This is a genomic window from Mycobacterium sp. ITM-2016-00317 (assembly GCF_002968295.1).
In the GTDB taxonomy this organism is placed as follows: domain Bacteria; phylum Actinomycetota; class Actinomycetes; order Mycobacteriales; family Mycobacteriaceae; genus Mycobacterium.
Window position 1 is genome coordinate 5082764 of the sequence record NZ_CP134399.1, and the last position, 115343, is coordinate 5198106.

The 115343-nt window shown below is 67.4% G+C and carries 101 protein-coding genes and 4 pseudogenes (1 of these 105 cut by a window edge); 35 read left to right on the forward strand and 70 right to left on the reverse strand.

Annotated features, from left to right (window positions below; translation table 11 throughout):
• The first annotated feature begins 18 nt into the window (after positions 1-18).
• Positions 19-375: a hypothetical protein gene (locus tag C6A87_RS24355; protein WP_311114588.1), complete on the forward strand. Its 357-nt coding sequence runs from the start codon at positions 19-21 to the stop codon at positions 373-375.
• A gap of 174 nt (positions 376-549) precedes the next feature.
• Positions 550-2715, forward strand: coding sequence for a DUF4185 domain-containing protein (locus C6A87_RS24360; protein WP_311114589.1), 2166 nt, complete (start codon positions 550-552; stop codon positions 2713-2715).
• Between the two features lie 3 nt (positions 2716-2718).
• Here C6A87_RS24360 and C6A87_RS24365 read toward each other — a convergent pair whose 3' ends face one another.
• Together C6A87_RS24365 and C6A87_RS24370 are read right to left on the reverse strand one after the other, a co-directional pair.
• The gene (locus C6A87_RS24365) at positions 2719-3585 is read right to left on the reverse strand and encodes a DKNYY domain-containing protein (RefSeq protein ID WP_311114590.1); all 867 of its coding nucleotides are present in this window, start codon (positions 3583-3585) and stop codon (positions 2719-2721) included.
• Positions 3586-3631: 46 nt separating this feature from the next.
• Entirely contained in the window at positions 3632-4297 is a 666-nt protein-coding gene (locus tag C6A87_RS24370) for a M15 family metallopeptidase (RefSeq protein ID WP_311114591.1), read from the reverse strand.
• A gap of 28 nt (positions 4298-4325) precedes the next feature.
• On the opposite strand from C6A87_RS24370, the gene C6A87_RS24375 reads away from it, so the two are divergent.
• The 6 genes from C6A87_RS24375 to C6A87_RS24400 all read left to right on the forward strand — a co-directional run bounded on the left by C6A87_RS24375 (position 4326) and on the right by C6A87_RS24400 (position 10929).
• Positions 4326-5447, forward strand: a complete 1122-nt coding sequence (locus C6A87_RS24375; protein ID WP_311114592.1) for an XdhC/CoxI family protein — start codon at positions 4326-4328, stop codon at positions 5445-5447.
• Between the two features lie 87 nt (positions 5448-5534).
• Positions 5535-7889 (forward strand): xanthine dehydrogenase family protein molybdopterin-binding subunit, encoded by a 2355-nt coding sequence (locus tag C6A87_RS24380; RefSeq protein WP_311114593.1) that lies wholly within the window; start codon positions 5535-5537, stop codon positions 7887-7889.
• 2 nt (positions 7890-7891) lie between these two features.
• Positions 7892-8584: an SRPBCC family protein gene (locus C6A87_RS24385; protein ID WP_311114594.1), complete on the forward strand. Its 693-nt coding sequence runs from the start codon at positions 7892-7894 to the stop codon at positions 8582-8584.
• Between the two features lie 10 nt (positions 8585-8594).
• Positions 8595-9497, forward strand: coding sequence for an FAD binding domain-containing protein (locus C6A87_RS24390; protein ID WP_311114595.1), 903 nt, complete (start codon positions 8595-8597; stop codon positions 9495-9497).
• Complete coding sequence (locus tag C6A87_RS24395) at positions 9490-9963, forward strand: 2Fe-2S iron-sulfur cluster-binding protein (protein ID WP_311114596.1); 474 nt, start codon at positions 9490-9492, stop codon at positions 9961-9963. Before C6A87_RS24390 ends, C6A87_RS24395 begins: the two co-directional genes overlap by 8 nt.
• A 75-nt stretch (positions 9964-10038) precedes the next feature.
• Positions 10039-10929, forward strand: a complete 891-nt coding sequence (locus tag C6A87_RS24400) for an NAD(P)-dependent oxidoreductase (RefSeq protein ID WP_311114597.1) — start codon at positions 10039-10041, stop codon at positions 10927-10929.
• A 66-nt stretch (positions 10930-10995) separates the two neighbouring features.
• Here C6A87_RS24400 and C6A87_RS24405 read toward each other — a convergent pair whose 3' ends face one another.
• Together C6A87_RS24405 and C6A87_RS24410 are read right to left on the reverse strand one after the other, a co-directional pair.
• Positions 10996-11847: an SDR family oxidoreductase gene (locus C6A87_RS24405; RefSeq protein ID WP_311114598.1), complete on the reverse strand. Its 852-nt coding sequence runs from the start codon at positions 11845-11847 to the stop codon at positions 10996-10998.
• 54 nt (positions 11848-11901) lie between these two features.
• Complete coding sequence (locus C6A87_RS24410; protein ID WP_311114599.1) at positions 11902-12798, reverse strand: enoyl-CoA hydratase; 897 nt, start codon at positions 12796-12798, stop codon at positions 11902-11904.
• A gap of 79 nt (positions 12799-12877) precedes the next feature.
• Here C6A87_RS24410 and C6A87_RS24415 point away from each other — a divergent pair, with 79 nt between their 5' ends.
• From C6A87_RS24415 to C6A87_RS24425, 3 genes are all read left to right on the forward strand, one after another.
• Complete coding sequence (locus tag C6A87_RS24415; RefSeq protein WP_003930502.1) at positions 12878-13045, forward strand: hypothetical protein; 168 nt, start codon at positions 12878-12880, stop codon at positions 13043-13045.
• On the forward strand, positions 13045-14550 hold the full coding sequence (locus tag C6A87_RS24420) for a trehalose-6-phosphate synthase (protein WP_311114600.1): 1506 nt from the start codon (positions 13045-13047) through the stop codon (positions 14548-14550). The genes C6A87_RS24415 and C6A87_RS24420 overlap by 1 nt, the downstream gene beginning before the upstream one ends.
• 64 nt (positions 14551-14614) lie before the next feature.
• Positions 14615-15454: an SDR family oxidoreductase gene (locus C6A87_RS24425; RefSeq protein WP_311114601.1), complete on the forward strand. Its 840-nt coding sequence runs from the start codon at positions 14615-14617 to the stop codon at positions 15452-15454.
• A gap of 32 nt (positions 15455-15486) precedes the next feature.
• On the opposite strand, the pseudogene C6A87_RS24430 reads toward C6A87_RS24425, so the two are convergent.
• The 11 genes and pseudogenes from C6A87_RS24430 to C6A87_RS24480 all read right to left on the reverse strand — a co-directional run bounded on the left by C6A87_RS24430 (position 15487) and on the right by C6A87_RS24480 (position 26861).
• Positions 15487-16498: pseudogene (locus C6A87_RS24430) on the reverse strand (NAD-dependent epimerase/dehydratase family protein).
• Positions 16499-16569: 71 nt separating this feature from the next.
• On the reverse strand, positions 16570-17064 hold the full coding sequence (locus C6A87_RS24435) for a mammalian cell entry protein (RefSeq protein WP_311114602.1): 495 nt from the start codon (positions 17062-17064) through the stop codon (positions 16570-16572).
• Positions 17064-17747 (reverse strand): mammalian cell entry protein, encoded by a 684-nt coding sequence (locus C6A87_RS24440; protein WP_311114603.1) that lies wholly within the window; start codon positions 17745-17747, stop codon positions 17064-17066. Before C6A87_RS24440 ends, C6A87_RS24435 begins: the two co-directional genes overlap by 1 nt.
• Positions 17747-19441, reverse strand: coding sequence for an MCE family protein (locus C6A87_RS24445; protein WP_311114604.1), 1695 nt, complete (start codon positions 19439-19441; stop codon positions 17747-17749). Before C6A87_RS24445 ends, C6A87_RS24440 begins: the two co-directional genes overlap by 1 nt.
• The gene (locus tag C6A87_RS24450; RefSeq protein WP_311114605.1) at positions 19441-20595 is read right to left on the reverse strand and encodes an MCE family protein; all 1155 of its coding nucleotides are present in this window, start codon (positions 20593-20595) and stop codon (positions 19441-19443) included. Before C6A87_RS24450 ends, C6A87_RS24445 begins: the two co-directional genes overlap by 1 nt.
• Entirely contained in the window at positions 20592-21971 is a 1380-nt protein-coding gene (locus C6A87_RS24455) for an MCE family protein (protein ID WP_311114606.1), read from the reverse strand. The genes C6A87_RS24450 and C6A87_RS24455 overlap by 4 nt, the downstream gene beginning before the upstream one ends.
• Positions 21968-23026, reverse strand: coding sequence for a virulence factor Mce family protein (locus C6A87_RS24460; RefSeq protein WP_311114607.1), 1059 nt, complete (start codon positions 23024-23026; stop codon positions 21968-21970). Before C6A87_RS24460 ends, C6A87_RS24455 begins: the two co-directional genes overlap by 4 nt.
• Positions 23019-23999 carry an MCE family protein gene (locus C6A87_RS24465; protein WP_396837117.1) on the reverse strand — a complete coding sequence of 327 codons (981 nt, stop codon included), beginning with the start codon at positions 23997-23999 and terminating at the stop codon, positions 23019-23021. The genes C6A87_RS24460 and C6A87_RS24465 overlap by 8 nt, the downstream gene beginning before the upstream one ends.
• A 50-nt stretch (positions 24000-24049) precedes the next feature.
• The gene (locus tag C6A87_RS24470) at positions 24050-25252 is read right to left on the reverse strand and encodes an MCE family protein (RefSeq protein WP_311114609.1); all 1203 of its coding nucleotides are present in this window, start codon (positions 25250-25252) and stop codon (positions 24050-24052) included.
• Positions 25253-25264: 12 nt separating this feature from the next.
• A complete protein-coding gene (locus tag C6A87_RS24475; protein ID WP_311114610.1) occupies positions 25265-26107 on the reverse strand; it encodes an ABC transporter permease in 843 nt (280 codons plus the stop codon).
• Positions 26104-26861, reverse strand: a pseudogene (locus C6A87_RS24480) (MlaE family ABC transporter permease). The gene C6A87_RS24475 and the pseudogene C6A87_RS24480 overlap by 4 nt, the downstream one beginning before the upstream one ends.
• On the opposite strand from C6A87_RS24480, the gene C6A87_RS24485 reads away from it, so the two are divergent.
• Positions 26788-26982 (forward strand): hypothetical protein, encoded by a 195-nt coding sequence (locus C6A87_RS24485; protein ID WP_311118169.1) that lies wholly within the window; start codon positions 26788-26790, stop codon positions 26980-26982. The pseudogene C6A87_RS24480 and the gene C6A87_RS24485 sit on opposite strands and share 74 nt — an antisense overlap.
• A 162-nt stretch (positions 26983-27144) precedes the next feature.
• Here C6A87_RS24485 and C6A87_RS24490 read toward each other — a convergent pair whose 3' ends face one another.
• Positions 27145-28098, reverse strand: a complete 954-nt coding sequence (locus C6A87_RS24490) for a 3-oxoacyl-ACP reductase (RefSeq protein ID WP_396837118.1) — start codon at positions 28096-28098, stop codon at positions 27145-27147.
• A 4-nt stretch (positions 28099-28102) separates the two neighbouring features.
• The gene (locus C6A87_RS24495) at positions 28103-28294 is read right to left on the reverse strand and encodes a ferredoxin (protein ID WP_311114612.1); all 192 of its coding nucleotides are present in this window, start codon (positions 28292-28294) and stop codon (positions 28103-28105) included.
• A gap of 191 nt (positions 28295-28485) precedes the next feature.
• Here C6A87_RS24495 and C6A87_RS24500 point away from each other — a divergent pair, with 191 nt between their 5' ends.
• From C6A87_RS24500 to C6A87_RS24530, 7 genes are all read left to right on the forward strand, one after another.
• Positions 28486-29667, forward strand: coding sequence for an acyl-CoA dehydrogenase family protein (locus C6A87_RS24500; protein ID WP_311114613.1), 1182 nt, complete (start codon positions 28486-28488; stop codon positions 29665-29667).
• A gap of 13 nt (positions 29668-29680) precedes the next feature.
• Positions 29681-30790 (forward strand): acyl-CoA dehydrogenase family protein, encoded by a 1110-nt coding sequence (locus C6A87_RS24505; protein WP_311114614.1) that lies wholly within the window; start codon positions 29681-29683, stop codon positions 30788-30790.
• An 11-nt stretch (positions 30791-30801) separates the two neighbouring features.
• The gene (fadD17, locus tag C6A87_RS24510; RefSeq protein ID WP_311114615.1) at positions 30802-32310 is read left to right on the forward strand and encodes a long-chain-fatty-acid--CoA ligase FadD17; all 1509 of its coding nucleotides are present in this window, start codon (positions 30802-30804) and stop codon (positions 32308-32310) included.
• Positions 32307-33965: an AMP-binding protein gene (locus C6A87_RS24515; protein WP_311114616.1), complete on the forward strand. Its 1659-nt coding sequence runs from the start codon at positions 32307-32309 to the stop codon at positions 33963-33965. Before fadD17 ends, C6A87_RS24515 begins: the two co-directional genes overlap by 4 nt.
• A complete protein-coding gene (locus tag C6A87_RS24520; protein ID WP_311114617.1) occupies positions 33958-35508 on the forward strand; it encodes an FAD-binding protein in 1551 nt (516 codons plus the stop codon). The genes C6A87_RS24515 and C6A87_RS24520 overlap by 8 nt, the downstream gene beginning before the upstream one ends.
• Positions 35505-36653 carry a Rieske 2Fe-2S domain-containing protein gene (locus C6A87_RS24525; protein WP_311114618.1) on the forward strand — a complete coding sequence of 383 codons (1149 nt, stop codon included), beginning with the start codon at positions 35505-35507 and terminating at the stop codon, positions 36651-36653. The genes C6A87_RS24520 and C6A87_RS24525 overlap by 4 nt, the downstream gene beginning before the upstream one ends.
• A 162-nt stretch (positions 36654-36815) precedes the next feature.
• Complete coding sequence (locus C6A87_RS24530; RefSeq protein WP_311114619.1) at positions 36816-36962, forward strand: hypothetical protein; 147 nt, start codon at positions 36816-36818, stop codon at positions 36960-36962.
• Positions 36963-37002: 40 nt separating this feature from the next.
• Here C6A87_RS24530 and C6A87_RS24535 read toward each other — a convergent pair whose 3' ends face one another.
• Entirely contained in the window at positions 37003-38124 is a 1122-nt protein-coding gene (locus tag C6A87_RS24535; protein WP_311114620.1) for a nitronate monooxygenase family protein, read from the reverse strand.
• On the reverse strand, positions 38124-39776 hold the full coding sequence (locus C6A87_RS24540) for an acyl-CoA synthetase (protein WP_311114621.1): 1653 nt from the start codon (positions 39774-39776) through the stop codon (positions 38124-38126). The genes C6A87_RS24535 and C6A87_RS24540 overlap by 1 nt, the downstream gene beginning before the upstream one ends.
• A gap of 68 nt (positions 39777-39844) precedes the next feature.
• Here C6A87_RS24540 and C6A87_RS24545 point away from each other — a divergent pair, with 68 nt between their 5' ends.
• A complete protein-coding gene (locus C6A87_RS24545) occupies positions 39845-40645 on the forward strand; it encodes a crotonase/enoyl-CoA hydratase family protein (protein WP_311114622.1) in 801 nt (266 codons plus the stop codon).
• An 80-nt stretch (positions 40646-40725) separates the two neighbouring features.
• Here C6A87_RS24545 and C6A87_RS24550 read toward each other — a convergent pair whose 3' ends face one another.
• A complete protein-coding gene (locus tag C6A87_RS24550) occupies positions 40726-41322 on the reverse strand; it encodes an NAD(P)H-dependent oxidoreductase (RefSeq protein WP_311114623.1) in 597 nt (198 codons plus the stop codon).
• An 83-nt stretch (positions 41323-41405) separates the two neighbouring features.
• Between C6A87_RS24550 and C6A87_RS24555 the strand changes: the two genes are divergently transcribed.
• Positions 41406-41882, forward strand: a complete 477-nt coding sequence (locus C6A87_RS24555) for a MarR family winged helix-turn-helix transcriptional regulator (RefSeq protein WP_311114624.1) — start codon at positions 41406-41408, stop codon at positions 41880-41882.
• Positions 41883-41964: 82 nt separating this feature from the next.
• Here C6A87_RS24555 and C6A87_RS24560 read toward each other — a convergent pair whose 3' ends face one another.
• From C6A87_RS24560 to C6A87_RS24570, 3 genes are read right to left on the reverse strand one after another with little or no spacing between them, the layout of a single operon-like run.
• Positions 41965-43173 (reverse strand): cytochrome P450, encoded by a 1209-nt coding sequence (locus C6A87_RS24560; RefSeq protein ID WP_311114625.1) that lies wholly within the window; start codon positions 43171-43173, stop codon positions 41965-41967.
• Positions 43170-43898, reverse strand: coding sequence for an acetoacetate decarboxylase family protein (locus C6A87_RS24565; protein WP_311114626.1), 729 nt, complete (start codon positions 43896-43898; stop codon positions 43170-43172). The genes C6A87_RS24560 and C6A87_RS24565 overlap by 4 nt, the downstream gene beginning before the upstream one ends.
• A gap of 58 nt (positions 43899-43956) precedes the next feature.
• Positions 43957-44988, reverse strand: a complete 1032-nt coding sequence (locus tag C6A87_RS24570) for an LLM class F420-dependent oxidoreductase (RefSeq protein WP_311114627.1) — start codon at positions 44986-44988, stop codon at positions 43957-43959.
• A 70-nt stretch (positions 44989-45058) separates the two neighbouring features.
• Between C6A87_RS24570 and C6A87_RS24575 the strand changes: the two genes are divergently transcribed.
• Genes C6A87_RS24575 through C6A87_RS24590 form a run of 4 tightly spaced genes read left to right on the forward strand, consistent with a single transcriptional unit; the run spans position 45059 to position 49168 of the window.
• The gene (locus tag C6A87_RS24575) at positions 45059-46051 is read left to right on the forward strand and encodes an OB-fold domain-containing protein (protein WP_311114628.1); all 993 of its coding nucleotides are present in this window, start codon (positions 45059-45061) and stop codon (positions 46049-46051) included.
• An 8-nt stretch (positions 46052-46059) separates the two neighbouring features.
• The gene (locus C6A87_RS24580; RefSeq protein ID WP_311114629.1) at positions 46060-47115 is read left to right on the forward strand and encodes a thiolase domain-containing protein; all 1056 of its coding nucleotides are present in this window, start codon (positions 46060-46062) and stop codon (positions 47113-47115) included.
• A gap of 2 nt (positions 47116-47117) precedes the next feature.
• Positions 47118-48290, forward strand: a complete 1173-nt coding sequence (locus C6A87_RS24585) for a thiolase domain-containing protein (RefSeq protein WP_311114630.1) — start codon at positions 47118-47120, stop codon at positions 48288-48290.
• Positions 48290-49168 (forward strand): TIGR03619 family F420-dependent LLM class oxidoreductase, encoded by an 879-nt coding sequence (locus C6A87_RS24590; RefSeq protein ID WP_311114631.1) that lies wholly within the window; start codon positions 48290-48292, stop codon positions 49166-49168. The genes C6A87_RS24585 and C6A87_RS24590 overlap by 1 nt, the downstream gene beginning before the upstream one ends.
• A 20-nt stretch (positions 49169-49188) precedes the next feature.
• Here C6A87_RS24590 and C6A87_RS24595 read toward each other — a convergent pair whose 3' ends face one another.
• The 3 genes from C6A87_RS24595 to C6A87_RS24605 form a co-directional block, all read right to left on the reverse strand.
• Positions 49189-50652 carry a hypothetical protein gene (locus tag C6A87_RS24595; RefSeq protein WP_311114632.1) on the reverse strand — a complete coding sequence of 488 codons (1464 nt, stop codon included), beginning with the start codon at positions 50650-50652 and terminating at the stop codon, positions 49189-49191.
• A 279-nt stretch (positions 50653-50931) separates the two neighbouring features.
• Positions 50932-51525 carry a TetR/AcrR family transcriptional regulator C-terminal ligand-binding domain-containing protein gene (locus C6A87_RS24600; RefSeq protein WP_311114633.1) on the reverse strand — a complete coding sequence of 198 codons (594 nt, stop codon included), beginning with the start codon at positions 51523-51525 and terminating at the stop codon, positions 50932-50934.
• A 10-nt stretch (positions 51526-51535) separates the two neighbouring features.
• On the reverse strand, positions 51536-52756 hold the full coding sequence (locus C6A87_RS24605; protein ID WP_311114634.1) for an MFS transporter: 1221 nt from the start codon (positions 52754-52756) through the stop codon (positions 51536-51538).
• Between the two features lie 153 nt (positions 52757-52909).
• Between C6A87_RS24605 and C6A87_RS24610 the strand changes: the two genes are divergently transcribed.
• The gene (locus tag C6A87_RS24610) at positions 52910-54073 is read left to right on the forward strand and encodes a Rieske 2Fe-2S domain-containing protein (RefSeq protein ID WP_311114635.1); all 1164 of its coding nucleotides are present in this window, start codon (positions 52910-52912) and stop codon (positions 54071-54073) included.
• On the forward strand, positions 54070-54534 hold the full coding sequence (locus tag C6A87_RS24615; RefSeq protein WP_311114636.1) for a hypothetical protein: 465 nt from the start codon (positions 54070-54072) through the stop codon (positions 54532-54534). Before C6A87_RS24610 ends, C6A87_RS24615 begins: the two co-directional genes overlap by 4 nt.
• Before the next feature lie 23 nt (positions 54535-54557).
• Here the strand turns inward: C6A87_RS24615 and C6A87_RS24620 are convergent, their stop codons facing one another.
• The 6 genes from C6A87_RS24620 to C6A87_RS24645 all read right to left on the reverse strand — a co-directional run bounded on the left by C6A87_RS24620 (position 54558) and on the right by C6A87_RS24645 (position 60859).
• Positions 54558-56018 carry a CotH kinase family protein gene (locus C6A87_RS24620; protein WP_311114637.1) on the reverse strand — a complete coding sequence of 487 codons (1461 nt, stop codon included), beginning with the start codon at positions 56016-56018 and terminating at the stop codon, positions 54558-54560.
• Positions 55999-56676 (reverse strand): DUF4956 domain-containing protein, encoded by a 678-nt coding sequence (locus C6A87_RS24625; protein WP_311114638.1) that lies wholly within the window; start codon positions 56674-56676, stop codon positions 55999-56001. Before C6A87_RS24625 ends, C6A87_RS24620 begins: the two co-directional genes overlap by 20 nt.
• 19 nt (positions 56677-56695) lie before the next feature.
• Positions 56696-57625: a polyphosphate polymerase domain-containing protein gene (locus C6A87_RS24630; RefSeq protein WP_311114639.1), complete on the reverse strand. Its 930-nt coding sequence runs from the start codon at positions 57623-57625 to the stop codon at positions 56696-56698.
• 180 nt (positions 57626-57805) lie between these two features.
• Positions 57806-58948, reverse strand: a complete 1143-nt coding sequence (locus C6A87_RS24635) for a sulfotransferase (protein ID WP_311114640.1) — start codon at positions 58946-58948, stop codon at positions 57806-57808.
• Positions 58945-59730: an SDR family oxidoreductase gene (locus C6A87_RS24640; protein WP_311114641.1), complete on the reverse strand. Its 786-nt coding sequence runs from the start codon at positions 59728-59730 to the stop codon at positions 58945-58947. Before C6A87_RS24640 ends, C6A87_RS24635 begins: the two co-directional genes overlap by 4 nt.
• A 1-nt stretch (position 59731) precedes the next feature.
• Positions 59732-60859: a hypothetical protein gene (locus C6A87_RS24645; RefSeq protein WP_311114642.1), complete on the reverse strand. Its 1128-nt coding sequence runs from the start codon at positions 60857-60859 to the stop codon at positions 59732-59734.
• 86 nt (positions 60860-60945) lie between these two features.
• On the opposite strand from C6A87_RS24645, the pseudogene C6A87_RS24650 reads away from it, so the two are divergent.
• Positions 60946-61865: pseudogene (locus C6A87_RS24650) on the forward strand (helix-turn-helix domain-containing protein).
• A 26-nt stretch (positions 61866-61891) separates the two neighbouring features.
• On the opposite strand, the gene C6A87_RS24655 reads toward C6A87_RS24650, so the two are convergent.
• From C6A87_RS24655 to C6A87_RS24675, 5 genes are all read right to left on the reverse strand, one after another.
• Positions 61892-63964, reverse strand: coding sequence for a RecQ family ATP-dependent DNA helicase (locus tag C6A87_RS24655; RefSeq protein ID WP_311114643.1), 2073 nt, complete (start codon positions 63962-63964; stop codon positions 61892-61894).
• Between the two features lie 102 nt (positions 63965-64066).
• Positions 64067-64597 carry a heme-binding protein gene (locus C6A87_RS24660; RefSeq protein ID WP_311114644.1) on the reverse strand — a complete coding sequence of 177 codons (531 nt, stop codon included), beginning with the start codon at positions 64595-64597 and terminating at the stop codon, positions 64067-64069.
• A gap of 177 nt (positions 64598-64774) precedes the next feature.
• The gene (dmpG, locus tag C6A87_RS24665) at positions 64775-65833 is read right to left on the reverse strand and encodes a 4-hydroxy-2-oxovalerate aldolase (protein WP_311114645.1); all 1059 of its coding nucleotides are present in this window, start codon (positions 65831-65833) and stop codon (positions 64775-64777) included.
• On the reverse strand, positions 65830-66747 hold the full coding sequence (locus C6A87_RS24670; protein ID WP_311114646.1) for an acetaldehyde dehydrogenase (acetylating): 918 nt from the start codon (positions 66745-66747) through the stop codon (positions 65830-65832). Before C6A87_RS24670 ends, dmpG begins: the two co-directional genes overlap by 4 nt.
• 10 nt (positions 66748-66757) lie before the next feature.
• Positions 66758-67543, reverse strand: coding sequence for a 2-keto-4-pentenoate hydratase (locus tag C6A87_RS24675; RefSeq protein ID WP_311114647.1), 786 nt, complete (start codon positions 67541-67543; stop codon positions 66758-66760).
• A gap of 71 nt (positions 67544-67614) precedes the next feature.
• Between C6A87_RS24675 and kstD the strand changes: the two genes are divergently transcribed.
• Both kstD and C6A87_RS24685 read left to right on the forward strand, forming a co-directional pair.
• On the forward strand, positions 67615-69300 hold the full coding sequence (gene kstD / locus C6A87_RS24680) for a 3-oxosteroid 1-dehydrogenase (protein ID WP_311114648.1): 1686 nt from the start codon (positions 67615-67617) through the stop codon (positions 69298-69300).
• A 2-nt stretch (positions 69301-69302) separates the two neighbouring features.
• On the forward strand, positions 69303-70163 hold the full coding sequence (locus C6A87_RS24685) for a MaoC family dehydratase (protein ID WP_311114649.1): 861 nt from the start codon (positions 69303-69305) through the stop codon (positions 70161-70163).
• Between the two features lie 35 nt (positions 70164-70198).
• Here C6A87_RS24685 and C6A87_RS24690 read toward each other — a convergent pair whose 3' ends face one another.
• From C6A87_RS24690 to C6A87_RS24700, 3 genes are all read right to left on the reverse strand, one after another.
• Complete coding sequence (locus C6A87_RS24690; protein ID WP_311114650.1) at positions 70199-70681, reverse strand: hypothetical protein; 483 nt, start codon at positions 70679-70681, stop codon at positions 70199-70201.
• 128 nt (positions 70682-70809) lie between these two features.
• Complete coding sequence (locus C6A87_RS24695) at positions 70810-72222, reverse strand: hypothetical protein (protein ID WP_311114651.1); 1413 nt, start codon at positions 72220-72222, stop codon at positions 70810-70812.
• A 552-nt stretch (positions 72223-72774) separates the two neighbouring features.
• Positions 72775-74208, reverse strand: a complete 1434-nt coding sequence (locus C6A87_RS24700) for a hypothetical protein (RefSeq protein WP_311114652.1) — start codon at positions 74206-74208, stop codon at positions 72775-72777.
• A gap of 726 nt (positions 74209-74934) precedes the next feature.
• Here C6A87_RS24700 and C6A87_RS24705 point away from each other — a divergent pair.
• A complete protein-coding gene (locus C6A87_RS24705; protein WP_311114653.1) occupies positions 74935-75801 on the forward strand; it encodes a DUF1942 domain-containing protein in 867 nt (288 codons plus the stop codon).
• Positions 75802-75858: 57 nt separating this feature from the next.
• On the opposite strand, the gene C6A87_RS24710 is transcribed toward C6A87_RS24705, so the two are convergent.
• Complete coding sequence (locus tag C6A87_RS24710; protein WP_311114654.1) at positions 75859-76566, reverse strand: hypothetical protein; 708 nt, start codon at positions 76564-76566, stop codon at positions 75859-75861.
• Between the two features lie 238 nt (positions 76567-76804).
• On the opposite strand from C6A87_RS24710, the gene C6A87_RS24715 reads away from it, so the two are divergent.
• Positions 76805-77749: a polysaccharide deacetylase family protein gene (locus C6A87_RS24715; RefSeq protein WP_311114655.1), complete on the forward strand. Its 945-nt coding sequence runs from the start codon at positions 76805-76807 to the stop codon at positions 77747-77749.
• A gap of 33 nt (positions 77750-77782) precedes the next feature.
• Here C6A87_RS24715 and C6A87_RS24720 read toward each other — a convergent pair whose 3' ends face one another.
• From C6A87_RS24720 to C6A87_RS24860, 29 genes and pseudogenes are all read right to left on the reverse strand, one after another.
• Complete coding sequence (locus C6A87_RS24720; protein ID WP_311114656.1) at positions 77783-78889, reverse strand: GNAT family N-acetyltransferase; 1107 nt, start codon at positions 78887-78889, stop codon at positions 77783-77785.
• A complete protein-coding gene (locus C6A87_RS24725) occupies positions 78886-80391 on the reverse strand; it encodes an oligosaccharide flippase family protein (protein ID WP_311114657.1) in 1506 nt (501 codons plus the stop codon). The genes C6A87_RS24720 and C6A87_RS24725 overlap by 4 nt, the downstream gene beginning before the upstream one ends.
• Entirely contained in the window at positions 80388-81173 is a 786-nt protein-coding gene (locus C6A87_RS24730; protein WP_311118069.1) for a GNAT family N-acetyltransferase, read from the reverse strand. The genes C6A87_RS24725 and C6A87_RS24730 overlap by 4 nt, the downstream gene beginning before the upstream one ends.
• Positions 81174-81869: 696 nt before the next feature.
• A complete protein-coding gene (locus C6A87_RS24735) occupies positions 81870-83378 on the reverse strand; it encodes a hypothetical protein (RefSeq protein ID WP_311114658.1) in 1509 nt (502 codons plus the stop codon).
• Positions 83369-84748 (reverse strand): glycosyltransferase family 4 protein, encoded by a 1380-nt coding sequence (locus tag C6A87_RS24740; RefSeq protein ID WP_311114659.1) that lies wholly within the window; start codon positions 84746-84748, stop codon positions 83369-83371. The genes C6A87_RS24735 and C6A87_RS24740 overlap by 10 nt, the downstream gene beginning before the upstream one ends.
• Positions 84630-85862, reverse strand: coding sequence for a glycosyltransferase (locus C6A87_RS24745; protein WP_311114660.1), 1233 nt, complete (start codon positions 85860-85862; stop codon positions 84630-84632). The genes C6A87_RS24740 and C6A87_RS24745 overlap by 119 nt, the downstream gene beginning before the upstream one ends.
• A complete protein-coding gene (locus tag C6A87_RS24750; RefSeq protein WP_311114661.1) occupies positions 85849-87030 on the reverse strand; it encodes a glycosyltransferase in 1182 nt (393 codons plus the stop codon). Before C6A87_RS24750 ends, C6A87_RS24745 begins: the two co-directional genes overlap by 14 nt.
• Entirely contained in the window at positions 87027-87947 is a 921-nt protein-coding gene (locus C6A87_RS24755) for a hypothetical protein (protein WP_311114662.1), read from the reverse strand. The genes C6A87_RS24750 and C6A87_RS24755 overlap by 4 nt, the downstream gene beginning before the upstream one ends.
• A gap of 44 nt (positions 87948-87991) precedes the next feature.
• Entirely contained in the window at positions 87992-89938 is a 1947-nt protein-coding gene (locus C6A87_RS24760) for an O-antigen ligase family protein (RefSeq protein ID WP_311114663.1), read from the reverse strand.
• A gap of 65 nt (positions 89939-90003) precedes the next feature.
• A complete protein-coding gene (locus C6A87_RS24765; protein ID WP_311114664.1) occupies positions 90004-90717 on the reverse strand; it encodes a hypothetical protein in 714 nt (237 codons plus the stop codon).
• A 51-nt stretch (positions 90718-90768) separates the two neighbouring features.
• Positions 90769-92064, reverse strand: coding sequence for a glycosyltransferase family 4 protein (locus tag C6A87_RS24770; RefSeq protein WP_311114665.1), 1296 nt, complete (start codon positions 92062-92064; stop codon positions 90769-90771).
• Positions 92065-92093: 29 nt separating this feature from the next.
• Complete coding sequence (locus C6A87_RS24775) at positions 92094-93620, reverse strand: exopolysaccharide biosynthesis polyprenyl glycosylphosphotransferase (protein ID WP_311114666.1); 1527 nt, start codon at positions 93618-93620, stop codon at positions 92094-92096.
• Positions 93621-93681: 61 nt separating this feature from the next.
• Positions 93682-94668, reverse strand: a complete 987-nt coding sequence (locus C6A87_RS24780) for an NAD-dependent epimerase/dehydratase family protein (protein WP_311114667.1) — start codon at positions 94666-94668, stop codon at positions 93682-93684.
• Positions 94669-95148: 480 nt separating this feature from the next.
• Positions 95149-96042, reverse strand: coding sequence for a hypothetical protein (locus C6A87_RS24785; RefSeq protein WP_311114668.1), 894 nt, complete (start codon positions 96040-96042; stop codon positions 95149-95151).
• A gap of 17 nt (positions 96043-96059) precedes the next feature.
• A complete protein-coding gene (locus C6A87_RS24790) occupies positions 96060-97589 on the reverse strand; it encodes a lysine 2,3-aminomutase (protein WP_311114669.1) in 1530 nt (509 codons plus the stop codon).
• Positions 97586-98974 carry an FAD-dependent oxidoreductase gene (locus C6A87_RS24795; protein ID WP_311114670.1) on the reverse strand — a complete coding sequence of 463 codons (1389 nt, stop codon included), beginning with the start codon at positions 98972-98974 and terminating at the stop codon, positions 97586-97588. The genes C6A87_RS24790 and C6A87_RS24795 overlap by 4 nt, the downstream gene beginning before the upstream one ends.
• Entirely contained in the window at positions 98971-99192 is a 222-nt protein-coding gene (locus C6A87_RS24800) for an acyl carrier protein (RefSeq protein ID WP_311114671.1), read from the reverse strand. The genes C6A87_RS24795 and C6A87_RS24800 overlap by 4 nt, the downstream gene beginning before the upstream one ends.
• Positions 99189-100712 carry an AMP-binding protein gene (locus C6A87_RS24805; RefSeq protein WP_311118070.1) on the reverse strand — a complete coding sequence of 508 codons (1524 nt, stop codon included), beginning with the start codon at positions 100710-100712 and terminating at the stop codon, positions 99189-99191. The genes C6A87_RS24800 and C6A87_RS24805 overlap by 4 nt, the downstream gene beginning before the upstream one ends.
• Complete coding sequence (glmS, locus tag C6A87_RS24810; protein WP_311114672.1) at positions 100709-102493, reverse strand: glutamine--fructose-6-phosphate transaminase (isomerizing); 1785 nt, start codon at positions 102491-102493, stop codon at positions 100709-100711. The genes C6A87_RS24805 and glmS overlap by 4 nt, the downstream gene beginning before the upstream one ends.
• 253 nt (positions 102494-102746) lie before the next feature.
• The gene (locus C6A87_RS24815; protein ID WP_311114673.1) at positions 102747-103508 is read right to left on the reverse strand and encodes a response regulator transcription factor; all 762 of its coding nucleotides are present in this window, start codon (positions 103506-103508) and stop codon (positions 102747-102749) included.
• A gap of 221 nt (positions 103509-103729) precedes the next feature.
• Positions 103730-104455 carry a response regulator transcription factor gene (locus tag C6A87_RS24820; protein ID WP_311114674.1) on the reverse strand — a complete coding sequence of 242 codons (726 nt, stop codon included), beginning with the start codon at positions 104453-104455 and terminating at the stop codon, positions 103730-103732.
• 29 nt (positions 104456-104484) lie between these two features.
• Positions 104485-105693 carry a hypothetical protein gene (locus C6A87_RS24825; protein ID WP_311114675.1) on the reverse strand — a complete coding sequence of 403 codons (1209 nt, stop codon included), beginning with the start codon at positions 105691-105693 and terminating at the stop codon, positions 104485-104487.
• 94 nt (positions 105694-105787) lie between these two features.
• Positions 105788-106612, reverse strand: coding sequence for a response regulator transcription factor (locus tag C6A87_RS24830; RefSeq protein WP_311114676.1), 825 nt, complete (start codon positions 106610-106612; stop codon positions 105788-105790).
• Positions 106613-107126: 514 nt separating this feature from the next.
• Positions 107127-108291, reverse strand: a pseudogene (locus C6A87_RS24835) (lipid-transfer protein).
• Entirely contained in the window at positions 108288-108692 is a 405-nt protein-coding gene (locus C6A87_RS24840; RefSeq protein ID WP_311114677.1) for a MaoC family dehydratase, read from the reverse strand. Before C6A87_RS24840 ends, C6A87_RS24835 begins: the two are co-directional and overlap by 4 nt.
• Positions 108689-109651, reverse strand: a complete 963-nt coding sequence (locus tag C6A87_RS24845; protein ID WP_311114678.1) for a bifunctional MaoC family dehydratase N-terminal/OB-fold nucleic acid binding domain-containing protein — start codon at positions 109649-109651, stop codon at positions 108689-108691. Before C6A87_RS24845 ends, C6A87_RS24840 begins: the two co-directional genes overlap by 4 nt.
• Before the next feature lie 60 nt (positions 109652-109711).
• Complete coding sequence (gene fadE29 / locus C6A87_RS24850) at positions 109712-110875, reverse strand: acyl-CoA dehydrogenase FadE29 (RefSeq protein ID WP_311114679.1); 1164 nt, start codon at positions 110873-110875, stop codon at positions 109712-109714.
• Positions 110876-110877: 2 nt separating this feature from the next.
• The gene (locus C6A87_RS24855; RefSeq protein WP_311114680.1) at positions 110878-111906 is read right to left on the reverse strand and encodes an acyl-CoA dehydrogenase family protein; all 1029 of its coding nucleotides are present in this window, start codon (positions 111904-111906) and stop codon (positions 110878-110880) included.
• 25 nt (positions 111907-111931) lie between these two features.
• Positions 111932-113218, reverse strand: a complete 1287-nt coding sequence (locus C6A87_RS24860; protein WP_311114681.1) for a cytochrome P450 — start codon at positions 113216-113218, stop codon at positions 111932-111934.
• A gap of 121 nt (positions 113219-113339) precedes the next feature.
• On the opposite strand from C6A87_RS24860, the gene C6A87_RS24865 reads away from it, so the two are divergent.
• The 3 genes in view from C6A87_RS24865 to C6A87_RS24875 are tightly spaced (at most 11 nt apart) and all read left to right on the forward strand, a layout consistent with a single transcriptional unit that may run on beyond the window.
• The gene (locus C6A87_RS24865) at positions 113340-114503 is read left to right on the forward strand and encodes a steroid 3-ketoacyl-CoA thiolase (protein WP_311114682.1); all 1164 of its coding nucleotides are present in this window, start codon (positions 113340-113342) and stop codon (positions 114501-114503) included.
• Positions 114503-114889 (forward strand): hypothetical protein, encoded by a 387-nt coding sequence (locus C6A87_RS24870; RefSeq protein WP_311114683.1) that lies wholly within the window; start codon positions 114503-114505, stop codon positions 114887-114889. The genes C6A87_RS24865 and C6A87_RS24870 overlap by 1 nt, the downstream gene beginning before the upstream one ends.
• Positions 114890-114900: 11 nt before the next feature.
• Positions 114901-115343, forward strand: partial view of a nitroreductase family deazaflavin-dependent oxidoreductase gene (locus tag C6A87_RS24875; protein ID WP_311114684.1) — the 5' portion only. 58 nt of this gene lie beyond the right edge of the window; 443 of the gene's 501 nt are visible here — the first part of the coding sequence; its start codon is at positions 114901-114903; its stop codon lies off the right edge, out of view.

Below are 115343 nucleotides of genomic sequence, written 5' to 3' on the forward strand. Positions count from 1 at the left end.
GTCCAGTAGCGTCGACGCATGGCCGAAGCAGGACTGTGGGTCGCATGGGGTGTGCCGGCGCGTGGACGGGAACGCAACGCGCTCGATCTGCTCATCGAGACCGAGGGCTACCTGGCCGGTCTGCGCGAGCAGGACCGGATCGAGGGCTTCGACCGGGTCGTCCTGAAGCCGCAGAGCATCGAGCTCGGTGGCTTCATCCTGATCCGGGGTTCGAAGGCGCAGATCGACGATCTTCGTCGCGATCATGACTTCGAGCTGTGGCTAACCCGGGTGCAGCTCGTCGCCGATCAGGTCGGCGTCGCCGACGCGTGGCTCGGCGACGGTATTGCCGAAGCGGTCGGCTTGTACCAAAAGGCATTGGAAAACCTGGACTGAGGCGCAATCCGGGTTTGCCCGAGCCGACGCGCGAGCCTCGGGGCAGAGAACGGCGCGGTCACAGTAACGAAACGAGAAGTGTGACGATATAACCTTTTGCTCGCCACGCTCCCGTCAGTGCGATTCAATGGACGCCACGTCGGGGGACTGTTCAGGCTTTGCCGAAAGGGTTTCATGGGTTCCGCAGCGTATGTCGGTCGGGTGGGAGGTCTGGCCGTAGCGCTGGGCGTCGGAACTGCGGTCTTTGCAGGCCAAGGGGTGGCCTGGGCCGACGACACCGATTCCTCGACGACGAGTTCGTCCACGTCGGCAAGCTCGGATACCGACCGCGCCGAGACTTCGCGGGCTGCGGGCCGGACGGCCGACACCACCGGCACCGAATCCGAGCCCCAGCAGGAGTCCGAACCGGACGACGAATCCGCCGCGGCCCCGGAGGAGGATCCGGCCGGTGATCCCGCCGAGACAGGGGACGACACCGACGCCGAGCCCGAGGAAGAGCCCGAATCCGAGGCCGACCCGGTAACCGCGCCAGAGGAAGCCCCCAAACCCGTGGACACCGAACCGGTCGACGCGGGCGAGGACGACACGATCCCGGACGATACGACTTCGGACGACCCGGACGATGCGGCCGTCCCGGCACCGCCGAAGACCACCCCGGCCACCCGGCCGGAGACGTCCACCGGGACGAAGGCCGAGGAGCAGGACCAGAAGCCGACGGACCAGAAGGCGGCCGACAAGACGTCCGCCGACGCGCCGGACGATCCGGGCGTGCCGCCGCAGGATCCGAAGAAGGTCGCGGTGTTCGCCTCCGCCACCAAGCTGGCCGAGGCCGGCCCGAAGCCGATCTCCCCGAAGGTGGCCGCGCTGCTGACCACCGAGCAGGACCAAGCCGCCGTGAAGAAGCCGACCCTGATCACCGCGGTGGTCAACGTGGTCAACAGCATGCTGGACTGGGCCCGCCAGAAGGCCGAGGCCAAGCCGGGCGACGCCCCCACCCCGCCGTTCCTGTGGGCGCTGTTGTCCTTCGCGCGCCGTGAACTCGACAACCTGTTCGCCGCGCGCTCCACCACCAACGCCCCGCGGGGTGTCGTGGTGACGCCGACCAGTCTCGCGCTGGCCGACGACGCGGCCGCTGCCGCCGCGCTGGTTCCGTCGTACTCACCCTGGCTCAACCCGCAGGTGAGCGCGTCGACGCGGTTCATCAGCTGGGTGACCGGCACGACGGTCTACGGCGGCAACAAGGAACTCGCCAATACGCTGGCCCGGTTCGGGGTCCACGGCACCGACGTCGGGGTCATGTGGGACAACGGCATGGTCGACGATCCCAACACCGACTTCGACGAGCGCCAGATCCTGATCGCCGTCGGCGACACCTTCGGCGCCAAGGGCATGACCGGCCGGTGGATCTACAACACGCTGTTCCGCAGCTCCGACCGCGACCTGTCCGACGGCATGACGATCCCGGACGGCGAGTGGTACAACGGCAACATGTTCGGCGGTGCGCCACTGTCCGGCCCGACCGAGGCGCGCCCGATCATCAATCGTCCGTCCTGGCTGCCGAATTCGGTGACGCTGATCCCCACCGCCGGGGTCTCGCTGCCCACCGAGGTCACCGAGGACACCCCGTTCGGCACCATCCAGTACGTCAGCTTCATGTCGGTGTCGAACTGGGGTCAGGCCGGCCGCTGGAGCACCAACTACTCGGCGATCGCGTACTCCACCGACAACGGTGAGAACTTCAAGGTCGCACCCGAAAGTGTCCGCTACAACTCGTTTTTGAGCGGCAACCGCAACTTCCAGCAGTCGGCGTTCGTCAAGGGCAACGACGGCTACGTCTACGTCTACGGCACCCCGAACGGCCGTCAGGGCGCGGCCTATGTGGCGCGCGTGGCCCCCGAGGACATCCTCAACGTGGGCAAGTACGAGTACTACAAGGCCGCCTCGACCGGCTGGTTCGGCGGCTCGCCGGCCAAGTGGGTCAAGAACAGCCCGTCGTCGGCCTCGGCGGTCATCGGCAAGTCCGGCGGAGCGTGCGGGTCCACCAAACCCGGCTATACCGTCAGTGAGATGTCGGTGCAGTACAACGAGTACCTGCAGAAGTACGTGGTGCTCTACGGCGATCAGTTCAACAACATCGTGATGCGCACCTCCGACACCCCGGAGGGTGGCTGGTCGGACGCCAAGGTGCTGATGGGACAGCAGAGCGGCGGCATCTACGCGCCGATGCTGCACCCGTGGTCGCCGTCGACCCAGGGCACCGGGTCGGACCTCTACTGGAACCTGTCGCTGTGGTCGGACTACAACATCATGCTGATGAAGACCGACCTGACCAAGCTGTGATCCTCACTCCGCGAACGAGATCGTCGTCCTCGAACATCCGGTGACGGGGCGGCCGGCCGGGAACGTCGCAGGGTCGGCACCGGCGATCTCGGTCTGCCGGTAGAACGCTCGGCTGCGGTCGGCCGAACATTCGAAGTTGGCGTTGAGTACCTCGAACGTGGCCGGGTCGGCATCGGCGATGACGTCGCCCATCCAGTAGACCCGGGCCGCATCCGTCGCGTACGGACTCTGCAGCACCCGGAACGTGTCGACGTCGGCCCCGGGAATCGGCCGGTCGAAGTGGAAGGCGCCGTGGTCGTCGCGGGAGTACGCGCCCTGCAGCACCCGGAACGTCGCGGGTCGCGCGCCAGCGATCACGTTGCCGTTGACGAACACAGCGCTGCCGTCCTTGGCGTAGAGATAGCCGTCCTCGTCGGAGATGATTACGAAATGCGCTGGTTCGCTGGACAACACGTCCCCATCGAGCCAGTACACACGGCTTCCGTCCCGGGCCAGTTCGTCGGCCAGCAGTTCGAAGTTGTCGGGGTCGGTGCTGATCGGGGCGTCATGCCGGTACACCCGGTTGCGGTCCCGGGAGAAGCCGGGACGGTCCAGCAGACGGAACGTCTCGGCGTGCGCGCCCGGTAGCTGATGGCCGTTGACGTAGACGTGCTCGCGGTCGCGGGCATAGGTGCGGTCCAACGTCTCGAACGTGTCGGCCTCCGCGCCCTCGACCCGAACGGCCTTGCCGGGAAACGGGTTCAGATAATAGACCGCACTGCCACGCACGTGGTAACCGGCGTCGTCGATCAACGAGTCCGGTGGCGGCTCACCGCGGCTGCACGCCGTCCCCGCGGTGACGGCAAGCGCGACAACGACGGCCAAAGCCATTGCCCTGGCTGTGGTGACGACTCCGCGCATGCGCCCATCGAAGCACCTAAACGATCGGCACATCGAGAATCGGGCGTCCCACCGCCGCGCCGGGCCCGTCGAAATGCCACCACTCGCCGTCGTAGACGGTGAAGCCGCCCGCAGTCATCGCGTCGCGCAACCGGGCCCGGTTGGCCTGCGCGGCGGCGCTGACCCCGTCAGTGGCGAACGCCGGACTGCGCGGCGAGAAGTCGTCGAAATCGGTGCCCATGTCGACCAGACCGTCGGCGCCGGCCACGGTCACGTCCACCGAGCGGCCCGCCACATGGCTGCGCGCGTACGGACCCGGCCGCGCCACCCACGCCGGGTCCGGCACCACCTCGAACATCCGGACCTGCACCGCGTGCGGCCGATAGCAGTCCCAGAACACCAGCCGCTCACCACCGGAGCGCAACAGATCCGCGGCGACCGCCAGCCCAGGCGCCAGCGACTCGTGCACCATGCAGCGGGCCCCCGCCGGGTACAGCGGCACGCCGACGAAGTTGTCCGGCGTCGCGTAGCGCAGGTCGATCACCGCATCCGGGACCACGCTGCGCACGTCGACGAATCCGGCCGCGCGGGCGGCGTCCGACACCGGCGGCGGCGGTGACGCCGCACCGGTCGTGGACGGTCCCACCGCGGCGACTGCGGCCAGCGCGCCAATGATCAAGCAGCGCAGGGTGACAACGTTCATCCGCCCACACTAGGCATACACTGCGCTGGTGCGCGACGTCCTCGACGACTTGCTGGCCGTGTGGCGGTCCGGCGCGACGGCCGGACTGGCCACGGTGGTGCGCACGATCCGGTCCGCACCGCGCGCACCCGGCGCGGCGATGGTGGTGGCCCCCGACGGGTCGGTGGCCGGATCGGTGTCCGGCGGATGCGTCGAGGCGGCCGTCTACGACGCCGCCAACGAGGTGGTGGCCGACGGGACCCCGCAGCTGCAGCGGTACGGGATCAGCGACGACGACGCCTTCTCCGTCGGCCTGACCTGCGGCGGCACCATCGACATCTTCACCGAACCGGTGTCGCAGCAGACGTTTCCGCAGTTGCAGCAGGTCGCCGACGACATCGCCGCCCATCGCCCCGTCGCCGTGGCGACGGTGATCGCCCACCCCGACCCGCAGCGGGTGGGGCTGCGGATGATCGTGGGACCCGACTCGCGGCAGGGGTCGCTGGGCTCCCCGCGGGCCGACGACGCGGTGGCCGACGATGCGCGCGGCCTGCTGCTGGCGGGACGGTCCGCGGCCCTGTCCTACGGCGCGGACGGTCAACGTCAGGAGTCGGGCATGGAGGTGTTCGTCTCCAGCCATGCTCCCCGCCCCCGGATGCTGGTCTTCGGAGCCATCGATTTCGCGTCCGCGCTGGCCACCCAGGCGGCGTTCCTGGGTTACCGGGTGACCGTGTGCGACGCCAGGCCGGTGTTCGCGACCGCGGCCCGCTTCCCCGCCGCCGAAGAGGTGGTCGTCGACTGGCCCGACCGGTATCTGCGCGCGCAAGCCGAGGCGGGTGAGATCGACGCGCGCACCGCGATCTGCGTGCTGACCCACGACCCCAAGTTCGACGTGCCCGCTCTCGAGGTGGCGCTGCGGCTACCCGAGGTCGGCTACATCGGCGTGATGGGGTCGCGCCGCACCCACGACGACCGCCTCGGCCGGCTACGCGAGGCGGGTCTGACCGACGCGGAGTTGGCGCGGCTGTCCAGCCCGATCGGGCTGGATCTGGGCGCTCGCACGCCGGAGGAGACCGCGGTCTCGATCGCCGCGGAGATCATCGCCCGGCGCTGGGGTGGCGGTGGTCGCCCGCTGACCGAGACCCAGGGGCGCATCCACCACGAGGCGTGAGACGCGCACTCGTGAGACACCAACAGTGGAAATGTCGCTCTCCGATGCGATAACGTCGCTCTTCAAGCCCGAGGAGTGTGATCCACCGTGACCGACATCGCCGTCAACGCTGCCGACGCCGTCACCGCGCGCTACGCCGGCCAGCGCGTTCCGCGCGTGGAGGACAGCCGTCTGCTCACCGGGCACGGCCGTTTCGTCGATGACATCAGCCGGCCCGGCATGCTGCACGCCTGCTTCGTCCGAAGCCCGTTCGCCCACGCCAGGATCAACGGCATCGATGCGTCGGCCGCGCTGGCGCTGCCCGGGGTGCACGCGGTGTTCACGGCCGCGGACCTGAACCCGGACGTCCGGGAGTCCTGGCACGCGGTCGCGGGTAAGGACGTCCCCGACACTCCGCGCCCGCCGCTGGCCGAGGGCGAGGTGAAGTTCGTCGGTGACCCGGTCGCCCTCGTGGTCGCCGACAGCCGGTACCTGGCCGAGGACGCCGTCGACCTGGTCGAGGTCGACTACGACCCACTGCCCGCGGTGGTCGACTTCCGCAAGGCCGTCGGCGGCGCCGAGGCCGGGGTCGCGGTGGTGCACGAGGCCTACCCCGACAACGTCGCCGGCGGGATGGGCGGCCTGCCGCCGGACGAGGAACTCTTCGCGACCGCCCCGCACGTGGTCGAGGAACACATCTATCAGCAGATGTACGTCCCGGTGCCGATGGAGACCCGCGGGATGGTCGTCGAGTGGACGTCGACGACCGACGAGTTGACGATCTGGGCCTCCACCCAGACACCGCATGAACTTCGCGCTTTCGCCGCGCGCCTGCTCGGGATCCCCGCCCAGGGCGTCCGGGTGATCATGCGCGACACCGGCGGGGCGTTCGGCCAGAAGGTCGTGCCGATGCGCGAGGACATGTGCATCCTGCTGGCCGCGCGGAAAGTGCCTTCGGCATTGAAGTGGATCGAGGACCGCCGCGAGAACCTGATGTCGGCCGGGCAGTCCCGCCACGTCGACGGCAAGGTGCGGATGGCGTTCGACGAGGACGGCAAGATCCTCGCCGCCGACATCGACTTCGTCCAGGACGTCGGCTCCTACCCGACGCCGTATCCGGTGCTCACCACCGCAGCGATCGGCATGTTCTTCCCCGGCCCCTACCGGGTGCCCAAGGCGAGCTTCAACTACAAGACGGTGTTCTCCAACACCCCCGGCCTGCACGCCTACCGCGGACCGTGGCAGTACGAAACCCTCACCCGGGAAATGCTTCTCGACTGCGCGGCCCGCAAGATCGGGATGGACCCGGTGGAGTTGCGCCGGATCAACATCCTGCGCGGCGACGAGATGCCGTTCTTCAACGCCAACGGCATGCCCTACGACAACTGCGCGCCCGCCGACACCTTCGAACAGGCCGTGAAGATCCTCGACCACGAGGGCTTCCGCAAGGAGCAGGCCGAGGCGCTGGCCCAGGGCCGCTACCTCGGGCTGGGCTTCTCGGCCTACATCGAACCCACCGGGGCCGCGACCGGGAACCTCGCGACCGAGGGCGCGACGATCCGGATGGAGTCCACCGGCAAGATCAACGTCTACGTCAACGGCGGCTCGGCCGGCAACAGCATCGAGACCACCGTGGTACAGCTGACCGCAGATGCGTTGGGCGCCAACATCGAAGACGTGGCGACCATCCAGGGCGACACCGCGGTCACCCCGTACGGCGCAGGCACCCAGGGCAGCCGCAGCGCCCCGATGACCGCCGGCGCGGTCCACGAGGCCGGAGCGATCCTGCGCGCGCAGATCATCGCGATCGCGGCGCAGATACTCGGCGTCGAGGGCTCCGACATCGAGCTCGCGAACTCCAGGGCCGCCGTGCGCAGCGATCCCGACAAGAGTGTGAGCTTCGCCGACATCGCCTACCGCTCGTACTACGACCCCGCCCAGCTGGGCGGCGTCTCCCCCACCCTCGAAGCCACCGCGCGATTCAATTCGCAGGCGATGATCCACTGGGCCAACGCCACTCACGTGTGCACCTGCGAGGTTGACGTCGAAACCGGCCAGGTCACTCTGACCCGCTACATCGTCAGCGAAGACGTCGGTCCGATGATCAACCCGAACGTGGTGGAGGGCCAGGTCGCCGGTGGCACCGTGCAGGGCATCGGCGGCGCGCTGCTGGAGCAGCTCGCCTATGACGAGGCCGGCAACCCGGTGGCGTCCACCTTCGTCGACTACCTGCTGCCGACGGCGACCGAGGTGCCGCCGATCGAGTTCGGGCACGTGGAGATTCCGGGACCCGGCGTCGGCGGGTACAAGGGCGCCGGTGAAGGCGGGGCGATCGGCTCACCGCCGGCGGTCATCAACGCGATCAACGACGCGCTGGCCCCACTCGGCGTGACGCTCACCCAACTCCCGGCCACCCCCGCCACGATCGTCGAGCTCATCGAGCGCGCAGGAAAGGACCACTGACGGTGGAACTGAACAACGAATTCCGGGTCGCGGTCCCGCCCGCGAAGGTCTGGGACGTCTTCACCGACGTCGAACGGGTCGCACCGTGTCTTCCGGGGGCGACCCTGCTGTCCGTCGACGGCGACACCTTCCACGGCGCCGTGAAAGTCAAGGTCGGCCCGATCACGGTGTCCTACAAGGGTGTTGCGTCCTATCAGGAGAAGGACGCGGCGGCGCGCAGAATCGTGCTGCGCGCCGAGGGCAAGGAGACCCGCGGCAGCGGCACCGCCGCGGCGACCGTCACCGCCCAGCTCAAGGACGAGGGCGATTCGACGTACGTGGGCATCACCACCGACCTGGCGATCTCGGGCAAGGCGGCGCAGTTCGGCCGCGGCGTGCTCGCCGACGTCTCCGGCAACCTGATCGCCCAGTTCGCCCGCAGCCTGGAGGGCGAACTCCTGGGCAGCGCGGCCCCGGGCACCACGACGGCGCCGACGGCCGAGACGGCGGCAGCCGCCGCGCAACCCAGCGGAGATTCCGTCGACCTGCTCAAGGTGGTCGCGGTGCCGATGGCCAAGCGGTTCGCGCCGGCGATCGGCGCCGCGGTGGCTGCGGGGGCCATCGGTTTCCTGATCGGCCGGCGCAGGCGCCGCGTCCCGGCCACGACGGTGCTGGCCGAGGACCTGCAGGCCGCGCTCGCCCGGCTGCTGGGGTGACGGCGGACTCATGAAGGCAGCCCCGTTCGACTATCACCGCCCCGACACCGTGGCCGATGCGGTGTCAATGCTCGGCGAACTCGGTGACGACGCGAAGATCCTCGCCGGTGGACAGAGCCTGGTGCCGATGCTCGCGATGCGACTCACCCACTTCGAGCACCTGATCGACATCTCCAGGATCGAGCAGTTGCGCAACATCGAGCTCCGCAACGACCCGGAACCGTCGGTGTGGATCGGAGCGGGCACCCCGCACGCCTTCGTCGGCATGGATGACGAAGTGGCCGAGTCGGTTCCGCTGCTGACGCTGTCCACCCCGCATATCGGGCACTTTCAGATCCGCACCCGCGGCACCCTCGGCGGGGCGATCGCCCACGCCGATCCGGCAGCCGAGTACGCGGCGGTCGCGTTGGCGCTCGACGCCGAGATCGAGGCGACCTCGGCGCGTGGCAGCCGCCGCATCCCGGCGGCCGAGTTCTTCACCGGCCTGTGGGAGACCGCGCTGGCCCCAGACGAGATCCTGACCGCGGTCGCGTTCCCGGTGTGGTCGGGACACTGCGGCTTCGCCGTTCAGGAGTTCGCCCGCAGGCACGGCGATTTCGCGATCGCGGGCGCAACCGTGGCCATCGAGCTCGACGACCAGGACAGGGTGACGCGCTGCGGCATCGGGCTGCTCGGGCTGGGCTCCACGCCGGAGCGGGGCACCCCGGCCGAAGAGGCGGTCGTCGGCCGTCCGGTCACCGACATCACCGCCGAGGAGTTCGGGCGCCTGGCCGTCTCCGCGCTCACAGACGTACCGGCGGACCTGCAGGGCACCGCGGCGTACCGCACCAAGGTCGGCGCCACCATGGCCGCGCGGGCATGGTCACAGGCAACCGCCGCTGCGCTGGAAACGAGGGAGGCCGTCAATGCATGAACACCCCGTCGAGGTCTCGGTCAACGGCAGGCGCTACGCCGGGACGGTCGAACCGCGACTGACGCTCGCCGACTACCTGCGGGACAAGTGCGGCCTGACCGGCACCCACCTGGGTTGTGAGCACGGCGCGTGCGGCGCCTGCACGGTACTGCTCGACGGCCAGGCCGTACGGTCGTGCCTCGTCTTCGCCGTGCAGGTCGACGGCCAGGAGGTCACCACGGTCGAGGGCATCGCCGGCGAGGACGGTGCGCTGTCCCCGGTGCAGGCCGCGATGCGCGAATGCCACGGCCTGCAATGCGGCTTCTGCACACCGGGATTCGTCACCAGCATCACCGCACTGCTGCGGGACAACCCGACGCCCAGCGAGGAGGAGATCCGCGAGGGGCTGTCCGGCAACTTCTGCCGGTGCACCGGTTACCAGGGCATCGTCAACGCCGTGAAGCTCGCCGCCGAGACCACCGGCTGACACCCACGCCGGGACTGCCCGCACAAATCCGGCCGAGGCTTTGCGCGGAGCGCGATTCCGGCGCAGGGTGTCGGTATGAGGATCGGATTCATCGGGCTGGGCAACATGGGCTCGGGCATGGCCGCCAATCTGTTGACCGCCGGTCACGAGGTCATCGCATACAACAGGTCGCCGGCCAAGGTCACCGCGCTGGCCCACCGCGGCGCCACCGCCGCACCGACGGTCGCCGCGGCCTGTGCGGCCGACGTCGTGATCTCGATGCTGGCCGACGACACCGCCGTGGACGCGGTGACCTTCGGTGACGACGGCATCCTCGCGTCACTGCCGGACGGCGCCACCCACGTGTCCTCCAGCACGATCAGCGTCGCGCTGGCCGAGCGGCTGACGGCCGCGCACGCCGAGGCCGGGCAGGTGTTCGTGTCCGCACCGGTGTTCGGCAGGCCGGAGGCCGCCGCCGCGGCCAAGCTGTTCGTGGTGGCCGCGGGCCCGGGCCCGGCCGTGGCCGGCCTGCAATCGGTCTTCGACGCGATCGGGCAGCGCACCTTCGTCCTGGGCGAGGACCCGCACACCGCCAACCTGGTGAAGCTGTCCGGCAATTTCCTGATCGCATCGGTGATCGAATCGCTCGGCGAGGCGATGGCGCTGGTCGGCAAGGCCGGCGTCGACAAGACGGAGTATCTGGAGCTGCTGACGTCCACATTGTTCGGCGCTCCCGCGTACCGGACCTACGGCGGACTGCTCGCCGGCGGCGAGTTCGAGCCCGCCGGTTTCGCCGCCCATCTCGGCCTCAAGGACGTCCGACTGGTGCTGGCCGCCGGCGAACAGCTGCAAGTGCCGATGCCGGTCGCCAGCCTGATCCGCGACCGGTTTCTGGCGCTGCTGGCCGGCGGCGGCCGCGACCTGGACTGGTCGGCGCTGGGGGCGCTGGCCGCGTGGGAGGCCGGCGGCCCCAAACCGGGCCACTGACCCCGCCGAGATTGCATTCCACGCGGCCGTGGGCGCCCGCAGTCCGCGTGGAATGCAGTTTCGGCGCTAGTTGGAGACGACGCCCCGCAGGCCGTCGGCACCGAACAGCGGCTCCAGCATCCCGGACAGGTCAGGGCCGCGCCGCAGCCCGTGGCCGCCGTCGACGTTGATCACTTGCCCGGTGATGAAACTCGCCGCGTCGCTGAGCAGGAACACCGCCAGGTTGGCGACGTCCTCGACCTCGCCGACGCGGGGCAGCGGTGTGCAGGCGCGGTAGTCCTCGCTGATCGCCGGCGACTCCATGATCGGGGCGACCATGTCGGTGCGCGTCAGCCCCGGGCGGATCCCGTTGACCCGCACCCACGACGGCCCGAGCTCGTCGGCCGCCACCATCATCAGGTGGTCGAGCGCGGCCTTGCTCGGCCCGTAGGCGCCGAACCAGCGGTGCGTGTTGCTCGACGCGATCGACGAGATGCCGATGAACGAGCCCCCGCCGCCGCGGACCATCTCCCGTGCGGCGTGCTTGAGGACATACATGGTGCCGTTGACGTTCAGGTCGACCGTGTTGCGCCATGCGGCGGAATCGATCTGGGTCAGCGGGCCGATGGTCTCGGACCCACCCGCACTGTGTACCACGCCGTCCAGCCGCCCGTGCCACGCGGTGGCGGCCTCCACCAAGCGGGCCGCCTGGTCCTCGTCGGTCACGTCGGCAGGCTCGTAGATCACCTGGCCGGCCCCGTCGCCGTTCTTCGCCGCGATCTCCCGGATCTCCTGGGCGGCACCGTCCAGCTTGTCGGCGTTGCGGCCGGCCAGCACCACGTTGCCGCCGGAGGCGACGACCGCGGCGGCCACGCCCTTGCCGATCCCGCTGCCACCCCCGGTGACCAGGTATGTGCGATCGGTCAACGAGAGCAGCATTGAAGTCCCTTCGAGTCCCAAGCCCGGCTAACTAAAACAGGTTTCAGTTATACGTCACGGCTCGTCACGGCGGGACAGTTTCGGCGCGCCCAGCGTGCGCCAGTCCGGTACCTCCGGCGGAAGACCGACCGGGAAGCGGTTCTCGTTGTGGGCCGCCCAGTGCGCATGGCCGAGCTCGTGGATGTGGAACGCGTGCCGCAGCGCCTCGGCGAAGCCCATCGCGTCGCTGGCCGCGTTCACCGAATCCTTGACCAGCAGGGCCGCCATGGTGGGCCGCTCGGCGATCCGCCGCGCGAACTCGAGGGTCTTGTCCTCCAGTTCGGCGCGCGGGAACACCTTCGACACCATGCCGAGCCGGTGCGCCTCGTCGGCATCGATCGCGTCGCCGGTCAGCAGCAGTTCCTTGGCCTTGCGCGCGCCGAACTCCCACGGGTGCGCGTAGTACTCGACGCCGGGCATGCCCATCCGGACCGCGACCACGTCGCTGAACTTCGCGTCGTCCGACGCGACGATCAGGTCGCAGGCCCAGATCAGCATCAGACCGGCCGAGATCGCGTTGCCCTGGACCTGGGCGATGGTGATCTTGCGCAGATCGCGCCAGCGGCTGGTGTTGTTGAAGAAGTAGTGCCATTCCTGCAAATAGGTCCGCTCACTGACGGCGTCGCGGGTGGCGCCGTTGCACGTGAACGTCGGGTGCTGACCTGGTCCGGGCGCCCGTTCGGCCAGCGCCTCCTCGGAGCCGAGGTCGTGTCCGGCCGAGAAGTTCCTCCCCCGTGCGGCGAGGATGACCACCCGCACCACGTCGTCGGCCTCGGCCCGGCCGAACGCCTCGTCGAGCGCCACCAGCAGCGTCCGGGACTGCGCGTTCTGCGCCTCCGGCCGGTTCAGCCAGATCCGCGCGATGCGACCCTCGTCGAGAGTCTCGTATGTCACCTGCTCCTGATCACCCACGCGTGACACATTACGGCCGAAGTGTCATGCCCGAGTACAGCACCCCGGCGCCTACCCCACAGTTGGCTACAGTTGTGTCATGCCTGCGAAACCTGATCCCGCCGAGATCGGCGACGTCGAACCCATCGCCGATGTCACCGAGCGTCAGGCGCGTCGCGTGGTCGCCGCCTACGCGACCGACGCCGACGAGTGCCGCGTCTTCCTCTCGATGCTCGGCATCGGACCGGCGAAGCTCGCCGACGCCTGATGGGCCCGGCGAGCGGTCCCGAGGTCCGCTCCGGCTCGGCGTCCACGGTGCCGCCCTCTGCGTCGGCGGATTTCGTCGTGGTCGCCAACCGGTTGCCCATCGACATGGTGCGGCTTCCCGACGGCACCACGGAATTCAAGCGCAGCCCGGGCGGCCTGGTGACCGCACTGGAGCCGCTGCTGCGGCGCCGACAGGGCGCGTGGATCGGCTGGCCCGGCGTTCCCGAGGACGCCGACGATCCCGACGCGACCACCGAGCCGATCGAACAGGACGGGATGACGCTGGTCCCGGTCCGGCTCAGCGCCGAGGACGTCGCGCTGTACTACGAGGGTTTCTCCAACGGCACGCTGTGGCCGCTGTATCACGACGTGATCGTCAAGCCGATCTACCACCGGCAGTGGTGGGATCGGTACGTCGAGGTCAACCGGCGCTTCGCCGAGGCCGCCGCGCAGACCGCGGCCGAGGGCGCGACCGTGTGGGTGCAGGACTATCAGCTTCAGCTGGTGCCCAAGATGCTGCGGATGTTGCGGCCGGACCTGACCATCGGGTTCTTCCTGCACATCCCGTTCCCGCCGGTCGAGCTGTTCATGCAGCTGCCGTGGCGCTCGGAGATCATCGACGGCCTGCTCGGCGCCGACCTGGTCGGCTTCCATCTGCCCGGCGGCGCCCAGAACTTCCTGATCCTGGCCCGAAGGCTGGTGGGGGCGCCCGCGTCTCGTGCCAGTGTCGGCGTGCGCTCCCGGTTCGGTGAGGTCCAGGTCGGCTTCCGCACCGTCAAGGTGGGCGCCTTCCCGATCTCCATCGACTCCGCCGACCTCGACCAGCAGGCACGCAGTCGCGCGATCCGGCAGCGGGCCAAGGCGATCCGCGCCGAGCTGGGCAACCCGCGCAAGATCCTGCTCGGTGTGGACCGACTGGACTACACCAAGGGCATCGACGTCCGCCTCAACGCGTTCTCCGAGCTTCTCGAGGATGGGCGGGTCAACCGCGAGGACACCGTGCTGGTGCAGCTGGCGACACCCAGCCGCGAGCGGGTGGAGAGCTACATCGCCATGCGGGAGGACATCGAGCGCCAGGTCGGCCACATCAACGGCGAGTACGGCGAGGTGGGCCACCCGGTGGTGCACTACCTGCACCGGCCGATACCGCGCGAGGATCTCGTCGCGTTCTTCGTCGCCGCCGACGTCATGCTCGTCACGCCGCTGCGCGACGGCATGAACCTCGTCGCCAAGGAGTACGTGGCCTGCCGCAGCGACCTTGGCGGTGCGCTGGTGCTCAGCGAATTCACCGGCGCCGCAGCAGAATTGCGCCAGGCGTACCTGTGCAACCCGCACCACACCCAGGGTGTCAAGGATGCGATCGAGGCCGCGCTCAACCAGACGCCCGAGGAGGGCAGGCGCCGGATGCGTGCGCTGCGCAGGCAGGTGCTCGCCCACGACGTCGACCGGTGGGCGCGGTCCTTCCTGAGTGCACTCGCGTCGGAGGAACCGCCCCCCGAGGAGTGACACCGGAGTCGGCTAGTGTTCCGGTACCGGCGGAATCGACACCGACGCAGGCGAAAGGCACATCATGGGGACCTACGCGATCACCGGCTCGGCCTCCGGGATGGGCGCCGCCGCGGTGGCCCAGTTGAGGGCGCAGGGGCACACGGTCATCACCGTGGACATCAAGGAAGCCGACGTGGTGGCCGACCTGTCCACGCCCGACGGCCGCAGCCACGCCGCCGAACAGGTGCTCACCGCGTGCGCGGGCCGCCTCGACGGCGCGCTGCTTGCCGCCGGGCTCGGCCCGGGCAGAGGCGCCGACCGACCCCGGCTGATCGCCACGGTCAACTACCTCGGGGTGGTCGACCTGCTGCAGCGCTGGCGGCCGGCGCTCGCCGTGGCACGCAACGCCAAAGTTGTTGTGGTAGGGAGCAACTCGACGACCGTCACGCCGGGGGTGCCGCGCCGGGCGGTGCGCGCACTGCTGGCCGGCGACGTCGACCGCGCCCTGCGCGCCACGCGTTTCCACGGCCCCGGCCGGGCCGCGATGGTGTACGCGGCCTCCAAGATCGCGGTCACCCGTTGGGCCAGGCGCACCGCGGTCCTCCCGGAGTGGGCCGGAGCCGGGATCAGGCTCAACGTAGTGGCCCCGGGCGCGGTGATGACGCCGCTGCTGCAGGAGCAACTGGACGACAACCGCCAGGCCAAGCTCGTCGAGCGATTCCCGGTGCCCCTCGGCGGATACGGCGACCCCGACCTGTTGGCCCGGTGGATGTGTTTCATGCTCTCCGATGCCGCCGACTTCTCCTGCGGCAGCGTGATCTTCATCGACGGGGGCACGGACGCGCTGTTCCGCGCGGACGACTGGCCGCGCCCGTACCCGCTCCGCCGGATCGTCGGTTACCTCCGGCGGTACCGCGGCTGACCGACGATGGGACACTGCAGACCCGGATCGCCCTACTGCTGGCCGGCGCCGTAGCGTCCCGGCACACCGGTTGACCGCCCGAACGATTCGATGATGGCCTCGCGAGGCGAGCGCCAGGTCAGGCCCAGATCCTCGGTGGTGGCGCGATCGTCGGTCGGCGTGGCCGCGGTGAGCAGCAGGGCCGCCTCGTAGCTGAGCCCGTCACCGAGCGGCACGAAGCGCCCGAGCGCATCGGAGAGCCGCCCCGTTGCCAGCAGCACCTTCGGCGACAGGGGGATTCGCCGCACCGGCCAGGCCCAGCCCCGCCTCCAATGCGTCGATCATCTGGTCGAAGGTCAGCATCACCCCGCCACAGACATACCGGTGCGGCCCGCGTCCGGGGCGCATCAGCCGGGTGTGGACGTCGGCCACGTCGCGGACGTCGATCATCTGCATGCCCGCCCGCACCTTCGGGGCGATGCGGGCCCGCACGATCGGCGCCCATCCGCGCTCGGTGACTCCCACCGCGGTGCCGAACGCCGCGCCGACGACGCTGGACGGATAGGTCACCACGACGGGGGCACCCGCGCCCTGCAGGCGGCGGGCCACCCGATCGGCGTACCCCTTGGTCTTGGCATAGGTGCTGCGGCCGTCGGAGGTCGGCGAGTCCGCCGAGATGACACCGTCCGGCGGCGGGAACAGCGCGCTGTAGCTGCTCACCGAGACCACCGGGTCCAGGCCAAGCTCGACCGCGCGCGTCAGCACGTGTTCTGTCGCATAGGCATTGATGTCCCACATCAGCTGTGCGCGGCGTTCGTCGGTGCCAACCACGCCCGCGGCGTGCACGACCGCGTCCACACCGGTCAGCAGTGCGGTCACGGTCGACTCGGCGCGGACGTCGCCGACGACGACGTCGACCTCGCCCAGCGCGCGCAGCCGCCCGATGACCGGGGCGTCCTGCTCCTGCGGCAGCACCAGCAGCCTGATCCGGTGCTGCGCTTCGAGTAACGCGCGAACCGTGTGCGCGCCCAGGTAGCCGATGCCCCCGGTGACCGCGATGTACATAGTCGTCTCCCTCGTCGCACCGGCTGCCCGCAGTTAAGGTACCGATGGCATCGAAACAGGTGCGGCCGGGCTCAGATCGGCGTGATGTACGCGATCAGCCACTTGCCGTCGACCTTCTTGTAGTCGACGCGCAGCCGGCTTCCGTCGTAGACGGACTCCTTGCCCTTGTCGGTCACGGTGCGGTTCATGTAGACCATCACCGACGCCGAGGTGCGCTGGGCGTCAAGGAGTCCCGCGCCGACCGAATGTGCCTGGCTGATCAGCTGGCGGTCCCGCGCCTGGGGGATGATCTCGTTGGTGACGCGGTCCTCGAACTCCTTGCGGTACTCCGGCGTGAGCATCGGATACACCTCGGCGAAACTGCGTTCCACCGTCTGGTAGTCGAAGCCGAACACCCGCGGGATCTGCTCCGCGGCCAGCGGTGGCAGCTCGTCACGGGCCTGGTCCTCGCTGCGCAGCACCACCCCGTTCCAGTACAGCGATCCGCCGACTGCCGCGAGCGCGACGAAACCCGTTGCCAGCAACACCCCGAGCGCCCCGACGAGCTTGCCGGGCCATTCGCGCATCAGTTGCCGCCGTCCGGGTATTTGAGGTCGTAGGCCGTCATGTGGCCGTTGTCGTCCTCGTGGATGATCACGCGCATCCGGTACGGCTCCGACGGTGCGTTGTTGCCGTCCAGGTCGGTCACGGTGACCCGCACCGACACCAGAACCGCTGCGTTCTTGGCGATTTCGTCGATCTTCTCCAGCGCGGCGCCGTTGACCACCGCCTCCGAGCTGGCGTTGGTGTCACGGAACAGCAGTTTGAGGTTCTCGACGTTGCCCTCTTGGGTCATCATCGCGCGCAGCGGGCCGCTGGTGCCGTTGACGAACCGGTCCACGCTCTCGTCGATGGTGTTCTGGGTGTAGCTGAACATGTTGACCACCGACTGCGCGGCGGTGTCGACGAACCGGCGCTCACGCTCCTGTTTGGCCTCGATCGTGCGCTGGCCGCCGACCATCACGATGACGGCGGCCACGAGTGCGAGCACCGCGACGAGCGTGGTCGCGATCGACAGGATCGCCACCAGCTTCCGGTGCGGTCGCCGCCGCGGCGGAGGACCGACCGGTCGCGAGGACCGGACCGGGGTGGGCAGCTCGACGCTCACCTCGCCGGGAGGCGGCGCGGTCGTGACTGCGGCCGGACCTGCGGCGCGCGACGCGCGGCGGCGCAACCGCCGCTGGGGAGCGGAAACCGTTTCTTGCACCATCACACCTGCTTCGGCGCCAACATCAGATCCACCCAGTTCTCCGCTGGCGCCAGCTTGTCGGAACCGGGCGCGTACACACCGACCCCACCTGCCGGGTCGACGAACTTGCCGTTGTGATCGTAGGTGGCCACCGATGTGGAGCTGGCCAAGGGGGCCTCGGCCGGCGCAGGCGCGGGAACGGGCGCCGGAGCAGGCACAGGTGCGGGAGCGGGCGCGGGTGGCGCCAGCGGCGGACGGCCGTACGGCGGCACCACCTGGTCCGGCGGCGAGAAGTACGGCCACGGCGCCGGCTGCGGACCCTGCTCGTTCGGCGGTACCGGCAGCGGGAACGGCGCGTGCGGCGCCGGTCCGGGACCGGGGGTGACTCCCGGCGGCAACTGCACCGACGGGGGACCCGGGTCGGGATCGACCTGCGGCGGGATGTTCGGGAACTTGTTGGGCGGCAGGATGTTACGGCCGTCCCCGATCGGGGTGCCGGCCGGGACCGGGGGCCCGCGCCACGGGTTGCTGCCGATCGGCACATAGCCGCGGGGGTCGCGGCAGAGCTGCACGGTGGGCGCCCGCTTGCCCGGGAACTCCTGGCACGGGTAGTTGCGCGCACCGCGCACCACGCTCGGGTCGTTCTGCGGGACCTTGCAGTACAGGTCGGTGGGCAGATCCCGAAGCGTGGTGTCCGCCGGCGACCGGATCTGGGTCGCCGGGATGAACCCGGTCGCGCACGGTGGCGGATCCTGCAGGTGGATCTTGAAGTCGAGCTTGCCGCCCTCGTCGCTGGGCACGCCGCCGGCCACGGTGTTCAGTGCGGCCATCAGCGCCGGGAACACCACCAGCGAGTGCTCGATCGACTTGTGGTAGATCACGCCGATCCGGCCGATGTTGGCGAGGTTGGCAGCCAGCATCGGGAACGACGGCCGGATCCCGTCGAACGTCTCGTTGGCCACGGTCGCCGTGCCGGGGACAGTCTGCAGCGTGGTCCGCAGCTGCGGATCTGCGGCGGCCACCTCGGTGGTCAACCGGCCCAGCGACTCGGCCAACGACCGGATGTCGTCCCCGCTGCGGATCTGCGCTTCCAGGAACGGACCGGCCTGGTCGATGAGTTGGGTGGTCTGCGGGATGTTGGCGTTGGCCTCGTCGACCAGCAGCCGGGACGACTGGATCAGCCGGGCCAGCTCGGGGCCTGCGCCGTTGAACGCCTTGAACGCCTCGCGCAACAGGTCCTGCAACCGGCTGTTGCTCACGCTGCGGACCAGTGTGTCGGCCTCGGCCAGCAGTCCGGCGACGTCCTGCCCGATGGCGGTGCGGTCCACGCCGATGTCGGAGCCCTCGCGCAGCATCGCCCCGGACGCGTCCGCCGGCGGCACCAGGTCGACGTACTGCTCGCCGATCGCAGAAACGCTCTTGACCGTCGCGGTCACGTTCTCCGGAACCGGTGTGCCGCTGTTCAACTGCATGTGCGCGACGACGCCGGTGTCGGACAGGCCGACCGATCGCACGTGGCCGACGGTGACGCCGCGGTAGGTCACGTTCGCGTTCTCGTACAGGCCGCCGGCGGCGACGAAATTGGCGGTCACGTTGTAGGCGCCGATCCCGACCGCGGCAGGCACGTGAAGGTAGAACAGCGCCACCGCACCGACACTGAGCACGGTGACGATCGAGAAGATCGTGAGTTGCAGGCGCGTCAGACGATCGAGCATTACGGCGCCCCCTCGTGCTGTGTCGCCGTGCCCGGCGGGATCTTGAACGGATCCGCGGCCTGACCGGAGAGGTTGGCCATCGAGCCGGTGAGGAAGTCGGGCGGGTTGACGACCTCGCTGATGCGCTTCATGTTCGGATCCAGCCCCAGCGAGGTGGTGAAGATCGACTCACCGACGCGGCGCAGCGTCAGGTCGAAGGTCGTGTACACGTTCAGGTAGTCCCCGCGCACGGCGTTGCGCAGGTACTTGTAGTGGAACGGGAACGTCGGGAGCAGTTCCAGATCCTTGATCAGGTAGTCGACGTGGTCGTTGAGTTCCTTGATGACCGGGAAGGCATCCTTGAGGTCCGCGGTGAAATCGTCCTTGGTCTCCTGCAGCACCCGCGACGCGACGGTCGCGAAGCTGCGCAGCGCGGTGAACGCGTCGACGATCTGGGCGCGGTTGTCGTTGAGCACCGTGAGCGCCTCGGGCAGCGTGTCCAGCGTCCGGCCCAGACTGTCCTTGCTACGGGCCAGGATCCCGGCGAACCGGTCCAGCCCCTCGACCGCGGCGATGATGTCGGCGGTCTGCCGGTCCAGCGACGCGGTCAGTTCGGCAAGCCTGGGCAGCAGACCCGCGAAGGTGCCCGACCGGCCCGCCACCGCGTTGTAGGTCTCGTCGGTGATGTCTTGCAGCGCACCGAGATTACCCTTGTTGACCACCATGCCGAGCGACGACAGCACCTGTTCGGTGGTGGGGTAGCTGCCGGTGCGGTAGATCGGGATCTCGCCGCCCTCGGCCAGCGTGCCGGTGCCGTCCTCCGGCGCGGTCAGCTCGATGTGCTGGGAACCGAGCAGCGAGGTCTGCGCAACCTTCGCCGTCGCGTTGGCCGGCAGCGTCACGCCGCCGTCGAGGGACACGGTGAGCTTGGCGTAGAAGGTGCCGTCGGGCCGCTGCACCGCCTCCACCCCCGACACACTGCCGACGGTCACGTCGTCGACCATCACCGGCGAGTTCTGCGGCAGCGTCGAGACGTCGGGCAGCTGCACCGAGATCGTGTACGAACCCGCGCCGTGTCCGGCGGTGCCGGGCATGTTCAGCGAGTTCAGCCCCCCGAACTGGCAACCGGCCAGCAGCAGCGTGACTGACGAGAGCCCCAGTGCGCGGCGGATCATCGGCCCGCCTCCGCGGGTGCGGGTGCGGCGGGCCCGGTCGGCGCCGGTCCCGTCGTGGGACCGCCGGCGTGCGACGTCGACGCCTCCGGCCCCTCGGCGGGAACCAGCAGCGAGGTCAGGTCGGCGTCGGGCGCCACCGTCGGCGGGGTCACGCCGGGGGCGTTCTGCCACTGCAGGTACGGCACCGGCGTCTCCGCCTTGGCCTCGGTGGCCGGTGTGTCGTAGATGATCTGCCCCTTGTAGGCGGTGATGCTGTTGATCGGATGGAACAGCAGCGGCGGGTAGTTCATGGTGATTCGCTTGAACACCGGCCCCATCCGCTGGCGGCAGATCTCGGCGCGCTTGTAGTTGTCCGGGGTGGCCGCGGCGTCGAAGGTGCCACCGCAGATGAACTGCACCGGGTTGCCGAAGTTCGGCAGTGTCAGCAGCCCGCCGACCGTGCCCTGGGCGGGGTTGTAGATGTTGTAGAAGTTGCTCAGCCCGTTCGGCGCGATGTGCAGGATCTGCTCGATGTCGTCGCTGTGCTCGGTCAGCAGGTTGGTGAAGTCGGTCAGCCGGTTGACCTGACCGATCAGCGCGTCGTTGCTCTCCCCCAGGAAGCCCCGCACGTCGGAGAGCGCCTGGTTCAGGGTGCCCAGCGTCAGATCGAGGTCGGTGGTGGCGTCGGCGAGCACCTGTGACACCGACGCGACGTGGTTGGAGAACTGCACGATCTGCTCGTTGCTGTTCGACAGCGCGTCGACCAGCACCTGCAGATTGCGGATGGTGCCGAACAGGTCGGTGCGCGAATCTCCGAGCCGCCCCGCGGTCTGCGACAGCTCACGCAGTGCCCGCCGGAAGGTGTCGCCGTTGCCGTCGAACGTGTCGGCGGCCTGGTTGACGAACGCGGTGAGCGGGCCCTGCACCGATCCCTGCTGCGGGCCGAGCTGGGTACTGAGCTGGGTCAGCTGTTCCTTGACCTCGTCCCATTCGACCGGCACCGCGGTGCGGTCCAGCCCGATCTCGCCACCGTCGGGCAGTTCGCTGCCGCCCGTGTAGGCGGGCGCGAGCTGAACGAACCTGGCCGACACCAGGTTCGGCGAGATCACCAGCGCCTTCGCCTCGGCCGGGATCTTGACACCCTTGTCGATGGTCATCGTGATCTTCACGTCGCCGGCGCGGGGCTCGATCGAATCGATCTTGCCGATCGGGACACCGACCACCCGGACGTCGTCGCCCGGGTACAGGCCGACCGCGGAGGTGAAGTACGCGATCACCTTCTGCCCGGTGCGGTTGGGCCACACCAGGTACGCCCCGACGATCAGCGTCGCGACCAGCACGCAGATCAGCGCGGTTCGCATCCAGCGGCTCCGCTGCACTGTGTTCCCTTGCGTCATGGCGACTTCGGCCTGATGATCATCCGCTCCGAGATGTAGCCGCGGAGCATGTCGGACAGACTGTCGGGCAGCTTGCCCGGCTGGAAGTAGGTATCGAGCAGTACCTCGGCGATCGGCGCGGGCGGCAGACCGTAGAGGTTGATCTGGAATCCCGGCCCGGAGCCGACGACCTCGCCCAGCGCGGTCGCATACGGGGGCAGCCGCTTGAGGGCCTCGCCGATGTGTTCGCGGCGCTCGAGCAGGTTGTCCAGCACCAGGTTCAGCTTCTCCAGGGCGGGCTTGAACTCCCGGCGGTTGTCGGCGACGAAACCGGACAACTGGGTGGCGAGGTCGTCGATGCCGGCGATCAGGTTGCTCAGCGCCTGGCGTCGCTCGTCGAGCGCGGCGAACAGCAGGTTGCCGTCGGTGATCAGCTGATTGACCTGACCGGCGCGCTGCGCCAGCGTGTCCGACACGTTCTTCGCGTGTGCCAGAAGCTGATCCAGCGCTTCATCGCGGGCATTGAGGCTGCGGGACAGGTTCGTTACGCCGTCGAGCGCGCTGCGCAGTTGCGGCGTGGCGTCGCGCAACGAATCCGTCAGTGTCTGCAGCGCGGTCTCGAACCTCGGCTTGTCCAGTGCGCTGACGTTCTGCCCGAGGTCCTGCAGGGCGGTGTTGAGGGTGTACGCGGTGGTGGTGCGCCCCAACGGGATCACCGTCGACTCGCCGCCGCCCTTGGGCGTGATCGCCAGTGACTTCTCGCCGAGCACGGTGTCGGTCTTGATCGCGACCAGCGACTGGTCCCCGACCTTCACCCCGCGGTCGACGGTGAACGTGATCTTGGCGGCGTCGCCGGCCAGTTCGACGGCACTGACCTTGCCGACCGCGATGCCCGAGATGTTGACGTCGTTGCCCGGCAGGATGCCGCCGGCGTCGGCGAAGTACGCCTCGTACGGCTTGCCCTGCGGGAAGAACGGCAGCGTGGAGTACCCGAAGGACACCAGCACCAGGCATGTGACCAGGACGATGCCGAAGATCCCGGTGCGCAACGGGTTCGAGTCTTCTGACCTACTCAACCTCGGCACACCTCCCCTTACTCGGATCCGGTGGTCCGCCGAACGGGACCAGGATGTCGCTGCCCGCCGGGCCGTTGATCTTCAGCCGGGTCGAGCAGTAGAAGATGTTGAAGAACGAGCCGTAGGCGCCAAGGGCGTTGAGTCGCAGATAGTTCTCGGCGAGCGGCTCGATGACCTTGTTGACGTCGGCCTTGCGCTCGTCGAACCGCTGGGCGAACGGCCGGACGTTCTCGATCACGCCCTGGATCGGCCTGCGGGTCTCCTCGAGCATCTCGGTCAGGTCGGTCTCGGCCGACGCCAGTGGCCCGATGGCCCCGGCGATCGGATCCCGGCCCTCGGCCAGCCCGGTGATGAGTTTCTGCAACTGGTCGACACTGACGTTGAACTGGGCGCCCTTCTCGTCGACGGTGCCCAGCACGGTGTTCAGGTTCGTGATCACATCGCCGATGAGCTGATCGCGCGCGGCGAGGGTCTGGGTGAACGCACTGGTGTTGGCCAGCATCGCCGACAACGCCCCGCCCTCGCCCTGCAGCAATTCGATGACGGCGTTGCTGATCTCGGTGACCTTGGTGCCGTCCAGACCCTTGAGCACCGGCCGCAGACCGCCCAGCAGCGCGTCCAGGTCCAGCGCCGGTTCGGTGTTGGTGATCATGCCGCCCTTGGGCAGCTTGACCAGATCCCCGGGGCCCGAGGTGATCTCCAGGTACCGGTCGCCGACGAGGTTCTCGTAGCGGACCACGGCCTTGGTCGAGGTGTACAGCTGATACCGGTCGTTGACGCTGAACGCCACGTCGACGGTGTTGTCCGGGTTGAGCTTGACGCCTTCGACGGTGCCGACCGGGACGCCGGCGATGCGGACGTCCTGTCCGGCCTCCAGCCGTGACGCGTCGGCGAACGTCGCGTGGTACTTCTCCTCCGAGGCGAACCTGAACTCACCGAAGACGACCACGAGCATCGCCGCGACCAGGAGCATCGCGACGGTGAAGATGCTGACGCTGACGAGCGTCTTGTTGTCCCGGTTCACTAGTAGTCGTCCCTTTCCGCGTAGGCGCCGTTGAACAGGAACTGCAGCGTCGACGGTGCGTCGAACTGCAACTCGGTGTTCGGCTGATACGGGACGTAGGCGTTGTCGGTGACCAGGAACGGTGTGTGGTACCAGGACCCGCCGTACTGCTTGCTCGGAACGTCGGGCAGGCCACGGCAGTTCGGGCCGCCGGAGGCGTTGACGATCGGCAGGCTCTCCGGATACGTGTAGGCCGGTGAACCGGGCAGGAAGTTCGACGACACGAACAGGCCCGGCCGGATTCCGCCGATGATGGGGGCGAACCGGTCGGTCGCGGCGGCCGTGCCCTTGAGTGTGCAGCCGAACACCGGCGAGTATTCGGCGGCCACCTTCAGCGGGGCGCGCAACCGCTGCACCGTGGCGATGTAGTCGTCGGCGGCGGGCTCGAAGGTCGCCGTGCCGTTGTTGGCCAGCCCGGTCGCCGCCAGCAGCGCCGTGTTCAGGTTGTCCTGTTCGTCGACGATCGTCTTGCTGATCGCCGGCGCGTTCTCCAGGATCCGGACCAGGTCCGGGCCTGCGTCGCCGTAGATGTCGGCGACCGCCGCGGTGCGGCGCAGATCCTCGTGCAGCGCGGGAAGTTTCGGGTTCATCTGCTCCAGGTAGGAGTTCAGCCCGGACAGCAGGGCGCCGACGTCGTCGCCGTTGCCACGCAACCCTTCACCGAGCGCCGACAGCGCGGCGTTGAGGTTGATCGGGTCGATCTTGCCCAGCAGGTCGGTCAGCGTCTGGAACAGCGTGTTGACCTCCAGCTGCACGCTGTCGGCCTTGACCTCGGCGCCGGGGCGCAGCGACTGGCTGTCCGGATACTCGGGGGCCAGAAACTCGACGCCCTTGGCGCCGAAGATCGTGGTGCCGCCGATGCGCACGGGGGCGTCGGCGGGGATGTAGCGCATGTCCTTGCGGTTGATGGCCAGCGTGAGCTTGGCTCCGTCGCCGGCGTATTCGATCGACTCCACCTTGCCGACCTGGATTCCGCGGTACTTGACCTTGGCGTCGATGTCCATCACCAGACCGGCCCGCGGCGAGAGCACGGTCACCTTGTCGGTCGGGGTGAACGCCGCGGTGTAGGACAGGTAGGTGAAGACGACAGCGAGCAGCACCAGCACAGCGAGGATCGCTGCAGCGATCCTCACGTGGCTGCGCTTGGCGTCACCGTCGGCCATCGATTTCCTGCCTTACCCGGAGAGGTTGAAGTTGCCGGACGCGCCGTAGACGGCGAGTGAGATCAACAGGACGATCGTCACGACGACGATCAGCGACGTGCGCACCGCCTGGCCCACGGCGATACCCACACCGACCGGCCCGCCCGAGGCGTTGTAGCCGTAATAGGTGTGCACGAGCATCACCGCGATCGCCATCACGATCGCCTGCAGGAACGACCAGAGCAGATCGGTCGGGATCAGGAACGTGTTGAAGTAGTGGTCGTACAGACCCGCGGACTGGCCGTTGATGTAGACGGTGGTGAACCGCGCGGCGAAGAACGCCGCCAGCACCGACAGCGCGTAGAGGGGCACGATCGCGATCAGGCCGGCGATCAGCCTGGTGGACACCAGATACGAGATCGAGTGCACGGCCATCGATTCGACCGCATCGATCTCCTCGGCGACCCGCATGGCGCCCAGCTGTGCGGTGGCACCCGCGCCGATGGTGGCCGCCAGCGCGATGCCGGCGATCACCGGCGCCACGATGCGCACGTTCAGGAACGCCGAGAGGAACCCGGTGAGCGCCTCGATGCCGATGTTGCCCAGCGACGAGTACCCCTGCACGGCGATCACGCCGCCGGAGGCCAGCGTCATGAATGCCGCGACCCCCACGGTCCCGCCGATCATCACCAGAGCGCCGGTGCCCATCGACATCTCGGCGATGAGCCGGATCGTCTCCTTGCGGTACCGGGTCACCGCGTTCGGGACGTAGCGGAACGTCTCGCCGTAGAAGAGCGCCTGCTCGCCGACGGTGTCCACGACGCGTGGCACCACGCGGAGCATTCTGCGGAGGCGGATGGTGGCGTCGTAGCTCACAGCACCCTCACCCCGACCGCCGTCAAGATCACGTTGATGACGAACAGGCAGATGAACGCGTAGACCACGGTCTCGTTGACCGCGTTGCCGACGCCTTTCGGGCCGCCCTTGACGGTCAGCCCGCGGTAGCAGCCGACCAGCCCGGCGACCAGGCCGAACAACAGCGCCTTGATCTCGGCGAGAATCAGCTCGGGCAGTCCGGTCAGCACCGTCAGCCCGTTGATGAACGATCCGGGGTTGACGCCCTGCAGGAACACCGAGAACACGTATCCGCCGGACAGCCCGATCAGGCAGACCAGCCCGTTGAGCAACAGCGCAACGAAGGTGGACGCCAGCACGCGCGGCACGACCAGGCGCTGGATCGGGTCGATGCCCAGCACGCGCATCGCGTCGATCTCCTCGCGGATGGTGCGCGCACCGAGGTCGGCGCAGATCGCGGTGGCGCCCGCGCCGGCGACCACGAGCACCGTGACGACGGGGCCGAGCTGGGTGATGGTGCCGAACGCGGTGCCGGCCCCGGAGAGGTCCGCGGCGCCGATCTCGCGCAGCAGGATGTTCAGCGTGAACGCCACCAGCACGGTGAACGGGATGGCGACCAGCAGTGTCGGCACCAACGAGACGCGCGCGATCATCCACGTCTGCTCGAGGAACTCGCGGAACTGGAAGGGCGGCGGAAGGTCTTGGCGAACGTCTCCAAGGACATCTCGACGAACCCGCCCACGGCCCGCGCCGGCGCCGCAAGCTGTTCGATCAACCTCGGCTCCGTTCTCGGGACGTGGGATTCGGGAGGAACGACGGTCGGCATCGTGTGGCGAATTTTGCTGCGCTGGGAGCCGACGTCGTGTTCCGATCCCTGGGATCAGCGCTACTTCTGACGGTTCTTAGTGGGCCGGATCATAGTAACTAGAACATGTTCGCAGTGTCAAAGAACGGCAAATACCGTCACGTTCCCAATATTTACGCAGCTCAAGGCTATTGTGACACAGCTCATCCTAGAACGTGTTCTAGTAGCGCGAAACGGCTGGCAACCGAGACCGTCAGTCTGGGTCGCCAAGACCCATCGCGGCCGAGAAACTCCGCTCCGGGTCACGATCAGCAAAGTAATTCTGCAGGGTGTCGGACAACGACGAGGGGTCCCACGCGTCACCGTCGGCGCTGAACTGCCGCTCTGCCGTCGGTGCCGCGAGGAGGGTCACGGTCGGACCATAGACGATAAAGAGCTGTCCGTTGACCCCTTCCGAGGCTGGGGAAGCTAAGAATCGGACCAGGTTCACGACGTGGTCGGGCGAGAGCGGATCCACCGCGCCCGCCGGCAGCTCCGGCGCGTCGCCGAAAACCCCGGCCGTCATCGCCGTGCGGGCCCGTGGTGCGATCGCGTTGGCCCGCACCCCGAACCGGCCGAGCGCCCGGGCCGCCGACAGTGTCAACGCGGTGATGCCCGCCTTGGCCGCGCCGTAGTTGGGCTGGCCGACCGGGCCGGACAGCCCGGCCTCCGAGGAGGTGTTGATGATCCGGCCGTACACCGTGCCCGCGCCGTCGTCGCCGCCGGCCTTGGCCTTCGAGCGCCAGTAGGTCGCCGCGTTGCGGGTCAGCAGGAAGTGGCCGCGCAGGTGCACCGCGATGACCGCGTCCCACTCGTCGTCGGTCATGTTGAACAGGATGCGGTCGCGGGTGATGCCCGCGTTGTTCACCACGATCCCGAGCCCGCCCAGACCGTCGGCGGTGTCGACCAGCTCGTCGGCCGTGGACCGCGCGCTGATGTCGCCGGCGACGGCCACGCCCTTGGCGCCCGCCGCGGCGATCTCGTCGAGGACGTCGGATTTGTCCAGTGCGGGGGCGATGTCGTTGACGACGACGGTGGCTCCGGCTTTCGCCAGTCCGATGGCTTCGGCACGGCCGAGCCCGGCGGCGGCCCCGGTGACGACAGCGACGCGGCCGGAAAGATCAATTTGGCTCCCACGCGGGGAGGAAGAATCGGACACAGTACTAATACCTCTAGTCGTGACGGATCAGGGCGGCGCGGGGGCACTCGGCGACGGACTGCTCGGCGACGGCCTCTTCGCCCGGGGGCACCGGGTCAGCCTTGACGACGGCGTAGTCGTCGTCATCGAGCTCGAACAGGTCGGGCGCTATTCCGACGCACACCGCGTTGCCTTCGCAGCGGTCGCGATCCACTTCCACTCGCATCTGATCCTCCTGTCGGTCCGGGCTGTTGGTCCGATCCTGCCTGGGCGCACAGTGTGCCATCGACCCGCACCCCTGACACCACCCTGGACCCCAACACTAGAACGTGTTACAACCGGGGAACACCGGAGGTATGCCCCGGCGGCCGGGACGGCACCTCCGGACAAGGCTCTCAGACAAGTGAGGACGGCGCGATGCGGATCGGTTACACCCCCGAGCAGGAGGAGTTGCGGCGCGAACTGCGTGCGTACTTCACCAAGCTCATGACACCCGAGCGCGCCGAGGCGCTGGCGTCCAACGACGGCGAGATGGGGCGGGGAAACGTCTACCGCGAGACCGTCGAGCAGATGGGCAAGGACGGCTGGCTCACGCTGTCCTGGCCCGAGGAGTTCGGCGGTCAGGCGCGGCCGCCGATGGACGGGCTGATCTTCAACGACGAGGCCGCGATCGCCAACGTGCCGGTGCCGTTCCTGACGATCAACAGCGTCGCGCCGACCATCATGCACTTCGGCACCGACGAGCAGAAGAAGTTCTTCCTGCCCAAGATCGCCGCCGGCAAGCTGCACTTCTCGATCGGCTACTCCGAGCCCGGCGCGGGCACCGACCTGGCGGCGCTGCGGACCACCGCGGTGCACGACGGGGACGACTACGTCATCAACGGCCAGAAGATGTGGACCAGCCTGATCGCCTACGCCGACTACGTGTGGCTGGCCGTGCGGACGAATCCCGACGCCAAGAAGCACCGTGGGATCTCGATGCTCATCGTGCCCACCACCGCCGAAGGCTTCTCCTGGACGCCGGTGCACACGATGTCCGGGGTGGACACCAGCGCGACCTACTACCAGGACGTGCGGGTTCCGAAGTCGGCGTTGGTCGGCGAGGAGAACGGCGGCTGGAAGCTGGTCACCAACCAGCTCAACCACGAGCGGGTGGCGCTGGTGTCGGCGCAGCCGATCTTCGTCGCGCTCAACGGGGTCCGCGAATGGGCGCAGAACACCAAGGACGCCCACGGAAACCGGCTGATCGATTCGCAGTGGGTGCAGCTGAACCTGGCACGCGTGCACGCCAAGGCCGAGGTGCTCAAGCTGATCAACTGGGAGCTGGCCTCGGCGCAGGACGCGGCCCCCTCCCCCGCCGACGCGTCGGCGGCCAAGGTGTACGGCACCGAGCTGGCGACCGAGGCCTACCGGCTGCTGATGGAGGTGCTGGGCACCGCCGCGACGTTGCGCACAGGCTCCCCCGGCGCGGTGCTGCGCGGCCGCATCGAGCGCATGCACCGGTCCTGCCTGATCCTGACCTTCGGCGGCGGCACCAACGAGATCCAGCGCGACATCATCGGCATGGTCGCGCTCGGCCTGCCCCGAGTGAACCGGTAAAGGGACTTCAGACATGGATTTCAAGACGACCGAAGCAGGCGACGACCTCGGCGGCCTGGTGCGCACGATCACCGAGTCGGTGGTCACCGCCGAGCACCAGCGCGCCCTCGACGGGCTCGGCCGGGAGTCGGGCGGACGGTTCGACCGCGACCTGTGGCGCAAGCTGATCGACGCCGACATCCTGTCCACGACCGCATCGGAGTCCCTGGGCGGCGGTGGGTTCGGGGTGCTGGAGGAGGTCGCGGTGCTCGTGGCACTCGGGCGCCAGCTCTCCGCGGTCCCCTACCTCGAATCGGTGGTGCTCTCCGCGGGCGCGCTGGCCAAGTTCGGATCCGAGGCGCTGCGACAGGACTGGGCGGTGCCGGCGATCAAGGGCGAAAAGGTGCTCGCGGTGGCCCTCGACGGCGAGATGGGTGAGGGCCCGGTCCGGGCACAGGCGTCCGGAGACCGCGTCACGCTCACCGGCACCCGAACCCAGGTCGCGTTCGGACTGAACGCCGACGCGTTCCTGGTGCCCGTCGAAACCGATTCCGGCATCGGCGTCTTCCTGGTCAGCTCTGCCGACGACGGGGCGACGGTCGGCGTGCTGGACACCACCGGGCACGGAAGTGTGGCCTCGCTGCAGTTGCAGGGCGTCAGCGTCGGCGCGGACCGCCGCATCGGCGGCGCTGAGGTGCTGGACTGGTTGGCGACCCGGCATGCGTTGGGCCGCAGCGCCTACCAGCTCGGCGTGCTGGAACGGGCGTTGGAGCTGACGGCCACCTATGCGCGTGAGCGCGAGCAGTTCGACCGCCCGATCGGCAGCTTCCAGGCCGTGTCCTCGCGGCTGGCCGACGGCTACATCGACATCAAGGGCCTGCGCCTGACGCTGACCCAGGCGGCGTGGCGGCTGTCCGAGGACCTGCCCGCCGACGTCGACGTGGCCTCCGCGGCGTTCTGGGCCGCCGAGGCCGGGCACCGCGTCGCGCACACCGCGGTGCACGTCCACGGTGGCGTCGGCATCGACGTCGACCATCCGGTGCACCGCTACTTCCTGGCCGCCAAGCAGACCGAGTTCGCACTCGGCGGCGCCACCGGACAGCTGCTGCACATCGGCCGTGAACTGGCCGACACCCCGGTCTGAACCACCCACCGGTGACCACCGTCTCGTCCTTGCTGGCGAAACTCACCGACGTCGACGACCGAGGAGTGCACTGGGTCGACGCCGACACCGGATCGGTGTCGTTCACCAGCTGGCGCAACCACATTCATGACGGCGCGGCGCTCGCGTCAGCGCTGCGGGCCCGCCTGGATCCGGCCCGCCCGCCGCACGTCGGGGTGCTGCTCGCCAACACGCCGTTCTTCGGTACTGTCCTGGTGGCCGCAGCGCTGTCGGGCATCGTGCCCGTCGGCCTGAACCCGACGCGTCGCGGTCAGGCGCTGCGCCGCGACGCCAACCATGCCGACTGCCAACTGGTGCTGGCCGACGGCGACCACCACGGCGACGGAGTCGCGGTGGTGGACGTCGAATCGTCGTCTTTCGCAGCCGAATTGGACGCTCACCGGGACGCAGCGGTCGACTTCCCCGATCCCGATCCCGGGGACCTGTTCATGCTGATCTTCACCTCGGGCACCAGCGGGGATCCGAAGGCGGTGCGCTGCACGCACGAGAAGGTCGCGTTCCCCGGGGTGATGCTCGCGCAGCGGTTCGGGCTCGGACCCGGCGACACGTGCTACCTGTCGATGCCGCTGTTCCACTCGAACGCGATCATGGCCGGCTGGGCGCCGGCGGTGGCGGCCGGCGCATCGATCGCGTTGCGCCGCAAGTTCTCCGCGTCGCAGTTCTTCCCGGATGTACGCCGGTTCGGCGCGACCTACGCCAACTACGTCGGCAAGCCGCTGTCCTACATCCTGGCTGCGCCCGAACGTCCGGACGACGCCGACAACCCACTGCGCATTGCCTACGGCAACGAGGCCGCACCCCGGGATCTGAGCCGGTTCGCCGAACGCTTCGGGGTCACCGTGGTCGACGGCTTCGGCTCCAGCGAGGGCGGGGTGTCCATCGCACGGACCCCCGACACCCCGGAAGGGGCACTGGGCCCGCTCACCGGCGGGGTGACGATCCTCGACGTCGACACCGGCGCCGAATGCCCGTCCGGGGTCGTCGGCGAACTGGTGAACACCGAAGGGCCCGGCCAGTTCCGGGGCTACTACAAGGATCCGGCCGCCGAGGCCGAGCGCATGCGGGGCGGCGTCTACCACAGCGGGGACCTGGCCTACCGGGACGAGAACGGTTTCGCCTACTTCGCCAGGCTCGGCGACTGGATGCGCGTCGACGGCGAGAACCTCGGCACCGCGCCGATCGAACGCATCCTGATGCGATTCCCCGGCGTCACCGAGGTCGCGGTGTACCCGATCCCCGACCCCGCCGTCGGGGATCAGGTGATGGCGGCGATGGTCCTGCCCGAGGATCGTCCGTTCGATCCGGCGGCGTTCACCCGGTTCCTTAGCGAGCAGACCGATCTGGGGCCCAAGCAGTGGCCGAAGTTCGTGCGCACTGCCGACGCGCTGCCACGCACCGAGACCTTCAAGGTCCTCAAACGCCGCCTCTCCGCCGAAGGCGTGGACTGCGCGGACCCGGTCCACCCGATCACCCGGCCATGACCGCCCGCCGCGATGACATCGCCGCCATGCTGCTCGACCGCATCGGCGACCAGCGGCCCGGCCTGCGCACCCGCGAGCGGGACTGGACATGGGACGAGGTGGTCCGCGAGTCGGCGGCGCGCGCGTCTTACACCGCGGCGCTGCCCGACCTGAACCCCCCGCACATCGGGGTGCTGCTGGACAACGTGCCGGACTTCGTGTTCTGGCTGGGCGCTGCCGCGCTGGCCGGCGCCACCGTCGTCGGGCTGAACCCCACCCGCGGGTCGGAAGGGCTGGCCGCCGACATCCGGCACGCCGACTGCGGCCTGATCGTCACCGACGAGGCCGGGGCGCAGCGCCTGGCCCGGATCGACCATGGCGTGGCATCCGAGCGGGTGTTGCGGGTCGAGGACCCCGGCTACCGGGATCTGCTGCGGGCCCACCGCGCCGAGCCGAAAGCCGCACCGGGGGTGGGCGCCGAATCGCTGATCCTGCTGCTGTTCACCTCGGGCACCACCGGGACGTCCAAGGCCGTCAGGTGCAGCCAGGGCCGCCTGGCGCGCATCGCATACGCGGCCACCGACAAGTTCGGCCATCACCGCGACGACGTCGACTACTGCTGTATGCCGCTGTTCCACGGCAACGCGATCATGGCGCTGTGGGCGCCCGCACTGGCCAACGGCGCCACCGTGTGCCTGACCCCGACCTTCTCCGCGTCCCGATTCCTGTCCGACGTGCGGTTTTTCGGCGCGACGTTCTTCACCTACGTCGGCAAGGCGCTGGCCTACCTGCTGGCCACACCGGAGGCCGGCGACGACGCGGACAACCCGCTGCAGCGCGGCTTCGGCACCGAGGCGTCCCCGGAGGACCAGCGGGAGTTCCGCCGCCGGTTCGCCGCGCAACTGTTCGAGGGTTACGGCTCCAGTGAGGGTGGGGCGGTCGCCACGCCCGACCCGTCGGCTCCGCCGTCGGCGCTGGGCCGGCCCGCACACCCCGATGTTGTGGTCGTCGACCCCGACACCATGGCGCCCTGTGCGACAGCGGTTCTCGACCCGCGCGGCCGGGTGCTCAATTCCGACGAGGCGATCGGCGAGATCGTCGACCGCCGCGGCGCCCGCGACTTCGAGGGGTACTACAAGAACGACGCCGCCGACGCCGAGCGGACCCGCAACGGGTGGTACTGGTCCGGCGACCTGGGTTACCTCGACTCCGACGGGTTCCTCTACTTCGCGGGCCGCCGGGGCGACTGGTTGCGCGTCGACGGGGAGAACACCTCGACGTTGACCATCGAGCGGGTGCTGCGGCGCCACCCCGACGTGGTCGCCGCCGCGGTGTACGGCGTCCCCGACCCGCGGTCGGGCGACCAGGTGATGGCCGCTGTGGAGGTCGCCGATCCCGACTCGTTAGACGTCGACGGCTTCTCGTCGTTCCTGGCCGGTCAGGACGACCTGGGCGCCAAGGGATTCCCGCGACTGCTGCGGGTCTCGGCGAAGCTGCCCGCCACCGGGTCGAACAAGGTGCTCAAACGCCAGTTGCAGACCGAACGCTGGCACACCGGTGACGCGGTCTACCGGTGGGCGGGCCGCGGGCGCCCGCAGTACCGGCGGATGACCGCCGCCGACCGCGACGCGCTCGACGAGGAGTTCACCGCACCCGGGAGGAACCACCATGTATGACTGGGACGAGACCACCGACGTGCTGATCGCCGGGTCCGGCGCGGGTGGGGCGACCGGCGCCTACACCGCGGCGCGGGAGGGCCTGGAGGTGATCCTGGTGGAGGCGACCGACAAGTTCGGCGGCACCACCGCATACTCGGCCGGTGGCGGAATGTGGTTCCCGTGCAACCCGGTGCTGGTGCGGGCCGGGGCCGACGACACCCTCGACGACGCCGTGGAGTACTACGCCGCGGTGGTCGGTGACCGGACGCCGCGGGCGCTGCAGGAGACCTACGTCCGCAGCGGCGCGCCGCTGATCGAGTATCTGGAAGCCGATGAGCTGCTGAAGTTCTCGCTGCTGCCCTGGCCGGACTACTTCGGTAAGGCGCCCAAGGCCCGGGCCGACGGGATGCGCCACATCGCGGCCCGGCCGCTCAAGGTCGCTGCCGCCCCGCACCTGCGCGAGCTTGTCCGCGGCCCACTGGACGCCGACCGGCTGGGGCATCCGCAGCCCGAGGACTACTTCGTCGGCGGCCGGGCGCTGATCGCCCGGCTGTTGGCCGCCGCGGGCCGCCACCCGCACTGGTCGGCCCGGCGCAACACCACCCTCACCGATCTCGTCGTCGAGGACGGCAGGGTCGTCGGCGCGGTCGTCGAGTCCGACGGCCGGCGCCGCGCGATCCGCGCCCGGCGCGGAGTCCTGCTCGCCGCGGGCGGATTCGAGCGCAACGACGAGATGCGGGCCCGCTACGGCGTACCAGGGTCGTCGCGGGACACCATGGGGCCCTCGGGAAATCAGGGACGGGCCCATCTGGCCGCCATCGCGGCCGGGGCCGACACCGATCTGATGGACCAGGCGTGGTGGTCGCCCGGGCTGACGCATCCCAACGGCTCGTCGGCATTCGCGCTGTGGTTCACCGGCGGCATCTTCGTCGACGACCGGGGCAGGCGCTTCACCAACGAGTCGGCCGCCTACGACAGACTCGGCCGGGACGTCCTCGCCGCGATGGCCGCCGGTACCGTCAGCCTGCCGCTCTGGATGATCTACGACGACAGGGACGGCCTGGTTCCGCCGGTGAAGGCGACCAACGTCTCGATGGTCGAACCGGAAAAGTACGTCGCGGCCGGGCTGTGGCGCACCGCGGACACGCTCGAGGAGCTCGCGGCGGCGATCGGCGTGCCGCCGCGGAATCTGGTCGAGACAGTGGCGCGGTTCAACGAGTTCGTGCGGGCCGGCCGCGACGAGGACTTCGGCCGCGGTGACGAGCCCTACGACCGGGCGTTCTCCGGCGGCGCGCCGCCGCTGTATCCGATCGACACCGGCCCGTTCCACGCCGCCGCGTTCGGGGTGTCGGATTTGGGCACCAAGGGAGGATTGCGCACCGATACCGCCGCGCGGGTGCTCGATTCGGCGGACAATGTGATTCCCGGCCTGTACGCGGCGGGCAACACGATGGCCGCACCCAGCGGCACCGTCTACCCCGGCGGCGGCAATCCGATCGGCACCAGCATGGTGTTCAGCCATCTGGCCGTGTCGGACATGGCGAAAGGATCCCCGCGATGAGCGACACCGGAACCGGCGGCGCCGTCCGCGACATCGACACCGGCAGGCAGATGACGCGGTACGCCCGCGGCTGGCACTGCCTCGGGCTCGCGGAGTCCTTCCGCGACGGACAGCCGCACGGCGTCGACGCATTCGGCACCCTGCTGGTGGTGTTCGCCGATTCGCAGGGCGCGCTGCGAGTCCTGGACGGCTACTGCCGGCACATGGGCGGCAACCTCGCCCAGGGCACCGTCAAGGGCGACGAGATCGCCTGCCCGTTCCACGACTGGCGCTGGGGCGGCGACGGCAGGTGCAAGCTCGTCCCCTACGCCAAACGCACCCCCCGCCTGGCCCGCACCCGCGCCTGGCACACCACCGAGGTCAACGGGCAGCTGCTGGTCTGGCACGACCCCGAGGGTTCCGCTCCGCCCGCGGAACTGACCCCGCCGACCATCGAGGGGTTCGACGAGGGCCGCTGGTCGCCGTGGCAGTGGAACTCGATCCTGATCGAGGGCGCGCACTGCCGCGAGATCGTCGACAACAACGTCGACATGGCGCACTTCTTCTACATCCACCACGCCTACCCGACGTACTTCAAGAACGTGATCGAGGGTCACACCGCCAGCCAGTTCATGGAGTCCAAGCCGCGCCCCGACGTCGTCGCCGACCCCGACAAACTCTGGGAGGGAACCTATCTGCGCTCCGAGGCGACCTATTTCGGCCCGGCGTACATGATCAACTGGCTGCACAACGACCTGGCGCCCGGCTTCACGGTCGAGGTGGCGCTGATCAACTGCCACTACCCCGTCACCCACGACTCGTTCACGTTGCAGTGGGGCGTGGCGGTGCGCGAGATGCCGGAGCTGCCCGCCGCCAAGGCGGCCGGACTCGCGGCGGCGCTGAACCGTTCGTTCGGCGAGGGTTTCCTCGAAGACGTCGAGATCTGGAAGAACAAGTCGCCGATCGAAAACCCGTTGCTCACCGAAGAGGACGGACCTGTCTACCAGCACCGCCGCTGGTACCACCAGTTCTACGTCGACGCCGCCGACGTCACCGCCGACATGACCGACCGCTACGAGCAGGAGGTCGACACCACCCACGCGTACGACCTGTGGCAGCAGGAGGTCGAGCAGAACCTCGCCGCCAGAAGGCACGCCACCCCGTAGAACCGGAATACCCGGGCTGTCACCCGTGTCGCCGCAATCGCGGCCGGCTGTGGTTGCGACGTTGCACCACGTCGGCGCGAAGCCGGTGTGGCAGTCCTACGCCCCCGAAACCCAACTAGAAGAATGGAATTCGCCATGCAAGACAACGACGCTGTCTGTCAGATGTGCTTCATACGCGGCAAGAAAGACGTCCCCGCCTACGCCAGCGCCCGCCTCGCCGGGTCGTGGTGGTACGTGTGCCGGCGACACTTCCGCGAGTTCGAAAAGGTCGTCGGCGACGACGACAACCGGCTGCTCAACCCCGAGTAGCCACCCTCCCCGCCCGGACAAATCCAGGTGTCGTCCCCGATCAGGACTCGCGGATGCCGTCCAACCTCTTGGACGCTTCCTCGAACCCGCTCACCAGCTCGGCGATGATGTCGGCCACGGGGCGGATCTCGTTCATCCGCCCCACGATCTGTCCCACCGGCATCGCGACGGCGGTCGGGTCGGTGGACTCGCTCATCCGCTGGTGGGCTTCGCTGACGAGGATGTTCTGCAGCGGCATCGGCAGCGGCTGCGGCGCACCATCGGCGTCCCACGCGTCGGTCCAGCGGCTCTTGAGCAGCCGGGCAGGTTTGCCGGTGTAGATGCGTCTGCGCACGGTGTCGGCCGACGTCGCGTTGAGCATGGCCTCCTGCACCACCGACCGGCCCGACGGCAGACGCACGCCCAGGTCGTACTCGGCCGAGGTCAGGAACGCCGAACCCATCCAAACACCCTGCGCGCCTAGGGCGAGCGCGGCGGCGACCTGCCTGCCGGTGCCTATCCCGCCTGCGGCCAGCACGGGCGCCTTGCCACCGAGGGCGTCGACGATCTCTGGCCACAGCACCATCGAGCCGATCTCACCGGTGTGCCCGCCGGCTTCGTGGCCCTGGGCGACAACGATGTCGACGCCGTTCTCCACATGGCGCAGAGCGTGTTTGGCCGAACCGGCCAGCGCCGCCACCGGCACCCCGGCCTGGTGGGCCTGGTCGATGACGTCCTTGGGCGGCGAGCCGAGCGCGTTGGCGATCAGCTTGATGGGGTGCTTGAGCGCCACCTCGACATGGCTGCGCGCCACCGAATGCAGCCAGCCCAGCACGCCTTCGGACTTCGCCTCGTCCTCCGGCAAAGGCGGCACGCCGAGATCGGCGAGGGTCTTGTCGACGAACTCGCGGTGCTCGGCCGGGATGAGCTTGTTGATGTCGACCGAGGTGCCCTCGGTCGGCACCTTGGCGGGCATCACGATGTCGACGCCGTAGGGCTTGCCGTCGGTATTGGCGTCCATCCACTGCAGGACGTTCTCCAGGTCGTCGGCGTCGTTGAACCGCACGCAGCCCAGCACGCCGAGGCCGCCGGCCTTGCTGACCGCGGCGGCCACCTTCTCCGACGGGGTGAAGACGAACAGTGGGTACTCGATGCCGAAGCGATCGCAGAGTTCGGTACGCATCAGGCTTGTGCTCCAACGTGTTTGGCGTGAACTTCGTCGGCGGGCCGTTCTTCCGTGGTGTCCTTGGCCCACCGGTAGTCGGGCTTACCCGCAGGCGACCGCTTGACCTCGTCGACCAGCCAGAGACTGCGCGGCACTTTGTATCCTGCGATCTCGCTGCGCACGAACGCATCCAGATCGGCCAACGTCGGGCGAGTGCCCTCTCGGGGCTGGACGACGGCCGCGACATGCTGACCGAAGCGCGGGTCGGGCACGCCGACCACCAGCGCGTCGAACACATCCGGGTGACCCTTCAGCGCGGCCTCCACCTCTTCGGGGTAGATCTTCTCGCCACCGGAGTTGATCGACACCGAGCCGCGGCCCAGCATCGTCACAGTGCCGTCGGCCTCGACCTCGGCGTAGTCACCCGGAATCGCGTACCGCACACCGTTGATCGTCTTGAACGTCTCGGCGGTCTTCTTCTCGTCCTTGTAGTAGCCGAGCGGAATGTGGCCACGCTTGGCTATCACGCCACGGACGCCGCTGCCCGGCTTGACCTCGTTGCCGTCGTCGTCGAGCACCACCACGTTCTTGTCGATCGTGACGCGCGGTCCGCCCGTGTGCGACTCGCCCTTGGCGACCACACTGCTGCCGCCGAAACCGGTCTCCGACGAACCGATCGAGTCCGTGATGATGCGGTTGGGCAGGAGTTCGAGGAACTTCTCCTTGAGGCTGGTGGAGAACAGGGCCGCGGTGCTGGCCAGCAGAAACAGGCTCGACAGCTCGTAGGTGTTGCCCGCTTCCTGATGCGCCAGCAGCGCGTCGAGCAACGGGCGGGCCATCGCGTCACCGGTGAAGAACAGCAGGTTCACCTTGTGCTTGTCGATGGTGCGCCACACCTCGTCAGGGTCGAACTCGGGCACCAGCAGTGTGGTCTGCCCGGCGAACAGGGCCATCCAGGTGGCCGACTGCGTCGCGCCGTGAATCATCGGCGGGATCGGGTAGCGCACCATGGGCGCGTTCTCCACCGCCTGCTTGGCCAGGCCGTACTCGTCGGCGATCGGCTCGCCGGTCGCGAAGTCGGTGCCGCCGAACAGAACTCGGTAGATGTCCTCGTGGCGCCACATCACGCCCTTCGGGAAGCCGGTGGTACCGCCGGTGTAGAGCAGGTAGATGTCGTCCTCGCTGCGCGGCCCGAAGTCCCGCTCCGGCGAACTCTGCTCCAGCGCGGCGTAGAACTCGACGCCCCCGTAGCGCTGGAAATCGTCGTCCGTTCCGTCCTCGACGACCAGGACCGTCTTGACGTTCGGCGTCTCGGGCAGCACGTTGGCCACCCGGTCTGCGTAGCGGCGCTCGTGCACGAGCGCGACCATGTCCGAGTTGTCGAACAGGTACTTCAGCTCGCCCTCGACGTAGCGGAAGTTGATGTTCACCAGGATGGCGCCGGCCTTGATGATGCCGAGCATCGCGATGACGATCTCGATGCGGTTGCGGCAGTAGAGCCCGACCTTGTCGTCCTTCTGCACCCCCTGGTCGAGCAGGTAGTGCGCGAACCGGTTGGCCTTGTCCTCCAACTCGGCGTACGTCAGCTGGTCGTCACCCGAGATCAGGGCGACGCGGTCAGGCACGGCGTCGATGGCGTGCTCGGCGAGATCGGCGATATTCAGGGCCACGGCTCTAAATTAGAACGTGTTACATTTTCAGACAAGTCGCTGTCTTCGATGATGAAAGGCGGACGCCCGTGAGCGAGCCCCACAAAGGTCCCGACGCCCTGGTTGAGCAGCGCGGACACACGCTGATCCTGACGCTGAACCGACCGGAGGCGCGCAACGCGCTGTCCACTGAGATGCTCTCGATCATGGTCGACACCTGGAACCGCGTCGACGAGGATCCGGAGATCCGGACCTGCATCCTGACCGGCGCCGGCGGTTACTTCTGCGCGGGTATGGACCTGAAGGCGGCGAGCAAGAAACCGCCGGGCGATTCGTTCAAGGACGGCAGCTACGACCCGTCGCGGATCGAGGGCCTGCTGAAGGGCCGGCGCCTGACGAAGCCGCTGATCGCGGCCGTCGAGGGTCCCGCGATCGCCGGCGGCACCGAGATCCTGCAGGGCACCGACATCCGGGTGGCGGGCGAGAGCGCGAAGTTCGGCATCTCCGAGGCGAAGTGGAGCCTGTACCCGATGGGCGGGTCGGCGGTCCGACTCCCGCGCCAGATCCCGTACACGATCGCGTGCGATCTGCTCTTGACCGGACGCCACATCACCGCCGCCGAGGCGCTGCAGTACGGGCTGATCGGTTACGTCGTGCCGGACGGCACCGCGCTGGACAAGGCGCTGGAGATCGCCGAGGTGATCAACAACAACGGACCGCTGGCGGTGCAGGCGATCCTGAAGACCATCCGCGAGGCCGAAGGGCTGCACGAGAACGACGCGTTCAAGCCCGACACCGCCAACGGCATCCCGGTGTTCCTGTCCGAGGATGCCAAGGAAGGCCCGCGGGCGTTCAAAGAGAAGCGCGCCCCCAACTTCCAGATGAAGTAACCCGCGAAATTGCATTCCACGCGGTCAAGTCGAGGAAAACAGCGCATGGAATGCAATTTCGGCGCCGGTTGCCAGGCGGCCTACGCGGCGTTCTCTCCGACCCGCCACAGCCGGTCGATCGCGGCCTCGCCGTCGGCCAGGCTCTGCGCCGCCTGCGGCTTCAGCTGGGCCATGGCCGGATTGGTGTCGGCCATCGTGAGCTCCACGACGATGAAACGCGGGCTCAGGCCCGTGAGCGACACCCCGTGGGTCAGCCAAGTCTGGGCGTGATCCCAGCCCTCCCGGGGCGTGCCGGGACCATAGCCGCCCCCACGCGTCTCGATCGCGACGAGTTCGGTGCCGCCGAGAAGGCCCGCACCGGTCTCCGCGTCGATCGACAGGCCCGGCGCGACGATGTGGTCCACCCAGGCCTTGACGGTGCTGGGCGGCCCGAAGTTGTAGAGCGGCAGGCCGAGCAGGACGGTGTCGGCGGCTTTGATCTCCTCGACCAGGACCGCGCTGAGCGCTGCCGACGACCGTGGGTCCAGATGGGGTAGCGGATCGGCGGCCAGGTCGCGGTAGGTGACCGCGCCGCCGGGGTGAGCGGCCTGCCACCGGGCGGCCGCCCGCGCGGTGAGACGACGACTGACGGACTGCTCGCCCTGCACCGACGAGTCGATGTGGAGAAGATGCGACATACCTGACCTCCTATAGATAGTTAGTGGAACACAAACTATATCTACACTAGGAAGCCTTAGTCCATTCCCGTAGCCTTGCGCAGGTGAGTGCGGGCGCGCGGTCGGAGTTGCTACTCGGCCCTTTGCTGGACCTGGTGCTGCGGCGGCTTCGGGGCGCCGCCGAGATCGAGGTCGGCAAGGTCGGGTTGCGGACCCGGCACGTCATCGCGCTGACCGTGCTGCGCGATTTCGGCGAGCAGAGTCAGGCGGGTCTCGCCGAATCGCTCGGCATCGATCCGACGAACGTCGTCGCGCTGCTCAACGACCTGGAGTCCGCAGGCCTGGTGGAACGTCGGCGTTCGCCGCAGGACCGGCGCAGGCACACCGTGATCCTGACCCCGTCCGGCGCCGATCGGCTGGCGCAGGCCGAGACCGCGCTCGCCGCCGTCGAGCACCGGATGTTCGCCGCGCTGGAACACGACGAGCTGGCTGCGCTGCATGCACTGCTGCAGCGGGCCGCCATGGTGACCGCCGGTGGACCGGAGTTCCCGGCGGGATGCGTCGAGGACCGCAGCTGTTAGCGGCCGAGTCGCTCAAATGTGGGCCCTGTGCACGCAAATCGACCGAAATCCGTGCACGAGGCCCACAGTCCTCGCTGAGGTGTTACCCCAGGACCGGCTTGGACGGGGTGAACACCACGGGCATCGACTCCAGGCCACTGACGAAGTTCGCCGGCCGCAGCGGCAGCATGCCTTCGTCGGCCAACCGGAGATCGGGCATGCGCTCCAGCACCTTGGTCAGCATCAGCCGCAGTTCCAGCCGGGCCAGCTGATTGCCCAGACAGAAATGCGTGCCGAATCCGAACGCCATGTGGCCGTTCGGGTTCCGGTGGATGTCGAACTCGTCGGGGTTGCCGAAGACCGTCTCGTCGAAGTTCGCGGACTCGAACATCAGCATGATCTTCTCGCCCGACTTCAGCGATGTGCCGTGGAATTCGGTGTCGGCGGTCAGCGTCCGGCACATGTTCTTCACCGGGGAGGTCCAGCGCAGCATCTCCTCGATCGCCCCCGGCAGCAGCTCCGGATCCGCGACGGCCTGGCGCCACTGATCCTGGTGTCGCAGAAGCTGTTCGGTGCCGCCCGAGAGTGTGTGCCGGGTCGTCTCGTCCCCGCCGATCAGGATCAACAGTGTCTCGAAGACGATCTCGTCGTCCGACATCCGCGAACCCTCGACCTCGGCGTTGACCAGCACCGAGAACAGGTCGTCGCGTGGGTGGGCCCTGCGGTCGGCGATCACCCCCATGGTGAACCCGGTGTACGCGGCGAACGTGTCCATCAGCTTCTGGATGGCCTGCTCGTCGACCGTCGAGGACAGGCCGCTGACCAGGTCGTCGGACCACGTGAGCAACATGTCGCGCTCGTCGGGCAGCACGCCGAGCATGTCCCCGATGACGGCCATCGGCAACGGCGCGGCGATGTCGCGGACGAAGTCGCACTCGCCGCGTTCGCAGACCGCGTCGATGAGCGTGTCGCACAGCCGCTCGATCGAGGGCACCTTGTCCATCACCCGCTTACGGGTGAAGCCGGAGTTGACCAGCTTGCGCCGCAGCAGATGCGACGGATCGTCCATGTCGATCATGTACGGCATGCCGGGTTGGTCCGGCCGGATACCGCCGGTGCTGGAGAACAGCTCCGGGCTGCGCTCGGCGTCGAGCACCGCCTGGTAGGTGGTGGCCGCGGCCAGCCCGTTGCGGTCGCGGAACACCGGCTGGTTGGCGCGCATCCACTTGTAGGCCGCGCGCGCAGCGGTGCCGTCGGCGTAGAAGTTGCCGTCGGCGAGGTCGACGTCGAGGGCCGGAAGGGTGGAAGTCATGCCTCTCCTACGATTCGGGAGTCGGCGAACGTCATGTCGACGTTGGCAGCCGAACTCGACACCAATGCACGTTTGGGCAACCCCAGCGCGGAAAGCTCTGCGGCGTAGGAGTGTTCCCCGAGCCGCAGCGTGACACCGCCGGGCCGGTAACGCACACCCGACAGCACCATCTGCCCCTCGGTCTCACGGGTCACGCCGTCGAGGTGGGAGTAGGTCGAGTGCACCTGCGGTTTGCCGGCCAGCGCCGCCGGTACCGGGAGGCCCGGCGCGAACTCCATGCTCACCGCGTGCTGCCCGTCGATGGTGACGTCGAAACCGAAGTGGCGTCCGTTTCGAATGGTGAAGTCGGCCATCACCTTCGGGTAACCCCAGATGGTCCGGCCTGCTTCGAGCGTGAACGCCTGGTCCACCGGCAGATGGTGCACGAATGCGCCCGCCGACTGCAGTGCCTGCATCCCCGTGGCGTCCGATCCGGGCGGGTTCACCATCACGTTGGTGCCGTACTCGTAGTACTGACCCAGGTCGGTGTCCTCGTAGCGCATCAGCATCAGCACCACCATCGCCCGGCGGTCACCTCTGCCGAAGCGGCACACCCGGAGGCCGCTGTAGTCGATCATGCGCTGGGCGGCGTCGGCGTCGACGACGAACATCGCAGTGTGCTGGTGCGCCGTGCGCACCCGCACCGGCATCGTCAGGACGGTTCCGGCGATGGTGTGTTGTGTCACACCGCACAATCTAGAGCGTGCGCTAGACACTCGGCAAGGAAGTGTCTAGTCGGGGTGGTCAGACGAGCGCAGCCAGGTCGCGGATCTGTTCCGGTGAGCGGGCGCCGACGACCATCATGGTGACGCCGGCGGCTTCCCAGGCCTTGATCTGTTCCTGCACGTAGCCGAGGTCGCCGACGATCGCCGAGTCGTCCACCAGCTCGTCGGGGATGATCTTGGCCGCCTCGTCTTTGCGGTCACTACGGAAGAGCCGGGTCACGTCGTCGACCACCTCGGCGTACCCCATCCGGCGGTAGACGTCGGCGTGGAAATTGGTGTCCTCGGCACCCATTCCGCCCATGTAGAGCGCCAGGTGCGGCTTCATCAACTCCATGATCTCGGCGCGGTCGTCGGTGACGACCACCTGCGCGGTCGCGCAGATCTCGAACGTCTCCCGGGTCCGGCGGGCACCCGGACGGGCGAACCCTTCGTCGAGCCACTCGTTGTACATGCCGGCGATGCGTGGCGAGTAGAAGATCGGCAGCCAGCCGTCGCAGATCTCGGCGGCCAGTGCGACGTTCTTGGGGCCCTCGGCGCCGAGCATCACCGGGATGTCGGCACGGAGCGGGTGGGTGATCGGCTTGAGGCTCTTGCCGAGGCCGGTGGTGCCCTCGCCGGTCAGCGGCAGCGGGTAATGCGGGCCGTCGCTGCGCACCGGGGCCTCGCGGGCCCACACCTGGCGCAGGATGTCGACGTATTCGCGGGTGCGCGCCAGCGGCTTGGGGAACTTCTGGCCGTACCAGCCCTCGACGACCTGCGGGCCGGAGACACCGAGGCCGAGGATGTGCCGGCCGCCGGACAGATGGTCCAGCGTCAGCGCCGCCATCGCGCAGGCGGTCGGAGTGCGCGCGGACAGCTGGATCACCGACGTGCCCAATCGCATCCGGGTGGTCTCACGACCCCACCAGGCCAGCGGCGTGTAGGCGTCCGAGCCCCACGCCTCGGCGGTGAAGACCGTGTCGAAGCCGGCCTCCTCGGCGGTGGCGACGAGCTCCGCGTGGTTGGTCGGAGGCTGCGCGCCCCAGTAACCCAACTGAAGTCCCAGCTTCACGGCACCCGTCCTTCCGGGCCGCCAGGCCCGCTCCTTGAAACCATTCTTAGAACCTGTTCTACTCGATGCCGTGACCACCAGCCAAAGCAGCCCGGTGCAGATCGATCCGCATGAGCCGCCGCTTTCCGCGCCGCTGAAGCTCGCATTCGACTACACCCGTTCAGTAGGACCACTCCTGGGTGAGTTCTTCACCGCCCTGCGGGGGCGGCGCATCGTCGGGGTGCGCGGCTCGGACGGTAGGGTGCTGGTCCCGCCCGCCGAGTACGACCCCGTCACCTGGGAGCAATTGACCGAAATCGTACCGGTGGCCAGTGTCGGAACGGTGCTGTCGTGGACGTGGCAGCCCGAGCCGCTGGAGGGCCAGCCGCTGGACCGGCCGTTCGCGTGGGCCCTGATCAAGCTCGACGGTGCCGACACTCCCCTGCTGCACGCGGTGGCGGCCGACGGACCCGAGGCCGTCAGCACCGGCGCGCGGGTGCACGCGCACTGGGTGGACGAGCCCGTCGGCGCGATCACCGACATCGCCTACTTCGCGCTCGGCGACCAGGCCGAGGACGTCCCGCCGCCGCCGGAGGGCCTCGACCCGGTCACCATGCTCGTCTCACCGAGCACGATCGAGATTCAGCACACCGCGTCGCAGCCCGAGAGCGCGTTCCTGCGCGCCCTCGAGCAGGGCAAGCTCCTCGGTGCGCGGTCCGCGCCGGACGGCAAGGTGTATTTCCCGCCGCGCGAGGCCAATCCGACGACCGGGCGGCCGCTGGACGAGTTCGTCGAACTGCCCGACAAGGGCACCGTCACGACGTTCGCGATCATCAACATCCCGTTCGCCGGTCAGCGCATCAAACCGCCGTACGTCGCCGCCTACGTGCTGCTCGACGGCGCGGACATCCCGGTGCTGCACCTGGTCTCGGACATCGAGGCCGACAAGGTGCGGATGGGCATGCGGGTGCAGGCGGTGTGGAAGCCCGAGGAGCAGTGGGGCCTGGGCATCGACAACATCGAGTACTTCAAGCCGACGGGTGAGCCCGACGCCGACTACGACACCTACAAGCATCACCTCTGAGGACGGACATGACTGAAGTAGCTGTGGTCGGGTTCGCGCACGCACCGCATGTGCGCCGCACCGACGGCACCACCAACGGCGTCGAGATGCTGATGCCGTGCTTCAAATCGATCTACGACGATTTGGGCATCACCAAGTCCGACATCGGTTTCTGGTGCTCGGGATCCTCCGATTACCTTGCCGGGCGTGCATTCTCGTTCATCTCCGCGATCGACTCGATCGGCGCAGTGCCGCCGATCAACGAGTCGCACGTGGAGATGGACGCGGCGTGGGCGTTGTACGAGGCCTACATCAAGATCCTGACCGGTGAGGTCGAGACCGCCCTGGTGTACGGGTTCGGCAAGTCCTCGGCCGGCACCCTCCGCCGTGTGCTGGCCCTGCAGACGGATCCCTACACCGTGGCCCCGCTGTGGCCGGACTCGGTGAGCATGGCCGGGTTGCAGGCGCGCTTCGGGCTGGACTCGGGCAAGTGGACCGCCGAACAGATGGCCCAGGTCGCCCTCGACGCCCAGGCTGCGTCGCCACGAGTGGACCGGCTGGAGCCGGGCACCAGTGTCGAAGAGCTACTGGAGCGTCCGTACTTCGCAGAACCGTTGCGCCGCCACGACATCGCACCGATCACCGACGGCGCGTCGGCGATCGTGCTGGCCGCCGGGGACCGCGCGCGGGAATTGCGGGAGCGCCCGGCCTGGATCGCCGGGTTCGAGCACCGGATCGAGACACCGGTGCTGGGTGCGCGCGACCTGACGGTGTCGCCGTCGACAGCGGCGTCGGCGGCGGCCGCGACCGGCGGGGACACCTCGTCGATCGAGATCGCCGAGATCTACGCGCCGTTCAGCCATCAGCAGCTGATCCTCACCGAAGCCATCGGCCTGTCCGGTGCGACGAAGATCAACCCGTCCGGTGGCGCGCTGGCGGCCAACCCGATGTTCTCTGCGGGCCTGGAGCGCATCGGTTTCGCGGCACGGCACATCTTCGACGGCAACGCCTCGCGCGTACTGGCCCACGCGACGAGCGGGCCTGCGTTGCAACAGAATCTGGTCGCGGTCTTGGAGGGTAAGTAACGATGAGTAAGAAACTCGCCGCCGTCCTGGGCACCGGACAGACCAAGTACGTCGCCAAGCGCAAGGACGTGTCGATGAACGGCCTCGTCCGCGAGGCGATCGACCGAGCGCTTGAGGACGCCGGAGTGACGCTCGCCGACATCGACGCTGTCGTGGTCGGCAAGGCGCCGGACTTCTTCGAGGGCGTGATGATGCCCGAGCTGTTCATGGCCGATGCGACGGGCGCCAGCGGCAAACCTCTGATCCGCGTCCACACCGCGGGCTCGGTGGGCGGATCGACCGCGATCGTGGCCGCCAGCCTGGTGCAGTCCGGCAAGTACCGTCGGGTGCTGACGATGGCGTGGGAGAAGCAGTCCGAGTCCAATGCGATGTGGGCGCTGAGCATCCCGGTGCCGTTCACCAAGCCGGTGGGCGCCGGCGCAGGCGGCTATTTCGCCCCGCACGTGCGCGCCTACATCCGCCGCTCCGGGGCGCCGAACCACATCGGCGCGATGGTCGCGGTGAAGGACCGGCTCAACGGGGCCAAGAACCCACTGGCCCACTTGCAGCAGGCCGACATCACGCTGGAGAAGGTCATGGAGTCCCCGATGCTGTGGGATCCCATCCGCTACGACGAGACGTGCCCGTCCTCCGACGGGGCGGCGGCGATGGTGATCGGAGACGAGGCCAGCGCGGATGCCCGTGTCGCCGAGGGACATCCGGTGGCGTGGATCCACGCCACCGCGCTGCGCACCGAGCCGCTGGCCTACGCGGGACGCGACCAGGTCAACCCGCAGGCCAGCCGTGATGCCGCCGCGGCGCTGTGGAAGTCGGCCGGCATCGAGAGCCCGATAGACGAGATCGACGTGGCCGAGGTGTACGTGCCGTTCTCCTGGTACGAGCCGATGTGGCTGGAGAGCCTGGGATTCGCGCAGGAGGGCGAGGGCTGGAAGCTCACCGAGGCGGGCGAGACCGCGATCGGCGGGCGCATCCCGTTCAACCCGTCCGGTGGCGTGCTGTCGTCCAACCCGATCGGCGCCTCGGGCATGATCCGGTTCGCCGAGTCCGCGATCCAGGTGATGGGCAAGGCGGGCGCACACCAGGTCGAGGGCGCCCGCAAGGCTCTCGGTCACGCCTACGGCGGTGGCGCACAGTACTACTCCATGTGGGTGGTCAGTGCGGACAAGCCGGCCTGATGAAGTACACCTGCAGCGTCGCGATGGGTCCGGTCGACCAGCTCATCGAGATCGCCAGGACGGCCGAAGAGGTCGGGTTCGACGCGATCGCGCTGCCCGACTCCCTGTTCTACATGGAGAAGCAGTCCACGGACTATCCCTACACCCCGGACGGCTCCCGGATGTGGAACGAGGACACCCCGTGGGTCGATCCGCTGATCGCCGCGGCCGCGATGGGCGCGGTGACCTCGACGCTGCGCTTCTACACCAATGTCCTCAAGCTCGGCTCCCGCAATCCCCTGCTGTTGGCGCGCCAGGTCGGCTCGGTGGCCAACCTGACGAACAACCGCTTCGGGTTCGGTGTCGGGATCGGCTGGGCACCCGAGGAATTCGAGTGGTGCGGGGTCCCGTACGCCAAGCGGGGCAAGCGGGTCGACGAGATGATCGAGGTCATCAAGCTCGTGCTGGCCGGCGGCATGGTCGAGTTCCACGGTGAGTTCTTCGATTTCGACCGGTTGCAGATGAGTCCCGCTCCCACGGTGCCGGTGCCGTTCTACGTCGGCGGCCACACCGAGGTGGCGCTCAAGCGCGCGGCCCGGGTCGGCGACGGGTGGACCAGCGCGATGATGACCGGAGACCAACTCGCCGAGACCATCACCGCGATCAACGCGCTGCGTGCCGAGTACGGCCGCGCCGAGGCACCGTTCGAGTTCCAAGCGGTGTGCATCGACAAGTTCGGTGTCGACGGGCACCGGGAGCTCGCCGAGGCCGGCGTCACCGACAACATCGTGATCCCGTGGGTGTTCGACGGGCTGAGCTTCGACGCGCCGGTCGAGAAGAAGAAGGACTCGCTGAAGCGCTTCGCCGACACCTACATCCACTCCGGCTGGCAGGACTGACGGCTCGCTGGCGCCAGGCTTCAGTACAGGCGGGTCCGGTGTTCGACCACCAGGTGGTCCCCGCTGCACAGGACGCTGCTCGTGGTGCCGGCCAGAATGCCCTCGGGTACCTCCCCCACCGCGTGGTCGCGAGTGTCGATGAAGTAGAACTCGTCGGGCGAGCCGGTTTCGTAGCTGGCCTGTTTCGCCGTCAATCGCCCGTCGGTGGCGAGCCAGATCAGCGCGGCATTGTTCGAGATGCGTGCAGCGACCGGCACGTCCGCGATGCGCGCCAGGCACGCGTGGTCCTGGCCGCCCAGCTGTACCGCGCTGAGGTCTCCGTCGCGGGTCGGCCGCACCAAATCCGTTGTGACAGAGAAGACCATCCCGGCCAGCCACAGGACCATCAGCAACTTTCCGGCGGTCCGGCCGACGCGAAGGACGCCGGACGGCCGTTCGGCGTCGGACGCGACGACGTAGCTGTAGACCAGCCACATGACCGCCACCGGCAGTACCGGCAGCAGGAATCGTGGCGAGATCGGGTCGACCAGCGTGGTAACCGCCCTCCAGTACAGAATCGCTGCGTACGCGCCGATCCCGCTCCATGTCCACACGGTGAAACGCCGGTATTCCTCGTCGCCGGCGCACCATGCGGCTCGGGCGGTTCGCACCGACAACACGATCAGCACAAGCGCCACGACAGCGCCGACGGCAACCTCGTAGCGGAACAGCGGAAAGTGCCACCGCGCCACGAGGAGCTGCCAGAACGTCGCCGCCGAGAACATGAGCGTCTTACGCAGCACGTCGCCCTGAGACACCAGCGCACCGGTCAAGGTGCCTGCTGTCGCCAGGTTGATCAGTACCGCGCTGACCGTCCCGGCAATGCCGCCGACCATCGGCACCACGGCGCGGCGCCCGAGCTCGCGGGCATCGGGGTCACGGAGAAGCAGAAGCACCACCGCACCGACGGCCAATCCCAGTGCTGCGGCGACGCCGATGAAGCGGATGTTCGGAAGTAGGAATGCGGCCACCACGCCCACTGCCAGATCGAGTCGCCGCGGGGCCTCCGGGGTGAGAAGACTTCTGACGATCACGTGATAGAAGAAGGCCAAGCCGACGCAGGTGAACAGCATTTCCGACTCCAGCAGCGGAGTGGAATCGACCACCGCGGGGCTGGCGAGCACGGCGGCCGCTCCGACCAGGTACGCACCGGACGGGCGGTACACGTCCAGCCGTCGGGCGATGAGCACCAAATACCCTGCCACTCCGGCCAGCGCCCCGAGTTGGAGGACGAACCCAAGGTCGACCATCGCCCGGGCGCTGGCGCCTAGCGTGGCCAGCGCGGCCGGGTAGCCGTAGGGCCAGAGGCCGCTTTGCGCCCCGCTCCAGTGGGTGAATTCCAAGTGGCGCAAACCTTCTGCCATCGACAGATAGGACACGCCGTCAACAGTCGCCGCGGTGCCGCGCACGATCACGCCGAGCGCGATCAGGGCGAACGTCGACACGACAAGAAACCGGGCAGCGACATCGGACCGATTGCCGGATGGACTCAGTACCCGATCCGGTCTTGTACTGGAAGTCCGCGTGCGCGATGGCGGTCCACCAGGCGGTGTCATGGTGCATTATGCGCACATTGCTGCAGGTAGTGCAGCAAACTCCACTGCCATGCTTACCGTGGTGTTTGAGCAGGTAAGAACATTACTCGCGCATTCAAGCATCCCGTCATGCCTTACCAGCACCGGCTTGTTTATTCGCTGACGCCAGCGAACTCGAAATGTTCGTTGCTAGGGCAGGCAGCCTCGCCAGACCGTCTGCACCAGTCGGGTGATCGCGTCGCCGTCCAGGGGCGTCATCCCGGCCACCAACCGGTAGTACGGCGGCGAGACCAGCGCGTCGACGGTGACCTCGACGTCGACGTCGTCGCGCAGTTCCCCCCGGGTGACGGCCTCGTGCAGCGTGGCGGCGACAGCGGCGCGGCGCGGCAGGATCCACTGGTCGAGCAGCGCCCGTTCGATCGCCGGGTCTGACGGCGACGCGGCGATCACGTTGCGCAGCACCGGTCCGGTTGTCGGGTCGGCGAGCAGCGCGTTGAGCGACGTGACGTGGTGGGTCACCGCCTCGACCGCTGTGCTGCCCGGTGGCCGGGTGATGGATTCGCGCACCGCGTCGAGCAGCCCCTCCAGCACGATCGCCGCCGCCGACGGCCACCACTTGTAGATGGTCGTGCGACTGACCGCGGCGCGTCTGGCGATGGCGTCCACGGTGGCCGCGGCGGGCCCGCCGGCGAGCGCGAGTTCGGCGGCCGCCGACAGCACCGCGGTGCGAACCGCTTCGCTGCGCGGACGCCCGCGGCGCCCCGCAGACCGGCTCTCCACCACGTGGCTCAGCTTATTGCGCGCGCCGCCGCGATCCCGCCATCGCGACGGCCATGGTGAGCACCGCGGCCAGCGCTCCGAACCCGAACATCACCGGATAACTGAAGGACCGCCCCACGACCGCAAGCACCGCGGGCACCGCGAAACCCAGGTAGGTCAGGCTGTAGAACACGGCGGTCATCCCGGCGAGGTCGTCGGGGCCGGCGATGCGCTGGATCTGTTGCAGACCCGCCAACAGACCCATCCCGTATCCGGCGCCGAGCACGCCCGCGGCGATCAGGGCCGCCCAGATCGTCAGCACCGACGCGGCCCACGCCGCCAGGACCATGCCAGACGCGATCAGGCTCAGCGCGATGACCACACCGACGCCACCACCGGCGTCGAGGTGGCGCGCGAGGTTCTGCACCGCGAAGGCCACGCCGAGCGCCACCAGACACATCAGCGCCGAGAAGGCGATGGGCGCGGCGGCGGCGCGCTCCGCCATCAGCGCGGGCAGCACCGCATAGGCCGATGCGCCTGCGCCGAACACCCAGGGCGCCAGCGGCACGATCACGAACAGGAATCGGCGGTGCGCTGCGCCGGGCACCGCGAGGTCGGTCCACCACGGACGTCCGGACTCGTGCCGGGCACGTGTCTCGGGTGCGGTGCGCAGCAGCACCGCCGCGCCCAGGGCCAGCACGATGTTCACCACGTAGGGCAGCACGGTGGGCGCCGGTCCCCACTGGGCCAGCGCACCCGCGACCCCAGCGCCGAGACCGAACCCGGAGGTCAGGCTCATCGCGGCCCTTCGGGCGCCCGCGTCACCGTCGTCCCACGGCGGGCTGGACAGTTCCTTGAGCCAGCTTCCGCCGACCGCCATGGCAAGTCCGAGGGCCAGTCCGCTGAAGACCCGGCCCACGGCCAGCATCAGCGCCGATTCGGCCCCCAGCGCCAGAATCGCAGAACCCACCGCCGCGAGCACGGGTGCGGGCAGCATCAGCGGCCGCCGGCCGAACCGGTCGGACAGCGGACCCCCGACCAACAGTGCGGGCACGATGCCCAGCACATAGGCGAACAGCAGGAGATCGACGGTCACCGCGGAGAACGTGTCGCCGGCCCGGTACATCACCAGAAGCGGGGTGAACTCGTTTCCGCCCCACGCGATGGCGAAGGTGGCCACCGCGACCGCCAGCCAGCGGCGCTTCGGACCGGTGCGTTCCGCCGTGGTGGAAGCGACCGTCACATTACTGGACACTTTGTCCACTATATAGACGGGGCGCGAGCGGGTATACGCCAAGCCACGTGGCGAAGGCAACATTCTGCGCAGGTGGGCGGCTATCGGTTGTGCTGGACGGAGCAAAAACTGTAACGTGTTCTAGTTAGAAGCCGAGATTTGGGAGGGCCCGAGGTGACTACCGATTCAACTGCGGCAAGCGCAGGGATTCGCGAGATCGACACCGGCACGCTGCCCGACCGCTATGCGCGCGGGTGGCACTGCCTGGGGCCGGTGAAGAACTTCCTGGACGGGGAGCCGCACGGGATCGAGATCTTCGGGACCATGCTGGTGGTGTTCGCCGACTCGCAAGGCGAGATCCAGATCCTCGACGGCTACTGCAGGCACATGGGCGGCAACCTCGCCCAGGGCACCGTCAAGGGCGACGAGATCGCCTGCCCGTTCCACGACTGGCGCTGGGGCGGCGACGGCAAGTGCAAACTCGTCCCCTACGCCAAACGCACCCCCCGCCTGGCCCGCACCCGCGCCTGGCACACCGATGTGCGCGGCGGCCTGCTGTTCGTGTGGCACGACCACGAGGGGAACCCACCGCAGCCCGAGGTCCGCATTCCGGAGATCCCGCAGTGGTCCAGCGGCGAGTGGACCGACTGGAAGTGGAACACGATGCTGATCGAGGGCAGCAACTGCCGCGAGATCATCGACAACGTCACCGACATGGCGCACTTCTTCTACATCCACTTCGGGTTGCCGACCTACTTCAAGAACGTCTTCGAAGGCCACATCGCCAGCCAGTACCTGCACAACGTCGGCCGCCCCGACGTCAACGACATGGGCACGGCCTACGGTGACGCGTCGCTGGACTCCGAGGCCAGCTACTTCGGCCCGTCGTTCATGATCAACTGGCTGCACAACACCTACGGCGACTTCAAGGCCGAGTCGATCCTGATCAACTGCCACTACCCGGTCTCACAGGACTCGTTCGTGCTGCAGTGGGGCGTCATCGTCGAGAAGCCCCAGGGCCTGGACGACAAGACCACCGAGAAGCTGGCCGACGCGTTCACCGACGGGGTCAGCAAGGGCTTCCTGCAGGACGTGGAGATCTGGAAGCACAAGACGCGCATCGACAACCCGCTGCTGGTCGAAGAAGACGGCGCGGTGTACCAGATGCGCCGCTGGTACCAGCAGTTCTACGTCGACGTCGCCGACGTCACCCCCGAAATGACCGACCGGTTCGAGATGGAGGTCGACACGACGATCGCCAACGAGAAGTGGCACGTCGAGGTCGAACAGAACCTGAAGGCCAGGGAAGCCGAGAAGGCAGAACAGCCGGCGACATGAGTCAGCCACCGGATGTGGACCGCCTCGCCAAGTCGATGCTGCTGCTGCACGGGCACGACGACGAGGGGCACGAGCACGGCCACACTCCGGGGCACACCGATGACAAGCCCGGATCATGGCGTAAGGCACCGGATTTCGCGTCGGACCCTGATCGCGCGGCGGCCGTGCGGGCGGCCACCCAGGCCGACCGCGAGCGCTACCTCACGTCGGGGCTGGCCGAGGTCGACTGCCGGTTCTGCCACGTGGCGGTCAAGGTGAAGAAGCTGGGCCCGACCCACACCTCGGTGCAGTGGAACAGCGAGGCGACCCAGCGCTGCGCCCATTTCGCCGAGATCCGGGCGGCCGGCGGTGAGCCCGCCCGGTCACCGTCCTGCCCGCGGCTGGCCGACAGCATCAGGCACGCCGTCGCCGAAGGTTGCCTGGAGGAGTACTCCAGCGCGCCGCCGCCCGGTGACGGGTAGGCACACGGTTCCGGTGCGCCGCTTCAGGAACGAATCCGTTCCAACGCGGCCGCACGCTCGGTGACCCAGGAGCGCAGTGACTCGGCCTCGTCCCGCAAGGCCTGCTCGCTGAGGCCGGCGCTGAGCGGCACGGTCGCCACCAGTTCGTCGAGGAGTTCCACCGCGCGCCCGTCGGCGTACATCTGCCCGTAGAGCTCCCAGTACGCCGTCTCGTACAGGTCGGTGAACGCGCGGGACTCCAGGAACCGCTTCTTCAGGGTGTTGCCCCTCAGCCATGGCGGCACTTCACCGGGCGCGGCGCCCGGCGGTGGCCCTGGAGGTGGCGGGAACCCGGACGGGAAGACCATCTCGACCGGATCGTGCGGGCCGGTGGTGGGGTCGCCCATCAGCATGGCCAGGTTCAGATCCCAGGACACCACCGACAGTTTGCGGGTGTCCAGGTCGTACCACAGGTAGTAGTTCTGGCCCGGGCCCGACATGTCGTCGGCGTTCACCAGCAGGTTCTGTGTCGCGACGTAGCGCGCGAGGGATTCCACGTCCACCCATTGCGGCAGCGACGCGTCGAACTCAGCCGCATCGGCGGTGTCGAGCCATTTCAGGAAGTCGATGAGGGGCTGCAGGTTTCCGGAGTCCACCGCGTTGATCTGCTTGAACTCGCCCGCATAGATCGACTGGTCGGAGCCCCGGTATTTGAACTGGGATCCGGCCCGAGCCTTGTAGAGGTAGCCGGCGGACTCGTAGAGGGTGTTGGCATAGGTGTCGTCGGGATGCTCGAGGACGAGCTTCGTCGTGGTGTCGCCGTTGATCGAATATCTCACGTGGGCGTAGCGCTGCGTGGGTTGGCCGGTCCCAGCGGTCAACGACAACGCCAATGCCTCGTTGAGCATCGATGTCCCGGGCCGCACCGTCAGCTCGGTCCTCCCCTGGTAGCCGCGCCCGTCGGCGTTCTCGTCGAAGCTGATCAACAGCGGCAGCGAGGTCGGGACATCGGCGGACACGGCGCCCATCGGGCCGAAGGAAGGCGGTATGGAGAAGCCTTCCAGCCCGGGCGGCGGCGGCCGCAGTCCCATCAGCGTCGAGTTGCCTTTGAGCCGGACCGCGACGTCGTCGATCACCGTGCCGTCGATGGTCAGGTCGGCGCTGACCCACTTCTTGTCGCCGTCGGCGGTGAACTGGGTCAGCATGTGGCGAAGTTCGGCGTCGGCGATCTCGATCGACAGGGTGTGCTCGACCGTGGGGTCGAAAAGGTCGACGGTGCCGGGGATGTCGTGGGTGATTTGCGAGGCGATGACGGACACGTCGCCGGTGATGTAGGGCCGCAGGCGGACCTGCCCGAACACCAGCCCCACCACCGCGGCGAAAACGATCAGGGTGGCCAACAACTTCCAGTGTTGGCGCACCGATCTCGGAACCCGGCGGACGAGCCGCCGTGCCCCGGTGGGGCGCACGGGCGCGGTAACGTCCTCAGATGTCGGTCTGGTCATAGCCGGTCAGCACCGTCACCCGTTGCCCGCTGTTCACCCCGCTCAGCGCGGCGATCAGGTCGTTGCCGGTCCTGCCCTTCTTCAGCCGGGCCGTGTAGTACAGCTCGTGAAGGGCGCCGGAACGCACCGATTCGGTTGACACCAACTCGAATTCGGAACAGTGCTCGATCAGCACGTCCTCGACGCGCGCAGAGTACTCGTGTTCGGGCGGCACCTGCACCTTCACCACCTGGCGCTTGACGTCGAGCTTGAACAGATTGAACTTGCTCATGATCACCAGCACCAGGCAGATGGCGACGGTGGCGGCCACCGCCAGGAGATAGAACCGGGTACCGCAGGTCATCCCGACCGCCATCACCAGGAAGACGAATCCGATGTCCCGGGTTTCCTTGATGGCGTTGCGGAATCGGATCACCGACAGCGCACCGACCAGGGCGAAGGCCCGGGCGATGTTCGACCCGACCACCAGCATGATGACGGAGATGATCATGCAGACCATCACCAGCGTCTGGACGAACGACTGGCTGTAGGAGACGTTCTTGTGGGTGTACCGGTACACCCACCCGATGACGAGAGCGAGCACGAAGGACAGCGACAACGACGCGACGACGTCGAAGACGGTGAAGGTGCCGCTGAGGTCCTGCAGATTGATGTTCACAAGAGGCTTTCTGATTCGATCACTTGTCGGGTAACGATTTTCGCGCGGCCGCCGGGCTGCCTGACTCCAGCAGAGCGGCGGGTACGGGTTCTGCGGCGTCCGGCGGCACCAGCTCGGGAGAGCCGGACAGCGACCGGGGCGCGAGGTCGAAGGCCTGCACCGACTGGCAGTACTTCGATATCCGGACGACCGACATGTCGATGCGGGCCAACAGATCGGTGATCCAGTACGGCACCCGCTCGTTGGCCTTGACCTCCACGATCGCCAGCTTCGGCGGGATGGTGAAGCGGTTGGGGGCATCCGAGGCGAAATGGAAGTCCCTGTCGCGGCCGTGCACCTTGTGGTCGATGGTCACCCGCAGTCCCATGTCGGCGTCCCGACCGACGAATGCCTCGCGCAGGTAGCCGGTGGTGACGACGGGCCGTAGGTCCAGATTGCCGACCAGTGTCGACACCTCGTCGACGAACGGACGCTGCGTGGGGTCGCAGTCGATCTCCTCGCGGTCGTTCAGCCAGCGCAGCGCGGTGGCGTAAGGCAGTTCGATGCGACGTTTCTGTGTCACCCGGTTCACCCGTTGCTTGATCTCGACCTGCACCGGGGTGTCGGCCGTGCAGGCTGACGGCGGGCCGTACAGGCGCATGCGCAGTTTGCGGCGGAACCGCAGTCCTTCGATCTTCTCCCAGTAGAACCGCAGATCGGGGGTGTCGTAGTACAGCGAGGTCACCGGGTACCCACCGCGCGGCGAATACGGATCGCTGTTCATGCGGGCCGCCAGCTCGGTTCGAAGTGCCGGCACCATCAGTTCGTCGACGAAGTACTTGATCTCGTACCGATTGAAGGCGTGCAGCTTGCTCGCCGTCTGTTGATAGCCGGTCGGCCGTGTCGGGACGTCGTCGTACGGGCGCGACGACTGGCCCGCGCGGGCGCGGCGCAACCCGAACAGATTCATGTCTCCTGCGCTTCTGGTCAGCTGGGGGTCACTTCGAGATGAGCGGGAAGTGAACAGCTAGTGAAGCTAACAGTATGAAGCTATGAAGGAGCTATGTGTGCCGGCCGCGCATCCGCCGGGTACCGGATGACCTGGGGGTTCAGGCGGCGATGATGTCGGTCACACATGGCCCGGTCGCGGTCAGAGGCTCTCGAACCGTTCCTTGACCTGCGCCGCGGTGAGTCCGTAGTCAGCCAGCGAGTAGGTGTGCTTCGGCGCGCGGGGGCCCTTCTTGCTGTCCTCGTGGGTCTTCGTCATCGCCGCACGGGCCTCGTCGGTGAACTCGATGCCGAAGGCTCGGTAGATGTCCCCGACGACGCCGACGGGATCCTCGATCAACGAGAAATAGTCCAGGTCGTAGAACTGCGCCGGATCATGCTTGGCACGTTCGGCGTTGAACAACTCCAGGCCCCGCGACCAGGTCTCCATCGAGTCTGCGCCGATGACATCGCCGGCGAACGTGTGAGACCACCCCTCGGTGGTGTGCTGGGCGAGTGAACACATCGACGCCATGATCGTCTCGGCCGGCCGGTGGCACTGCACCACCAGCGCGTCGGGATAGGTCGCGAACAGCGCGTCGAGGGCGAACAGGTGACTGGGATTCTTCAGCACCCACCGCTTCTCGCGGTCGTTGAGGCCGATCAACTGCAGGTTGCGCCGGTGCCGCTGATAGGACTTGGTCCAGTCCTGGCGGGCCAGCCACTGCGAGTAGGTCGGCACGTGGGCCAGCGTCTCGTAGGACACCGAATGCAGGGACTGGCGCAGCAGCTGCCAGCACTCCTCCACCTCGTCGGCGGTCATGAAGTGCAGCCCGGTGTAGTCCGGGTTCTCCTCGTGCGCCTTGGTGAACTGTGCGTCGAGCTGCTGGAAAACGGGGTTCTGCGACCAGGTTTCGCGTGGCGGGCGCGGCTGGGGAAACTCGGCCAGCCACAGTTCCAGACCCTGGTGGCGGGGATCGGCGGCCAGCAGGCGGTGCACGGCGGTGGTTCCGGTACGCGGCAACCCGGTGACGAAGATCGGCCGCTCGATCGCGACGTCAGCGTGCTCGGGGTGCTGCTTGAACGCCGCCTCCGAAACCAGACGGGCGACCAACGCGTTCCTGAGGAAGAAGCGCTGCATCTTGCTGCCGAGTTCGGTGAGGTCGGCGTCGCGCTGGTACGAGTCCAGCAGAACGCCGAGCGCCTCACGGTAGTTGTCGTCGTCCGGGCCGAAATCATCCAGGCCGCAGGCCTTCACAGCCGACGCGTGCAGATCCTCCACGGTGCCGACGTTGGTGCGCGTCATGCCTTGAACTCCCCGCAGTTGACGTCGAGCGCCTGGCCGGTGATGCCGCTGGACAGGTCGCTGGCCATGAACAGGATCGCCGAGGCCACCTCGTCCTCGGTGGGCAACCGCTTGAGGTCCGACGCAGCCGCGGTGGCCTTGTAGATCTCCTCGACGGTGGTGCCGTACTTGCCGGCCTGATGGGTGAAGTAGGACTCCAGCGTTCCGCCCCAGATGTAGCCGGGCAGCACCGAATTGACCCGGATTCCCTGCTCCCCCAGTTCGGTGGCCAACGTCTGCGACATCGCCAGCAGCGCCGACTTGGCCATCTTGTATGCGCCGTACTTGGCCTGGGAGTGGCGCACCACCATCGAGTTCACGTTCACGACGGACCCATGTGCCTCCGCCAGTGCCGGGGTGAACGCCTGCACCATGCGCAGTGCGCCGAAGACCGTCAACTCGATCGCTTCGCGCATGTGATCGAAGGTGGTGTTGGCGAACGGCTTCATCGACGGCACCCGAAACGCGTTGTTGATCAACACATCCACCCGGCCGTAGGCCTTGAGCGACTCGTCGACCAGGTTGGCCACCTGCGCGCCGTCGGTGATGTCCGTGCCCACCGACACCGCTCGCCGCCCGAGACCGGCGATCTGCCCGGCGACGTCCTCGAGTCGCTCCACGGTGCGCGCGGCGAGCACCAGGTCCGCCCCCTCCTCGGCGCAGCGCCGCGCCAAGGTGGTACCCAGCGCCGGGCCGACGCCGCTGATGACGACAACCTTGTCCTTCAGGAGACCGAAGGCCATCTCAACCCACCATTCTCTCGCCGATCTGCTTCTGGCGCAGCGCGATCCGCGCTCGCCAGTCCTCATCCGAGATCTTGTTCGATTCGTGGTACGGCAGCGCCGCGGCCACCTCGCCGACGTCGACCAACTCCACCGTGGGCCCGTCCTCGGGCGTCAGTTCGCGGGACACCCGCTGCCAGCGGAACTGCAGGAAGCCCTTGCGATGCCCGAGCGTCTCCACCCAGTTCGTCACTCCCGGATTGCGGTCGGACACCACGATGCGGATCTTGCCGTCCGGATCCGCCTGCGCCTGAGTGCCGTTCAGCGAGGTCTGATGGTTGATGTAGTCCAGCGAGATGTACCAGAGGCTGCCGAGCTGGAAGCCGAGATACGGCGCGTCCGGGACCGGCACGGTGATCACCAGCGCCTGGTCCTCGCGCAGGTCGAACTGCCCGGCCGACGAGTACTGGGTCGCCAGTCCGCCGGGAGTGAGCCGGGGAGCCACCATCGTGTTGGGCGGGCTGTCGTTGTAGAACCACTGCGGGAACTGCAGCCAGGTCTTGACGCGCTGCACCAACTGCTTACCTGCGACCGCGTAGCGCTTCTCGATGAGTTCGCGGGTCAGCGGGGGCGGAGCGGTGCCCGCGGTATCGGTGCGGGCGATCGCGAACGTGCCGCGGTGGGCAGCCCAGTCGTTGTACACCTCACGGATCACCAGCTGCGACGGGACCTCCGGGGTGAACCTCCATTCGAACGTTCCGTCGGCGGCGATGTCGAGCTTGCGGTCGTCGAAAGCGGTGTCACTGTCGGGCACCACTTCGTCGGTGTACTCGCCGCCGAGCAGTTGGAAGCTCACATCGGTGGTGGTTCCTCGCCGGCCGGTGACGACGTACTCGTAGCCGGGCTGCACCCGGGTGCCGAAGTACATGGTGTCGGGGTTGTCGAGACCCATCTTGGTGAACGGCCCGGTGCCGCTGTGCAGGAACGGATGGTCCCGGTCGTAGTCGAACGCCACATGCGTACAAGCAGCGACACAGCCGGCCAGATACTGCAGACCCTCGAGCAGGTCGGCCTCGGATTCGATGAACGGGGCGGCGGTGACGAGTTTCTCGGCTTCGGCGATGGCCTCGGCCAGTGGCTGCGCGAACACAGGGGCCAAACTAGAACCTGTTCTACCTCTAGTCAATATATCGACCGATCTGTTCCAAATATGGACCTTGCGGTACGGTGGCCGCCATGCCGCCGTCGGCCCCTGGACGGGCGTCGCCACCGACCGACCGCGTGGTGCGCGTCCTCGACTTCCTCGCCCGCCATCCGCAGGACCGGTACGGGGTGTCCGAACTCGCCCGCCGGGTCGGCCTGACCAAGCCGACGTGCCTGGGCATCGTCACCACCCTCAGCGAGGCCGGCTACCTCGTCCGCGATCCGGCCGACAAGACCTATCGGCTGGGGCCGTCGCTGATCACCCTCGGCCACCGGGCCCAGGAGTCCATGCGGGTCAGTCCCACGGCCCGGGAGCAGTTGCGTGTGCTGTCGTCGCGGTTCGGTGCGACGGCGGCGCTCTCGGCGGTGGTCGACGACCGCATCACGTTGTTGGACCTGGTTGCCCCTGCCGGGAGCGGCCCGGCGTGGAGGTGGGCCAGAGCTACCCGTTCGCACCACCGGTCGGCCTGATGTTCGTGCTGTGGGACGACGAAGCCGAGCGTGACTGGCTCAGCAGGCCGTCCACGATTCCGTTGCGCACCGACACCGACCGGCTCCAGCGCGTGGTGGCCGCGTGCCGCGCCGACGGCTATCTCGTCGAGCGGCAGACCCCGGGCGGGCGGCGGCTGTACTCCCTGATGGCAGGCATGCCGACCGAGCTGCCCGACGAACTGCGCGCGCTACTGGGCGAGTTGGTCTCCGACATCGGCGAGCGGGTGTATCTGCGTGACGAGAGCCGCTCCGAAGGACGACGCCGCGGTGCCCGTTCCGACATCAGCGTGATCTCGGCGCCGGTGTACGACCACCACCGCAGGCAGGTGATGGTGGCGTCCCTGCACGTCGGAAAACCGCTGACCGACAACGAGATCACCGAGCGGGCCCGGGCGGTGGTGGCGGCCGCGGACGCGGTCACCGGCCAACTCGGCGGAGTCGTCGGCCCGCATGACGGTTGACCACCCCGGCTGGCCACCCGCCTCGCTCAGCTGACAGCGGCCAGCGCGAACGGCAGCACCTCGGCCGCTCCCGCGGCGCGCACCGCCCTGGCGGCCATCGTCAGCGTCCACCCCGTGTCGGTCAGGTCGTCGACCAGGAGCACCCGGGCTCCGGACACCCCGGCCGGCGGGACCCAGGCTCCGTGCAACGCTGCCACCCGGTACGCCGAGTTCGCGGCCGCGACCGGGCGATGCGACGGCGAGTACTCCAGGAGGCCGAGGTTCTCCAGCCGTCCCACCTCGGCCAAGCGCGCCGCCAGAGAGAAGATCAGCTTCGGGCGAGTCGCCGAATCCAGCGCAAGCACCGCCGTGGGTCGCTGCTGCCACTCCCACGCCTTCAGCACCGCGATGGCCGCGCCCACCACATCCTCGGACACCTCGGCGTCCGGTTCTGCCAACAGCTTCCGCAGACGCGCACCCCATCCGAGGTCGGTCAGCCGCCCGATCGCGCGGCCCGCGGACGGTCCGTCACTGATGCGGCCCGACATCTCCAGGCCGAGCTTGGCCAGACCCGTCGGCCACTGCTTGCGCGGGGCGATCTCGACTCCCGGTCGCATCAGCCGCTCCCGGGTGGCCTCCGCCGCGCCCTCGTCGACGTCGGCGCGGTACCGCGGCCCGGCACAGTTGTCGCACCGGCCGCACGGCTCGGGACCGAGTTCGGGGTCGTCGAGTTGACTGCGCAGGAACGACATTCGGCATCCGTCGGTGCTCTGATAGTCGAGCATCGCCTGCTGTTCGCGTTTGCGCGCCTCGTCCAGTCGGCGGTAGCGGTCCTCGTCGTACACCCACGGCTGACCGGTGCTGATCCAGCCACCCTTGACCCGGCGCACCGCACCGTCGACATCGAGCACCTTGAGCACCATCTCCAACCGTGACCGGTTGAGGTCCACCAGCGGCTCGAGCGCCGCCGTGGACTGTGCGCGGCCAGGCTCCAACGCATCGATCACCTTGCGCACCAGCGGTTCTGACGGGAACGCCACCGATGCGAAGTACCGCCACACGTCGGCGTCCTCCCGTCCCGGCAGCAGGATCACCTCGGCGCTGGACGTGGCGCGGCCGGCGCGGCCGACCTGCTGGTAGTAGGCGATCGGCGACGACGGCGCCCCCAGGTGGACGACGAAACCGAGGTCCGGCTTGTCGAAACCCATGCCCAGCGCCGACGTGGCGATCAGCGCCTTGACCCGGTTGGCCAGCAGATCGGCTTCGAGCTGCTCCCGTTCGGCGGCCTCGGTGCCTCCCGTGTAGGCCGCGACGGTATGTCCCTGCTCGCGCAGCAGCGCCGCGATGTCGTTGGCCTGCGAGACGGTCAGGGTGTAGACGATCCCCGACCCCGGTAGCGACTCCATGTGTGCGGCAAGCCAGGCCGCGCGCTGAGTGGGCCCACCGGCGTGCACCACGGACAGCCTCAGCGACTCGCGGTCCAGCCCGCCGCGCAACACCAGGGTGTCGGTTCCGCCGACACCCAACTGCGCGGCCACGTCTGCGACCACCCGGTCGTTGGCGGTCGCGGTGGTCGCGAGCACCGGGACGTCGGCGCCCAGTTCGGCGATGAGCGTGCGGATACGCCGATAGTCGGGACGGAAGTCATGGCCCCAGTCCGAAACGCAGTGTGCTTCGTCGACCACCACCAGACCGGCGTCGGCGGCCAGCGCGGGCAGGACCGCGTCGCGGAAGTCGGGGTTGTTCAAGCGTTCCGGGCTGACCAGCAGCACGTCGAGTTCACCGGCGTTGACCTGTTGGTGGACGGCGTCCCATTCGGTGACGTTGCCGGAGTTGATGGTCGCCGCGCGCACGCCGGCCCGGCCGGCCGCGGCGACCTGGTTGCGCATCAGCGCCAACAGCGGGGACACGATCACGGTCGGCCCCCGGCAGGCCGCGCGCAGGAGTTTCGCGGCGATGAAGTACACCGCGGACTTCCCCCAGCCGGTGCGTTGAACGACCAGCGCCCGACGGCGTTGCACCACCAGTGCCTCGATGGCCGTCCACTGGTCGTCGCGCAACCGGGCCTCGGGCCCGGCGAGTTGTTCAAGAAGCGCCTGGGCCTCGGTTCGCGTCGCCATCACCCCATCCTGCCCGGCGGCCCCGACAGCACCGAACGGCACTTGCCGTGCCTGCGCTCAGCGCGCGGGCACGGCAAGTGATGGTTCGTGAAGAGCGAAGGGTCAGCTGGCCGGTGCAGCCGGAACCTCGACGGCCCCCGGAGCCTGCGGATCGGCCGGCATCGGCGGGACCATCGACGGCTCCACGACCTGCGGGACCTCGGCGCCGACGTTCTCGCTGCTCCACACCGCACGCGCCACCGGAGTGGGCGCCACCTCGATGCCGCACTGCGTCTGCAGGGCGCTCACCGGCTGGTGGATATTCTTGAGCTGCTCCTCGACCTGCGGATTCTGGGCGAAGAACGCCTGGTAGGCAGTCTGCGCCTCAGCTGCGGGCTGAGCCGAGATGGTGGAGAGCGCCTCGTTGGTCTGCGGGTTCGCGGTCAGAAAGGCACCCTCGGACGCGGTGGCGGTGCTGACGGTTCCCGCCACGCTGCTGGCCGAGCAGTCCGCCGGTGCCGGACCCGGTGCAGGTGCCGGACCGGGCTGAGCATTGGCCACCGGGGCGATGATCGCCGCCGACCCGAAGACCAGCAGGCCACCGGCAAACATGCCGAACATGCCGCGGCGCACGGTCGTTGCGGACGCGTTCATAAAAATCACTCCTAGGCGAATAGGCAACGTTGCGACGTTGGTCGCACCCCCAATGCCTAGCCCCTGACCCGCGAGGTCAAACCCCGCGCCGGCGAACGCATGCGACAGCGAACCGAGTAGCCGCAGGTCAGGACGACTTCCGCGAGCAGGAGATCCTTCCGAACCGCGGCTACTTGGTCAGCGCGTAGCCGCCTGCCCGGACTCCTGCTCCCGCTTGATCTCCAATGCGATGTCGATCAGCTGGTCTTCCTGGCCACCGATGAGCTTGCGCTGTCCGGCCCGGTGCAACAGCTGGTGGGCGGGCACCCCGTAGCGCTCGGACTGACGGATGGCGTGCTTGAGGAAACTCGAGTACACCCCCGAGTAGCCCATGATCAGCGCGTTGCGGTCCAGCAGGCACTCGGCGGGCATCGCCGGGGCGACGACCTCTTCGGCGGCGTCGGCGATGTCGAAGAAGTCGATGCCGGTCTTCACACCGATCTTGTCGAACACGCCGATCAGCGCCTCGACCGGTGCGTTACCGGCGCCCGCGCCGAACCGTCGGCACGACCCGTCGATCTGCTTGGCGCCGGCGCGGACCGCCTCGATCGAGTTCGCGACACCAAGCCCGAGATTCTCGTGACCGTGGAAACCCACCTGCGCGTCGTCGCCGAGTTCGGCGACCAGCGCGGCGACCCGGTCGCGCACCCCTTCGAGCACCAGCGCGCCCGCGGAGTCGACGACGTAGACGCACTGGCAACCGGCGTCGGCCATGATGCGGGCCTGTGCGGCCAGCTTCTCCGGAGAGATGGTGTGGCTCATCATCAGGAAGCCCACGGTCTCCAGGCCGAGTTCGCGCGCGAGCCCGAAGTGCTGGATGGACACGTCGGCCTCGGTGCAGTGGGTGGCGATCCGGCAGATCGACCCGCCGTTGTTCTGGGCCTCCCTGATGTCCTCCTTGGTGCCCACCCCGGGCAGCATCAGGAAGGCGATCTTGGACTCCTTGGCCGTCTCGGCGGCCAGCTTGATCAGCTCCTGCTCCGGGGTCTTGGAGAACCCGTAGTTGAAGCTGGATCCGCCGAGTCCGTCACCGTGGGTGACCTCGATGACCGGCACACCCGCGGCGTCCAGTGCCGCGACGATCGCGCCGACCTCGTCCTTGGTGAACTGGTGGCGCTTGTGGTGCGAACCGTCGCGCAGCGAGGTGTCCGTCATCCGGACGTCCCACATCGGGTTGAAGTAGATGCCCTCGGTCATCGCGCCCCTCCTGCGGTTGCGGTCTGGCGATCCCTGGCGATCTCCTCGCCCACCTTGGTGGCCGCGGCGGTCATGATGTCCAGGTTTCCAGCGTAGGGCGGCAGGTAGTCGCCCGCACCCTCGACTTCGATGAAGGTCGTGACGAGATGGTTGCCGCCGTTGTAGACCGTCGGCTCGTCGAACTGCGGTTCGTTGAGCAGTCGGTAGCCGGGCACGTAGGTCTGCACCTCGGCGACGACGTCCTTGATCGACTGCGTGATCGCGGCGTGGTCGGCATCCTCGGGGATCGCGCAGAAGATGGTGTCGCGCATGATCATCGGCGGGTCGGCCGGGTTCAGGATGATGATCGCCTTGCCGCGCTGCGCACCACCGATGTTCTGCACCCCGGCGCTGGTGGTCTTGGTGAACTCGTCGATGTTGGCGCGGGTTCCGGGCCCGGCCGACGCCGAGGACACCGACGCCACGATCTCGGCGTACGGCACACCGACCACGCGGCTCACCGCGTACACGATCGGGATCGTCGCCTGACCGCCGCAGGTCACCATGTTCACGTTCGGCGCGTCCAGGTGATCGCGCAGATTCGCCGGCGGGATGACCCCGGGCCCCACCGCGGCGGGGGTCAGGTCGATCGCCCGGATACCGGCCTCGGCATAGCGCGGCGCGGCGTCACGGTGCACGTAGGCGCTGGTCGCCTCGAACACCATGTCAGGTTTCTCGTCGCGCGCGAGCAACCAGTCCACACCCTCGTGCGAGGTCTCCAGACCGAGCTTGCGCGCCCGGGCCAGACCCTCGCTCTCCGGGTCGATGCCGATCATCCAGCGCGGCTCCAGCCACTCTGATCGCAACAGCTTGTAGAGCAGGTCGGTGCTGATGTTGCCCGAACCCACGATCGCTACAGACGCTTTGTCTGCCATCATCCGACTCCTACTCGAAATCCAGTCGTACTGAACCTAACCCGCTGAAGTCGGCAACAAAATGACTTCCCGGCGGTGCATCTATCGCACGTGTGCACGACCCGGGCAGCACGATGTCGCCGGCCTTGAGCCGGACACCGAAACTTTCGACCTTCCGGGCCAGCCACGCGACTGCAGTGACCGGATTGCCCAACACCGCGTCGCTGCGCCCCTCCGCGACGACGTCACCGTTGTTGGTCAGCACCGCGTCGATGGCTTTGATATCCACGTCCTTGGGCGAGACCCGCGCCTCACCGAGCACCCAGCCCGCCGAACTCGCGTTGTCGGCGATCGTGTCGCACAGTTTGATCTGCCAGTTGGTGATCCGGGTGTCGATGAGCTCGATCGCGGGCGCGAACGCCGCCGTCGCGGCCAGCACGTCGTCCTCGGTGCACCCGGCGCCCGGCAGGTCGTCGGACAGGATGAAACCCACCTCGACCTCGACGCGCGGATACAGATAGTTCGCCGACTTCACCGGGACGTCCTCGAAGACCTGCATCTCGTCGAGCAGATGCCCGTAGTCGGGCTCGTCGACGTTCATCATCTTCTGCATGGCCTCGGACGACAGCCCCACCTTGTGCCCGATCACCCGGGCGCCTCCCGCGATCTGCCGGCGGATGTTGATCAGCTGGATCTCGTAGGCGTCCACCACGTCGATGTCGGGATGACCATCGGTGAGCGGGGAGATCGGCACTCGGCTGCGCTCCGCGCCGGCCAGGTCTGCGGCGAGCTTTTCGCGCACCTCATCGGACAACATTGGTGAAGTCCCCTCGTTTCGTCGACCGGCACAGTTGTTAGTCGGCCGGGCAATTCTATAACGTGTTCTACATGACGGAGCAGGAGTACGACGTCGTCGTGGTCGGGAGCGGCGCCGCGGGCATGGTCGCCGCCCTCACCGCCGCCCACCAGGGCCTCTCGACGATAGTCGTTGAGAAGGCCCCGCACTATGGAGGTTCCACTGCGCGGTCAGGTGGTGGCGTGTGGATCCCGAACAACGAGATCCTCAAGCGCGACGGCGTCAAGGACACCGCGGACGCGGCGCGCACCTACCTGCACGCGATCATCGGCGACGTGGTGCCCGGGGAGAAGATCGACACCTATCTGGATCGCGGTCCCGAGATGCTGTCGTTCGTGCTCAAGCACTCGCCGCTGAAGCTGTGCTGGGTGCCCAACTACTCCGATTACTATCCCGAGACCCCGGGAGGCAAGGCCACCGGGCGTTCGGTGGAGCCGAAGCCGTTCAACGCCAAGAAGCTCGGCGAGGATCTGCCCGGCCTGGAACCGCCGTACGGCAAGGTGCCGATGAACATGGTGGTGATGCAACAGGATTACGTCCGGCTCAACCAGCTCAAGCGCCATCCCCGCGGCCTGTTGCGCAGCCTCAAGGTCGGTGTCCGGTCCGTGTGGGCCAACACCACCGGCAAGAACCTGGTCGGCATGGGCCGCGCGCTGATCGCGCCGCTGCGGATCGGCCTGCGTGAGGCCGGGGTCCCGGTGCGGCTGAACACCGCGATGACCGATCTGCACGTCGAGGACGGAGTGGTCCGCGGCATCTACGTCCGCGATACCGGCGCACCGGAAAGCGCCGAGCCGCAACTGATCCGGGCACGACGCGGAGTCATCCTGGGCAGCGGCGGATTCGAACACAACGAGCAGATGCGGGTGAAGTACCAGCGCGCGCCGATCACCACGGAGTGGACCGTCGGCGCCAGCGCCAACACCGGCGACGGGATCCTCGCCGCAGAGAAGCTGGGCGCGGCGCTCGACGTCATGGAGGATGCCTGGTGGGGGCCCACCGTGCCGCTCGTGGACTCGCCGTGGTTCGCGCTGTCCGAGCGCAACTCCCCCGGCTCGATCATCGTGAACATGGCGGGCAAGCGGTTCATGAACGAGTCGATGCCCTATGTCGAGGCGTGCCATCACATGTACGGCGGCCAATACGGTCAGGGCCCCGGTCCCGGTGAGAACATCCCGGCCTGGCTGGTGTTCGACCAGCGCTACCGCGACCGCTACATCTTTGCGGGACTGCAACCAGGACAACGGATTCCGAAGAAGTGGCTGGAATCGGGCGTGATCGTCAAGGCTGACACCCTCGAAGAGCTGGCCGCCAAGACGGGCCTGCCTGCCGACGCGTTCAAGGCCACCGTGGAGCGCTTCAACGGCTTCGCCCGGGCCGGCGTGGACCAGGACTTCAAGCGCGGCGAGAGCGCCTACGACCGCTACTACGGCGATCCGACCAACAAGCCGAACCCGAACCTGGGCGAAATCGGCCAGGGCCCGTTCTACGCGGCCAAGCTGGTGCCCGGCGACCTGGGCACCAAGGGCGGCATCGTCACCGACGTGCGCGGCCGCGCGCTGCGCGACGACGGCTCGGTCATCGACGGCCTCTACGCCGCGGGCAATGTCAGCGCACCGGTGATGGGCCACACCTACCCCGGCCCCGGCGGCACCATCGGACCCGCGATGACGTTCGGCTATCTGGCGGCGCTGGACATCGCCGCAGGGAAGGAATAAGCGTGCCCATCAATCTCGACGAAGCCATCGGCGCCGAGCTCGATCCGGTCGAATTCTCCTGGACCAGTAGCGATGTGCAGCTCTACCACCTGGGCCTGGGTGCGGGCGGCGACCCGATGGACAAGACCGAGCTGCGTTACCTCGTCGACGACACCCCGCAGGTGCTGCCCACCTTCGGCAACGTCGCGCAGAGCTTCCACATGACCGAACCGCCCGCGGTGAAGTTCCCCGGCATCGACATCGAGCTGAGCAAGGTGCTGCACGCCAGCGAGGCCGTCACCGTGCCCGGGCCCATCCCGCCGTCGGGCACCGGCATCGCCGTGACCCGGTTCACCGAGATCTGGGACAAGGGCAAGGCCGCGGTCATCTGGTCGGAGACGACAGTCAAGGATCCGAGCGGCACGCTGCTGTGGACCCAGAAGCGCTCGATCTTCGCCCGCGGTGAAGGCGGGTTCGGCGGCGACCGCGGTCCGTCGGGGTCTTCGGCCGCGCCCGACCGTGCGCCCGACCTCGAACTCACGGTCCCGACGTCACCCCAACAGGCCCTGCTCTACCGGATGTGCGGCGACCGCAACCCGCTGCACTCCGACCCCGACTTCGCTGCGGCAGCAGGATTTCCGCGTCCGATCCTGCACGGCCTGTGCACCTACGGGATGACCTGCAAGGCCCTGGTGGACAACCTGCTCGACGGCGACGTCGCCGGGCTGAAGTCCTACGGCGCGCGGATGGCGGGCGTGGTGTTCCCCGGAGAGACCCTGCGGGTCAACGTCTGGAAGGAAGACGGCGCGTACATCGCGACCGTCACCGCACCCGAACGCGACAACGCGGTAGCGCTGGCCGGGGTGGAGTTCACCCCGGCCTGAGCTCCGGGCCTATTACTCGCAAAGCTCGGCGCCTATTACTCGCAGAGCTCGGTGATCTTCGTGGAGGCCGTCTGCGCGTCGTTCATCCGGCTCACCTGACCGGGGTCGTCCCCCGGCGCGCCTGCGAGCTGGCTCATCCCGATGTACTCCAGGCTGTTGGCGAAGGTGCGTACCGCGTCCGCGAGATCGGACGGCACGTCACCGTCCAGCCGCGACAGCAGGAACTGACCCCCACCGAGGGTGGCCAGTCGCGCGTTGGCGGCCACTGCCTGCACCGCGACCGGGTCGTCCCCGAGGTTGGCGTTGGTCTGCAGCGACACCGCACCGCGCACCAGGTCGAACGCACCGCACACCCGTGTCTTCGGGTCGGTGGACTGATCTGCGGTCGCCGACGAGGTCTGGCTTGACGGCGCACTCAGCAGTGCCCAGACCGCAATCACCAGCGCCGCGACTGCGACCACCAGGGCCGCGATGACGAGCTGATTCGTACGACTGGACGTGTTTCCGGACTCGGGCATTGGGCGATCATAGCGGCTCATGAAAGGCACTCCTCGGCAATAGTTTTCAACACGCGGAGCGGACGACAGCAACGCGGGCGCCGCCCCCGTGGGAGTCGGCGCCCGCATCACAGCGCTATCGGGCTGGCTCAGTCGTCAGCGGCGTCTGCTCGCGCAGCCTCACTTCCGTCGGCGCCGTCGTTTCCGCCCGAAGTGCCGGACCCGCCGGTACCGCCGTTGGCGTCGGACGCATCGGTGGCCTGGGCGTCGCCGCCGTCACCTCCGTTGCCGCCCCTGCCGCCGAATGGCCCGTCGTCGCCGCCGTCGCCGCCGTCGCCGCCGATCGCCTCGTCGTCGCCGTTGGCGTTGCCGCCGGTACCGCCGTCACCACCGTCGCCGCTCAGAGTGGCACGACCGCCGCTGCCGCCGACACCGCCGGTCGCCACACCGTTCTCCGACTCGGCGTAACCGCCCGCGCCACCGTTGCCTGCGTCCCCGGCCCGGGCGTCGCCACCGACGCCGCCTGCGCCACCCGTGGCGGTGCCGTCGTCGTTGTAGCCCTCACCTCCGGTCCCGCCGGCGCCCGCGGTGCCGGTACCGGCGTAGCCGCCGGCCCCTCCGACTCCACCGATCGCCTCCGAACCGGCTGCGTGACCGAAGGCACTGCCGCCCTGACCGCCCGCTCCGGCCTGCCCGCCGAAGTTGGAGCTGACCGCGCCTCCCACACCGCCACTGCCGCCAGTGGCCGTGCCGTTCGTGGAGTAGGCTTCGCCGCCCACGCCTCCGGCGCCGCCGTTACCGGCGATCGCACCACCGGCACCACCGGCGCCCGCGGCACCGCCGGTCGCATCGTTGGTTTCGGCGCCGACGTCGCTGAAGTTCTTCGTGGTCCCACCGTTGCCGCCGTTGCCGCCGGACCCGAACATGAACCCGCCCTGGCCGCCGTCTCCGCCATTGAACGGACCCGAGGCGAGGATGCCGCCGGCCGTGTACTCGACCTCGCCGCCGTTACCGCCGTTGCCTCCGTTGCCGAACCAGGTGCCGCCTCGGCCGCCGGCACCGCCGGCGCTTGCGGCGTAGGTCGTGCCCCCGACGACTACCGCGTAGCCATCGCCGCCGTTGCCGCCGTTGCCGAACCAGAAGCCCGCGTTGCCGCCATTGCCGCCGTGCAGGCCCTTACCTCCATTGCCCCAGAGCAGGCCTCCGTTACCTCCATTGCAGGCGGCCCCTTGGCAGCCTTCCTGGGCATCGAGGCCGTTTCCGATGAGCCAGCCGCCAGGACCGAACATCGGCCGCAGCGCGCTCGTTCCGATCTGCGCGGCGCCTTCGGGCGCGGCCTCGCGGCGGCCGCTTCCGGCATTGAGCGTCAGAAAAAGGGTGTCCTCGAGGACCAGTTCCTCTTCGGTGGACACCAACTTCACGTCGACCGCGGCGGCCGGTGCCGCGATATCGGCCGTGAGCGCCAGCGCCCCGGCAGCGGCCAGCGCTGCGCCGGCGACACCGGCCGTGATGAATGACCTGACCGGAAATGTGCGCGCGCGTGGCGTGGCGTGCTCGGCCATAATTCCCCCTTGATTTGTTTGCTTGTCGCGACCTCATGCACCTTCACCCGAACGCGCATCCCCCCGAAAAACTGAGAGCACCCGGACTGTAAGTCTTTGCTGAAACGGCAGTCAATAGATCTTTCGGTCCATGTTTTTCGATGCGCTGGCCATACGGATAGCAAATGACTCCGGCACCACGTGCGACTCGGCCACGCGAAGGCTCCGGCGATGGCCTGTAGAAATTTGCTATTGCCGCGGGCATATTTTCATAGGCAAAATGCCATGTCGTCAGCATCTTTTGCCGGCGCAACATTTTGCGAGCGATGCTGAATGGTGAGGCTTACTCGCATTGCGGCCAGCCCATGACGATGCACCCGCACTGAAGCCGGACCGGGCCGGAGTCCGGGCTGGCCAAAACAGCAGTCGGATTTGCTGGATGCGGCAATGACGGTTGAGCGCCAAGGCCGGGCCTTGGAGACACCGGTCCGTGAATCCGGGCAAAGAAATATTGCGGGCGCCGACTCCGAGAGGGAGTCGACGCCCGCAGAATTGCGCGTGAGGTTGCGACCGTCAGTCGTCGGTTCCGCTGGGTGACCCGTCGTTGCCGTCGCGTCCGCCGGGGCCGCCTTCGCCACCGGCGCCGCCCTTGGCGCCGGTCTGCGTCTTGGCCACGGCATCACCGCCGTCACCGCCGGTGCCGGCGTCACCACCGAAGCCGCCGCCACCGCCGGTGCCGCCGTTGCCACCGGTCGCCTTCTCGTTGCCGTCGGCATCGCCGCCGCGGCCGCCGTCCCCGCCGCCGTCCCCGGTCAGGTCGACCGAGCCGCCGTTACCGCCGTTGCCGCCGGTGGCGTTGCCGCCCTCGCTGACGGCCTCGCCGCCGTCGCCACCGGTACCGCCGGCACCCAATCGGACGTTGCCGCCGGAGCCGCCGTTTCCGCCGACCGCATTGGCTGCGTCCCCGGTGGCGCTACCACCGTTGCCGCCGGAGCCGGCCTGGCCGGTACCGGTGTAACCGCCTGCACCGCCGTTACCGCCCTTGGCGGTCTTGTTCGACGCATCGGCCTCGGCGTTGCCGCCGTCGCCGCCGTCACCGCCGGTGCCGCCGGCGTTCTCATACGCCTGACCGCCACGACCACCGCTGCCGCCGGTGGCGTTGCCGTTGGCCGAACTCGCGTCGCCGCCGTCGCCGCCGTGCCCGCCGTGGCCGTTGAGTACACCGCCAACCCCACCGGCTCCACCGGCGCCGCCGACCGCGTTGTTGCGAGTCGACTCGTCACCGGGGGTGGCCGGATCGCTCGGCACGTTGAGGTTGTTGGTGTCCGAGCCGCCGTTACCGCCGCTGCCGCCGTTGCCGGACAGGTATCCGCTGTCCCCGCCACGGCCGCCGGCGAACGCCCCGGACTTCTTCTCGCCGCCGACGTACACCGCGTCGCCGCCCTTGCCACCGTTGCCGCCGTCGCCGCGGAACCAGCCGCCCTTGCCGCCGGCGCCGCCCGCAGACGCTGCGCGCACGAGAGTGCCGTTCGTGTCGAAGACGGCGTCGCCGTCACCACCGTTACCGCCGTTGCCGAACCAGAAGCCGCCGTTACCGCCGGTGCCACCGTGTGCGCCGTCGCCGCCGTTGCCCCAGAGGATGCCGCCGTTGCCGCCGTTGCACGCCGCGCCCTGGCAGTCGTCGGCCGCGTCGAGACCGTTGCCGATCAGCCAGCCGCCGTCACCGATCATCGGACGCCATGCCGGGTTGGCGCTCGCCAGTGCTGCGGCGGCCTGCTGTTCGCGGTCGCGCCGGTCGCTGCCGCCGTTGAGCGACAGCCAGGGGATCTCCTCCTCGTTGGCGACGAGCTGCACCTCGATCTGGACCGGGATCGGCGCGTCGCCGTCCGCCAGCAGCAGCGTGCCGGCACCCGCCAGGGCGGCGCCGGTGACCCCGGCCGTGATGCCGGCGGTCAGGTATGTGCGGACTGCCACCGAGCGGTTGCTCTTCTTGGCGTGCTTAGCCATGGGTTACCCCCTGTGTAGTTACGTCGGATCCCGCCACCAAGCCCCGCTTTGGCAACGACCAGACAGTTGTACCAGAGCATGTGTTGTAAAACAGAGTTTTGCTGGAGCCCGGAGAAGGTTAACCTGCGCATCGCGTTCCGGTCACTGAGAGACCCCGAGGCTGGGACGGATAATTCACGTTTGCCCAGCGTTGAGAGTGTGGTCGTGGCACACCTCCCCGGGAACTCGCCGCGCGATCGTCCCGGCTCGGACTGACGCGAAAGTTACTTTGCTGGTAAATCGCAATCATCGCAAACCAGCTAACTCCAATCCCAGCGCGCCAGCACCGCCCGAATGCGCTGCTCCTCGGTGCCGTGCAGCCAATCTCGTGACACCGGAGGCACGGTTGTGGCGAATCCCCCGGACCCGCGCGCGTCCGTCCCGGCGGCATCGGGCGCCATTCGCGATCTGGCCGAGCAGAATCTCGCCCCCGGCGTCCGCAGTGCAGCGCAGGGGCTCGGCAAACCCCGCCGACTCCACCGGTCCGCCATGTCGGCGTCCCTGTCTGCGGCTCCGCCGCGGCCACAGACCGAGGTGCGTACCGAGGCAAAGATGAGCCCGAGTTCGATCAGGCGCGCCACCGGGGGTTAGCCGGCTCGGCACGCCCCCGGACCGGTCCTGTGAGCTGCTACTTTGCCAACGGGGAACCACCTCGCTGCTCGATCAACGAACACAGGAGGAAATCGCGTGAAATTCAAGCCTGCTCTGGCCGCCGTGGCCGCCGCCGCTGCCACCGCAGCAGCAGTCGCGGGGGCTGCCGTGGCCTCGGCCGAAGCTGAGGTCAAATACCTCGGTCAGCCCGGCGAGCTCGTCAACGGTGACGTCGTCCAGCACTGGACCGTCACCGATCTCAAGCCCAGCACCGACGTCATCCCGTACCAGCCCGTCGGCACCCTGTGGGAAGCCACCGCCACCGATGAGGCGATCGCAGGCAACGTCACTCCCATCGTGCCGAACCTCAACGCGCGCGCCGAGAACGGCGACACCTATCGCGTGCTGTTCGGCGTGGCCACCGAGCAGGGTGTCAACCCGTCGACGCTGGCCCAGGGCGAGAAGACCACCGGCAAGATCTACTTCGATGTCACGGGCGAGGCGCCCGACAGCGTCTTCTACAGCGACGGTGGGCCGAACGTCGTGCTGTGGCTGGAGACGCCGGCCCCGGCGACCGGATCTGCCGGCGCTGACGGAGCGTCGTCATACGGCAGCGGGACGTCGCCGTCTACGTCCGGTGCAGCCGAAACCACTCCGACGCCGGCCGCCGACCCTGCCGCAGAAACCACCGTTCCGGCCGAACCCGCGCCCGGTGCAGTGCCTGCCGGAGGTTCGGGCACGCCGCTGCCGGAAGGAAGCTCGGGTACCCCGCTGCCCGAGGGCAGCTCGGGCACACCACTACCTGCAGGCGCGGTCCCGGCCGAACCCGAACCCGCGGCGGTCCCGGCCGCTGTCGCGCCTGTGCCGCACGGCAGCGCGGGGACACCGATCGAGGAAGCGCTGCCGGCGGCCGTGCCGGCCAACCCCACGACCACCGTGCCGGTCCCGGCGCCGCCGGCCTGACACCGACGAGTTCACGACACCGTGCCGCCTGGGCTTACGCAGGCGGCACGGTTCATCTCACGAGTGCGAGGTCCACCAGGTGTAGAGCTGGACCATATTCGGGCCCTGCGGGCCGGATTGGACCTCGCTGACCATCAGATCGGCGTCGGTCGTCCATGCCACTGTCGGCTTGCTCTGCTGGAAGCCGCACACCAGGGTGCCCGCGGACCGCTCGGGTGTGGCGTTCCTGCGCCACGGGCCCGGGGACTGGATGTTGCCCGGGCAGTTCACCACCGCTGACGTCCTGATCACCCCGTCGAACAACTCCTTGAGGGCGTCATCATCGCGCGCCAGGGTGTAGATGGCCGACAGCGGACCGCCCGTGTCGTCGTTCCTGCCGCAACTGACCTGCGCGAGTGCGCCTTTGGCCGGTACGACCGCCTCACAGCCGTCCGGCGGGTAACCGGCGGGCAACATGTCGAGCAGCCGGGCTTCCGCCTGTTCCCGATTCTCCGCCTCGGCGGCGGCCATCGGTGTGCCGCCGGTGTCCGCCTCCCCCGAGGACGACGGCCAGAACGCCCACGCGAGCACCCCGAGGACCACTACCGCGGCCGTCGCGGCGGCCGCCAGCACTGCCGGTCTGCGGTCGCGGTGCACCGGTCGCGGATTCACCGTCAACGGCGACTCGTGGTGCCCGTCCCGCGCGCCGACCGACGGTTTGCGCAAACTATCGACATGCAGCGGGCCGGTGTCCTCGTCATCAAGTTCTGGCTCCCGGGAGCTCATCGAGCCAAGGTTAGTTCACTTCGGCACCGGATCCGCGGATGAGGGTCGGATTGGCCATACGCCAGTTTGCGAGAATAGTTATCGTTGGCTGATGTTCTCGGCGCCGATCAAGCGACTGGCGGCACTCCCTCCGGGAGGTTGCGGTGGGTGTAATGCACCCGTCCGCCGCGCTTACGGTGGGGTAAATGTTCGGGACGCCGTCAAGCGTGTTGCTGCCGGACTGGCGTGTGTTGTCGGAGTGCCTGCGGTGTTGCGGCGTACGCGCAGGGGCGGACTCGCGATCCTGATGTTCCACGGCATCGAACCGGAGCCCGTTTCACCACCATGCTGGCATGTACTTGACGTCGCCACTTTCCGGCGTCAGATGCGCTACCTGAAGCGATACTTCACCGTGCTTCCGCTCGACGAGGCAGTCGAACGTCTGTACGCCGGCACGCTCCCGCAGCGCGCCGTGACGCTGACCTTCGATGACGGCACCCGGAACCTGTTGACCCACGCCGCTCCGGTTCTCCGAGAGTTCGGATTCTCCTCCGCTGTGTTTCTCGCGACCGGACCCATGGGTACCGACGAGTTGCTTTGGCCAGACCGACTCTGGCTCGCGTTCGCGCGGACGGATGAGCCTATCGTGAACCTTCGAGTGCTCGACCTCGGGATTCGCTCGCTGAAGACTACGGCCGGGCGCGGCGAGGCATACGCCCTCGCGGTCGACAAACTGAAGAGCTATCCGGACAGTGAACGGCTTACGTTGCTGGAGACAGTGCTCGCGGAACTCGGTGCGCCGGTTGAGGGCGATACTGGCCCCTTCCGGCTCCTGTCGTGGGACGAGGCCCGGGCGCTGAAAGCGCACAGCAAAGTGGCGCTCTATCCCCACACCGTGACGCATCCGATTCTCTCGCAATGCCCCGATGCGAAGGTCGAGCGGGAGATCATCGATTCGTGTGATGCCGTCGAGCACAACACTGCCAGTGCCCCAACGGTTTTTGCCTACCCCAACGGCCGGTCACAGGACTTCGACGAACGTTCGAAGGGCGTGTTGACCCGTCGGGGCGTGCGCTGGGCGCTGGCCACCACCAATGGTATCGCGCAGAGTGATAGCGACCCACTTGCTTTGCCCCGCATCGGCATCGGGGGCAGGTTGTCCTTTTCGGCGTTTCGCCTTCTCGTATCAGGAGCCGCCCCGTGAGCGCTTCAACCGCCACCGGCGACGGGCTTCGCGTCATTCCGGCAAGTCTGAGCTCGCGCCGCGATAGCGATTCCTGAGGCGCCGGGCAACGCTTTCGGCGCGGAAACGCAGCCGCGGCTTCTGGATCGTCGTCCAGCTCAGAGATTCAGTACGGTTGGAGAAGCTCGTCTTCAACCGGTTCTCACCTGCCATGAAGTCGTAGACCTCGGCTCCCTGCTCCCATGCCCGCCTGATGGCGAGCGCGTGGGCGATCACTCCGGGCCGTTCCTTGTCTTCGGGCTCGACGAAGCCGCTCTGGTAGGCATACACGCGAGCATCGCTGCGAAAGTTGTACAGCACGCCGAGGATCCGCTCGCCGCTGCGCACCTGCAACAGTTCGACTCCCTCATCGGCGAATGACCGCTCGATCAGTCGCCGGTGGAAGCGCTCGAAGCAAGGGTCGACAAAAGCGTGCACCTTGCCACGCCGAACGAACCACGGGATGTGGAGATCCTTCAACGTACTGAAGTAGTCGTGTGCCTCGTCGGTGTCTGCGGCAACCTCGAGGCTGAGTGGCTCGAGCCGACGCATCGCCCTGCGTAGCTGCGATCGCGCGTTGCTACTCAGTATTGCCGCAATGTCCCCGCGACTCGATGCAAGATCACTGAGTCCGACAGCGAATGACGGGATCGACTCGGTGCTGTGGAGCATTCCTGCACTGTCGAGTGCCGCTGCTGCGGGGGGATCCGCGACGCCGGGGAGGATCAGCTCGTCCACCTCAGCGGCCGACGCGAAAGCCTTCATGAGCCCGCTCCACCCGACGGCGGGTTCGGCCAATAAACCGTTGTGCTCGATGTACACGCGATCGCTGTCGGGGTCGCCGGTGGCGTTCAGTGTCCACTGGCGCGCACGGACGACCGTGTGCCGTCGAGCGTCCCGATCACTGAGAATGCCGAGCGCCACCGTCCGGCCGTCCGATGTCCCGCGCAGCAGTAGCGGGCGCACAGTCGGCGGAAGCGTTTGCAGCATGGTGCCGATCCACGCCCAGGTCAGGAAGAACGACGGCTGTGCCGACTTCGCAAGCAGCGACCACTCGCGGCCGAGATCATCGAGCGCGCCGACCGGCTCGACCGCGAAGGAGACGTTTGTAGTGGTGTTCATCGCGCCAACCTGACGGCGAAGGCCCTGAACATCGTCCGGTCCAGGGTCGCGATGACCGCGAGGTAGACCACCAGCAGGATCAGACACAGTACGGCCAGTGCGCCGATCGCTGCCAGTGTGGGCAGCGTGGCCGGTGATCCGAACGTCGCAGTCAATCCGAGCACCGTCGCCGCCCCGGCGGCACCCGCTACCGCCGGCGGATAGAGCAGACGCACCAGCGTCCCCGCCTGATAGCCGACGATCGGCTTGGCCAGCCCCAGCAGCAGGATCCCGCTGGCGATCTCGGTCACCGAGATCGCCAGTCCTACGCCGACCAGCCCGAAGGGCAGGAACGCGACTACCAGTCCGATGCCGAGAACGAGTTCGGTCGCCGAGGTCCAGTGGAACAAGGCCGATCGGCCGGCAGCCTTGATCGCCTCGTTCGCGACTGCCTGTAGGGCCAAGCCGAGGCCTGCCCCGGACAGGACGACCAAGAGCAGCCCGGCGTCGCGCCAGGGCTCACCCAGTACCACCACCACCGCTGGTTCCCCCAACGCCACGATCACGGCCGCGACCGGTGCCGCGGCGAACCAGATCCACCGCAGTGCCCGCAGGAATCCCGCTCGGAACCGCCCGGCGTCGCCGGAGAAGCGCGAAAAGGCCGGAAACAGGACGTAGGAACCGATTTCGAAGACCGCGTTGCCGGCGAGCATGCCGATTCGCGACCCGTACCGGTAGTTTCCCAGCGCACGCTCGCCCAACACACGGCCCATGATGACGACCTGCGCCGACTCGCGGACGTAGACGACGATGTTGGCAATGGCGAGGGGGTAAGCGAATCTGGCGAGTTCGCGCCACAAGCGGATGGACGGTCGCCCACGGCCCGGCCGCCAGCGGCCCAGCGACCATGAACCGATGACCCACACGACCACCGCAGCGTACTGCCCGAGAACCATGGACCAGACCCCGAAACCTGCGGTCGCGAGCGCGATGGTCACCGCCGCGTAGGCCAGTGCGCGCGACGGGTCCACCACCAGCTTGCGGAGGAAGTTGAAGCGGCGCTGCATGAGACCGTCCGGTACATTCGTCAGCGCTTCCAGCAGCAGCAGTCCGGACGTGGAAACCGCGACCGCTGCAACGAGATCGCTGCCGAAAGCAAGACCAAGCACGGGTGCGGCGCACAAAGCGACGAGGCTGCCCAGGACTCCGGCGGCCGCAGTCGCCCAGAAGACGGTGTCCGCCGCATCATCGACGTCGTGTTCCCGTTGCACGAGGGCCAGCCGGAGACCGCCCTCCGTGCAGGACGTCAGGAAGGCGGTGAGGACGGTACCGGCCGTGTAGATACCAACCTCGGTCGGCGACAGCAATCGAGCGATCCAGATCAGAGACACCACCGAAATAAGCTGCGTGACAACCATGGTGATGCCCGATATGAGAACACCGCGCCGCACTACACCCGCGAGCGGGCCGATCTGTTCCGCTGACGCTCGCGTGGCCGCGGCTTCGTTGTGCTCCGCGGTCATCTACACCCGCCGGAGGTGGCGCGCCTGCGAGTCTTCCTTCGCAGCCAGCTGACGAGTGGCATCAACGCGACCAGTAGGTCACCCGGCGCGCGCCCCGTGGAGATCCATCGGTTGGTGATGAATCGTCGCTCCTTCCATACCCTGTTGATCGGGTTGTCGTGACTGGCACACGAATCCATCCACTCGATACCCCGGTCGCCGTGCAGCAGCTCGATGTTGTACAACTCCAACAGCCAGCCCGGCGAGTGCGACGCATAGTCCTCGTCATAGGCCACCTTGAACGCGAAGGACCCGTTTCCGGAGCGGAGATTGCACTGCATGGCCAGCGGTTGACCATCGAGAAAGATCGCCAACATCATCAACCTGCCCGCCGCATGCGCGCCCTGGCACATCTCCCGGAAGAAGGCAGCGTCGGGTGGTGCGCAGTCCATCGCGGTACCCAGGCGCCCTTTCCACCCCTTACGTTCCAGCGCTAGGAACATCTCCGCCCATGGGCCGACTTCTTCGCCGTCGGCGAGAACGCGCTGCTCGACCTCACCGAGTTCTGTGAGCCTGCGTTTCCTCCTGCGGTAGTCCTTGGCCTGCCGGCCCCCAGGGATCTGCGCACGTACGCCTCGGCGTCCCCCGCTGGTGCGATCAATGCACGCGAGTACTCCCCGAGGACGTGTGTCACCCTGTCGCCGCGGCGACAGACCTCTGCCAGAGCCCGTGCGAACGGACCTTCGCCGGATACCTCGGTGAACCGAATAGCAGGTGCGCCGAACGGGTCCCGCTGCGCCCAGGAGAAGATCGCGTCGAGCGTCTCAATCTCGTGTCCGCGTCGAAGCAGGGGTGTGCCGAAGAAGCAGTACGGATGCAGCCAAGGCTCCAGGACCGCGAACGGCACGCTCGGCATCGGTCGATGGCGCCGCACAGGCATCAGTCCGCACAGGAGCGGGGCAGGGTGCCGGGGGGCGCTGGTCAGGTACACGACCAGAACTCGGATATCGTGACCGTCGCCGAGATGGCGCAGTGCCGGCAGCAGCGCCCACGGCTCGTAATACGCGTTGGGCTCCGCGGCATTCGCAGCCAGATCATCCCATGCATCGAGGTGCTGCTGCAGCTCCCGTTCGTTGCACGCCACGGTGACCTCATAGTTCGCCACCGCCGTTCGCTGTGCAGGCCGCCCTCCGACTGTGATGGCGGCGCCGCCGGGCGGCGCCTGCCGGCCGGAACGAACTGGCGGACATTGCGAGCCGTCACTCGACACGTGTGCCGCTGACATCCAAAGCCTCTCAACCCGGCATCTCGGTGCAGAGCGAAGGAGAGATCGGACCGGACTTCCCGGGACTCTTCGTCGTGAACGCTGTCAGGGCGTCTATGGTTTGCGCGATCAGCACAAGTTCACTATCGGTGCGAGCGCGTCCTACGTACATGAATCGTTCGGTCCGAATTTGTCTAGATCTGAGTCTAGTTCCACCAGTCGCGGGCAGCCGACCTCAGTCGCCGTCCCGGAGCACCCAGAGTTGCAGTTGGGTGAAGTGATAGCGATAGCCGCCGGGCTTTTCCGCCAGTAGCCGGGCGTCCTCACGAAGGATGACCATCCCGGCGGTATCGATCAACACCGGCGCATCGGCGGCCAGTGTATTGGTGATGAAATAGCGGATCCCGGCCTCGGTCAGATAGCCGTCGAGACTGTTGGCGGCCAGGCGCCGTGCGTACTCGTGCGAGTTGACCAACCCGTCACCGTTGACGATGGGGCGCGTGGTAGACCACCCGACAAAGCCGCTTCCGTCGGACATGAAAATCGGTGCACCGTCAGGGACTTCTGCCTCCACGATGCGGACGAAGGCACGGACATCTCGCGCCTCGTCTCGGTACTGGATGCCGAGATAGCCGAGCATCGCGGTGGGTAGGACCATCACCGCCGCGACCAGTGCGCTCATCGGGCGGCGCCACGCGACAGGAAGGTTGGCGATTCCGTAGAGCACGGCGTAGCCCAGAATCCCGTAGGACAGCGTGAAGTACCAGGGCCGAAGCGTGTTGAGCACGGTGTGGGCTGCAGTGAACACCACCACGGCCAGACACAGCGCCGCCAGTTCTTTGCGTGCGCGCAGAGCGGGTGTCATCAGCCAGAGCAACGCGCACATCGCAGCCAGGATCAGGAAGACGGCGAAGTTGGGGCCGACCGGTATCGGTAACCCGGCCGAGCCTGCGCCGTGCTGGACATTCATCAGCACCTGTTCGAGCGGCCCTGCGCTTCCGCCTGCCTTGAGCTCACTCGAAACCGTGAAGAAGGATCCGTGGACGACACGGAGGTAGGTGAAGTGGAATGCAATCCCCGCGGCGAGAGCTGCGGTCATGGCTGCCGCGATGCGTCGCCGGCCGGTCATCGCGGCGGCGCCGATCAGGAACATCCCCACGATCGTGGCGTCGATCCGGGCGAACGGCAGACACAGGAGCGCCACGAGCAATGCCGGATGCGCTCGATCCCGTGAGCATTCCAGCCCGCGCAGTGCCACCACGCTGAGCAACAGCACAAGGTGGCCCTCCATGAGGAGGCTGCAACTCAGCAGCAGCGAGAACAACGCGATGGCGGCGATCCGTTGCAGGACCAGCGCCCGGATGGTCAGAAAAATCAAGAAGAGATTGACGGCCATGTAGGCAACGAGATGCACTGCGAGCGCGTCGGTGAACGGTAGAAGCAAGACGCTCGTTGCCGCCAATATCAGCGCCCACAGCTGGTGGTAGCCGTCGGTGTGGTTGATCAGGTCGAACGAGGAAGAACCGTGTGCGGCGATGTTGTAGGAGATCTCGGCGTAGAAGTACCCGTCGTCTCGAATCAGTCCTCCGGGGAACTGGCTCGCCCACGGATAGAGCACGACAGCCCCCAACAGCGCCAGCACAGCGTCCAGAAGCAGTGTTCGCCGTGACCAGCCGGTGAGGACCCCCTCCTCGTCGCGCGTATCCGGTAGAGCGGCAGCGACCGGACCCGATTTCATCGGCATGGTCGGCTCCCCTGCGCCGCTCCCTGTGAAACCAGAGCAGCACCGACCCGGTCGGCGATGACATCCCATGACCCGGCGGCGGCAAGGGCGGCGGCACCTGCTTCCCCCATGCGGTCGGCGGCTGCACTGTCGGTGAGGAGTTCGACGAGCGCACCGGCCAGAGCGTCGGGTCGGTCGGGAGGCACCAGTAGGCCGGACGTTCCGTCCTCGATCACGGCAGGGATGTCCCCGACAGTCGTCGCCACGACAGGTCGTCGCAACGTGTGCGCCAAGTGCGCGACCCCCGACTGCGAACTCTGCTTGTACGGCAGCACCACGCATCGTGCTCGCGCGAACAATGCCGGGACATCCTCCAACGGCACGTAGCCGATACGGAGAACCACCCCGTCGAGCGCTTCGACTGCCGCAGTCAGAGTGGACCGAGCCATGTCCGCACCCAGAGCCCCTACGATCATCAACTTCGCATTGGGCACCTCCTGCCGCACCAGCGGCCATGCCTCGCACAGAGTGTCGATGCCCTTGTAGGCGGTGAGGGTGCCGAACGACAAGGCGACCGGCGCGGTGGTGGCCGCACCGGGTATCTCGCAACCGGACAGGACCAGACCGCTGTCGCCGTGCGGAATCACATGGACGGGAGCGGTGACCGGCCAGGACTCGATGAGAGCGCGCTTGGTCGACTCGCCGAGCACGAACGCCACATCCAGGTCCGCATAGGCCCGGCAGAGGGCTCGCGCGGTAATGCCGAGAGCCCACCTCTGGCCACCTAGTTGACCGGCCCGGCCGCGCGGTTCATGGGCCAGCATGGCCAGCACACTATGTGGGAGCGTCTTTCGGACCAGGTGCACACCCCACCCGTCGACGGGGAACTGCCATGCCGACCAGATGACGACATCGGGCCGCGACCGAAGGAGCTGGACGAGCAGGACGCACCAAGCGCCGATGTACTGAATGGCACGCAGACCCCGGCGGATCCTTCGCCACCACTGCGGCGCGTTAGCTCCCGCCGTGGGATGCCAGGTTGGCAATGCGGTATTGACGTGGCAACCTGGCTCCCGTGAGCCCCGCTCCGGTGACGGTCCGGTGATCAGCTCGACCTGATTCCCGCCCCGAGCTAGAGCCTCACCCAACTGGAGGGAGAACTGGAAGAGTCCGCCGGACGGCGCCAACTGTACAACGGCGATACGTCGCGACGGCCGCGAAACCGCCGACTCGGCACGCAGATCCGCCGCGATTCCGATGGTTTCGGTCACCTCATCGCCCCCCTTCCGGTCCGGGGTCCCCGACCCCGGACATCCGACGGACACCCATCGCCGACTCGTACACGAGGCGCAGCTTCTGCACCCAACCGTGCGCGCTGAAGTGATCCTCATAGTGTCGCCGTGTGTCTCGGCGCATCTCCTCGACTGCAGGCCCCTCGGTCTGGAGAAGAAGTCCCATCTCTGCCATCCCGGCGGCGATCGCGGCAGGGTTGCCGGCGTCGACCAGAATTCCACAACCAGGTGTCACGATATCGGGAATTCCGCCGACGTTCGTCGCCACGATCGGCCGGGCCGCGGCGAGCGCCGAGATCAGCGCCGTCGGCAGGGCGTCCTCTCGTGACGGCTGAACCACGAAATCACATGCGGTGAGGAGATCGGCGACGTCGCTACGGTAGCCGAGCACACGGACTCGCCTCTGCAGCGCCGGGTCTGAGTCGACGATGCTTCGAACCTCGCCCAGCAGTGGGCCATCGCCGGCCATCGCGACCACCAGCGGAAGTTCGGCGGGGACCCGGCGTAAGGCCTCGAGCAGGTCGCGGTGACCCTTCTCCGGCCGCATGAGGCTCACGCTCAGCGCAAGCAGTTCACCCTCACCGACGTCGAGCTGCGCACGCACAGACGACCGCGACTGCGTCACGTCGGGTTCGGCGACGCCGTTCGGCAACAGCGTGATGGGCGCGTCGGCTCCGGCACACCTCACGTACCAACTGCGTTGCTCGTTGGAGAGCGCGATCACCGTACTGGACAGGCGCCGACGCGCGAAGACGGCGGCCTTGAGCCGGACCCGGTGCGCCCGGGAAGTCGGTACGTCGATCACGTGCAGTGTCGAAACGGACGGCAGCCGAGCCAATCTGGCCGCTGCTCCCCCGATGACATCGGCATGTTTGAGGTGGGTGTGGACGACGTCGACCCCCTCTGCACGAAGCAGTCTGGCCACCGCGACAGCGATCCCGGGACTATAGCGGCTCGCATGCATCTCGTAGACCGTGGCGCCGCTCTCGCGTAGCCGGAGCGCCGTCCGGTGGTCCACTGTTGTTCCGGAGTGGGCGTCGGAGAGTCCGATGACGACCGGGCGCAACGCCGCGGTCTTCGCGGCGGCGGTGAACTCGCAAAGGACTGACTCGGCACCACCTGCCCCGAGGGAGTGGATGACGTGAGCCACCGTCAGCCGGTCGGGCTGACCGCCCCGTCCCGGCACCGTCGACTGAGGATCACGAACGAGCACTGCCCACCTCCGTATAGAGACTCTCCAGCCGACCGATCCACCGAGTGAGCGAATACTGCTCCGCGACAAGGGCTCTTCCCGCAGACCCGTAGCGAGACGCCCGGACCGGATCGCCGATCACGCTCAGGAGTGCCTCGGTCAATGCGGGCACGTCGCGTAAAGGCACCAACCGGCCGTTGATGTCGTCGATGACGATCTCGCGGGTTCCGCCGGCATCGGCCGCGACCACGGGCAGGCCACAGGCGCCGGCCTCGATGAGGGCCGTGGGCAGTGCCTCGTCGACGGAGGCCGACACCACGCCGTCAACGTTCCGCAGGATCTCCGGGATGTCCTCCCGGCGCCCGAGAAGCTGCACTGATCCTTCCAGTCCCATTACCGAGACGGCATTTTCGATATCGCTGCGTGCAGGGCCGTCGCCGACGACCAGAAGCGTCGCTCCCGGATGTGCGGCGACCACACCGGACCATGCACGGAGAAGCTCCAGATGGTTCTTGTCGGGGCGCAGGGCGGCGACGACGGCCCAGACCGGCCTGCCGTCTTTGCGAGGTTGGTGACGAACCGCGAAGCGGTCGAGGTCGACCCCGTTGGGGATCATTTTCCAGGATGCGCGGGCGGGTCCATGAAGTCGCGAGTAGGCATCGAATGCGTACTGCGAGACGAATACCAGTCGCCCGAGTCGGGCGGGCACTCGGACCGACAATCGGTCTTTCACACGGTCGCGCCACGGCGAATCAGGCTGCGGGCACAGGTGCAGCGTTGCGACGACCGGCTTGCCAGCCAGGCGCGCGGCCAGGGGGACGAGCGTTGCGGAGTAACCGAGGTGGGCGTGAACCACGTCCACCGGAGCACGGCGCAGTGTGCGCACGAGATTCAAAAACCCTCGCACATCGGTCAGCCGTCTGACCGACATATAGGTGGGTGTCAGACCGGCCGTATTGAGCCGCCCGAACATGGCTTCGCGGTCACCGTCCCGCGGCGACAGGCTCGCCACCGAGATCCTGAGTTGCGCCGGATCGTGCCGGCCCAGTTCGGCGATGAGGTTCTCTGCACCGCCGAAGCTGAAGGAATCCAGGACCATCAGCACCCGCGTGGGAGAGAGAGCACGCGCGCGGCCGGCATCTGTCCGCGCCGGGATCGGCAGAGCCGCTGCTGCTTCCGGCTCTGTCATGCGAGCACTTGCAGACGATCCCATGGCACTCCTGGCATGTCGTCGTAATCCCATCGGAAGCTCGCCCGCTCGTAGGCAGAACCGATCGAACCGTGCCCGGCGGTTGGATCCAGTTCAAAGCTCATGCTCAGTGCCGCACCACCCTGATCCACGATGTAACCTCCGTACACCTGCATCGCACGCGCCACCGTGCGTTCGCCCGGCGTGAGGGCGAGCGCGCTCAGGTCGACGGCGGGATCCAGCCGTAAACGGGCCCCCTCGGGAAGGCAGTCGGACCGCAACGAGTGCCCATCGGTCGTGATCGCGGGTGCGCGGAACACCCTCGCGCACACGTTGGAAGCCTGAAGCGCCAACGCGTGGGAGATCACCCCCTCCTGGATCTCGGCGACCTGTATCACGCCGCCCAGTCGTGACGCACCGGAAGCGGTAGCGCCGTTGCCCCAGCCCGACCCGTCGAGGTTGCCGACCGCGCCGGTGCTCGTCGTCCACTGCTCCCCTGCGCGCCGCGCCTGCCAGAACTCGAAGGTCTGACGGGTCGTGTCGTCGACGACGACCATCGCACCGTCTGATCCCCTGTTCGGTCGCGCGCCGTCCGGGATCGGGACCTCAACACCGTCGAACGCACAGGGGCCCCAGCTTGTTACGGTGCACTCGACGGTATGACGAGGCGTGGACGCGTCTGCGTGATAGATGGGAATGCCGAAGTCCACGAGGTTCGCCGCTACGCCACCGGTGCGGGACGCACTGGCTACCATCGCGTCGCTGTTGGGATCGACGGCCGCCCGGACCGGCACGGGGGCCCGGAAGGAGCTACCCGGCGCGAACGGTTGGTAGGAGGCTCTCGCCCCCGGAACCGATCCGTCGACCGGCAGGCTCATCGAGAGAAAGACGAGCGCCACCAGCGTGGCACCGGCCAACGCTCTTGGGCACGCGCCGTTCCTCCGCCGGAAAAATGTGGATCTCATGCTCGTACCTCCTCGGGGAGCGCGCCTGAAACCGCCGCTACGTCGGGCAGAATCCGCCGAGTGGGGGTGCGGCGCAACCAACGATGGATGCCGGCCGCCACGAGGGTGCCCACCACGACTGCGGTCACGGACGAGGTGATGGAGCGTACTGCCCCGACGTGCATCGCCGGAGTCCCCACGGGCGTGACCGTGTACCAGGAATCAGCACCCATGTCTTCCAGTCGCACCCTCGCCGCATCGAGAGCGTTACCGAGATCTGTACGCGCGGAATCGTTATCGGTGTCATTGACAGTGAGAGTGATGATTCCGCGGACGGAATCCGCTTTCGCTGTCACTCTGTCGACACCCGCCGACATCATCGCCGCATAGGTCGGCAGGAACGGATCTCGGGTCTTGATGTCGAGTGCGTAAGCCAGGTCCCAGCCGATCTGCCGAGTCGGCTTCAGCGTCACCTTCTGACTCGCGGTGTGCGTGCTATTCGTGCTCAGCAGCAGGATGACGGCGCCCACCGCGACGCCGAAGATCGTCGCCAATACCTCCGGAGGCAATTTCCGTCGCGCCTCCGCTCCTTGCTGGGCTGACAACGGCACGGCTTCTGATACGACCGCGATCGCCAGTGCGAGAACGATCGCGAGGGTACGGAAATAGGCGAGGTGAAGGAACGCGCTTGCGAAGGACCAGGCGATCAGACCTGCGAGCACCGCAGCGGCCAGCGAACGCGTGCTACCGGCGGCATCCGAGGGCATTCGGGTCAACCGCAAGGCGAGGTACACAATGCAACCGCCGACGAACACGATCCAACCGACCAAGCCGACAACGCCGCTCTCCGCGGCGAACTGTGCATAGAGATTGTGCGGTCCGTCGGCGGGGTTGCGAGTGGCGGTGTCGACGATCGCGGCGTATCGCGGCACCGACAACTCGAACAGACCGGTCCCGAAACCGAAAACAGGCCTGTCCTGAAACATCGCCCACGCAACCTCCTGGGCATTCACCCGGCCGACCACCGACGGATCGACAGCTTGCGCCGGGTTCCTCACATCGATTGCCAGTGCCACGATCCGATCGCCGATTCCCGGTACCAACACGATCAACGCCAGCAACGGCAGGCACATCAGCCCGCGACGTCGTGCGGTCGGACCGCTGGCCAACACCCACACGACAACTGCGAGCCCAGCGGCGATCAGCGTGCCTCGCGACTGCGTCAGATACACGCCCGCAAGCAATGCAAGCATCGCGGCGGACCAGGCCAGCGCGACGCGCCGTTGCCCGAAGCCGGACGACCTCACGATCAATGCGCCGGTCAACGGAACCGCCAGGATGAGTTGTCGGCCCCAGAAGTTCGAATCACCCAGCGGCCCCGCGAACCTCGGCGTCGTCGCCAGCTGACCGGACGCCTCCGTGACGTTCGCAAAGCCACCGAAGGACATGGCGCCACCGGACGCGAGGAAACTAACGACGCAGAGCACCGACAGCACCGCCAGCGGTATGACGACGGCGGCGGCTACTGTCCACGGCTTACCGGTGAGCTGGGTCAGCACCAGTATCACGACCAGGAAAAGGCAGGCAAGCACTGCGTCGGTGAATGCCGTGCGTGACACGCCGACGTTCTGACTGCCGAGCATCGCCAACAGTTGCGTAACCAGATAGCACGCCATCAGACCGGCACACACCAAGGTGCCGCGGTTGAGGCGTCCCCGCTTCACGGGGTCGCGCAGTGCGACGAGCACCGTGAGGAGCCCCGCGGCCAACACCGCGGTGTTGATCGGAACGGGAGTTCGTTCGGCGAGGATTTCGGCGATATTCGTGACCTCTAACACGATCATCGCCACGAGCATTGCCGCCGGACGGCAGATCGCATAGACCAATGCTGCAGCAGCGACGGGGATACCGACTGCCATCAGTGCCGGCGTCACTCCCAGCACCGTTGCGGCCAGGACCGTCAAGCCGACTGCCCCGCAGCACAGGAAGGCCACGGAGCGTGATCTGGTCGAACCGGAATCAAGCAGGATCATTGCAGCGATATCTCGACCATCGAAGGCGCATGGTGTGCCGAAACCGGGGCTCCGTTGGTCCCGGTCCGATGTGCTCCCACCGAACTATCCGGCTGCACTGTTGCGCCGGGCTTACGTGCCGAACGTTCTCTCAGCGAACGGAGGATGAGAATTGCCACACCGACACCGACGAGGAACCCCGCCATTCCGAGGGCGCCGACCATCTGCAGTCGACTCGGAGCCAGTGAGGTGGCGCTGCCGTTCGGCGGGACGACGGTCTCGAGCCTGAACGGGCAGGCGACCTTCGCAGCGGTTCCCACTGCGTCGGTCAGCACAGATTCCAGCACGCCCTCGGCGACCTGGGCAGATCCGGCCTCGACAGTGACCGTGATCAGCGTGGTATTGGGCATGGCGCCCGCTGACAGACTGAGTCCGGACACGGGCACCCCGGCCGCATCCGCGGCGGCATACAGCCAACGATTGTCCTCAAGGACCACCGCCGCCGACGCTGTTGCTTGACCTCGGTTGAGGACCTCCCAGAACCCCGCGGCCTGTTCCAGCGGAATGTTATCTTCCGGCAGCATGGCCAAGGTCGCCTGCGCGGTATACCGCTCCCCTCCACCGGTCAGGGCGTTGGCTGCAACGACACCCATGATCAGACCCAGCATCGCGCACAGCGCCACGATCAGCCAATTGCGAATGCGAAACGCTCTATTCATGGCAATTTCCATTCGCTGTCCGATGGGAGAAAGACACGCCTATTCGAGCCGTCCGTTCCGTCATCACGGTGTCGGCCTCAGTTCCACGGGCTGATGCCCGATCACTCGTGCCGCCGGCACGTCCCGCTGCCGGGAAATGGGCGCGAAGCCGAACGCGGCGTCGTAGCAGTCGAACACCGCTCTACGCGAATAGCGCATCGAGAAATGCTCCGCGGCTTCTGCGGAGAGACGCCTGTTGAAACGTGTGTCGGTCACCGAGAGAAGGAGCTCGGCCAATCCGGCGTCGCCGTCGCCGACCAACACACCCATTCCCGGCCCGGTCTCGACACCATCCGCGCCAACTCTTGTCGAGACCACAGGCACCCCGGCACCCAGCGCCTCGATAATCTTGAGCTTCACGCCCGACCCGAATCGCAGCGGATTGATCAGCGCCGCAGAACCATTGAACAACCCACTCAGATCTGGGACGAAGCCCTCGAGCGTCACGCTTCCCGAGGTCTGCGCGATCGACTCCCGGAGGGCGGGCAGCGGGTGCCGCCCGACTACTCGCAGCCGGGCGTCAGGTCGAGCAGCCAGCACCAACGGCCAGACCCGGCGGAGAAAGTCACGAAGTCCGTCATCGTTGTGCGGGAGCGAAAGCTGGCCCAGAAAAACGAAGTCCGGTGCCCCCCGGTACTCCCTCTTCGTCTGCGGGCGACGCGGCGCCAGCAGAGGAGGAATGGCATGAATCCGGCCCGGCGCTGTCCCACAGCGTTGCCGTAGCCTGCCTGCCTCCTGCTCGTTGATCAACAGGGTCGTATCGAAGCGGTCGGCTGTTCGGTCCTCACTTCGCCGGACCAGGCGCTGTTCCAACCGCAGCAGTGCCTGTTGGCCCACCGGGTGTTCGGCCAACGGCCGCAGCACCTGCGGCACGTGGGCTGCGAAGTTGCCCAGCGGCTGGACGTTGACGTCAGGGAACCGTTTCGCGGCCGAAAGCATCGAGCCGTACCTCTCCGAGAAGAGATCGTCCAGGTAGCAGATCTGCTTGGTCGCGACATCCTCCGGGGCATGCTGGGCCATCCGTACGGTGTCGTATATCTCCGTCGCGGGGGCGAGCAGATCGAGCGTGCGATGGATGTCCCTGCGCACCGCGCCGGTACCGAGCAGGGACTCCTGCAGGCTGGCGCGGCCCGTTCCGGTTCTTGCCAACGCACTGCCGACGGCAGCCAGGGGGTGGGGTTTCGCGACGGGATGCAGCCGGACTGGGAAATCCGGCCTGGTATCCCCGCCGACCATCACGTAGTGAACGTTCTCTCGACCCACTCGTTCGATGAGGTACTCAAGGATTCCGGCCAGCACGACCTTCTTTCCGGCGTCCATCGGATAGGGGTCGACAGCACTGACAAGAGCTACCCGGCTTGACATAGCGGCTCCGTCCCCGTCTGTGGACCGGCCGTCGCGGCGCGCGGGTGGATTATGCGTACGCGCCAGGGGATCCGCGTGGCAGTCCGGGCGTCTCGGCCTTCAGATCGCCCTTGCCGGAACCGGATGACCAATGTCCACATGGTGCGCAACGTGATCTTCACGTCGAACCAGAGGCTCCAGTGCGTGATGTAGAAGTTGTCGTACCGCACGCGCTCGGTGATCGACGTGTCACCGGACAGGCCGCTGACCGCAGCCCACCCCGTCAGGCCTACCGGCACCCGGTGGCGTGCCCGGTACCCCGGGATCGAAGCACTGAACTGTGCAACGAAGTGTGGTCGCTCCGGGCGGGGGCCGATGAGAGCCATGTCTCCCCGCACGATGTTCCACAGCTGCGGCAGCTCGTCGATCGAAGAGGCCCGAAGAAAGCGTCCGAAAGCGTCGATACGCGAGTCTCCGTCGATCGTCCACGTCGTCTGCGCTTCCCGGTCGTTGTCGGGTGTCATCGAACGGAACTTGATCAGTTCGAACTCCCGCCCGTGCTGACCAACCCTTGTCTGGCGGAACAACACGGGTTCCCCTGGATGCAGGGCTTTCTGGGCAACCGCGACCGCCGCCAGTACCGGCGCAAGCATCAACAGTGCCGCAGCGGCGACGCACCGGTCGCTGGCACCTTTGATGTACCGCAGCCGATTTCGGTGCATCGGGGAATGAATTCGCACGATGGGCACTGCGCCCACCCGGTCACAGTCACCGCCGGGACACGAGTCCCACATCCTCGGCACCACGAAGACATCGCAACCCAAGCGGTCGAACAACGCTAGAAGCGAGTCGATCTGGCCCTCGTCAAGGTGATGGAATGCGATCACGACAGTGTCGATTCGCTCAGCGCTCAGCAACAATTCGGTAGTGGATTGCGCGGCACGCAGCGGGACTCCCTGTGACGGCACATTGGTGAGGACCGCTTCGTCGTCGATCACCAGAACCGGTTCAAGTCCATACTCGGGCTCCTCGAGGATGCGCTGCGTCAACGCGATACCCACCTGGTCTGCGCCGACCACGACCACCCGACTACGCAGCGCTGTGAGCCGACGGAGACGTCGCGTCAGGGAGCACGCCAGCACACGCCCGGTGAAGACGGCGGCACAGGCTGCACCTACCGGAGCGACGAGGTCCCGCAACCCGGTGATCCCGTTGACCGTGGAGCAAAGAATGGCACCCATACTGGCGGCGACCACGACGGCCGGCGCGATGTCGAGGCCTGACAACGTCAGCCGCCGACGGTAGGTGCCGGCGAGCAGCAAGCACAGCACGACGATGGCGCTGGCCGGCACCGGATCCACAATGCCGACAAGCATGTAACCGGCGGCTATCGACAGGCTGTCGAAGACAATCGGGATAATTGTGAGCACCCCGGGTATCCGCCGGGCGAGCCGCGGGACGGAAATCGCGCGTCCCGGCGCGATCTGACGAAGTACGTCGCGCTCCAGGCCCGAATCAGAAATCACGGCCATCTTGGAACCCCCCCATCCAATTCACAACTTGCCGCCAGGACCGCGGTCGGCATCCCAGGTCCTAAGCGCCAATGGGCTCGGCCGAAGCCGGGCTGACGTTCGCGCGCAGCCAGGCGATGGTGCGTCCTATGCCTTCGCCGATGTCCACGGTCGCGTGCCATCCGAGATCGACCCCGGCCCTGGTCGCATCGAGCGCGATCGCCTCCAACTCACCCGTTCTCGACGGAGCGTGAAGCGGCGGCGGTGATCCGTCCAGATGCGCAGCAATCAGCCGATGAACCTCGTTCACCGTGGTCTGGCATCCGGTTCCGATGTTGTACATGCCGGTGACCTCAGCCGGCGCCTGCCCGGCTAGAACGAACGCTTCCGCGACGTCGTCGACATAGACGTAGTCGCGGGTGGCCGTGCCGTCGCCGTAGATGGTTACAGGCCGACCCGTGACCATCGCGCTGCCGAAGATCGCGACGACGCCGGCTTCACCGTGCGGGTTCTGACGCGGGCCGTAGACATTCGAGAGTCCGAGGCAGATCGGGGTCATGCCATACATCTGCGCGTAGGCACCCAAGTACAGTTCACCGGCCAGCTTCGCCACCCCGTATGGCGACAATGGCCCTACTTCAGTGGTTTCGGGCACCGGCAGTACGGCCGGTTCTCCGTAACGCGAGCCCCCGGACGCGGCATATACGATCCGGCGGACGCCTGCGAGCCGCGCGGCTTCGCACACGTTGATCGTGCCCAGTATGTTGCTTCGGGCGTCGAATTGCGGATCTGTCACCGATACCCGGACGTCGACCTGGGCAGCGAGATGAAAGATCACATCCGGATTGCTGCCCGTCACGATTCCGGCGAGCTCTGGCGCCTGCACGTCAGCTTGCACGAAGGTGAACTGCCGACGGCCGAGAATGTTGGAGCGGAACCCCGGCTCGAGGTTGGACATGAAGCCGGTACTGAGGTTGTCGATTCCGACGACCTGGTGGCCGTCTTCGAGTAGTCGGTCGACCACCGTGGATCCGATGAACCCCGCAGCCCCGGTAACCAGTGCTCGCATTACTTCCCCCCGTACTCATCGTCTGAGATCCTGGCTACGGCCTCGAATCGTGCTGTACAGCAGATTGATCCGCTCCACCGCGGACCTGAATCCGGTCGCGGAGTTAACCCGTAAGCCACTCATTCACTATCTGCTCTCGCGTGTCGGCAGTACATGGACCGCAAGAGCGATTTTTAGCTGAATCCAGGGGTAGTTCCTGGGTTCACGCACTGGATCCGATGGGGCGCGACCACCCTCGCGCAAGCGGCGCCATACCGCCTTTTGGCCCTGCGCACGTCACCATTTGGGGATCAGCCCGGCACCGTGCGCCGATTCGGCTCAGTCAGGGCGAGAAGGAACTAGTTCGAGCAACGAAATGATCCGGTTCCGGCCCTGCAGGAGAACTAGTTTCAGGCCGGCGACCGCACGGTGACGAAAGGGTGCGCCAATGAACGCCGACGCCGAACTGTGTAGCCAGGAGGACGTCTGGAGGTCAGCTTCTCAGGAAGGCACACAAACGAGCTCGCTGTAGAGGTAATCGATCTGACCGGCTTGCAGGCCGGTACTGCAATACATCTTGGGGCGGCGATTCACCGCAATCGACAGGAGTGGCTTGCACCCAGTGATCCGCAGCTCGGCCATCGTCGCGATCGCGCCGTGATGAATCAGCAGATGACGAGTGAGAACCTTCAGCGACCGCTGGAACAGCGAGGGATTACTGACGTGAAGCACGACAGCCAGTACCTGCGCTCCCTTGTAGCGATCCTTTCGGAACATGACATAGCAGGATTCCTTGCCGTTGCTCAGCACAAGGTGAGACGCCGCGAGGGCGCGGGCGTGGTCATGGTAGAGCGCGAGCTCTACCCCGGTCAGGGTTCGCTCGATGACATCCGGGTCGGCGCTGATCCGCGTTCCGCCCGGCAAGGTGGGCCAAGGCAGGTTCGGCACCAGTGCCGCGGAGGTGTCCAGAACACGAAACTTCAACCAGGACAATATTTCCCGCGGGCCCACATCCGGCGATAGAACGGTGAAGTGATAGCCCTCCTGCGCCAGCACTGCGTTGAGCAGCGACATGCTGCGGGCGCGGTACTCAGGCAGCACACACCACGAGGTCAAGTTGCAGAACCACTCCGTTCGACCTGCGATCTGCCGCTGCGAATAGAGCGCCAACAACGTGCCGACGACGCGTTCGCCGTCCCGAAGCATGAATCCGTGGTTGGGCGAGTCCACCGACCACGGCGCCTGCGTCAACGCGTCCGACCACGGGATGCGTCCGTTGTGCACCGTGCGCAGGAAGTCCGCTACCGCTGGTAGATCGACGTCGGTGATCGGCGCTGGTCGGATACCCCGGACGGCCTTCCGGTGGTCACCCACCCTGCTGTCGGCCACGTCCATCCCGGTCCGCCCTTTCCTCAGTTGCCCGCGGAGTTGGCGACCGGTGTCAGGTGCACCGCACCCGCGGCGGCACCGTAGGTTCCACATACGGTGCCGCCGCCCGGGGCAGGCATTGCCGGGCCATCCTCGGCCAGAGCCGCTGCGTCCCAGGGCCGGTCCCCGTTCTTGCGCCACCAGGCCTGCCCAAGCGCCGGCAGACTGTCGATCGGATCGAAGTACGGGTACACGCGGTTCAGGGCATCGGGATCTGCAACCTCCAGACCTGTACGGTAATTCTTGCTCCAGTAGGAGATTCCGAGATTCTGGTCGTAGCGCACCACCTGATGCACCCATCGCTTCCCCACGTAGGGAACATCACAGACCACACGCGGTGTCGCGAAGCCGGGGAGGTATCCCATGATCGACAACTGCAGCTGTTGGGCTTGCGACAGCGAAGTCCGCCAGTGTTCGGCGTTCGGGATCATGTCACACATGTAGAAGTAGTACGGCAGGATGTTCGCCTCTCCCTGCAGGGCGAAGCACAGGTCGAGCAGGTCCCTGGTGGTGGCATTGACGCCCCGCATCAACACGCCCTGGTTCCGGACGTCGCGCAGACCTGCATCGAGCAGCCCCCGGGTGGCGGCCGCCACGAGCGGGGTCACAGACTGCACGTGGTTGATGTGGGTGTGCAACGCCAGGTTCACCCCGCGTTCCGCGGCCCGCCGCGCCACGCGATGCACGCCATCGACGACTCTCGTCTGAAGCCAGTGCTGCGGCAGTGCGGCAAGGGCCTTGGTCGCCAACCGGATGTCGCGGATGGTGTCGATCTCCAGCAGTTGCAGCACAAAGGATTCCAGTCGAGGCCAAGGCACATTGCCGACATCACCGCCGGATACCACGACGTCGCGCACTGTCGGAGTGGCCCGCAGATACTCCAGCATCCGGTCCTGCCGGTCGGCCGGCTGCAGGGTGAGCCTCGCCTTTGTGACGGTAGGGGTGGAGTTCCCGATCAGGTCCATGCGCGTGCAGTGTCCGCAGTACTGCGGGCACGTGGAGAGCATCTCGGCGAGCACCTTGGTCGGGTACCGATGAGTCAAGCCCTCGACCACCCACATGTCGCTCTCATGCAGCGAATCACGTTCAGCATAGGGATGTGAGCACCATTCGGCCTGACGGTCGCTGAGCACCGGCAGCATGTAGCGCCGGATCGGGTCCGCATAGAATGCGTCGGTCAACCCCCCGCGCTCCGGCTCGCAGGCGGGCGCCATGGTGTTGATCATCTGTGGGGGCAGCAGCATGGACATCGTGGCCCGCTGCTGCTGGTCGGCTGCCAGGTCGACATAGAATCGCTCATCGATCAGATCGCCGAGAACCGCGCGCAGCTGCGTGATGTTCTTGACCGAATGCGCACGCTGCCATTGCGGATCCCGCCACTCACTCTCGGTCACACCGGACCAGCCTGGGTACCGTCGCCAATCCGGTTCGGTGAGCAACCGGCGCACGTAGGTATACGGTTGCTCGGTGACGGAGGCGAAGCCACTGTCCTCGGATTCGATCAGTGTTGTCATCGTGCGAGCGCCTTTCCTCGTTCGGCCAGGGAATCGCCGATGCCTGCCAACTCGGTCGCGACACGTTGACCTGACCTGATCGCGCCTTCCATCAGCCCGAAGAACTCCAGGCTCGTCTCGGTGCCGGCCCAGTGGACGCGGCCGTGCGGAGCGATCAGTTGCGGGCCCAGCCTCAACCAGTCGCCGGGGCCGAACAGTGCGGCATAGCAGCCTCTGCTGTACTTCTCTGACAGCCAGTCGGTCACCGTGCATTGTGTCGGTGCCGGCAGACCCGGAAACAGTCTGCGTGCGTGGGCCACCGCGGCAGCCAGCTGCTCTGGCTCCGACAACTTCGTGAACGCCGTCGCCGCCTCGCCGGTGACGAAACCCGTGAGAACGCCGGCGGATCCGTCGTCCGGCGAATCGTCGACGGTCGACAGAAGAGGCCCATCGGTGCTCACCGACCATCCCGACAGCCCGCCATCCCGCCACAGCGGTCCTGGATAACCGAGCTGCACCTTGATCGCACAACCGCGACCGGTCACCTCGGTCGCGCGCGGGGCGGGCAACCCGGGCCGGAACTCAATGCGCTGCGCCAGTAACGGCGGGATCGCGACGACCACCCGGTCAGACCGGTACTGCGCCCCCGGACCGTTGCTCTCGGAGACGCACCGCACGAGAACACCGTCGGCGTCCTGCTCGATGGTGTGGACTGGTTGTTGCAGCCGCACGCGGTCGCCCAGCTGTGTCGAGAGCGCCTCGCACAGCAGATGTGCACCGCCGTCGATCCGCCACTGCTGGGCGCCGCCCTCGAACGCATTGAGGTAGCGGATTCCACCACCGGATCGCAGATAGAAAGCCATGTGCAACACCGAGATCTGCGCCGGATCAGCGGCCATCATCTCACCGATGAACAGTGGGAAGAAGGTCTTGGCGTCCGGCCGTCTGACCTCCTCGGCGAGCCAGCGTGCCGCCGACAGCTGGTCGAGTCGCTCGGCACCGGGGGTCAACCAGGGCGCATCGGGGCGGACCTGGGTGACGAGATCGTCGAGCCTATCGAAGAGATCGCCCAGGGCTATCGCATTCAGCGGCGGTACCCGGCTCGGCGTGGTGGTGCATTGGTCGCCGATCAAGAACGTGCTCCGTCCCGCCATCGCCGTCGAGGCCAGGTTCAGGCCGTACCGATCGATCAGGCTCAGTAGTTCGGTGTGCTGCACGCCCAGGTACGCCGCGCCTCCGTCACCGATCACCCCGCTGGCCACCGGCACTCCGTGCATCCGGCCACCGACTCTGTCACGTGCTTCGAGAACGACGACATCGGCGCCCGCGGCGGTCAGTTCGACTGCGGCGGTCAATCCGGCCAGACCGGCGCCGATCACGATGACACGCATGCCGTCAGGGCTCATGACGCCACAGCAACGGTCAGATCGAAGAGACCGACCGGAGTCGGGTAGTCGACGATGTCGTCGTAGGTCAGCTCGATCCCGAAGTCCCTCGCCATCGCACTGAGCACTCTCGTGGCCAACAGTGAGTCACCGCCGAGTTCGAAGAAGTCCGAGTGCTCGTCCACCTCGGAGGTGTTGAGGACCCGCCGGAAGATTCCCACGATGTGTTCGGCGCTCATGAGCGTGCTCCTTTGTTGCTGTCCACTACTGCACGCCGCGTTGCAGCGCGATCGACTTTTCCGCTGGGCGTGTAGACCAGCTCGTGTACGAATCTGAAACGGCTGGGCACGAATTGCGACGGGAGACGGTTACCGAGGTATCTCCTGAGGTCTGCGGCTGTGACGCCCCGGGCCGCCACATACGCGGTGAGCGCCGTACCGCCGAGCAGTCGCTCGCCGACCACCACCGCACCTGAGACCGCGGGATGGGAGTTCAACTGCATCTCGACCTCGGCAGGGTGCACACGCACGCCCCGAACCTTGACCTGCTCATCGGCTCGGCCCCGGGAGCGGAGAAGGCCCTTGCTGTCCCGCACGACCAGATCTCCGGTAGAGAACCATCTCTGCGGTCCTGAACCGTGATCCGCGTCCGGGAAGGCGGCGGCCGTCAGGTCGGGGGAGCCGAGGTATCCGCTGGCCAGGGCGGGACCGGAAATCAATAGTTCACCGTTGTCTGCGACGTGCTCAAGGACGTGCGGTAGCGACCGCCCGATCGGCGCCTCGGCATCGGAAGCGAGCTCCGATTCTGTACCGGGTCCGAAGAGTTGCACCGCGTGTGTGATCATCGTTGTTTCGGTGCAGCCGTACGTGTTCAAAAGCACGATGTCCGTGGTCTCGAGCTCCCGCCACTGATGCAGGCGGGTGGGGTCTACGCGCTCGCCGCCGATGATCACCAGTCGAACGGAGTCCGGCAACATCACCTTTTCCTCGTCGAGGAACAGGACGAGTTCGTGCCAGAACGCAGTCGGCAGGTCGACAACCGTGACCGCCTCATCGGCGAGCATGCGCAGGAAGGCCGGGAATGAGCCACTGTGCGCCCGGTCGTCGAACACGACTGCGGCGCCGGAAGTGAGCGCAGGAAGGATCTCCTCCAGGCACGTGTCCCAGCCGAGCGAGGAGAACTGCAACACGCGGTCGGCCGGAGTCAGCGCGAACAGCTTCCTCAATGCCCGAACCGCGGTGCCGAGGGCTTCCCGCGATACCGCGACCGCTTTCGGGGTGCCGGTGGAGCCGGAGGTGCACAGCACATATGCGGCATCGCTGCCCCGCCCACGCGGCATCGATGACACCCCGTCGCGCAACCCGCAGAGCGCCGAATCCGCTGCGGTGACCAGCGTGGGCACACCGAGCAGCTCCGTGACGGCCTGCCGGCGTCCAGGCGGAAGAGCCTCGTCCACAGGACAGTACGTGGCACCTGCCTGCAGAATCCCCAACAGATGTGTGACCGTGGCGGGATGGTGCGAGACACGGACCCCGACAAGTCCCGATGTGCTTTTCGCGTCGCCGAGATCCCCTGCGACACAACGGGCTGCGATGCTGAGTACCCGTTCGGCGCAGTCGCGGTACGTGGCGGCACATCCGTTGTGTATCACCGCAGGACGATCTGGCCAGCGCCGCGACGCGGCAAGGAAGTCGGTGACGACATCGGCTGCTTCGAAGGGGAGTTCGTGGTCGGTGACCGCGTCCGTCGAAGCGGTCATTCGACTGTCACCGACTTGGCCAGATTCCGTGGTTTGTCGACGTCCCGGCCCAGCGAAAGCGCCAGCGTGCGGGCGAGTACCTGCAGCGGTACGGTCGCCGCGACGGGTCCCCACGGCGCGCCGTGATCGTCGATCACCGGCACCGAGCTTCCGGCTGCACCGATGGTGATGACGCGCCCCCCACGGGCCGCAACCTCCGCGACGTTGCAGGGCAGCTTCGGGTCACCGTTGTCCACCACGATCACCGGCGTCCCGGGACCGACCAGGGCCAGCGGTCCATGCTTGAGTTCGCCCGCCGGGCAATGCTCGGCCCACCTATAGGTGAGTTCCTTCAGCTTCAGAGCGCCCTCTGCCGCATACGGAACCCCGGACCCACGGGCGATGAAGATGAATCCCCCGGCTGATACCAGCTCGTCGGCGACCGGAGGTATCACCTTCCGGGCGACCGCGCCGGCGGCGACCAGCTGGTCTGGTATCCGGCAAAGGTCATCGGCGAGGACGTTCGCCGCCCTCACCGAGAGCCGATTCATCGCGACCAACGCCGAGATCATCAGTGCTGCACCGGAAATTACCTGGCAGATGAAGGTCTTGGTCGCAGCCACCCCGATCTCGGGCCCCGCTGAACAGTCGACCACCGCGTCTGACAGCCGAGCCAGCGTCGAGTGTGTGTTGTTGGTGAGCGCGACGAGCCGAGCGTCGCGCACGGCCGGGGTGTCCAGCGCACGGAGGACGTCGGCGGTTTCGCCGGATTGACTGATCGCCAGACTCAATTGATCCGGCTCCCCAACCTCGACTCCCGCCTCGCTGGCCACGATTGTCGTCACCGGAAGACCGCCGAGTGAACGAACCAGATTGGCTATCACGTTCCCGGCGTTGAGCGATGTGCCGCATCCGACCACCCGGAGTCGTTCGAACGGTGGAATGCCGAGTTGGCGCCACATGCCGCCGTCGGCGATATTCGGTCTCAACCTCTCGATCAGACGAGATGCAACCTCCGGTTGCTCGTCGATCTCCTTGGCCATGAAGTCGGCGTGGTCGTGCAACTCCACGTCGCTAGTGCGCCAGCGGCATTGGTGCGCCGGGGGTGCAGTGATAGGAACGCCGGAGCGGAGCCACGTGTCGGAATGGAGTTCCACGATGTCGCCGTCTTCGAGTATCCGGTACTCGTCGGCCCAGTCGGCGACCGCTGCAATGTCGCTGGTCGCGAAGTCGCCATGCGCGGTGCGCGCCACCAACAGCGGAGACCCGTGCGCAGCGACGGCGATTCGGCCCGACGCCTTCTCCAGTACCGCTAGAGCCCACGACCCTTGGGCCCTCGCGAGCGCCTTCTGCACGGCCCGAACGAGATCGTCTTCGACGAGTCGTTCATCCTCGATGAGGTGACAGAGGACCTCACTGTCCACCGAGGTCTCGAATACGTGCCCCCCGCACGTCAGTTCAGCACGCAACAGCTCTGCGTTCTCGATTATGCCGTTGTGTACGACGCTGACTTCGCCGGTGCAATCCGCATGTGGATGAGCGTTGTCTGGGGTTACCGAACCATGGGTCGCCCAGCGCGTGTGGCCGATCCCCACTCCGTTGAACCGAGCTCCGGTCCACTGGTTCAGCATGCGGTCGAGATCATCGATCCTGCCCACGGTTCGCATGCGCACCACGTCATCGTCGGCGGTCTGTAGTGCAACGCCTACCGAGTCGTATCCGCGATACTCCAGTCGGCGCAGGCCCACCTTCAGGTAGTCCACTGCCGGCTGATGCGTCCGACACGCAATGATTCCGCACATCACCGAACTCCTTCGACAAGGTCAGTTGACGACAGCCGGTGAGCACCGGGATTCCGTTTCCCGACACGCGCGACTCGGTACTCGCGCGTGCAGAACCGCGTTCCCCACGTCGACGGGCGTGCGATCGTCAGCACCCCTTGGACGACTTCTTGAGCTTCCCCCGCAAACACGTTCTCACTATCCATTCCGCAAAGTCGTTGGTAAATGGGCCAAGAGAGCGATTTACGCTGTGCACCCGGGACCAGACCGGGGACTAGTCCCGCCGTGGCCAGTCTGTCGCGCTCATGTTGCGGGCCAACGCAGCCGCCTGTTCGCGCGTACTCACACCGAGCTTCGTCAAGATGCTGTGCACGTGGTTCTTCACCGTGTGAACCGCGATACACAGCTTGTCGGCGATCTCCCGGTTTGCCATCCCCGCCTCAAGCATCCGCAGGATCTCGATCTCCCGCGTAGTCAGGACAACCTCCCTGGCCGCCGGCTGGCGTTGAGCCGCGAGCTCCGATAGTCGCCTGAGCAAAACGCCCGACACCCGGGACGAGCACGCGGATTCGCCCGCAGCAACCGTCTGAATCAGATTGACAAGATCTTCGAGGGAGTCGGTGCGAAGGTGATATCCGGCGACACCTGCTTCGGCGCACTCGACGATGGCGGCATCGTCGTCCTCGGAGACGCCGATGACGACCAGGCTGGCGTCGGGACGGTATCGGAGCACCTGCCTCAGCAACATCACGCTTTCGTGCGTTGCGATGTTGAGCAGGATCACGCGGGGTCTCAACACTTCCATCTCGGTGATGACAGATGCCAGATCCGCAGCCACCCCCGTAGCCGCAGCACCAATGCGGCCGGCGAGAACCCCCACCAGACACTCACGGTAGAGCGTGCAGTCGTCAACGATCAGAACGTCCGTCTTGCGCAGAAGTTCCGGCCCGTTACCCCGCCCACGATCGCCATTGCGGTAGCCGTCGGCGATTTCGGACAGTTCGTCGCCCACGGCCAGGTCGATCACCGAGTGCATCACGCGCTCCGGTGACAGGGGTTCGAAATCATCCGTCTCGTCGACTCGGCATTCCGACATTTCGCTCCCCCGGTATGGACTCGCCACCGCAGCGGATGTAGAGATGAGAACCGCTCGGTGACAGAGTGTTTAGTTCACTGCCGGTGGGGAATACGACTTGCGGCCATTTCACCCGAGGCACCATAACTATCGGTGCCAGCGCCGCCGACGTACATGGGCCTTCAGGACCAATTTCGACTAGATCCCGATCTGGTCCCGTCATGTGGTCCTCGATCCAGATCGAAGTTGTGTGACAGCGCCGCAGCCTCGGCTCGGGTACTGACACCGAGCTTTGTCAACAGGCTGTGTACGTGACTTTTCACCGTATGGATCGCAATGGACAGTTGCGTGGCAATTTCCTGATTCGAGCAGCCCAGTCTGAGCAGCTTGAGGATCTGGATCTCCCGCGATGTGAGGCCCGCATCCCTGACAACCGGCCGGCGCGGACGGACAGCCATCACCTGAATGCGGAACAGGATGGCTGAAACCTCAGGGGGACAGGTGACTTCGCCATTCATGGCCTCGTGAATGAGTGTGAAAAGACCAGCCAGGCTATCGGCTCTCATATGGTAAGCCGCCACCTTCGCCTCCGCGCACGCCATGAGGGCGCCCTCGTCGTCCAGGGATGCACCGATCGCGATCACCGGCACCCGTGGGGTCACGCCTTTGATCGCGCGCAGGATGGCCTGAAGCCCGACAGTGGCCAGGTTCAGCAGAATCACAAGCGGCGGTAGTGCGCTCAACGCACTTATCAATGACGGCAGGTCACCGGCAGTGCGGACACCTCGCATTCCCTTTCCGGTCAGGGCCGATGCCAACGCCTCGCGGTACAGAGTGCAGTCATCGATGATCAGGACGTTCCCGTCGGGGACCTTCCACTGCTCAGCGTGGGTTAATTGCCCCGTCATACCCACCACGTTCGGTACGGCATGGCGGCTCAACCACTCGGCGAATCGCCGGATGATGAATTGTCGTTCCCCGGGGACCCCGATTCTCCGCCGCCGTTGCCGCCACCACCGGGCGATGGGCCATTGCCGCCGCTGTTGTCGCCGGACGTATCGCCACCATTCTCGGAGTGCGAGCCGTCGCCGCTGCCTCCTGGTGTACCGGGCGACGGGCTACCGCCGCCCTCAGATGGTCCGCCAGAAGGATTCTCAGCTTCACCCCCGCCGGTCTCGAGATCGGGCGGTTCTTGCTCGAAGTCTGGCCAGTGACCCGGATCCGGTGTGCCCGGCGGTTCAGCAGGAATGCTCGGCTCGGTCGGTTCCGGCGAGGGGAAGGTGGGTTCGGGTAGGTAAGTCGGCGGCGCTTCAGTCGGCGTCTGCGTAGGAATCTCCGAGTGGGTAGGCGGAGTGTAGGTCTCGTTGGGCGGTGGCGGCGGCGGCGGTGGCGGCGGCGGCGGTGGCGGTGGCGGCGGCGGCGGTGGCGGTGGCGGTGGCGGTGGTGGCGGTGGCGCCTCGAACGTGTACGGGCCCAGGGGTCCCGACGGACCGGGCGCCAGCGAGTGGAACCCTGATGCGGGCGCATGCGCCGGCGGTGCGGCGGGCGGCAACGTCACGGCCATTGCATCCAGCGACGCCACCCATCGTGGAACTGTCGCGGGATCCACGAAGGCAGGCATCATCCGATTCAGTACGCCCGAGATTTCGTTGAGCATCTCAGAAGGTAATTGGTGCAACAAGAAGTTCAGGTACTGCAGCCAATCCGACAGCGAGCTGGGCGCCGCCGCGGCTCCACCCCCACCGCCCCCTCCCCCGCCGCCACCGAACATGGCCGAGTGGAAGGCAACCACATCGGCAGGCGCTGACGCCATGCCGGCCCCTGCCAGGACCTCGCGCAGTCCGGACATATTCGACGGAGTCATCAACGCGTCCATCGGCAGGATGTTCGGATACTGCGCAAGGATCCTGGCCACCTCCAACAAGTCCGCGATGCCGATCTCATGCGGGTTGGCGGTGCGTTCGACTGCGACCGAATCCACGCGGACAGGGTGACCGAGCGCGCGGTTGATGGCGGGTATGTCGAGGAGGCCGAACATCGGCACCTCGTCGGGCGTTGGATACAGTGAGGCGCTAAACGCCAGGCCGCCTGCCACGACAGCGGCCATCACCGCTCGGGAACCGCGGGTTTGTTGTTTGACCATCATTCCCACCGGGTGTTTCGGTGTGGCACAGGCGAACGAATCTCGTCGGTCCGACATGTGATCCCCTCCTGATCGACCGCGGGGGAGACGAAGGGCGTCAGCCACCCGGCACGTGCGCACCCGGCCCGCGCCATCTCATCCCTGACTCTTCCACTATCAACTGTCCGCAGGCTCGACGTATATGGACCGATAGAGCGATCTTCGGTTCTGAACCTTGCCTAGTTCCTACCTGGACTGGCGCCGGTCTCGCGGCACGGAAGTACGCTGCAGCCTCTGCTCGCGAGCGGACACCGAGCTTGCCCAACACGCTGTGGACGTGGTTTTTCACGGTGTGCAGGGCGATGCACAGCGCGTTCGCGATCTCCCGGTTGCTCAGGCCCTGCTCAAGCATCCGCAGAATCTCCTGTTCGCGTACCGTCAGATCCAGATTCGTCGGACCGGCCCGGTGCGACGCCACGGTCGACAGTCGTCGCATCAGAATTGCTGAGATCCCCGGCGGGCAGGCCGACTGCCCGCCGGCGACGCGGGCGATCACGGAGAGTAGATCGTCGAGGGAGTCGGACCTGAGGTGATACCCGGACACACCCGCCTCTGCGCACACGATGATCCCTGCTTCGTCATCCTCCGCGACACATACGGCCACCACTTTGGACAGTGGACGAGATCCTCGTACGGCACGGAGCAGCGCCTGGCTGTCGCGCGTGGTCACGCTGAGCAGAATCACCTGGGGTCCGGTCTCCGTCATGGCCGCGAGGGCCGAGGGAATGTCCCACGCGACCGCAACGCGATCAGCGCCGCGTTCGCGTAAGAGAGTCGCCAGGTTCTCGCGTTGGAGTGTGGAGTCGTCGACCACCAGAAGCTGCGTCCCCGCCAGGGGTACGCGGCCTCCTTCGAGAATGGCCGGCCGGGCGAAGTCCAACACGGCTGCAGCTTCCGCTCCTGCGGCGGCATGGTCTGCCGGACACACGCTTTCGGCGATCGCCTCTGTCAGTCTGTAGCGTGCGGTAGCCGCGCTGTGTTGAGTCTCGCCGTAGCTGCCAACGGTGTTAGCCCACTGACTCATCGTCCGACCCCGCTCTGTAAGGACACGCGCACTACGGGGAGGCGGACGGCTCACTCAACGGGAAGCCCCATCCTGACAATCGCCGCTGACGGTAGAGATAATTATGCTCGTTTGCTAGAAACGCCGTCAAGCGCGAAGAGCGGCACGATACCGCGATCCTCGCGGAGTCAATTAGCTGAGGTCTACTGGCTCCCGCAAACACATACAGTTATCCGAGGTCGGCGCGTCAGAAGCGAATCTTCTGGTCAAACAGGACGATGACGGCTTCCCAAGGTTTGTTCGGCTACCGGGGGCTGCGAACTCGCTCCAGAACTGGCCCAAGAGCTATGGCAAGGTCCGGTTCGATGGTTTTCAAGTTTGCTGGGCAATCGCGTCAGCCCAGGATGAGTCCTGACGTCGGCACGCCGGTGCCCGCCGTGACCAGCACATGCTCGACATCGGGCACCTGGTTCACCGATGTGCCGCGCAATTGGCGAACTCCCTCGGCGATGCCGTTCATCCCGTGGATGTAGGCCTCGCCGAGCTGGCCCCCGTGCGTGTTGATCGGGAGCTTGCCACCGATCTCGATCGCGCCGTCGGCGATGAAGTCCTTGGCTTCGCCCTTGCCGCAGAATCCGAGCTCCTCGAGCTGGATCAGGGTGTACGGCGTGAAGTGGTCGTAGAGCACCGCGGTCTGGATGTCCGCGGGCGACAAACCACTCTGCTCCCACAGTTGGCGGCCGACCAGTCCCATCTCGGGAAGGCCGAGTTCCTCGCGGTAGTACGAGTACATGGTGAACTGGTCCGCGCCTGCTCCCTGCGCGGCGGCCTCGATGACCGCGGGCCGGTGCTTGAGGTCCCTGGCCCGCTCCGGCGTCGTCACGACGATCGCGACTCCGCCGTCGGTCTCCTGACAGCAGTCCAGCAGCCGCAGCGGTTCGGCGATCCACCGGGAGTTCTGGTGGTCCTCGATGGTGATCGGCTTCTCGTAGAAGTACGCGTTCGGGTTCTTCGCGGCGTGCTTGCGGTCGGCCACCGCGATCGCCCCGAAGTCGGCACTGGTGGCGCCGTACTCGTGCATATAGCGCTGGGCGATCATCGCCACCGACGCGGCCGGCGTGCTCAGCCCGTGCGGGTACGACCAGCTGTACTCGACACCGCGCGAGTCGGCGTTCACCGTCAGGCCGGTCATCACCTGACCGAACCGGTGCTCGGAGCGCTCGTTGAACGCCCGATAGGCGACGACCACTTCGGCCACGCCGGTCGCGACGGCCAGGGCCGCCTGCTGCACGGTCGCGGCTGCGGCCCCGCCGCCGTAGCCGATCTGGCTGAAGAACTTCAGGTCACCGATCCCGGTGGAACGGGCCACTGCCGTCTCCAGGTTCGAGTCCATGGTGAACGTCACCAGACCGTCGACATCCGCCGGCGTCAGGCCGGCGTTCGTCCAGCGCGTCGAGAACCGCTTCGGCCGCGAGCCGCAGCTCGCTGCGTCCGGAGTTCTTGGAGAAGTCGGTCGCCCCGATACCGACGATCGCGGCCTTGCCGGAAAGGCCGGTCATGAGTCTGCCTCCAGAGAAAGTGTCGCCGTGGCGATGACGTGATTGCCCAGGCTGTTGGCGCCGACCACCTTCACGGTGGCGACACCGTCGTCGACGGCGGTGACCTCACCGGTGAACGTGATGGTGTCGTAGGCATACCACGGCACGCCCAGGCGCAGGCCGATCGACTTGATCCGCGCCGACGGCCCGGCCCAGTCGGTGAGGTAGCGCTGCACCAGACCGGTGTCGGTCAGGATGTTGACGAAGATGTCCTTGGACCCCTTGGCCTGCGCCTTGTCCCGGTCGTGGTGCACGTCCTGGTAATCGCGGGTCGCGATGGCCGTGGAGACGATGAACGTCGGGTCGCCGTAGATCTTCAGCTCGGGCAGCGTGGCACCGACCTCCAGGGTGGGCGCGGTCACCGGACCGGCTCCCACGCGTACAGCGTCCAGGCGGGGCTGACCTCGCTGTCCGGGAAGTCGATATATGTTGCGCGCACGGGCATTCCGATCTGCACTTCGGCGGGGTCGATTCCACGCAGCTCGCCGAGCATCCGTACACCCTCCTCCAGCTCGACGAGGGCGATCACGAACGGCAGGCTGCGGCCGGGCACCTTCGGCGCGTGGTGCACGACGAAGCTGTACACCGTGCCGTTGCCCGCTGCCACAACGTAGTCGACCGGAGCGTCTTTGCCCTGCCACACCGCGGGCACAGGCGGGTGCTGCAGCGTACCGTCGGGGCGGCGCTGGATGCGCAGCTCGTGGGCGGCGACACCCTCCCAGAAGAACCGGGTGTCCTTTGACGAGGCCGGTCGCATGAGCTTGTCCGCGTCGAGGTCGTCCGGCACCGCCGGCTTGTCCTCGGCAGCAGCCTCCCGCGGCCTGAACTTCATGATGCGCCAGTTCATCTCGGCTACCGGTTCCCCGCCGGCGACTGTCCAGGTGATGAGCTGATTGATGAAGTAACCCTCACCGAGAGCGGTCTGCTTGGGGCCCACCACGTCGGTGATGTCGGCGTGGATGGTCAGTTCCTCACCCGGTTGGAGGTAGCGGTGGTAGGTCTGCTCGCAGTTGGTCGCGACCACGCCGACAAAGCCTGCGTCGTCGAACAGCTGCATCATCTTCGACAACGGATCGTCGTCGGAGCGACCCTGACCGAGCCCACCCATCGTCCACACCTGGATCATCGCCGGCGGCGCCACGATACCGGGATGCCCTGCGGCCCTGGCGGCTTCCTCGTCGACGTAGATCGGATTCTTGTCACCGATGGCGTCGACCCAGTGGTGAATCATCGGCTGGTTCACCGGATCCCGACCCGTGCGCGGTTCGCTCTTCCCCGTCGCCTTGATCTCTTCGATACCGGCCTGCAACTCTGCGCTCATCGCGATAGTCTCCTCTTCGCGCAAGCGCTCATCGCAGCTGTCTCCTCTTCGCGCAAGCGCTCATCGCGGCACCCTCGGGACCTTCAGCCCCGACGCCGCGATCATCTCCCGCATCACCTCGTTGACACCTCCACCGAACGTGATGACCAGGTTGCGCTTGGTCATCTTGTCCAGCCAGTCCAACAACTCGGCGGTAGCCTGGTCCGCCGGGTTGCCGTACCTGCCGACGATCTCCTCGGCCAGCCGGCCGACTTCCTGGATGCGTTCGGTCGAGAACACCTTGGTGGCAGCCGCATCCGCGACCGCGATGGTCTCGCCCGACGCCGCGACCTGCCAGTTGAGCAACTCGTTGACCCGCCAGATCGCCTTGATCTGACCGAGCAACCGCTTGACGTCGTCGTGCTCGACCGGGGTCACGCCGTCCGAGCCGGGCTTGGACGCCCACGCGTGCACCTGGTCGTAGATCCCGGCGATCCGGCCGGCGGGACCGAGACCCACCCGCTCGTGGTTGAGCTGGGTGGTGATCAGCTTCCAGCCACCGTTCTCCTCGCCGACGAGCATGTCGGCGGGTACGCGCACGTCGTTGTAGTACGACGCGTTGGTGTGGTGTGCCCCGTCCGACAGAATGATCGGGGTCCACGAGTAGCCCGGATCCTTGGTGTCGACGATCAGAATCGAGATGCCCTTGTGCTTGGCGGCCTCAGGGTCGGTGCGGCAGGCCAGCCAGATGTAATCGGCGTCATGGGCGCCGGTGGTCCACATCTTCTGGCCGTTGACCACGTATTCATCGCCATGCCTGACCGCGGTGGTCCGCAGCGACGCCAGATCGGTTCCCGCTTCAGGTTCGGAGTAACCGATGGCGAAATGCACGTCACCCGAGAGGATTCCGGGAAGAAACTTCTTCTTCTGTTCCTCGGTGCCGTGCACCTGGAGCGTCGGGCCCACGGTCTGCAGTGTCACCATCGGCAGCGGCACGTCGGCCCGGTTGGCCTCGTTGACGAAGATCTGCTGTTCCACGGGACCGAAACCCAGGCCGCCGTACTCCTTGGGCCAGCCCACCCCGAGCTTGCCGTCCGAACCCATCCGCTTGATCACCGCGCGGTAGGCCTCGTTGTGCCGGTCGGACTCCATCGCGGCGGCCTCATCGGCAGTGATGAGCGTCGAAAAGTATTCCCGCAGTTCGGCTTGCAGCTTCCGCTGTTCCGGCGTCAGTTCGATGTACATCGTTACTTCCCGTCGCTTCGCTCGCCCAAGCCGGCCCCCACCAGATCCAGACGGTGTGAAGGACCGCCCAGCAGCCGGGTCAGGTCTTTGATCGACGAGTAGTAGCGGTCCATCGGGTAGGTGATGTCCATCCCCATACCGCCGTGCAGGTGATGACAGAGCCGCATCGCCGGCGGCGCCTGCGAGGTCAACCAGTAGCCCAGGACCGTGAGGTCCTCCTCGACGTCGAGACCCTCGCTCAGCCGCCACATCACCGAGGTGGACAGCAGAGACATCGTCCGCGAGGCGATGTAGACCTCCGAGAGTTGCGCGGCGACCGTCTGGAACGTCGACAGCGGCCGGCCGAACTGTTCGCGGGTGGCGACGTAGTCGGCGGTCAGCCGCAGCGCCCCGGCGACCAAACCGGCGGCGAACGCGCCGACCGCGGCCAGCGCCAGCTGGTTGACCCGCTGCGCGGTCGCCCTGTCGAGCACGTCGTCCTCGGCGACGGCGACGTCGGCGAAGGTCAGCACATACTCATCCGAGCCGTTGGCTGTCGGCGTCTTGGTCACCGTCAGACCAGCGGCGTCGCCGGGCACCATCACGACACCGCCGTCGGCGGTCACCAGGATCCAATCAGCCTGTGCGGCATAGCCGACCACGGTCTTGATGCCGTTGAGCTTGCCCGCCGCCAGCGTGACGGCGGGCCTGTCCGGCAATTGCGCGCCGGGCTCGTTGAGCGCCACCGTGAGGACCGCATCCTTCGCCACGCCGGCCAGGTAACGGTCCTGCTGCGCGTCCGAGGCGAGATCGAGCAGGACCGCGGTCGTCCCGAGCGTGGCGAGCGCCGGACTGATCGTGCCGCGCCTGCCGATCTCGGTCAGCGCGGTCGCGATCTCGGCGAGGCCGACGCCGTCGCCACCGAGGCGCTCCGGAACGCCCAACGCCGGCACGCCGCCGGAAACCAGGGCCTCCCAGGTGTTGTCGCGCTCGAGCACCGAGGTGACCACATCGGCGACAGCCTGCTGCCCCTCGTCTGGACTGAAATCCACCCGACTCCTCCTTGAGTCTTCGTGCCTACTGAGAGACCGGACATCCACTGGGTGCATTGGCCAGCTCGCCGGCGCCGGTGTAGTCAACCTGCCAGTGCTTGATCCCGTTGAGCCAGCCGGACTTCAGCCGTTCCGGCTCACCGATCGGCTTGAGGTCGGGCATGTGGTCGGCGACGGCGTTGAAGATGAGGTTGATGGTCATCTTGGCCAGGTTCGCGCCGATGCAGTAGTGCGCACCGGTCCCACCGAATCCGACGTGCGGGTTGGGGTTACGCAGGATGTCGAACTTGTCGGCGTGCTCGAAGACCTCTTCGTCGAAGTTCGCCGAGCGGTACGACATGACGACGCGATCGCCCTTCTTGATCTGGACGCCACCGAGTTCGGTGTCTTCGAGGGCCGTGCGCTGGAAGGCCGACACCGGGGTGGCCCACCGGACGATCTCGTCGGCGGCGGTCTCGGGGCGTTCCTTCTTGTACAGCTCCCACTGGTCGGGGTTCTGCGCGAACGCGATCATGCCGTGGGTGATCGAGTTGCGGGTGGTCTCGTTGCCGGCCACCGCGAGCATCACCACGAAGAAGCCGAACTCGTCGTCGGAGAGCTTCTCACCGTCGATATCGGCCTCGATCAGCTTGGTGACGATGTCTTCGGTCGGGTTGGCGGCCCGCTCCTCTGCCATCTTCATCGCGTAGGTGATCAGCTCGAACGAGGACATCGCCGGATCGACGTCGGCGTACTCCGGATCCTCGCCTGCGGTCATCTCGTTGGACCAGCGGAAGAGCTTGTCGCGATCGTCCTGCGGGACGCCGAGCAATTCGGCGATGGCCTGCAGCGGCAGCTCGCAGGACACCTGCTCGACGAAGTCGCCGGAACCCTCGGAAGCGGCGGTCTCGGCGATCTTCTGTGCGCGCTGGCGCAGTTCTTCTTCGAGCCGTCCGACGGCGCGCGGGGTGAATCCACGCGAGATGATCTTGCGGAGACGGGTGTGCTGCGGGGCGTCCATGTTCAGCAGGACCGCCTTCTGCAGGTCGATCGCGTCACGGGTCATGTCCTGCGGCCAGACCGGGATCGCCCCGTCGGGGGAGCTGCCGAAGATGTCGTTGCGCTTGGACACCTCCTTGACGTCGGCGTGCTTGGTGACGAGCCAGTAGCCCTTGTCACCGAAGCCGCCCGTTCCGCCGGGCACATCGACCCAGTGGATAGGCTCGGACTTGCGCAGTTCGGCGAGTTCCTCGACCGGCAGACGCTCGAGGTTCAAGGTCGCGTCGAGGAAGTCGAAGTCGGGGCTGATCGGACATGAGTTCGGGCCGGGCATAGGAAAGCACTCCTCAATTGCAACGTGTTCTAGTGCCAGTAAAACATGCCTCCACCGCAGATGAAAGGCACGGCGGCATCACTGCTTGTCAGACTAATGAAACGTGTTCTAGCCTGACGCAATGGGTAACCCTGTCATCGTCGAAGCCACCCGCAGCCCCATCGGAAAGCGCAACGGCTGGTTGTCCGGCCTGCACGCCACCGAACTGTTGGGAGCGGTGCAGAAGGCGCTCGTCGAGAAGGCCGGCATCGACGCCGGGGACGTCGAGCAGCTCATCGGCGGCTGTGTCACGCAGTACGGCGAGCAGTCCAACAACATCACCCGGGTGGGCTGGCTGACCGCCGGGTTGCCCGAGCATGTCGGCGCCACCACGATCGACTGCCAGTGCGGCAGCGCCCAGCAGGCCAATCACCTCGTCGCCGGGCTGATCGCCACCGGCGCCATCGACATCGGCATCGCCTGCGGCATCGAGGCGATGAGCCGCGTCGGGCTGGGCGCCAACGCCGGGCCGGACCGGAGCATCATCCGCGCCTCGTCATGGGACATCGACATGCCGAACCAGTTCGAGGCCGCGGAACGGATCGCCAAGCGGCGCGGGATCACCCGCGACGACGTGGACGCGCTCGGGCTGGCCTCGCAGGCGAAGGCCAAGCAGGCCTGGGCCGAGGGACGCTTCGACCGGGAGATTTCGCCGATCTCGGCACCGGTGCTCGACGAGAACAAGCGCCCCACCGACGAGTGGGCGCCGGTCACCCGTGATCAGGGCCTGCGGGACACCACCGCCGAGGGCCTGGCCTCACTGAAGCCGGTGATCGAGGGTGGCGTGCACACCGCGGGCACCTCCTCGCAGATCTCCGACGGCGCGGCCGCGGTGCTGTGGATGGACGAAGACAAGGCGAAGGCACTCGGCCTGAAGCCGCGGGCCAGGATCGTGGCGCAGGCCAACGTCGGCGCGGAGACGTTCTACCACCTCGACGGCCCGGTTCAGTCGACGGCCAAGGTGCTGGAGAAGGCCGGGATGAAGCTCGGCGACATCGACCTGGTCGAGATCAACGAGGCCTTCGCGTCGGTGGTGCTGTCCTGGGCTCAGGTGCACGGGGCCGACATGGACAAGGTCAACGTCAACGGCGGCGCGATCGCGCTCGGACATCCGGTGGGCTCCACCGGCGCCCGCTTGATCACCACCGCGCTGCACGAGCTGGAACGTACCGGCAAGGGCACCGCACTGATCACCATGTGCGCAGGCGGCGCCCTGTCCACCGGCACCATCATCGAACGCATCTAGTGCCCGTCCCCGATAAGGACCGCATCGACGCCGCGCAGGCCTACATCACCGCGCTGGCCAGCCACCGGGCCGACGACGTCCCGTTCGCGCCTGGATGCACGCGCGTGGAGGTCGGGCTGAAGACCGGCTTCTCCGGAAACCACCTGCGCCGCAGCCTCAACCGGGGATTGCAGTACAAGGTGATCAAGGCGGTGAGTGCGCCGGAGTTCAGCGTCGACGGTGACACCGTCCGCGCCCGGTTCGAGCTGTCGACCAAACCCGCGCTGGCCGGGCGCAGCGTCGGGGCGCGGATCGACGAGACATTCCTGATCCCCGCCGAGGATCCGTCCGGGCGAGCGCAGATCCACCGCATCAACGCCTCGATCCGCCCCTTCCTGAGCCGATAGGATCCCCCGCCATGGCCAAAGTCCCCAAGCCACTGAGCCCCAAGCAGGTCGAAGGCCTCAACTCCAAGGCCGTCGGCGTCGGCATCAAGTGGATGTCCAAGCTCAACACGTTGGCCTACAAGGCCACCGGCGGGCGGATCGGCTACAACTGGCGTGGCGGATCCAACCGGTTCTCGGCGCCTCCCCCGGTCGGCATCCTGACCACCATCGGCCGCAAATCGGGACAGCCGCGGGAGAGCCCGCTGCTCTTCCTGCGCGAGGGGAACCGCGTCGTGCTGGTCGCGTCTCAGGGCGGACGGGCGACGAATCCGATGTGGTACCTGAACATCAAGGCCAACCCTCAGGTGACGTTCCAGATCAAGAACGAGAAGCTGAAGCTGATCGCGCGGGAGGCCACCGACGCCGAACGCGACGAGTACTGGCCCAAACTGGATTCGATCTACCCGGACTTCGC

Bases quoted from the DNA above. Each gene is read 5' to 3' on its own strand.
- C6A87_RS24770 (WP_311114665.1), bottom strand. From the start codon at position 92,064: ATGGACGCCGGAAAGAAGGTCGTGCTGGCCGGAATCCTTGAGTACCTC.
- C6A87_RS24780 (WP_311114667.1), bottom strand. From the start codon at position 94,668: ATGCGAGCACTGGTTACCGGGGCTGCGGGGTTCATCGGATCCACGGTG.
- C6A87_RS24580 (WP_311114629.1), top strand. From the start codon at position 46,060: ATGACTGAAGTAGCTGTGGTCGGGTTCGCGCACGCACCGCATGTGCGC.
- C6A87_RS24790 (WP_311114669.1), bottom strand. From the start codon at position 97,589: ATGACAACACTGATCGAATCCGAGGACAGTGGCTTCGCCTCCGTCACC.
- C6A87_RS24725 (WP_311114657.1), bottom strand. From the start codon at position 80,391: ATGACCGCGGAGCACAACGAAGCCGCGGCCACGCGAGCGTCAGCGGAA.
- C6A87_RS24395 (WP_311114596.1), top strand. From the start codon at position 9,490: ATGCATGAACACCCCGTCGAGGTCTCGGTCAACGGCAGGCGCTACGCC.
- C6A87_RS24515 (WP_311114616.1), top strand. From the start codon at position 32,307: ATGACCGCCCGCCGCGATGACATCGCCGCCATGCTGCTCGACCGCATC.
- C6A87_RS24550 (WP_311114623.1), bottom strand. From the start codon at position 41,322: ATGTCGCATCTTCTCCACATCGACTCGTCGGTGCAGGGCGAGCAGTCC.
- C6A87_RS24700 (WP_311114652.1), bottom strand. From the start codon at position 74,208: ATGGCTAAGCACGCCAAGAAGAGCAACCGCTCGGTGGCAGTCCGCACA.
- C6A87_RS24440 (WP_311114603.1), bottom strand. From the start codon at position 17,747: ATGGTGCAAGAAACGGTTTCCGCTCCCCAGCGGCGGTTGCGCCGCCGC.
- C6A87_RS24640 (WP_311114641.1), bottom strand. From the start codon at position 59,730: ATGGCCTTCGGTCTCCTGAAGGACAAGGTTGTCGTCATCAGCGGCGTC.
- C6A87_RS24535 (WP_311114620.1), bottom strand. From the start codon at position 38,124: ATGCGTACCGAACTCTGCGATCGCTTCGGCATCGAGTACCCACTGTTC.
- fadE29 (WP_311114679.1), bottom strand. From the start codon at position 110,875: ATGTACATCGAACTGACGCCGGAACAGCGGAAGCTGCAAGCCGAACTG.
- C6A87_RS24390 (WP_311114595.1), top strand. From the start codon at position 8,595: ATGAAGGCAGCCCCGTTCGACTATCACCGCCCCGACACCGTGGCCGAT.
- C6A87_RS24590 (WP_311114631.1), top strand. From the start codon at position 48,290: ATGAAGTACACCTGCAGCGTCGCGATGGGTCCGGTCGACCAGCTCATC.
- C6A87_RS24750 (WP_311114661.1), bottom strand. From the start codon at position 87,030: ATGACAGAGCCGGAAGCAGCAGCGGCTCTGCCGATCCCGGCGCGGACA.
- C6A87_RS24465 (WP_396837117.1), bottom strand. From the start codon at position 23,999: ATGCTCCTGGTCGCGGCGATGCTCGTGGTCGTCTTCGGTGAGTTCAGG.
- C6A87_RS24635 (WP_311114640.1), bottom strand. From the start codon at position 58,948: ATGACGCGCACCAACGTCGGCACCGTGGAGGATCTGCACGCGTCGGCT.
- C6A87_RS24825 (WP_311114675.1), bottom strand. From the start codon at position 105,693: ATGATGGTCAAACAACAAACCCGCGGTTCCCGAGCGGTGATGGCCGCT.
- C6A87_RS24505 (WP_311114614.1), top strand. From the start codon at position 29,681: ATGGATTTCAAGACGACCGAAGCAGGCGACGACCTCGGCGGCCTGGTG.
- C6A87_RS24620 (WP_311114637.1), bottom strand. From the start codon at position 56,018: ATGACCAGACCGACATCTGAGGACGTTACCGCGCCCGTGCGCCCCACC.
- C6A87_RS24435 (WP_311114602.1), bottom strand. From the start codon at position 17,064: ATGCGCGAATGGCCCGGCAAGCTCGTCGGGGCGCTCGGGGTGTTGCTG.
- C6A87_RS24560 (WP_311114625.1), bottom strand. From the start codon at position 43,173: ATGACTTCCACCCTTCCGGCCCTCGACGTCGACCTCGCCGACGGCAAC.
- C6A87_RS24370 (WP_311114591.1), bottom strand. From the start codon at position 4,297: ATGAACGTTGTCACCCTGCGCTGCTTGATCATTGGCGCGCTGGCCGCA.
- C6A87_RS24420 (WP_311114600.1), top strand. From the start codon at position 13,045: ATGGGCCCGGCGAGCGGTCCCGAGGTCCGCTCCGGCTCGGCGTCCACG.
- C6A87_RS24525 (WP_311114618.1), top strand. From the start codon at position 35,505: ATGAGCGACACCGGAACCGGCGGCGCCGTCCGCGACATCGACACCGGC.
- C6A87_RS24695 (WP_311114651.1), bottom strand. From the start codon at position 72,222: ATGGCCGAGCACGCCACGCCACGCGCGCGCACATTTCCGGTCAGGTCA.
- C6A87_RS24775 (WP_311114666.1), bottom strand. From the start codon at position 93,620: ATGGCCGTGATTTCTGATTCGGGCCTGGAGCGCGACGTACTTCGTCAG.
- C6A87_RS24845 (WP_311114678.1), bottom strand. From the start codon at position 109,651: ATGAGCGCAGAGTTGCAGGCCGGTATCGAAGAGATCAAGGCGACGGGG.
- C6A87_RS24675 (WP_311114647.1), bottom strand. From the start codon at position 67,543: ATGTTGTCCGATGAGGTGCGCGAAAAGCTCGCCGCAGACCTGGCCGGC.
- C6A87_RS24660 (WP_311114644.1), bottom strand. From the start codon at position 64,597: ATGAACGCGTCCGCAACGACCGTGCGCCGCGGCATGTTCGGCATGTTT.
- C6A87_RS24400 (WP_311114597.1), top strand. From the start codon at position 10,039: ATGAGGATCGGATTCATCGGGCTGGGCAACATGGGCTCGGGCATGGCC.
- C6A87_RS24795 (WP_311114670.1), bottom strand. From the start codon at position 98,974: ATGAGCCCTGACGGCATGCGTGTCATCGTGATCGGCGCCGGTCTGGCC.
- C6A87_RS24415 (WP_003930502.1), top strand. From the start codon at position 12,878: ATGCCTGCGAAACCTGATCCCGCCGAGATCGGCGACGTCGAACCCATC.
- C6A87_RS24450 (WP_311114605.1), bottom strand. From the start codon at position 20,595: ATGATCCGCCGCGCACTGGGGCTCTCGTCAGTCACGCTGCTGCTGGCC.
- C6A87_RS24585 (WP_311114630.1), top strand. From the start codon at position 47,118: ATGAGTAAGAAACTCGCCGCCGTCCTGGGCACCGGACAGACCAAGTAC.
- C6A87_RS24365 (WP_311114590.1), bottom strand. From the start codon at position 3,585: ATGGCTTTGGCCGTCGTTGTCGCGCTTGCCGTCACCGCGGGGACGGCG.
- C6A87_RS24735 (WP_311114658.1), bottom strand. From the start codon at position 83,378: ATGCCGATGAAATCGGGTCCGGTCGCTGCCGCTCTACCGGATACGCGC.
- C6A87_RS24425 (WP_311114601.1), top strand. From the start codon at position 14,615: ATGGGGACCTACGCGATCACCGGCTCGGCCTCCGGGATGGGCGCCGCC.
- C6A87_RS24805 (WP_311118070.1), bottom strand. From the start codon at position 100,712: ATGACCGCTTCGACGGACGCGGTCACCGACCACGAACTCCCCTTCGAA.
- C6A87_RS24785 (WP_311114668.1), bottom strand. From the start codon at position 96,042: ATGGACGTGGCCGACAGCAGGGTGGGTGACCACCGGAAGGCCGTCCGG.
- C6A87_RS24655 (WP_311114643.1), bottom strand. From the start codon at position 63,964: ATGGCGACGCGAACCGAGGCCCAGGCGCTTCTTGAACAACTCGCCGGG.
- C6A87_RS24500 (WP_311114613.1), top strand. From the start codon at position 28,486: ATGCGGATCGGTTACACCCCCGAGCAGGAGGAGTTGCGGCGCGAACTG.
- glmS (WP_311114672.1), bottom strand. From the start codon at position 102,493: ATGTGCGGAATCATTGCGTGTCGGACGCATCAGCCGGCAGTGGACTAC.
- C6A87_RS24520 (WP_311114617.1), top strand. From the start codon at position 33,958: ATGTATGACTGGGACGAGACCACCGACGTGCTGATCGCCGGGTCCGGC.
- C6A87_RS24690 (WP_311114650.1), bottom strand. From the start codon at position 70,681: ATGCCCGAGTCCGGAAACACGTCCAGTCGTACGAATCAGCTCGTCATC.
- dmpG (WP_311114645.1), bottom strand. From the start codon at position 65,833: ATGACCGAGGGCATCTACTTCAACCCGATGTGGGACGTCCGGATGACG.
- C6A87_RS24530 (WP_311114619.1), top strand. From the start codon at position 36,816: ATGTGCTTCATACGCGGCAAGAAAGACGTCCCCGCCTACGCCAGCGCC.
- C6A87_RS24860 (WP_311114681.1), bottom strand. From the start codon at position 113,218: ATGCCCGGCCCGAACTCATGTCCGATCAGCCCCGACTTCGACTTCCTC.
- C6A87_RS24710 (WP_311114654.1), bottom strand. From the start codon at position 76,566: ATGAGCTCCCGGGAGCCAGAACTTGATGACGAGGACACCGGCCCGCTG.
- C6A87_RS24470 (WP_311114609.1), bottom strand. From the start codon at position 25,252: ATGGCCGACGGTGACGCCAAGCGCAGCCACGTGAGGATCGCTGCAGCG.
- C6A87_RS24455 (WP_311114606.1), bottom strand. From the start codon at position 21,971: ATGACGCAAGGGAACACAGTGCAGCGGAGCCGCTGGATGCGAACCGCG.
- C6A87_RS24630 (WP_311114639.1), bottom strand. From the start codon at position 57,625: ATGAATCTGTTCGGGTTGCGCCGCGCCCGCGCGGGCCAGTCGTCGCGC.
- C6A87_RS24495 (WP_311114612.1), bottom strand. From the start codon at position 28,294: ATGCGAGTGGAAGTGGATCGCGACCGCTGCGAAGGCAACGCGGTGTGC.
- C6A87_RS24865 (WP_311114682.1), top strand. From the start codon at position 113,340: ATGGGTAACCCTGTCATCGTCGAAGCCACCCGCAGCCCCATCGGAAAG.
- C6A87_RS24360 (WP_311114589.1), top strand. From the start codon at position 550: ATGGGTTCCGCAGCGTATGTCGGTCGGGTGGGAGGTCTGGCCGTAGCG.
- C6A87_RS24615 (WP_311114636.1), top strand. From the start codon at position 54,070: ATGAGTCAGCCACCGGATGTGGACCGCCTCGCCAAGTCGATGCTGCTG.
- C6A87_RS24670 (WP_311114646.1), bottom strand. From the start codon at position 66,747: ATGGCAGACAAAGCGTCTGTAGCGATCGTGGGTTCGGGCAACATCAGC.
- C6A87_RS24720 (WP_311114656.1), bottom strand. From the start codon at position 78,889: ATGAACACCACTACAAACGTCTCCTTCGCGGTCGAGCCGGTCGGCGCG.
- C6A87_RS24355 (WP_311114588.1), top strand. From the start codon at position 19: ATGGCCGAAGCAGGACTGTGGGTCGCATGGGGTGTGCCGGCGCGTGGA.
- C6A87_RS24445 (WP_311114604.1), bottom strand. From the start codon at position 19,441: ATGCTCGATCGTCTGACGCGCCTGCAACTCACGATCTTCTCGATCGTC.
- C6A87_RS24765 (WP_311114664.1), bottom strand. From the start codon at position 90,717: ATGGAAATTGCCATGAATAGAGCGTTTCGCATTCGCAATTGGCTGATC.
- C6A87_RS24405 (WP_311114598.1), bottom strand. From the start codon at position 11,847: ATGCTGCTCTCGTTGACCGATCGCACATACCTGGTCACCGGGGGTGGC.
- C6A87_RS24800 (WP_311114671.1), bottom strand. From the start codon at position 99,192: ATGAGCGCCGAACACATCGTGGGAATCTTCCGGCGGGTCCTCAACACC.
- kstD (WP_311114648.1), top strand. From the start codon at position 67,615: ATGACGGAGCAGGAGTACGACGTCGTCGTGGTCGGGAGCGGCGCCGCG.
- C6A87_RS24820 (WP_311114674.1), bottom strand. From the start codon at position 104,455: ATGACGGGGCAATTAACCCACGCTGAGCAGTGGAAGGTCCCCGACGGG.
- C6A87_RS24815 (WP_311114673.1), bottom strand. From the start codon at position 103,508: ATGCACTCGGTGATCGACCTGGCCGTGGGCGACGAACTGTCCGAAATC.
- C6A87_RS24740 (WP_311114659.1), bottom strand. From the start codon at position 84,748: ATGAGGATCACTTCAGCGCGCACGGTTGGGTGCAGAAGCTGCGCCTCG.